83 protein-coding genes (1 of these 83 running past the window's edge) are annotated in these 115,343 nt (G+C 40.7%); 32 read left to right on the top strand and 51 right to left on the bottom strand.

The window, feature by feature from the left end:
- Window positions 1-71 precede the first annotated feature (71 nt).
- The 20 genes from BM739_RS08035 to BM739_RS08130 form a co-directional block, all read right to left on the bottom strand.
- Window positions 72-1,685 (bottom strand): bifunctional aspartate transaminase/aspartate 4-decarboxylase, encoded by a 1,614-nt coding sequence (locus tag BM739_RS08035; RefSeq protein ID WP_076539452.1) that lies wholly within the window; start codon window positions 1,683-1,685, stop codon window positions 72-74.
- Between the two features lie 91 nt (window positions 1,686-1,776).
- A complete protein-coding gene (gene aspT / locus BM739_RS08040) occupies window positions 1,777-3,480 on the bottom strand; it encodes an aspartate-alanine antiporter (RefSeq protein ID WP_076539740.1) in 1,704 nt (567 codons plus the stop codon).
- A 757-nt stretch (window positions 3,481-4,237) separates the two neighbouring features.
- Complete coding sequence (galU, locus tag BM739_RS08045; RefSeq protein ID WP_076539454.1) at window positions 4,238-5,128, bottom strand: UTP--glucose-1-phosphate uridylyltransferase GalU; 891 nt, start codon at window positions 5,126-5,128, stop codon at window positions 4,238-4,240.
- 46 nt (window positions 5,129-5,174) lie between these two features.
- Entirely contained in the window at window positions 5,175-6,542 is a 1,368-nt protein-coding gene (locus BM739_RS08050; protein WP_076539457.1) for an O-antigen ligase, read from the bottom strand.
- Window positions 6,542-7,261, bottom strand: coding sequence for a hypothetical protein (locus BM739_RS08055; protein ID WP_139326849.1), 720 nt, complete (start codon window positions 7,259-7,261; stop codon window positions 6,542-6,544). Before BM739_RS08055 ends, BM739_RS08050 begins: the two co-directional genes overlap by 1 nt.
- A 21-nt stretch (window positions 7,262-7,282) precedes the next feature.
- Window positions 7,283-8,008 carry a tyrosine-protein phosphatase gene (locus tag BM739_RS08060; protein ID WP_076539461.1) on the bottom strand — a complete coding sequence of 242 codons (726 nt, stop codon included), beginning with the start codon at window positions 8,006-8,008 and terminating at the stop codon, window positions 7,283-7,285.
- Complete coding sequence (locus tag BM739_RS08065; protein ID WP_083698098.1) at window positions 8,005-10,320, bottom strand: polysaccharide biosynthesis tyrosine autokinase; 2,316 nt, start codon at window positions 10,318-10,320, stop codon at window positions 8,005-8,007. Before BM739_RS08065 ends, BM739_RS08060 begins: the two co-directional genes overlap by 4 nt.
- The gene (locus tag BM739_RS08070) at window positions 10,321-10,857 is read right to left on the bottom strand and encodes a polysaccharide biosynthesis/export family protein (RefSeq protein WP_076539464.1); all 537 of its coding nucleotides are present in this window, start codon (window positions 10,855-10,857) and stop codon (window positions 10,321-10,323) included.
- A 14-nt stretch (window positions 10,858-10,871) separates the two neighbouring features.
- Entirely contained in the window at window positions 10,872-12,071 is a 1,200-nt protein-coding gene (locus BM739_RS08075) for an outer membrane beta-barrel protein (RefSeq protein ID WP_076539466.1), read from the bottom strand.
- A 29-nt stretch (window positions 12,072-12,100) separates the two neighbouring features.
- A complete protein-coding gene (locus BM739_RS08080) occupies window positions 12,101-13,501 on the bottom strand; it encodes an undecaprenyl-phosphate glucose phosphotransferase (RefSeq protein WP_076539468.1) in 1,401 nt (466 codons plus the stop codon).
- Window positions 13,502-14,971 carry a phosphomannomutase gene (locus tag BM739_RS08085; RefSeq protein ID WP_076539470.1) on the bottom strand — a complete coding sequence of 490 codons (1,470 nt, stop codon included), beginning with the start codon at window positions 14,969-14,971 and terminating at the stop codon, window positions 13,502-13,504.
- Window positions 14,964-16,397, bottom strand: coding sequence for a mannose-1-phosphate guanylyltransferase/mannose-6-phosphate isomerase (locus BM739_RS08090; protein ID WP_076539472.1), 1,434 nt, complete (start codon window positions 16,395-16,397; stop codon window positions 14,964-14,966). The genes BM739_RS08085 and BM739_RS08090 overlap by 8 nt, the downstream gene beginning before the upstream one ends.
- A 98-nt stretch (window positions 16,398-16,495) precedes the next feature.
- A complete protein-coding gene (locus BM739_RS08095; protein WP_076539474.1) occupies window positions 16,496-17,233 on the bottom strand; it encodes a WecB/TagA/CpsF family glycosyltransferase in 738 nt (245 codons plus the stop codon).
- Between the two features lie 5 nt (window positions 17,234-17,238).
- Window positions 17,239-18,027, bottom strand: a complete 789-nt coding sequence (locus tag BM739_RS08100) for a glycosyltransferase family A protein (protein ID WP_076539476.1) — start codon at window positions 18,025-18,027, stop codon at window positions 17,239-17,241.
- Window positions 18,024-19,244: an EpsG family protein gene (locus tag BM739_RS08105; protein ID WP_076539479.1), complete on the bottom strand. Its 1,221-nt coding sequence runs from the start codon at window positions 19,242-19,244 to the stop codon at window positions 18,024-18,026. The genes BM739_RS08100 and BM739_RS08105 overlap by 4 nt, the downstream gene beginning before the upstream one ends.
- A 12-nt stretch (window positions 19,245-19,256) precedes the next feature.
- Window positions 19,257-20,246 (bottom strand): glycosyltransferase family 2 protein, encoded by a 990-nt coding sequence (locus BM739_RS08110; protein ID WP_076539481.1) that lies wholly within the window; start codon window positions 20,244-20,246, stop codon window positions 19,257-19,259.
- Between the two features lies 1 nt (window position 20,247).
- On the bottom strand, window positions 20,248-21,189 hold the full coding sequence (locus BM739_RS08115) for an acyltransferase (RefSeq protein WP_076539483.1): 942 nt from the start codon (window positions 21,187-21,189) through the stop codon (window positions 20,248-20,250).
- A gap of 88 nt (window positions 21,190-21,277) precedes the next feature.
- Complete coding sequence (locus tag BM739_RS08120) at window positions 21,278-22,285, bottom strand: glycosyltransferase family A protein (protein ID WP_076539485.1); 1,008 nt, start codon at window positions 22,283-22,285, stop codon at window positions 21,278-21,280.
- Window positions 22,286-22,415: 130 nt separating this feature from the next.
- Window positions 22,416-23,750, bottom strand: coding sequence for a lipopolysaccharide biosynthesis protein (locus BM739_RS08125; RefSeq protein ID WP_083698099.1), 1,335 nt, complete (start codon window positions 23,748-23,750; stop codon window positions 22,416-22,418).
- A gap of 76 nt (window positions 23,751-23,826) precedes the next feature.
- Window positions 23,827-24,996 carry a nucleotide sugar dehydrogenase gene (locus BM739_RS08130; protein ID WP_076539487.1) on the bottom strand — a complete coding sequence of 390 codons (1,170 nt, stop codon included), beginning with the start codon at window positions 24,994-24,996 and terminating at the stop codon, window positions 23,827-23,829.
- 1,063 nt (window positions 24,997-26,059) lie between these two features.
- On the opposite strand from BM739_RS08130, the gene BM739_RS08135 reads away from it, so the two are divergent.
- The 3 genes from BM739_RS08135 to BM739_RS08145 are packed head-to-tail and all read left to right on the top strand — an operon-like array spanning window position 26,060 to window position 29,219.
- Window positions 26,060-26,647, top strand: coding sequence for a transglutaminase-like cysteine peptidase (locus tag BM739_RS08135; protein WP_076539744.1), 588 nt, complete (start codon window positions 26,060-26,062; stop codon window positions 26,645-26,647).
- A 28-nt stretch (window positions 26,648-26,675) separates the two neighbouring features.
- Entirely contained in the window at window positions 26,676-28,769 is a 2,094-nt protein-coding gene (locus tag BM739_RS08140; protein WP_076539489.1) for a LapD/MoxY N-terminal periplasmic domain-containing protein, read from the top strand.
- Window positions 28,770-29,219 carry a hypothetical protein gene (locus tag BM739_RS08145; protein ID WP_076539491.1) on the top strand — a complete coding sequence of 150 codons (450 nt, stop codon included), beginning with the start codon at window positions 28,770-28,772 and terminating at the stop codon, window positions 29,217-29,219. It abuts the gene before it with no gap.
- Between the two features lie 349 nt (window positions 29,220-29,568).
- Here the strand turns inward: BM739_RS08145 and BM739_RS08150 are convergent, their stop codons facing one another.
- Together BM739_RS08150 and BM739_RS08155 are read right to left on the bottom strand one after the other, a co-directional pair.
- Window positions 29,569-31,038, bottom strand: coding sequence for a phospholipase D family protein (locus BM739_RS08150; protein WP_217697831.1), 1,470 nt, complete (start codon window positions 31,036-31,038; stop codon window positions 29,569-29,571).
- Window positions 31,039-31,117: 79 nt separating this feature from the next.
- Complete coding sequence (locus tag BM739_RS08155) at window positions 31,118-33,214, bottom strand: carboxylesterase family protein (protein WP_076539493.1); 2,097 nt, start codon at window positions 33,212-33,214, stop codon at window positions 31,118-31,120.
- A 564-nt stretch (window positions 33,215-33,778) separates the two neighbouring features.
- Here BM739_RS08155 and BM739_RS08160 point away from each other — a divergent pair.
- On the top strand, window positions 33,779-34,951 hold the full coding sequence (locus BM739_RS08160; protein ID WP_076539495.1) for a patatin-like phospholipase family protein: 1,173 nt from the start codon (window positions 33,779-33,781) through the stop codon (window positions 34,949-34,951).
- A 248-nt stretch (window positions 34,952-35,199) separates the two neighbouring features.
- On the opposite strand, the gene BM739_RS08165 is transcribed toward BM739_RS08160, so the two are convergent.
- Complete coding sequence (locus tag BM739_RS08165; RefSeq protein WP_076539497.1) at window positions 35,200-35,859, bottom strand: nitroreductase family protein; 660 nt, start codon at window positions 35,857-35,859, stop codon at window positions 35,200-35,202.
- 402 nt (window positions 35,860-36,261) lie between these two features.
- Between BM739_RS08165 and BM739_RS08170 the strand changes: the two genes are divergently transcribed.
- Together BM739_RS08170 and BM739_RS08175 are read left to right on the top strand one after the other, a co-directional pair.
- On the top strand, window positions 36,262-36,918 hold the full coding sequence (locus BM739_RS08170) for a LiaF domain-containing protein (protein ID WP_076539499.1): 657 nt from the start codon (window positions 36,262-36,264) through the stop codon (window positions 36,916-36,918).
- A gap of 502 nt (window positions 36,919-37,420) precedes the next feature.
- Window positions 37,421-40,012 carry a M1 family metallopeptidase gene (locus BM739_RS08175; protein WP_076539501.1) on the top strand — a complete coding sequence of 864 codons (2,592 nt, stop codon included), beginning with the start codon at window positions 37,421-37,423 and terminating at the stop codon, window positions 40,010-40,012.
- Between the two features lie 63 nt (window positions 40,013-40,075).
- Here BM739_RS08175 and BM739_RS08180 read toward each other — a convergent pair whose 3' ends face one another.
- The 3 genes from BM739_RS08180 to gloA form a co-directional block, all read right to left on the bottom strand.
- Window positions 40,076-40,936 (bottom strand): DMT family transporter, encoded by an 861-nt coding sequence (locus BM739_RS08180; RefSeq protein ID WP_076539503.1) that lies wholly within the window; start codon window positions 40,934-40,936, stop codon window positions 40,076-40,078.
- A 262-nt stretch (window positions 40,937-41,198) separates the two neighbouring features.
- Window positions 41,199-42,299 carry an alkene reductase gene (locus tag BM739_RS08185; protein ID WP_076539505.1) on the bottom strand — a complete coding sequence of 367 codons (1,101 nt, stop codon included), beginning with the start codon at window positions 42,297-42,299 and terminating at the stop codon, window positions 41,199-41,201.
- A 115-nt stretch (window positions 42,300-42,414) separates the two neighbouring features.
- The gene (gene gloA / locus BM739_RS08190) at window positions 42,415-42,798 is read right to left on the bottom strand and encodes a lactoylglutathione lyase (protein ID WP_076539507.1); all 384 of its coding nucleotides are present in this window, start codon (window positions 42,796-42,798) and stop codon (window positions 42,415-42,417) included.
- A gap of 368 nt (window positions 42,799-43,166) precedes the next feature.
- On the opposite strand from gloA, the gene BM739_RS08195 reads away from it, so the two are divergent.
- The 4 genes from BM739_RS08195 to BM739_RS08210 all read left to right on the top strand — a co-directional run bounded on the left by BM739_RS08195 (window position 43,167) and on the right by BM739_RS08210 (window position 48,620).
- Window positions 43,167-44,714 carry a helicase HerA-like domain-containing protein gene (locus tag BM739_RS08195; protein ID WP_076539509.1) on the top strand — a complete coding sequence of 516 codons (1,548 nt, stop codon included), beginning with the start codon at window positions 43,167-43,169 and terminating at the stop codon, window positions 44,712-44,714.
- A 237-nt stretch (window positions 44,715-44,951) separates the two neighbouring features.
- Complete coding sequence (locus tag BM739_RS08200) at window positions 44,952-45,230, top strand: hypothetical protein (protein ID WP_076539511.1); 279 nt, start codon at window positions 44,952-44,954, stop codon at window positions 45,228-45,230.
- 2 nt (window positions 45,231-45,232) lie between these two features.
- Window positions 45,233-47,350: an HD domain-containing phosphohydrolase gene (locus BM739_RS08205; RefSeq protein ID WP_076539513.1), complete on the top strand. Its 2,118-nt coding sequence runs from the start codon at window positions 45,233-45,235 to the stop codon at window positions 47,348-47,350.
- Between the two features lie 184 nt (window positions 47,351-47,534).
- Window positions 47,535-48,620 carry a diguanylate cyclase gene (locus BM739_RS08210; RefSeq protein WP_076539515.1) on the top strand — a complete coding sequence of 362 codons (1,086 nt, stop codon included), beginning with the start codon at window positions 47,535-47,537 and terminating at the stop codon, window positions 48,618-48,620.
- Window positions 48,621-48,651: 31 nt separating this feature from the next.
- On the opposite strand, the gene BM739_RS08215 is transcribed toward BM739_RS08210, so the two are convergent.
- Window positions 48,652-48,891 (bottom strand): hypothetical protein, encoded by a 240-nt coding sequence (locus tag BM739_RS08215; protein ID WP_076539517.1) that lies wholly within the window; start codon window positions 48,889-48,891, stop codon window positions 48,652-48,654.
- Window positions 48,892-49,203: 312 nt separating this feature from the next.
- Between BM739_RS08215 and BM739_RS08220 the strand changes: the two genes are divergently transcribed.
- Together BM739_RS08220 and BM739_RS08225 are read left to right on the top strand one after the other, a co-directional pair.
- Window positions 49,204-52,032 carry a xanthine dehydrogenase family protein molybdopterin-binding subunit gene (locus tag BM739_RS08220; RefSeq protein WP_076539519.1) on the top strand — a complete coding sequence of 943 codons (2,829 nt, stop codon included), beginning with the start codon at window positions 49,204-49,206 and terminating at the stop codon, window positions 52,030-52,032.
- Entirely contained in the window at window positions 52,032-52,565 is a 534-nt protein-coding gene (locus BM739_RS08225) for a 2Fe-2S iron-sulfur cluster-binding protein (RefSeq protein WP_139326850.1), read from the top strand. The genes BM739_RS08220 and BM739_RS08225 overlap by 1 nt, the downstream gene beginning before the upstream one ends.
- A 276-nt stretch (window positions 52,566-52,841) precedes the next feature.
- On the opposite strand, the gene BM739_RS08230 is transcribed toward BM739_RS08225, so the two are convergent.
- Both BM739_RS08230 and BM739_RS08235 read right to left on the bottom strand, forming a co-directional pair.
- On the bottom strand, window positions 52,842-53,051 hold the full coding sequence (locus BM739_RS08230) for a cold-shock protein (protein WP_076539522.1): 210 nt from the start codon (window positions 53,049-53,051) through the stop codon (window positions 52,842-52,844).
- A gap of 394 nt (window positions 53,052-53,445) precedes the next feature.
- Window positions 53,446-54,186 (bottom strand): siderophore-interacting protein, encoded by a 741-nt coding sequence (locus BM739_RS08235; RefSeq protein ID WP_076539523.1) that lies wholly within the window; start codon window positions 54,184-54,186, stop codon window positions 53,446-53,448.
- Between the two features lie 101 nt (window positions 54,187-54,287).
- Here BM739_RS08235 and BM739_RS08240 point away from each other — a divergent pair, with 101 nt between their 5' ends.
- Together BM739_RS08240 and BM739_RS08245 are read left to right on the top strand one after the other, a co-directional pair.
- Window positions 54,288-54,722: a MarR family winged helix-turn-helix transcriptional regulator gene (locus BM739_RS08240; protein WP_076539525.1), complete on the top strand. Its 435-nt coding sequence runs from the start codon at window positions 54,288-54,290 to the stop codon at window positions 54,720-54,722.
- A gap of 399 nt (window positions 54,723-55,121) precedes the next feature.
- Window positions 55,122-56,117: a calcium/sodium antiporter gene (locus tag BM739_RS08245; protein ID WP_254843506.1), complete on the top strand. Its 996-nt coding sequence runs from the start codon at window positions 55,122-55,124 to the stop codon at window positions 56,115-56,117.
- Between the two features lie 178 nt (window positions 56,118-56,295).
- Here the strand turns inward: BM739_RS08245 and BM739_RS08250 are convergent, their stop codons facing one another.
- The 4 genes from BM739_RS08250 to BM739_RS08265 all read right to left on the bottom strand — a co-directional run bounded on the left by BM739_RS08250 (window position 56,296) and on the right by BM739_RS08265 (window position 62,381).
- Window positions 56,296-59,622, bottom strand: coding sequence for an EAL domain-containing protein (locus BM739_RS08250; protein WP_076539526.1), 3,327 nt, complete (start codon window positions 59,620-59,622; stop codon window positions 56,296-56,298).
- Window positions 59,623-60,115: 493 nt separating this feature from the next.
- Window positions 60,116-61,009 (bottom strand): dienelactone hydrolase family protein, encoded by an 894-nt coding sequence (locus BM739_RS08255; protein WP_139326851.1) that lies wholly within the window; start codon window positions 61,007-61,009, stop codon window positions 60,116-60,118.
- Window positions 61,010-61,186: 177 nt separating this feature from the next.
- Window positions 61,187-61,918, bottom strand: a complete 732-nt coding sequence (locus BM739_RS08260; protein WP_254843507.1) for an LrgB family protein — start codon at window positions 61,916-61,918, stop codon at window positions 61,187-61,189.
- Window position 61,919: 1 nt separating this feature from the next.
- Window positions 61,920-62,381: a CidA/LrgA family protein gene (locus BM739_RS08265; protein WP_076539530.1), complete on the bottom strand. Its 462-nt coding sequence runs from the start codon at window positions 62,379-62,381 to the stop codon at window positions 61,920-61,922.
- Between the two features lie 99 nt (window positions 62,382-62,480).
- Here BM739_RS08265 and BM739_RS08270 point away from each other — a divergent pair, with 99 nt between their 5' ends.
- Window positions 62,481-63,377: a LysR substrate-binding domain-containing protein gene (locus BM739_RS08270; protein WP_076539753.1), complete on the top strand. Its 897-nt coding sequence runs from the start codon at window positions 62,481-62,483 to the stop codon at window positions 63,375-63,377.
- Window positions 63,378-63,564: 187 nt separating this feature from the next.
- Here the strand turns inward: BM739_RS08270 and BM739_RS08275 are convergent, their stop codons facing one another.
- Window positions 63,565-64,452, bottom strand: coding sequence for a DUF2971 domain-containing protein (locus BM739_RS08275; RefSeq protein WP_076539531.1), 888 nt, complete (start codon window positions 64,450-64,452; stop codon window positions 63,565-63,567).
- A 1,161-nt stretch (window positions 64,453-65,613) separates the two neighbouring features.
- Here BM739_RS08275 and BM739_RS08280 point away from each other — a divergent pair.
- Window positions 65,614-66,759 carry a serine hydrolase gene (locus tag BM739_RS08280; protein ID WP_076539532.1) on the top strand — a complete coding sequence of 382 codons (1,146 nt, stop codon included), beginning with the start codon at window positions 65,614-65,616 and terminating at the stop codon, window positions 66,757-66,759.
- 185 nt (window positions 66,760-66,944) lie between these two features.
- On the opposite strand, the gene BM739_RS08285 is transcribed toward BM739_RS08280, so the two are convergent.
- Complete coding sequence (locus tag BM739_RS08285) at window positions 66,945-68,132, bottom strand: kynureninase (RefSeq protein WP_076539533.1); 1,188 nt, start codon at window positions 68,130-68,132, stop codon at window positions 66,945-66,947.
- Window positions 68,133-68,296: 164 nt separating this feature from the next.
- Entirely contained in the window at window positions 68,297-69,142 is an 846-nt protein-coding gene (kynA, locus tag BM739_RS08290) for a tryptophan 2,3-dioxygenase (RefSeq protein ID WP_076539534.1), read from the bottom strand.
- A gap of 411 nt (window positions 69,143-69,553) precedes the next feature.
- Between kynA and BM739_RS08295 the strand changes: the two genes are divergently transcribed.
- Both BM739_RS08295 and BM739_RS08300 read left to right on the top strand, forming a co-directional pair.
- Window positions 69,554-71,113 carry an NAD(P)/FAD-dependent oxidoreductase gene (locus BM739_RS08295; RefSeq protein ID WP_076539535.1) on the top strand — a complete coding sequence of 520 codons (1,560 nt, stop codon included), beginning with the start codon at window positions 69,554-69,556 and terminating at the stop codon, window positions 71,111-71,113.
- Window positions 71,106-72,323, top strand: a complete 1,218-nt coding sequence (locus BM739_RS08300; RefSeq protein WP_076539536.1) for an FAD-binding oxidoreductase — start codon at window positions 71,106-71,108, stop codon at window positions 72,321-72,323. The genes BM739_RS08295 and BM739_RS08300 overlap by 8 nt, the downstream gene beginning before the upstream one ends.
- Here the strand turns inward: BM739_RS08300 and BM739_RS08305 are convergent.
- From BM739_RS08305 to BM739_RS08320, 4 genes are all read right to left on the bottom strand, one after another.
- Window positions 72,313-72,945, bottom strand: coding sequence for a TetR/AcrR family transcriptional regulator (locus BM739_RS08305; protein WP_076539537.1), 633 nt, complete (start codon window positions 72,943-72,945; stop codon window positions 72,313-72,315). The genes BM739_RS08300 and BM739_RS08305 overlap by 11 nt on opposite strands.
- A gap of 371 nt (window positions 72,946-73,316) precedes the next feature.
- Complete coding sequence (locus BM739_RS08310; RefSeq protein ID WP_076539538.1) at window positions 73,317-74,408, bottom strand: HD-GYP domain-containing protein; 1,092 nt, start codon at window positions 74,406-74,408, stop codon at window positions 73,317-73,319.
- The gene (locus BM739_RS08315) at window positions 74,392-78,306 is read right to left on the bottom strand and encodes a transporter substrate-binding domain-containing protein (RefSeq protein WP_175609504.1); all 3,915 of its coding nucleotides are present in this window, start codon (window positions 78,304-78,306) and stop codon (window positions 74,392-74,394) included. Before BM739_RS08315 ends, BM739_RS08310 begins: the two co-directional genes overlap by 17 nt.
- Window positions 78,194-79,066 (bottom strand): transporter substrate-binding domain-containing protein, encoded by an 873-nt coding sequence (locus tag BM739_RS08320; protein ID WP_076539540.1) that lies wholly within the window; start codon window positions 79,064-79,066, stop codon window positions 78,194-78,196. The genes BM739_RS08315 and BM739_RS08320 overlap by 113 nt, the downstream gene beginning before the upstream one ends.
- A gap of 500 nt (window positions 79,067-79,566) precedes the next feature.
- On the opposite strand from BM739_RS08320, the gene BM739_RS08325 reads away from it, so the two are divergent.
- The 4 genes from BM739_RS08325 (at window position 79,567) to BM739_RS08340 (ending at window position 82,807) form a co-directional block, all read left to right on the top strand.
- Window positions 79,567-79,815: a glycine betaine ABC transporter substrate-binding protein gene (locus BM739_RS08325; RefSeq protein WP_076539541.1), complete on the top strand. Its 249-nt coding sequence runs from the start codon at window positions 79,567-79,569 to the stop codon at window positions 79,813-79,815.
- A gap of 222 nt (window positions 79,816-80,037) precedes the next feature.
- Window positions 80,038-80,739, top strand: coding sequence for a tRNA (guanosine(18)-2'-O)-methyltransferase TrmH (gene trmH / locus BM739_RS08330; RefSeq protein ID WP_076539542.1), 702 nt, complete (start codon window positions 80,038-80,040; stop codon window positions 80,737-80,739).
- 204 nt (window positions 80,740-80,943) lie between these two features.
- Window positions 80,944-81,702 carry a hypothetical protein gene (locus BM739_RS08335; protein WP_076539543.1) on the top strand — a complete coding sequence of 253 codons (759 nt, stop codon included), beginning with the start codon at window positions 80,944-80,946 and terminating at the stop codon, window positions 81,700-81,702.
- 238 nt (window positions 81,703-81,940) lie between these two features.
- Complete coding sequence (locus BM739_RS08340; protein WP_076539544.1) at window positions 81,941-82,807, top strand: universal stress protein; 867 nt, start codon at window positions 81,941-81,943, stop codon at window positions 82,805-82,807.
- Between the two features lie 72 nt (window positions 82,808-82,879).
- Here the strand turns inward: BM739_RS08340 and BM739_RS08345 are convergent, their stop codons facing one another.
- Window positions 82,880-84,442: an amidohydrolase family protein gene (locus BM739_RS08345; protein WP_076539545.1), complete on the bottom strand. Its 1,563-nt coding sequence runs from the start codon at window positions 84,440-84,442 to the stop codon at window positions 82,880-82,882.
- A 257-nt stretch (window positions 84,443-84,699) separates the two neighbouring features.
- On the opposite strand from BM739_RS08345, the gene BM739_RS08350 reads away from it, so the two are divergent.
- Both BM739_RS08350 and BM739_RS08355 read left to right on the top strand, forming a co-directional pair.
- The gene (locus BM739_RS08350; RefSeq protein WP_139326852.1) at window positions 84,700-85,311 is read left to right on the top strand and encodes a protein-disulfide isomerase; all 612 of its coding nucleotides are present in this window, start codon (window positions 84,700-84,702) and stop codon (window positions 85,309-85,311) included.
- A 217-nt stretch (window positions 85,312-85,528) separates the two neighbouring features.
- Window positions 85,529-86,581: an NAD(P)/FAD-dependent oxidoreductase gene (locus BM739_RS08355; protein ID WP_076539549.1), complete on the top strand. Its 1,053-nt coding sequence runs from the start codon at window positions 85,529-85,531 to the stop codon at window positions 86,579-86,581.
- 130 nt (window positions 86,582-86,711) lie between these two features.
- Here the strand turns inward: BM739_RS08355 and BM739_RS08360 are convergent, their stop codons facing one another.
- The 6 genes from BM739_RS08360 to BM739_RS08385 form a co-directional block, all read right to left on the bottom strand.
- Window positions 86,712-87,353 (bottom strand): LysE family translocator, encoded by a 642-nt coding sequence (locus BM739_RS08360; RefSeq protein WP_175609505.1) that lies wholly within the window; start codon window positions 87,351-87,353, stop codon window positions 86,712-86,714.
- Between the two features lie 328 nt (window positions 87,354-87,681).
- Window positions 87,682-88,518, bottom strand: coding sequence for a polysaccharide deacetylase family protein (locus tag BM739_RS08365; RefSeq protein ID WP_076539757.1), 837 nt, complete (start codon window positions 88,516-88,518; stop codon window positions 87,682-87,684).
- A 106-nt stretch (window positions 88,519-88,624) separates the two neighbouring features.
- Window positions 88,625-89,065, bottom strand: coding sequence for a hypothetical protein (locus tag BM739_RS08370; RefSeq protein ID WP_076539552.1), 441 nt, complete (start codon window positions 89,063-89,065; stop codon window positions 88,625-88,627).
- A 24-nt stretch (window positions 89,066-89,089) separates the two neighbouring features.
- A complete protein-coding gene (locus tag BM739_RS08375) occupies window positions 89,090-91,501 on the bottom strand; it encodes a tetratricopeptide repeat protein (protein ID WP_076539554.1) in 2,412 nt (803 codons plus the stop codon).
- Window positions 91,502-91,960: 459 nt separating this feature from the next.
- Window positions 91,961-94,444 carry a hypothetical protein gene (locus tag BM739_RS08380; protein ID WP_076539556.1) on the bottom strand — a complete coding sequence of 828 codons (2,484 nt, stop codon included), beginning with the start codon at window positions 94,442-94,444 and terminating at the stop codon, window positions 91,961-91,963.
- Between the two features lie 468 nt (window positions 94,445-94,912).
- Window positions 94,913-96,235 (bottom strand): sigma-54 dependent transcriptional regulator, encoded by a 1,323-nt coding sequence (locus BM739_RS08385; RefSeq protein WP_254843508.1) that lies wholly within the window; start codon window positions 96,233-96,235, stop codon window positions 94,913-94,915.
- Between the two features lie 706 nt (window positions 96,236-96,941).
- Here BM739_RS08385 and katG (BM739_RS08390) point away from each other — a divergent pair.
- Window positions 96,942-99,116 (top strand): catalase/peroxidase HPI, encoded by a 2,175-nt coding sequence (katG, locus tag BM739_RS08390; RefSeq protein WP_076539560.1) that lies wholly within the window; start codon window positions 96,942-96,944, stop codon window positions 99,114-99,116.
- Window positions 99,117-99,263: 147 nt separating this feature from the next.
- Here the strand turns inward: katG (BM739_RS08390) and BM739_RS08395 are convergent, their stop codons facing one another.
- Window positions 99,264-99,512 carry a DUF3297 family protein gene (locus BM739_RS08395; RefSeq protein ID WP_076539562.1) on the bottom strand — a complete coding sequence of 83 codons (249 nt, stop codon included), beginning with the start codon at window positions 99,510-99,512 and terminating at the stop codon, window positions 99,264-99,266.
- A 317-nt stretch (window positions 99,513-99,829) separates the two neighbouring features.
- On the opposite strand from BM739_RS08395, the gene BM739_RS08400 reads away from it, so the two are divergent.
- The 7 genes from BM739_RS08400 to BM739_RS08430 all read left to right on the top strand — a co-directional run bounded on the left by BM739_RS08400 (window position 99,830) and on the right by BM739_RS08430 (window position 112,457).
- Complete coding sequence (locus BM739_RS08400; protein WP_076539564.1) at window positions 99,830-102,592, top strand: hypothetical protein; 2,763 nt, start codon at window positions 99,830-99,832, stop codon at window positions 102,590-102,592.
- A 443-nt stretch (window positions 102,593-103,035) separates the two neighbouring features.
- Window positions 103,036-104,409: an MATE family efflux transporter gene (locus BM739_RS08405; RefSeq protein WP_076539566.1), complete on the top strand. Its 1,374-nt coding sequence runs from the start codon at window positions 103,036-103,038 to the stop codon at window positions 104,407-104,409.
- Window positions 104,410-104,608: 199 nt separating this feature from the next.
- Entirely contained in the window at window positions 104,609-105,754 is a 1,146-nt protein-coding gene (locus tag BM739_RS08410; RefSeq protein ID WP_076539567.1) for a cupin domain-containing protein, read from the top strand.
- Window positions 105,755-106,064: 310 nt separating this feature from the next.
- The gene (locus BM739_RS08415) at window positions 106,065-106,565 is read left to right on the top strand and encodes a hypothetical protein (RefSeq protein ID WP_076539568.1); all 501 of its coding nucleotides are present in this window, start codon (window positions 106,065-106,067) and stop codon (window positions 106,563-106,565) included.
- 107 nt (window positions 106,566-106,672) lie between these two features.
- The gene (locus BM739_RS08420) at window positions 106,673-107,338 is read left to right on the top strand and encodes a heavy metal-binding domain-containing protein (protein WP_076539569.1); all 666 of its coding nucleotides are present in this window, start codon (window positions 106,673-106,675) and stop codon (window positions 107,336-107,338) included.
- 498 nt (window positions 107,339-107,836) lie between these two features.
- Window positions 107,837-110,116: a catalase/peroxidase HPI gene (gene katG, locus BM739_RS08425; RefSeq protein WP_076539570.1), complete on the top strand. Its 2,280-nt coding sequence runs from the start codon at window positions 107,837-107,839 to the stop codon at window positions 110,114-110,116.
- 433 nt (window positions 110,117-110,549) lie between these two features.
- Window positions 110,550-112,457, top strand: a complete 1,908-nt coding sequence (locus BM739_RS08430; protein WP_076539573.1) for a methyl-accepting chemotaxis protein — start codon at window positions 110,550-110,552, stop codon at window positions 112,455-112,457.
- A 160-nt stretch (window positions 112,458-112,617) separates the two neighbouring features.
- Here the strand turns inward: BM739_RS08430 and BM739_RS08435 are convergent, their stop codons facing one another.
- The 3 genes from BM739_RS08435 to BM739_RS08445 form a co-directional block, all read right to left on the bottom strand.
- A complete protein-coding gene (locus BM739_RS08435) occupies window positions 112,618-113,730 on the bottom strand; it encodes an NADH:flavin oxidoreductase (RefSeq protein ID WP_076539575.1) in 1,113 nt (370 codons plus the stop codon).
- Between the two features lie 414 nt (window positions 113,731-114,144).
- Window positions 114,145-115,185, bottom strand: coding sequence for a porin (locus BM739_RS08440; RefSeq protein ID WP_076539577.1), 1,041 nt, complete (start codon window positions 115,183-115,185; stop codon window positions 114,145-114,147).
- A 2-nt stretch (window positions 115,186-115,187) separates the two neighbouring features.
- Window positions 115,188-115,343, bottom strand: partial view of a hypothetical protein gene (locus BM739_RS08445; RefSeq protein ID WP_083698108.1) — the end only. 318 nt of this gene lie beyond the right edge of the window; 156 of the gene's 474 nt are visible here — the last part of the coding sequence; its start codon lies beyond the right edge, outside the window; the stop codon is at window positions 115,188-115,190.

The following is a 115,343-nucleotide window of genomic DNA, read 5'->3' on the forward strand; positions in this document are numbered from 1 at the left end:
AAATCAAAAGATTGGCATTTTTATAACATAACCTTAGTTAATGTATTGCGATTAACTATAGCATTAATCGATTAGCGAGCTTGATATTGTGCATAATAATCGTCAAGTACCGCACGAGTTTCACGGCCAATTAATTCATATTCATAATGAGTTAAGTTTGCTAATGATACGCGAGCTGAAGCATGTACCACATCAAAACCTCTACCAGGAAGTAAAATCACCCCAGTTTTATGGGCTAGCACAAATAAGAAGTCATTACCTTTATCGTTGTCTTTGAACCATTGTACAAACTCATCACCATAAAGTTTGCCACCTAATGTGTCTAACTCAAGCAAAGTATAGTAATCAACGCGATCTTCGTTATCTTCAACTTCAATGCCCATGTTTTTATAAAGCGTAATGTAGCGTTCACGGATGATACGTTTACAAGCCGCTTTATAGTTATCTTCCATGTCCATTAAACAGCTTAATGAAAACAGTGCCATTTGAACTTGCTGTGGCAGTGCTAAACCAGCGGTGTGGTTTAAAGCAACTGCGCGGCTGTCTGCCACTATACGGTCAATAAACTTGATACTGCGTGGATCAGGAGTCAAAGTTTTGTAGCGATTATCCAGTTGTAACTGATGTGCTTCTGGTAATGAACGCATCGCATCATCAAATACGTTGTTATGTTGAATGGCGATTGTACCTAAACGCCAGCCTGTTGCGCCAAAGTATTTTGAGAACGAGTAAACACATAAAGTGTTGTATGGCAGTTTGGCAAATAATGACACAAAGTTATCAGCAAATGTGCTGTACACATCATCGGTAATAATGAATAAGTCTTTACGTTTAGTGTTAACAAAATCTGTTAAACGGTCCAATGTGTCATTGGAAAATTTAACTGAAGCTGGGTTAGCGGGGTTAACTACACAAAGTAACTTAATGTCGGTATCAGCTAATTTTTCAATTTCTGATTGTGGTACCTGCCATGTTTTTTCGTCTAGACGAATTTCAACAATTTCTAGCGCATATTCATCAAGCTCTGGAATTTCTAAATAAGGGGTAAAAATTGGCGTAATTAACGCAACTTTGTCACCTTTTTTAAGTAAACCATTGTTGAACATTGTTGCGAAAGTATAGGTCATTGACGCTGTACCACCTTCAGTCGCAAACAGGTCAAAGTCAGTTGTCATAGGCATAGTGCCGTACATTTCTTCGCCTATATACTGCTTAACCACTTTCTCGATGTTCGTTAGCATACGAGAAGGCACTGGATAGTTACAGGCTAAAAATGCATTCACAAACTCATTAAGGAATGACTGTTTTTCAATACCTAAACGATCTTTAGCATAGCTAATGGCTTTTTGTAAAAACTGCACACCTTCTCTGTTTTGGTTTTCTTTAGCGAAGGTATCAAAACGCTCTACCACGCCCACACCATCGGGGATGCCGCCAAAGCCTTCGTTCAAGTATGAATAGCTGCGCTCTGATTCTTCTAAGGCAAAGTCGCCCAAGCGTAAAAAGGCTTTACGAGGTAAAGTCGCTAAAAAGTTAGGGTTACCACGGCCAGCATCTAAAAGAATTCGGTCAGGAACTGATTTGGCAACTTCAATTAATTTATCTTTAAGTTCAAATGGGCTTAGATCAGCAAATTTAGTGAAATCCATTGTTGCTGTTGCATCTGTAGTGTTTAATTTAGTCATAATATTTACCTTTATAAAAATATAATTTCGCTTTAATTTAAATAGTGGTCGATGACAGGGGTTGTCACTCTCATCGACTGCTAAAAATGAGTTAACTGCTAGAAATAATGCCGACAATGATTGGGCCCCAAAGGGTTAGCAACACATTGGCAATGGCGTAAGTGACGGTGAAGGCAAATACAGGGGTCGCATTACCTGCTTTTTCAAGTAAAGCGGCAAAACCTGGGTTAGCGCTGCGTCCACCAGCAACACAAGCCAATGCTTCAATTGGGTTCTTAATCTTCAATACGTAGTAAGAGATAAAGAAAGAGATAATTTGTGGAATAATGGTCACACCCACGCCTAAGAACAATAGCGTCAAACCGTGCTCTTTAATGGTATCAATGGCTTGTGGCCCAGCTTGTAAACCGACAATCCCAACAAATACCGCTAAACCAAAATCACGTAAGAAGTTTGAAGCGCCCAGTGGCAGTGACCCCATATTAGGTTTACGACTACGTAACCAACCCACAAATAAACCTGAAATCAAACAACCTGCACCTGAACCAATGGTCACTGGGATGCCAGCAATTTTAAAGTTAATCAGACCAATCAATAGGCCAGCAACCATACCTAAACCAAATAACACATAGTCAGTTGAAAACACTGACACTAAGCGTTTACCAATGTTTTTCTCGATACGGTTGATGTCTTTTGCAGAACCCGTCAACTGAATAATGTCATCTTTTTTGACAACAAAATCTGCGGTAATGTGTTGTGAATGACCACCACGAATAACATCAGTGACATAAATACCACGGTAAGTATCCAGATTAGTTTCGGCTTTTATTTGCGCGAGAGACTTGCCAATTAATTGCTTATCGTTCGCCACCAGCTGACGATTCTCTTCAATCAGAACAGTGCCTTCAGGTAATGCAACTTCACTGTGAGCGGACTCAACATGCCCTGCAATCGCTTGACGACGACCCGTCACCACTAAAATATCACCAGCTTGTAATACCACTGTTTTATCGATTTCAACGCTCTGTCCATCACGGGAAATCATTTCAATGGCGACATCTAGCAGATCGCCGTTAATGGCTTGAATATCGCGACCGATCAATTTACTTTCAGGCGAAAGCTTATAGGCACGGGAGACTAAATCAGTCATGGCATTGAATTCACCAGGGGCTAATTCAGGTTTACCATCAGACATTTCGTCAGCTAACTTTAAAGCTTCTTCACGGATATCCCATTTCATAAAGGTCGGAATTAACCATGACACCATTAAGATAGGGCCTAATGAACCAAAGATATAAGTTACCGCGTAACCCACAGCAACATTCGTCTGCATTAAACTTTTAGCTTCTTCAGTCACACCGCCGAGCTTGGCGATAGCATCACCTGCGGTGCCAATAATGGCTGATTGCGTTAACCCACCGGCAGCAAGGCCTGCAGCTGTACCACTGTCTAAGTTAAATAACTTAGCCGCCACTAATACCGTAATTAAACCGGTTACCGTCATCACGACAGCGGAAAGTAAAATGTTGATAGTTTTGAAGTTAAGCGCGCCAAAGAATTGTGGCCCACCTTGATAACCGACTGCATAGATAAACAATGCGAAGAAGATAGTTTTGACGCCGGGGTCTATTTGCACACCAAATTGGCCAATTATGACTCCCATCAACAAGGTACCTGCGACACCACCAAGAACAAAACGTCCTATAGTAATTTTGCCGACCAGATAACCAAGTGCCAGAGTAATAAACAACGCAATATAGGGCGAAATAGCAAAAAGATTTTGGATGATACTCATAATCATTGCAGCCTTACGGGTTAGGTTTATAATAATGTTAAATTTATAGTACAAGAATTAGAGAGTTGCAAACTAGCTGGCATATTGGCTGGAATTAATACTGCTCAATCCTGATTGAACCTTCCAACCCGACCGTTTGACCAGTGATCTCTCGTGTCTTTCGCTTCCTTGGAAAACATAATAGAGATAAAGCTTTCATCTAATTAATACATTTTGACGGATCTAATCCTCCATAAAAAAATAAAATTGAGTCGCCCCATCTGCACCAGATATAAGCAACTGATAAATAAAGCTTTAAAATATACTCACTTAGGGAGGGTGATTTTTAAGGTTGCTAAAATAATTAAAATAAATTTAAAAAACCAAAAATAGACGAAATTAGATAGGAAATAGCGAAATATGCCTTAGGGTTCAGAATTAAACGCCAAGTAAAGTTAGCTTCATTCATCGACTAAATAATCATGAAGCACCAGAAGGCAAAACCAATTACATTCAAAAACTTAAAAAAGTAAACAGAAGACTATCCAACTATATAAAGGCTACGATTGGACTATTTATCCATATATCGATTACTCGCCTAAAGTGCGGTTTTGTATCGTGTTAACATAAAATTGAGGCACAAAAAACCTAACTTCAAACACCATTTTAGCGTTAATGCCACAACAGTATCGAAGATTAGGTTTTAGTTTGTCAGCCCTTTAAAGCAAAGACGCTAGGGCTGACTCGTCGTACCGCATATAGCAGTATATAACTTACATTAATCGTATTCGGTTAATAACAGCTTAATTTCACGACTGAAATCGCCGCCATATTTAGCATCTCGCAAACCGTATTCAACAAACGCTTTCATATAACCAAGTTTATCGCCACAGTCATGGGATTTACCCGTCATATTAAAGGCTTCCACCGCATCTGATTTAATGAGCATATCAATGGCATCAGTTAATTGAATTTCATCCCCTGCGCCCGGCGGCGTTTGGGCAAGTAAATCCCAAATTTTTTCTGACAACACGTAACGACCAACCACGGCTAAGTTTGACGGCGCTTGACCCACAGCAGGCTTTTCAACCATTTTATACACTTTGACTGACTCTCCAGCCATTACGGTTTCACCAGCGCAATCTGCAATGCCGTACTTGTTGACTTGCTCATCAGGTACAGGGGCCACCATGATTTGACTGGCTTGGGACTCCTGATATCGCACCAGCATAGAAGCTAAGTTTTCAGTTCGCTGATCTGCTGAGTAGGCATCTAAAATGACGTCGGGCAACACCACTGCAAATGGATTATCTCCAATACAGGGTTTTGCACATAATATCGCATGCCCTAAGCCCTTAGCCTCCCCCTGACGCACATGCATAATGGTGACATTTCTAGGGCAAATAGACTGCACCTCATGTAACAACTGACGTTTAACCCGTTTTTCTAAGGTTGACTCAAGCTCGTAGGATTTATCAAAGTGATTTTCAATGGCGTTTTTACTGGCATGGGTCACCAATACAATTTCTTTAATTCCCGCACTGACGCATTCATCAACAATATATTGGATTAAGGGTTTATCAACTATGGGTAACATTTCTTTAGGAATGGCTTTGGTAGCGGGCAGCATACGGGTGCCTAAACCTGCAACGGGAATAACAACTTTCATAAAACATCCTTATTAACTAGCGCTAAATTGTATAGTAAAAGTGAAACTAAAATGATTTTCGGGCCTTTCGCTGGGGCTCAGAAGGTAAATAACGAACCGACCAACACAGGGTTATTATGGTTAAAAACAGTAACGTATTGGCAGGTGCTTGTAGATGGAAATCAACCGAGATATGCAAGAGCATATATACAATCGCCATAGCGCAGCCAAATGCGATACCCTTATAAAGCTTGTTATTGCGTCGATACATGGTTCGACAAGCAAGCCAAAACGAATACAGCACCCAAGCGCCTAATATCAGTGTCATAACAACACCATACTCAATTACAAATTGCACATATTCATTATGGGCATGATCATAAAAACCAGAGTAAAACTGGGGCTGATATTGCGGAAAAACCGTATAAAAGCTGCCTCCTCCTGTACCTGTAAAAAGATTATCTTGAATGATAGGTAAACTATCAATAACCACATTATCTCGGGTTTCTGAAGCAAAGCTGGTCTCAGCTAAGCGCTGCTTGACTTTTTCAACTCCAAAAATCGAACCGACAATAATCAAATCTAAAATAAAAATACTGATAACTAAGGGTTTAAACAATGTCGGCGGGCGGCGATAGATAAATAATGCAATAACCGACATCAGGCCTAAAGCGGCAAAAAAGCCTGCATTGCCCATCCGCGAACGGCTCATTATTAGTCCTATAACCATCAACACGATTGCTAAGCGTAAAATTAATTTTCGACTTAACAGTGTTGATATCATCCCGATAAGCATGGCGCGCTTATCTTGATCGTGCTTGGTGGTTTTAAGCTCTGATAACAGCCAACCAAATGCAATGCTTAAACATAAGGCTAAATAATTAGCAAAATGATTTTGATATACAAAGGAGCCACGGGCCTTTTCGCCATCACTAAAACCTAAAATGGGCGAGGCATCTAACTGCAATAGATTCAGAATCACCCCATAAAAAGCCTGCAAACACCCTGATAAGATAATTGCAATAAACAGCCATCTTAAGGTTTTAGAATGCTGACAATATTGGCTTAATAAGAAAATAAAAATTGAATAACACAAAGTTTTAAGGAGTTGTTGTTGAGTTTGGTAAGGGTCGACGCTATCAATACCTGGAAGCCAATTAAGATACTGTAAAAATAAATATATCAATAATAGCCCTGGGGGGATCAATAATTGCTTTTGCCACTGGTAGCGAAAAAATGCACTATCATGCTTCAGGCAATAGCCAAGATGCACTATCCCCAATGATATTGTTGTAAATTCAAGGATCGCCAACGCCCAAATACGATTACTGCCTAAAGGGATTGGCATCCAAATAATCACCACACACAGAGCCAATATCATAAAATGATCAAAGCGTCCGCTGAAAACCTTCGTTGGTTTGGCAAGAGTATCCATTAACCACACAGTTCCTTTTCAACCCAGTGCTTATCTTTAGGAATTAGCGCTGGAGTGATAAATTTAAAATAGGTACATACTATTGGTGTCATGTCATATTGAGTGGCTAAGCGCTTCAAATCAGTGCGCACGCCCCAGCTAGCCATTGCAGAAATCCGCGCCGTTTCAAAAACGGTTTTCTTTTGTACTAGGGTTAACTGAGGCCAATAAGCAAAACCGATGGCTAGTATTTGATGCAATACCTCAGGAGTATAAGGACCGTACAATAAAGCCTTATCTATTAGCGGCCATACTTGTGAGACATCATGCTGAATGAAGGCTAAATTATATGCGTAATCACTATAAGCATTAGGCCATGTCGGCCTTTGGGAAATAGCATTGGTATATAACTGGTTAAATAGTGTGTTATTGCCAGCGGCAAAATTTGCATATACGCCCCACTCCATCACTTTTGCCAAGGTTAATAAATAGTGAGGGTTATTACTATCAAGGTTATAAGCATTATCTGCGGCCAATAATGCCGTTGAGTATTGAAGCTGGGTAGGAGGGTTATTTTTCTGCCAATGATCAATATAAAATCGGGATTTAAAATGATACGCACTGGCCATGCCTTTTTGCACAATAACCGGCAATATCGCCGTTAGCAAAAGGAGTAAAAATACATATATCAGCCTTTGCCTTGACCAAGTGAAGTTTTTTATCATTTTAAACTTCAACATTTTATGTCATTACCTTAATGATTATTGAAATAGCGAATTTGAAATCGTTCTTGGCATCTCTGTCGTTAATGCAAAAGCGTACTCTTCATCAACTAAGCTACTAACCAACTGCTTTGCTTGGGCAATTTTAGGCGGGCGACGTTTTAAAGAATGACAATCTGAAGCGATAATGGAATAAAAACGCTCTTTTAAAAAGTGCTCACTCAATTGCTGCGGCGCCGAGCCAAAATCGCCAATTAGCGACGCTGCGGTTAACTGAAATAAGCAGCCCGCTTGGACAAAGGGGTTAATTCTATTGGGGTGGCTTTGCAGCTCTCTATTACGCTCAGGGTGAGCAATCATCGGCAGTACATCTTTACTCAGCAACCAGCTAATTAATCTATCTGTACCCGCGGGGATATGACTACTGGGTAACTCTAATAGTAGGACATCTTTTTGCTGATAATGACCAATAAAAGGCAATTTATGTTGCTCAACAAACAAGACTATTTCTGGTGAAATCCGCACTTCTGCTGCCGCGCGCAATTCAATAGCAATATTAGAACTAACTAGGGCTTGTGAAAGCGCCTTATAAGCTGCAGATATTGAGTTGATATCATTGTCATATATGCCTAAATGGATATGCGGGGTTGCCACCATGCGGGTTATCCCTTGCTCCTGTGCTAAAGCCATTAAACTCAGTGCTTCATCAACGGATTTAGCCCCATCGTCGATATTCGCTAATACATGGCAATGTAAATCAATCATACTTTTATATTGTCCAAATCAGAAAATCCCATGGGCCTATCTTTGGCAGCATAGTCTACAAACTGCGCTGGTTTATCTTTAGGAGTCTGATCCGCGCCATAAGCTTTATAGTAGCCATAGTCACCTTGGTAATGCTCAGCATCTTTGGTATTAAACTGGTTCAGTATCACCCCAAAGACTTTACTTCGAGATTGATTAAGTTTTGCGAGGCTTAATTTAATCACTTCATTGCGCGTATGAGCTGCTTTCACCACTAATACCGTTGCATCACATAACGAAGTAATAATCAATGCGTCACTGACGGCATGTATTGGAGGTGTATCAATAATGATTTTACTGTATTGGGTTTTAAGCAAGGTTAACAATTTAGGGAACTGGCTAGAAGACAGAAGCTCCTGCGGGTTAAGTGGCACGGCTCCCGCAGGCATAAAGTCAACGTTCGGTTTAACATCGGCAACAATACAGTGAGGGAGACTTTCGGTACCTGATAAGAAATTGGCCAGACCAGGTTGGTAAGATGGCAAGCCAAAACGTTCACCCATACTTGATTTACGTAAATCAGCATCGATTATCAGCACTTTCTCCATGGTTGAAAAAGCAAATCCTAAGTTCATAGACGTGCTAGTTTTACCTTCATTTGGCGTCGACGATGTGACCTCAATCGTAGAAAAGTCAGTTCCCATTGCCATTAAAGACATCGAGGTTCTAATTGTCCGCACAGCTTCAGCATGTAAAGGCTGATTACTGTCATAAAAGGCGAAATTAATCTCTTTATAGCTGGCTCTTTTCTTGGCTTTAGGAATATAACCAAGTGCTCTTTGGGACAATATTTTTTCTACATCATCGCTATTTTTGATGGTGTCATTTAATCCATCAAGCACTAACACCATAACCACACCGAAGCCTAAGCTGGCAAAAAAGGTCAATATTACAATCAACTTTTTATTGGGTTTAGTAGGATAGATTGGCACAATCGCTCTGTCAGTAAAGCGGGCGATGGGCGAGTCAAAACTGCCGGTCACTTCGGTTTCTTTTTGACGAGCAAGAAAGCTATCAAACAACTGTTGATTAGTATCAACTTCACGCAGCATGCGGCGGAAATCAGTATCTATAGTACTCAGGTTTTGAAAAGAGCCTTTTGATTTATTAAACTGCGCTTCTAACCCCTTCAGCTTACGTCCTGCTGTTTGCGCTTCTTCTTCAATACCTCTCACTAATCTTGCTATTTGGCTATATAAATTACTCTGCACTGATTTAAGCTCAGCTTTGGCCGCGATCATTTTTGGATGCTTAGGCCCATAAATTTGCTCAAGCTCAGAAACTTTTCTTTCAACAATCACCACTTCACGCTTAACATTTTGGATCGAAGGATGTGATGTTACTTCAGGTAAGCTTTCTAAACGGCTGATATCAGTAGCACCGTAGCGTCTAACTACGGTAATAAAACTCTCTGCCTGGGCTTTACGTGAGCGCGCCATAGCAATTTCATCACTTAATCGTTCGAGCTCTTTAGCATCTAACGCTGTGACCCCTTCAACATCAACCAGACCATTCGCCCGCTTAAAAGATTCTAAGCGAGTTTCAGATTCATCTAACTTTAATCTTAGCTCTTCTAGCCTTCCACCTAACCAAGTATTGGCCTTTTGTGTCATACCAACCTTGGCTTCCAATTGGCTTAAAATATAGGTATCTCCCACCACATTGGCCACTAATGCGGCCAAGCCGGGATCTGAGCTTTCATAACGAATATGGACCAATTGTGTTTTTCTAACCGGCGAAATACTAATATCTTCGGCAAAGGTATCGATTAATTGTTGTTTAATAATTTCTTGGTCAATGTTTTCTGTGGCACTCCCTTCAGGTAATAAGTCTTTAGGTAAATATTTTTCGGGAATATATTCTTTAGGAATAAAGTCGAGCAAGTATGTCAGTTGACTAAAAATACTCGGCTCTTGAACAAAAGCAGGATGATTTATTAAATCTAATTCGTTAAATACCCGCTCAGCAATAGAGCGCGATTTTATAATTTCAAATTGAGTTAAATAATATTCTTGCTGCCCTGAATTAATACCATAAACTTCATCTATTTTAATGGCATTAGCCTGTTCTGACTCAATCAATAAAGTGGACTTGGCACTGTAAATTGGTGTCATTTTCAATACCACAAAAATGAGCAGAGAAGTCACCAACAACGCAAAAGTTAATATGCGCCATTTAAAACGCATGACAGGTTTTATGAGCTTTTTGAAATCAATTAGCTGATCCATTTGAATTTGAGGCAATGGGTTGGCTCGCCTTTCCTGCTGAGTCATTTAAAAGAACCTCTGTTCAATGGTAATAGTATCACCAGCAAAAATCTTACTGTTGATGTTGCCGCGCTTAGAATCTACCTTTGCCCCTTCTCGGGAGATATTAATTTTGTCTTCTGAAGCCCGCTCTGTCAGCCCGCCTGCAAGTGCGATGGCTTGATTGACTGTCATTCCTGGTTGATAAGGGTAGCCACCGGGTTTCTTAACCTCGCCATGAATGTAAAAAGGTCGATACTCCACCATGCCGACATAGACACTAGGCTCGACAAAATAATCCCCTTTTAGGCCTTTATAAACAATTTGCTCCACTTGTTTTATAGTCAAACCGTTAAGTTTTATAGGGCCTAAAAAAGGGAAATTAATGGTGCCACTATTGGTGAGTTGAGTTTCCAAAGTTAAAGCATCTTCGCCATAAACTTGAATAATGATGGTATCGCCAGCACCTAACAGATAACTATCATCAGACACGACCGCCTCAGCAGTAGAAACCGGCATCATGGATAAAAGAGCTAAAACTAGGCTTAATAATAGAAATCTCATGATTGCACCAATAATTACAGGGTCATTTCAGCAGTAATAAAGTAGATATTACGATCGTAATCAAAACGTTCTTGTATTGATGTATTGTCAGCAATATCCGCGCCGGCTCTTAACGTCATCCAGCGCAACACTTCAAAATTGAACGAAACACGATAAACATTGGTGGTATCTTCACGTTCAAAGCCTGTGTAATCGTCTTGTATTCTATCGTACCCTAGAGTTGTACCGAACAAGTCGCTCCAATCATGGTTCCATTTGACCCCGTAAGTGGTCTCACGCACATAATCACCAAAGGTATCTGGGTCTTCACTACTGCGACCGGTATAGAAGTCAAACTGACTATAGGTCAGTGGTTTCCAGGTTACTTTGGCATCCCAAGCTACACCGCTAAAATCTTCTCGCTCTTGATTATCAAAAGCCTTTTTCTGATAACCGACTCTAATAGAGCCCTCAGTGGTACTGGTTGCTTCCCACTCAACACCTAGCTGTAAATTTTGAGTGTCACTGTCTCTATCTCCACCAGGGTCCATGACATCATAAGCAGTTTGTATATATTGATAATCAACAAATATACTGGTTGCTGCTCGAGTATCATAAAAAACGGTAGCCCCTAATTTTACGTTGTCTTTATTACGGAACTGGGTTAATTCTTTAAAGTTTGTATATTCCTTAGAATCATATAAACCATTAATCCTAACTCTTGCCGGCGTTGATTTAGCGCCATACTCATAATAACCACCTGCTTGAAAAATATCATAGGTAGCAGGTTCTGTTGGCAGTCCATCATCAAAGCCGAAATCGAACACACCAGTACCACGATCTTCATGACCATAAAAATACTTAGCTTCAAGATTAAAACGGTTGCTTTGATTTAACTCTACCTGAGCGCGAGCTTTTAATAGTGCATCAAGGTAGTTATCGTCGCTACTATCGAAATAATCACCGTACTCAATACCGGCATCAATAGTATAAATGTTATTCCCATCGAGCATTTTTACCTGAACCGCAGGGGCTACGGTTAATATCCAACTTTCTTCTTCATTTGTACTTCTACTGGCAATATTATCGTCATACTTTAAGCCTGCATTTAATGCTGGAATAAAATCGACGCCGGACTCAGTGGTTATTACTCCAGCCTTTTCCTCTGCAGTTACATTTGCGATCCCAGCAGCAGAGACGACTAAAACTGTAAATATATTAAGCTTTGTTATCATTGTTATCACCTATTCCTTTCATTGTGATTTTAGTAAACATGTTTACCGGCAAAACCTTTAAAGCATGTCATAAAGACAATTTTCACATCTAACCAAATAGACCAGTTTCTTATATATGCCAAGTCGAACTCGATTCTTTTTTCCATTTTATCAAGGGTATCGGTTTCACCACGCCAGCCATTTATCTGTGCCCAGCCAGTAATACCAGGTAATACTTTATGACGAAGCATGTAATATGAGACTAAGTGTCGATATTCTTCATTGTGGGCAATCGCATGTGGTCTTGGGCCAACCACTGACATATCTCCCATTAGCACATTAAAAAATTGTGGTAATTCATCCAACGAGCTTTTACGTAAAAAACCGCCGATACTGGTTATTCGAGCATCTCCCTTCTTAGCTTGAATAACGACATTACTATTTTCAGTCACCGTCATTGAGCGAAATTTCCACACTTTAATTTTTCGTCCATCGAGTCCATATCTATCTTGCTTAAAAATAATAGGCCCCTGGGAATTTAATTTAACCGCGAGAGCAATAACGAATAAAAGTGGACTTAATACAACCAAAGCAGCAAAACTAAAAACAAGGTCAAAGCTACGCTTATAAAAGCGCATCATCCCGTTTACGGGTGACTCAAACACACTTAAGGTATCAACCTCGCCAACACTGCCTATGCGCGCATGCATTAAGTTTTTCAATAAAAAGTCAGGGGTAATGAGTACATCAACCGTGCTATCTCCAAGGGCTAAAATGATATCTGCAGTTCGCTGCTCAGCAATCATAGGTAAACATACATATAACTTTTGGATTTCCCCTCTACGCGCAACATCAACAGCATCATTTATGGTGCCTTTTAGGCAAGATAAGTCTAAGTTTTCGATCCGATGAGGATCACGATCATCGTAAAAACCAACACACTCAAAACCTAACTCATCATGTTTTTGTATTTGTTCATATAAACGCTGGCCCGCCTCAGTTAAACCAACAATGGCAATTTTTTGTACGCTATAGCCTTTTTTACGGCGAAGTCGCTTAATCTCACGAACACACAATCGCCAAGTCACTAACGATAAGAGAGTTAATACATACCAGCCACCCACCGTTACTCGTGAGTAAACTTCACTATATTTAAATACAAACAACAATAGGGTCATAAGCACAAAGGCAAATGTTACATTCAAACAAACGATCCTACACATGGTAGAAAATCGCCCAGAACGCCATGAGCGATAAAGCCCTAAGGACTCACCAATATAGCTATAAAAAAACAGCACCCCAATCAGCACTAACAAGTAGTCCTTATTGAAAGTAATATTATAGCTATGCATCATGATCATTAATGCGGCGGCAATAATGGCAATATCAAAGATACGCAATAAAAAACTAGAGCGGGTACCGACAAATTGAAGTGTTGATGGACTGTCCATTTAGTTCACCTCATTAACTATTGAAGTATTTAGATTGATGCTTAATAACTGCTGTAACGTCTTTTCAACCAAACTCTTTGCGTTTAATTCGGAGTCACTTTCGGCATAACATCTAAATTCAGGGGCATTTCCAGATGGGCGCAAATGGATAATGGAACCATTAGTTAAACTTAAGCGTAGACCATCTTGAGCATTAACTGCTGATAATTGGTCGCTAGAAAAGTTTAATTGCGCGAGTAACTCTTGTGGTTGCTGCAAACCATACTCAATAATTTCTTTACTGCGCTCGATGCTAAAATTAGTTAAGCGATCGCTGTAAGTAAAACGTTGAGGTAGTTCAGTCAATAAGGTTGATACGCTATTGGATTTTGCCGTAAGGTCATTAAAAGCACTGTGCAAAACCATTAAAACGGGCAGTACTGCATCGCGGGTGGGTAATGCAGCCAAAGTATGGCCATTAACGGTAATGGTTGAGCCCAGTAAGAAGCCACCATTTGCTTCAAATCCAGCAATTCGACTGCATTGGATCTCTAAGGCTGAAAACGCGGCTATCACATGAGGGGAACCTATTTTAGTTCTTACTACCACATCAAAATAGTGACTTGCCTCTATAGCAGTATTGCAGCTAACAGGTACAGCTAAGCCATCGATATTTAACGCTTTAGCTGATAGTAACCCAAGAATGTCGCCACGCAACCAGTTACCTTGCTCATCAGCAAGCAATGGCCTGTCGCCATCACCATCAGTAGAAAATAACCCATCAAGCTGATATTCACGAGTCCACTCAATCGCCTTTTGACAATCAGCTTCACTAACGGCTTCAGTATCAATAGGAACAAAGGTATCACTGCGACCAATGCTAATGACTTCAGCGCCGAGTTTTTCAAAAATAAGTGGATATAAGTCGCGCCCAGCGCTTGAGTGCTGATAAATGCCAATGCGCTTACCGGTTAACCAGGCAGTATCAAATAAATTCACATAGCGCTCAATGTAATGACTTGCTGCACTATCATCGATAATAAGCGGCGGTAATTGCTCTATGGCACGATAATTAAAGTCACCATTAATAATTGCTATTTCATCAGCTTTCGTAATTTCACCGTCAGGTCGATAAAACTTCAATCCATTGCGATCAAATGGAATATGGCTGCCAGTAACCATGATACAAGGAAGCCCTTTACTCATCGCCAAGCTGGCTAACGCTGGGGTTGGAACCACCCCATAGTATATGACGTTAATATTAAATTGCTGCAGTGCTGCGGCACATGCTTGCGCCATAGCAAAACTGCTAGGGCGATTATCGATAGCAATAGCCATAGTGTGCACACTAAAAGAGTCTTGCATAGTGTTTAAAAAAGACACCGTAAAAGCTGCGCAGACATCAACAGTGAAATCACATACCAAACCTCTAGCGCCACTGGTTCCAAAACCGATATGACTTGAAGCTATCACTTGTTTTGAATTAAGCATCTGATACGCCTTTTGTTGCTACTCGGCCATATCTGTCTTCAAAGCGAACAATATCGTCCTCGCTGAGATAAGACCCCGATTGCACTTCGATTAATTCTAGAGGCACTTTTCCTGGATTTTCTAAGGCATGGATAACACCAACAGGGATATAAGTAGATTGATTCTCAGTTAATAGAATGTCTTGATCGCCATTGGTTACTTTCGCAGTACCCGATACCACTATCCAATGTTCTGCGCGGTGGTAGTGCATTTGTACTGATAACTTTGCCCCAGGCTTGACAGTAATTCGCTTGACTTGGAAACGCCCGCCATGATCGATGGAGTCATATTTCCCCCAAGGACGATAAACTTCGCGATGGTGTTGCCACTCGCTACGATCATGAGTTTTCAGTTGCTCGACAATATGTTTAACTTGTTGAACATCAGCTTGTTTTGAAACTAAAATCGCATCCTTAGTTTCAACAATAACCACATCATCTAAGCCGATAGTTGCCACCAGCTTTTCAGTTGCATTAACATAACTATTGTTGGTATCTATACCAATAACATCGCCTTTAAAGACGTTCCCATGGGGATCTTTATCTTCAATCTCCCATAATGCTGACCAGCTGCCGACATCGCTCCAACCACAATCCATAGGCACAACCACTGCATGCTTGGTCTTTTCCATTACGGCATAATCAATGGAGTCTTCGGGACTTGTAATAAAAGCCGCTTCATCGACACGAATAAAGTCTACATCGTGAGTCGTATTCACCATTGCGGCTTCACAAGCGGCAAAAATATCAGGGCTATATAATTTAAGTTCTTGTAAATAGACACTGGCTTTAAACAAAAACATGCCGCTATTCCAATAATAATGCCCAGTGGCAATGTAATCTTTAGCAGTGGCTAAATTCGGCTTCTCAACAAACTGAGAAACCTTAAAACCAAGCTCATCAGCGAGTGACTCCCCCCGTTGAATATAGCCGTAACCCGTTTCTGGTGCTGTCGGCACAATGCCAAACGTCACTAATTGGTTATGTTCTGCTAGGGCTACCGCTTTGGTGACAGCCTCACAAAATGCGGCCTCATTCTTAATGACATGATCTGCAGCTAGCACTAATAATAAAGGGTCTTGCCCATTGCGAACCGCATACATAGCTGCAAGTGCAATTGCGGGGGCGGTATTTCGCCCCTCGGGTTCTAATATAATTCCGCTGTTATCTATATTGCCTAAACGAAACTGCTCAGCAACAGAGAAACGATGCTCTTCATTACAAATAACTAAGGGCGCTGAATGAATAATCCCATCAAGTCGGTTCGCTGTGGTTTGCAGCATTGAATGATTATCTAACAAAGTAAGAAACTGCTTAGGAAATTGCTGGCGAGACAATGGCCACAAACGAGAGCCAGAACCACCGGCCATAATTACGGGTAAAATCATATTCAACCTCGATAAAAATTATTTTACAGTAACCAATAGGGAATTTAACGTTGAAAAAAGGAGCGATGAGCATTACCCATCAATTTAATGAGTATTAACTAATGTTTTTGCTGAATGTACTTTATGAATATCGGAAAAATTTTAACGCCATTAATAACATACCGACCAAATAACCGTCTTGGTGATTGCATTAATCTAAAAAACCATTCTAGTGACAGTTTTTGAAATATCACTGGCGCTCTTTTTTCCTCACCACTTAAAAATAAAAAGGAAGCGCCAACACACAAAGCCAGTCCTGAAGCACCTGCCTGTTTAAGTTTTTGACATAGAATTTCTTGTCTTGGAGAACCCACACAAAGAAAGATTAATTTCGCTGGATTGGCTAATACAAAATCAACACACTTAGCCACTTCAAAATCATCATCAATAAACCCCATCGGAGGATTATAATGATTAACTGAACGTAACTTATATTTAGCTTTTACAAAGGATATAGTTTCATCTGAACAACCAATAACTGTTATATCAAAATCTTTTTCAGGCAAGGTCTCAATGATTCGTTTGGTTAAATCACTACCAGGAATAACATCTCCGATATCAACCCTAGCCAGCTTAGATAAGAGATTTAAAATACGGCTATCATTGACAGTAATATCAGCTTTATCATAAATAGTTTTAAAGCTTGAATCAGAGTTATACCTGATAACATGGTCTACATTAGGCGTAACTAGCATTGAATATTCACCATTATAATTAACAATATGATGAACCAGATTATCGGCTGTAAAGTCATTAAAATTCACACCCAAAAAATTATTCTTTTTTGTAAAGTCCATTTTATTCACCTTATGAAAAAGTCAGTAACTTTAATTTTGTTAGAAAAAAGAAAGACTAACCCTACACAGGTTTTTCTTGCTGTAATCAGCATCAATGCAAGTGAGCTAAAGCAATGATTCTTTAACACGCCAAAAGAGCCTTTGAAGTATCGATATCTGAACTCTGCAATGGGATCGCGATGGCCAATTAAGTTTGAGTTGCTAAACCATATATTTTTAGATAACAACATTGCCCTAATGGCAAAATCGGTATCTTCACCACCATTATTTTCACTGCCGACACCGAAACTCTCATTAAAACATCTCAATTCAGCGACAATCTGACTTTTATAAATAGTAGTGTTTGAAGACGCATTTTGAACCAATTTATAAGCAGAATGCTTTTCAATACCACCAACGGCATCTATCGGGCTGGAACAAAACTTGGTATAAAAAAGATCGCAATCATTGGTACTTACTAACCCTTCAAAATTGAGCCAAAAACTCGTAGGGTACCAGCAATCATCATCAGGAAAGGAAATGTAATCATAATCACTAAGAACATCGAAAACTCTCTCGATAATAAAGTTCCTTGCTTTAGATAGTGAAATGATATCTTTAATGTAAAAGTGTTCGGCACAATAATTCTCATTATTAGCGGGTTGAATCATTTCAGTCTGAGTGTAGTTTTGAAATAGAACAGCATGAAAGAATGCGGTCTCACTACTTTGCGAGTGCAAGCTATTAACTAGGCGTTTAAAGTCTGAGTAGTTAGTTTCATTATATACGCAAGTAGTAATAAGTAACACTTTCATAAATCAATACCTAAATAATAGATGGGTGAATCAATAACAAAATCTAGAAAGCTACCATTATATATATATGCTGTATAAGTAAGCTTCAGGTTGAAATAGGTAAAGCCTAAGATCAAACAAGAAGCGAAAATACTTAAATTAGCATTTTTGTAAGATGAGAGCTTAGTGCTGAAATAATTAAAGATGATAAAATAGTTAAGCCACTTAAAAGAATCATAAAAGGTTAAAAATCTTAGAGGTAAAAACGAACTAATATGACAAAACATCAAGGCAATGAATAACACCACTAAAAACCGGTAAACATTCCTATATTTTGAGTCATAAAAAAATACAATCACCCCACTAAAAATAAAAATACTAAAATCAATCAGTTTAACTACTAAACCTCTTGATTTATCTTCAAGATCTTCATAGTGACCACTAAGGTTAAAGTATACAGCAACATAAAAAATAGATAACAACACCGTTGCCGTTAGTAATAGCTTGTATGATATGTAGTTTATATTGTACAAACAAAACAATAATATTAGTGCGGCCATTAAAACAGTTGAGTTATGTGTCAATACTGAAACAATAGCAAAAAACAAGCAAAACCATGGCTTTTTGATGTACATAAAATAAAAAGTCAGCACCAGAAACGAACTGGCCACCTGTTGCCTTATCAAATTATAAGCATTACCAAAATCATAAAAAACGAGCATTTGAAATAAAACTAAAGAACAACAAATTAAGACATTTATTTTTTCACGCTTACAAATTTCAATAATCACAAAGGTTGGTATGAGATAAATAACACAATGTACCCAAAGGATATAAGCAGGATAGTAACCATTGGTCGCTTTACTAGAGGCATAAACAAAAAAATGATACAAAGGCTCACTTGCTTTCAATGATACGCTGGCCAGATCATCTTCAAAAGCATTAAAAAAACCTAATTCATAATCTGAAAAATTCGTAAAATAAGTATAATACCATTCTAAGTCGTTACCCTTTACGAAAAACTCCCGATTAAAATTGATTAAAATAAAGAAAAACACAAGCGATATAGGTAGTAGCTTTACCAATTTATAGTTGTGAGTATAAACAATCAAAAAAGCACAACAAAGAAATGATAAAAACGGAGTAAACATAGAAAACAATATTAAAACAGCAAAAACAAATGAAAACTTAACATTTAGAATACTATTATTATCGCTATATGATAAGTAATTATTCACAAGTACTCCTTGTTAATTACTGTGCTTTATTTTATAAGCCAATCTTTTGATCAAAAAAGGTAATCCAGTTACCGTTTTTAGTGCATAAAAAAAGGACTTTCCATTAATAAAAATAGCATTAGCATCTTGTTCTATCGAATACAAAAATCTTTTGGTACCAATAAACCTTTTTTTAAAGGAGTTGAGCCTTGGCATCACTATATAGTAAAAACAAAGATATTTTTTCCGATATAATACAATCGCTTTTAACCTCTGATACTCCGCATCTTGTAAATCGAGACTGTTAAGTAACTTTTCTTCATATTCAAATCTAAGCTTAACCGTCTGATAAGAACACGGTGTATTTGAAATTCGATACTCATCATGATCCACATGGATAAATGTTGGCTGCTTGAAAAACAGCACACTTAGCTTGCTTAAATGTACTTTAAGGATCAGCACATGGTCTTGGTATTTTTTACAATTATCAAAACCACCGATTTGCATCAATGCTTTTTTTCTGCCCATAACCATAGGAGTGTAACAGTTACCATCTTCGAGTAATTCAATCGGAGTGGTTCCCTTGAAGTGACAGAAATCTAACTGATATTTTTTGCCATTAAACTTAGAGTACATATCACTGCAACAAATATCGTACTCGCTGTGTTCATTAAAAAATTGAAGTTTAGCTAAGGTTGCTTCAACAAGCAGCATATCGTCATCATCTAAAAAAGTGACGATTGAGGTTGTTGTTAATTCAACCCCTTTATTACGTGCTATACAAGCGCCTGAATTATCATTTAAAGCATAATATAATAAGCGGCCATTAAACTCAGGGGCTACATTATCTATTAGTGCTTTAGTTGAAACCTGGTTAGGTGTATCTAGTCCATTATCATCTATCACCACAATTGATATGTCTGGATGCTGACAAGAATGTATTGATTTCAAGATCTTTTCAGCTCTGCCATAAGTAGGGATCACCACGGTCAACTTGTTAACATCATTGTCTTTATCCAACATACTACCTACCTAACACGTAATGAGTCATCCAACTATTACTACTTAATAGTTTATCAATAACAATAGAGCCTGCGATGCCTGCTGTAAGCCCAACCATAAAAACTAAACTCGTATTTAATACATCAAAATAATTTAAAAAAATCCGGCTTGCTGCCGTAAAAAACACATGAAACAAGTAAATAGAAAAAGAATAAACCCCAATATAGGAAAGCCATTTCACCTTTATTTTCAATAAATACAGAGCAAAACAAAAGCTAAACCCAATGCCAATTCTTAGTGCTCTGTCATCAAAATCAAAGTATAACGACAACCCGTAAGACATCAATATCGCTAAACTAACAGTTAAGGTTTTTTGCACAGCAGTGGGGAACCTTGAGTTCATCATGCCAAATAAAAAGAATGGTAATAAGTAAAAAAAGCCATCTAAAGATAAATAGTTAACATCAACACCTAAAAGGTAAATAATGATAAAAATAACCAGAATAAAAACAGACGTTAGATAACTATTGAGCAGATTAAAAAACTCAAACAAAGTAACTAAACAAAAAACTAAAAATATCGCCTCTAAAAACCAATAATGGCCGACAGGAATAATATGCATAAGCCAAAAGTTAATATTATCTCGATTAGTCCCTGGTACATAAAACTGTAACACAGCAAACAAAGTTCCAACCGTTAGCATAGGGTATAGCAATCTTGCCGTTTTCTTTTTTAAAAAAGGGATAAAATTGCTTTTTAAGGGTCTCATTCCATATATGAGTCCTGATAAAAATGAGAAAAGCGGCATACGAATATAAATAAACACATCGTTAATATCACGTAATACGCCTGAGTCTATTCTCATTCCTTGCGTAGATGAAGATCCAATAACGTGGTAACTAACTAACAATATACATGCCAAGCCCCGCAAGGTGTCAATTTCAAGCTTTCGACTAGCCAACATAATTAAACCCTTATGTTAAAGCATCTTACTAAAAAAATTTACTATAACTCCATTTAAAAGATAAATATTGTTCATTAAAACAATGCTATCAACTAAAAATTATCATTTCACACTCATATAAAAACAAAATAGACAATGAACAATAAAATGAATATTTTTTATACTTACTACTCTTTGAAGAATCTACAGCGGGTTTAGACAAGATCCTATTTAAAATCAATCTTGGATTCTTAATATAATCCTTATATGACTGGGGGAAAAAAGGTAAATGACCTTTCGAAAACGCAAACAAGGTCGACAAAGCCAAAGGGGGATCTATTTTATCTCCTGCCAATTTAAAGACAGAGATAACTGAATGATTTTCAGTATTTATTTTTTCATTTATTATGTAGGATGACTCTTTCAAAGCCACCTCAACTCTAGAAGAAACAACCTCTTTTGAACGGTTAACAGTTAAGGTACCAACACCTCTGGTCACACAATAAAACACTTCATCCAACACACTAATTTTGTTTGCTTTACTCCCTGAAACTAAAGAAAACATCACATCATTAGATGCTAAAACCTCATCAAAGCGAACATTATTTTCAACTAAGAATTTGCGTCTAAACACCTTACTCCAGGGGACATAAAATTTATAGCGAATGTCTTCACATTCAGACCGTAAATAGTTATCAATCAATTTAGCATATCGAACATGTCTGTCTGACTTTTCTTTTTCAACCAAACAAAAACTGGTCGGTTTAAAGTAGCAAATGTCACAATCTTTTTTAAGACCAGAACAGATAATATCAAAAGCATTATCTACAAAATAATCATCGGAATCAGCAAATATTATAAATTCTCCTTTAGCATGCCTTATCCCAATATTTCTTGCAGCCCCAGCACCTTTATAACCTGAATCATTAGTCAGTACAGTCAAGTTTTCATAATGCTTAACCAAAAACTCATCTATATAGTCAGTCACTTTAGAATGACTATTATCATCAACAATGATAACTTCCACATAGCTTTTGAAAGGTATTGTTGATAACAATTTATTCAAACCGTTGATATTGTTATAATGAGGGATAATGACAGTATATTTATAACTCATTTGCTAAACCCTTTACCTATCTTTAATAGTGCTAAATAAACCATTAAGAATCCATTCACATAAAATGCATGCTGAACATGTAAAGTAAAACTGAGAAAATCAAATTCCATCACTGACTGACACCTAAGAATCAAAAATTAGTCGCTAATACAAAATTTGCAATTAAAACAATCACACTACTGATAACCCCGTAGGATATTGTACCAAATACACTTGATAGCCCAGAAGGGAAAATATGTTTACTCATTAGCAGGTAGCATTGAATAAAGTTAATTATAAAACTGATTACGATTAACCAACAAAGCGCTTCTAAACTACCTAAATATACCCCGATAACAATGGCACTTACGCTGGTGAGGGCATGGTAAAAGCCGCATTTCAATAATAAATCTGCTCTATCCGCAGCTTGGTAAAAGCCACCACTTGAACTGAGCACCACTTGAGTAGGAATAGTGATTGACAATATTTTAAGTAATATTGACACATCCCCCCATTTATCGCCGAGTAAAATAAACACGATTTCATCTGAGAATATACATATGAACAGTCCGACTAAAGCACCAAGTAATGACATGTATTTAGTAAACTTTATATGTAACCGCTCAAATTCAGGAGGATTTTCTCTCAGCTCCTTCATAACAGGTTGTATCGCGGGTGCCATTGCAAATGTAAGTATTAACAGTGGGTATCTCATTAACCTATAGGCTTTATCGTAAATCCCTAGGCTTGTCGCACCTAAATACTTACCCACTAAAATATTATCTAAATTTTTAGAGAAATAATTTAAAAAGTTAAACCCCGCCTGATCCTTTGAAAAAGCTAATATCTTTTTTACATGCCTTAATTCTCGGCCAAAGTGCGGAATACCTTCTTCTGTATTTTTTGCGGCAAGAAGTATCAAAATATAACGAAAAATTGAGACTACCAAAGGCTTTATCGCTAGCGCCCAAATAGGTTCAAAATAGTCTAAAGTGAGCAGTAAAAAGACAACGGAAATGATCTCTGCTATTGCTTCACATCGCGCTATGGTAATAAACTTTTTCTCTCGGTTTAGTGCAGACATCGGCACAATAACCGAGGTGTTAAACACAATACTAATACCAACCGGAATAACTAAATATTGATATATGTCATTACCATAAAACCAAGCAATAAGTGGAGAGATAATAAAGAAAATCACAGAAACCGCAGCACCCAAAACCCAAGTAAAACTGTAAATACCATCGCGCATCTGCGTTGATATTTTGGATTCATTAATTAAAGCAGGCCCAAAGCCCATCTCGCTTAATAGGGCAAAAAAAACAGCAAATACTTGAATAACAGCAAATATACCAAACGTTTCAGGTGTAAATATTCGCGCTAGTATCATCATTGATAGTAACTGCACTAAATACACTAAGTATCGACCAGTTACGCTATAGAGCATTGAGCTAGCTAATTTTTTCCCATTTGAAATTTCAGGCATTAATCACTTTTAGTCCTTTAACAGTACCGAGGTTAGTTGCTCTTTCGTTTCAAATACTCACAAAGTTCCAAAGCAACTAATAGTCATTGCCAAACAAATCTCGGGTATAGACTTTTTCTAATACATCATGTAAATCGGCCGTAATTCGATTAGATACAATCACATCCGCACTAGCTTTAAATGCTGCTAAATCTCTGTACACTGGCGAGTAAAAAAACGTATCTTGCTCCATAACAGGTTCATAAATAATCACTTCTATGCCTTTACTTTTAAGGCGCTTCATCACGCCTTGAATACTTGAGGCCCTGAAGTTATCTGATCCTGACTTCATGATTAATCGATATATACCCACGGTGTTAGGATTTCGCTTTAGAATGGAATTAGCAATAAAGTCTTTTCGAGTGGTATTAGAGTCAACAATTGCTGTTATCAGATTATTTGGCACATCAGCATAATTAGCTCGCAGTTGTTTAGTATCTTTTGGTAAACAATAGCCTCCGTACCCGAAAGAAGGATTATTGTAATGATTACCAATGCGAGGGTCTAAACCTACTCCATCTATTATCTGCTTGGTATCTAGGTCAAGGGATTCTGCATAAGTGTCTAACTCATTAAAATAAGCCACTCTTAAGGCTAAATACGTATTCGAAAATAGTTTGACCGCTTCAGCCTCTGTCGACTCGGTAAACAAGACTTTGATATCTTGCTTTAATGCTCCTTGCACCATTAACTCAGCAAACATTTCTGCGCGTTTACTCTTCTCTCCCACAATTATTCTTGAAGGGTATAGATTGTCGTACAGTGCTTTTCCCTCACGTAAAAATTCCGGTGAGAAAATAATGTTATCGCAGTTTAACTTCGCCTTTATCCGTTCGGTATATCCCACTGGCACAGTAGATTTTAAGATCATGACAGCGCTAGGGTTAATCGAAGTCACTTGTTCAATAACCATTTCTACAGAAGAAGTATTAAAATAATTGGTCTGAGGGTCATAATCCGTAGGAGTGGCTATAATCACAAAATCAGCATCTTGGTAAGCGCTGACTTGATCTAAGGTCGCTGTAAAATTTAGCGATTTATTTGCAAGAAAATCTTCAATTTCATTATCGGTAATTGGCGACACCTTGTCATTGAGGAGGTTAATTTTGGACTCAATAATGTCTACAGCAACAACCTCATTGTGTTGAGCAAGTAGCATAGCGTTCGATAAGCCAACATAACCTGTACCAGCAATTGCTATTTTCATTTAGATTAACACCCTTGTTTAACATTAAAGTAAATGTTTTTGTGGGAAATCCCGTGGGAAGGTTCAAGAGAAAAAATTACGGTTTTACATACACCTAGATGGTTTTAGCCACGCTACCGCACTGAATTTTAGCTTCCAGATTGCTATAAAAGTTATGAATAATTTAGCTAATAATTTACAAATTTGATTGGCTGTTAGGCCGCTTCAACTTTCAAATACATCCAGAAAAAATTAGCAACAAACAAAGTATAGACACTCTCATGAATCTCGGTACAAAGTATGAAAATCAAAATTGATCTTCATTAAAGTCTACGCCATCTAAGTTAATCGGCTTCATCAAGCCCACTTAACAATGTTATTACATCGAAGCATACATCAAACCTTTGGCAGTTTTTTGACACCTTATAACCTCAATTCCAAAATCAACCTAAAGTAGCCTAATTACTCGCCTCGGTATTAAACTAACTACTATTACTGCGAGCCAAGAATAGTACTTTAGTATAGGTCAGCCTTACCCTTGGTGAATTCTCAGAGCTTAAAGCGCATTAATCTGTGCCTGAGGCTGCTGCATTTTGGTGCGATTTTAACTTTATTAAACACCAACCATTTAGGACAACCAAAGCCATTAACAATAAAAAACCTTTAAATACAAAGCCCAACAATCAAACTTAAGCGTATTAAGTAACAATTAAAAACAAGGTCATTAAATCGCCCCAAACAGCTGTACATAATTCAATCAAGACCCGTGCCAAAAACAAATCAGTTGGTGAGTACAAACTAACGAAGTGGCAATTTTGCAATAGTTTAGACCCAAGAGATCTCGGAGCGTAAACTTAGAACACTTTATGAGACAGCTAATCAAATACGTCATTTTATTGACGACCGTTAAGGCCAACTTCGCTATGATGAAGTTTACAGATCCCTTATTGCACATTTTTGCTACAGTTTTAGCATCACTAAGGATAGGTGGGGTGGGAAAATTAATTCATTTGGTGTTGGTTTGAATTGGCAACGCTATTGGCTATTAATACCAATAGTGTTTTCTGCTGTTTGCTTTTCAACAATGAACCACAATATTTTTTCTGGCGCATTTTTTTCTCAAATTGAACTAAAATATGGGCTTAACAGAATTGATGACTTTCATAAGTGGCAATCAATTATCGAAAAGGGAGCTGAGTTTACAGATAGCGAACGCTTGCACTTGGTTAATCAATTTGCCAATCGACATATTAATTTTGTCAGCGATATAGAGCATTGGAATAAAAATGATTACTGGGGGACACCGATAGAGTCATTGGGCACTAAAGGTGGCGATTGCGAAGACTTTGCGATTTTTAAGTACTTTACTTTAAAAGCAATGGGAGTCAGCGAAGAAAAAATGCGCTTAATGTATGTTAGAGCATTATTAATTGACCAACCCCACATGGTACTTATTTATTTTGATAACCCTAAGGCAATGCCCTTAGTATTAGATAATTTAACTACAAGCATTCAAAAATCAAATCAACGGACTGATTTAAAACCAATTTACTCATTTAACAGCCAAGGCTTATGGTTAACTAAAGCACGAGGACTAGGTTCAAATCGCCCTGTTAGTAATGGCTCTAAAAGTTGGACAGATCTCGTTAATAGAATAGAGAATGGTGAATAACATGCGAAAATGGAATTGGAGTCGCTGAATGGTAAACAAAGGAATGTCGCTAAAATTACAAGTATTTTTACTTATTAGCTGCTTATCAGTTTTTAGTTTCAGTTTTGGTTTATATAACAATATCTCGACCATGAAAGACTATTTAAATGAACAACTTGCTTCTCATGCTCAAGGTGCAGCACATAGCTTAGGGCTTTCAATTTCGCCTTATATGAACGAGCAAAACCTTGTTGTTGCAGAAACAATGGCTAATGTCATTTTTGACTCGGGTTATTATCAATTAATTCAATTTACTGACATCGATGAAGTTGTGCAATTTAAGCGGACGATTGATTTTCCCACTTTATCTGTGCCCAATTGGTTTATGGCCAGTTTTCCATTACAACCTCCCATAATGACCAGTGAGGTAAGTGATGGTTGGCGTGTAGCCGGACAGTTATCAGTGCAGTCCCATGTTGGTATTTCCTATAATAACTTATGGCATCATGCAGTAACGAGTCTCACCACCACTTTTATCCTATTAATTATTACCTTATTAATCGCTTACTTCATTTTAAAAGCAGTACTAAGACCGCTAAAAACCATTGAGCAACAAGCCAATTCAGCGTCAAAAAAACGCTTTATTACCAACCCAGTTATTCCTTTTACTACAGAGCTTAAAGCGGTCGTCGATGCTATGAATCAGATGATTGATAATATTCAGCGGGCCTTTAAAGAACAAACCCAACTTGCTGAAAATCTGGCAAAACATGCCTACATAGACTCTTTAACAGAATTGCCAAACAGACGTACTCTATTAAAAAGATTCGAATCGATTCAATCAACAAATACACCACAAAAAAATCAGTTCTATTTAGGCTTAATAGTCATGCCATCACTAAAAAGTATCAATGATAAACAAGGTTATGCAGCCGGTGATGCTTATATTAAGTTAGGGGCTCATATTATCAGCAAGCAACTAAATCAAATCACCGAAATACAGCTTTATCGAGTTTCAGGGTCAGAATTTGCTTTTTTATCGCCATTAACAGAGGATGCTGTCAAATTAGTCCATAAGCAATTAATTGATATTTTAGTAGCTAACAATACAGAACACGACCTTGAAGATGGTTTTGCCAAATATACAGTGACTTGTATTCGTGCCAATGAAAGCTTTAGCGACACACTCAAACGATTAGATACTCAATTAACCACTAACCCATATTGCGATAAGCACGCAGAGTTAATGCTGTCACAAACTGACAATAGCCATTATACACGGGAGGAATGGGCTCATATTTTAACGCATTTTACTGCATACTTTATCAATGAGCTTAAACACTGTAACCAAGATGATTTTGAGCTTAAATGTATTGCTTTAAATGAGTTGTTTGATTTACTGCTACAACCGGTAGTCGATAACCAACAATCAATTATGTATGTTGAATCCTTTGTTGGCTTTAAATTTAATGGAGAGTCTTTAGCCACACTAGATGTATTTTCCATGGCCGATAAATTGGGTGTTTTACTTGAGCTTGAGCAAGCAGTAACTTGTTTTATCTTTTACAAATTAAAACACATAAAAAAAACGCCCATAGCTATTAATATTAGCAACCAAGCGATACAAAGCGCTGCTTTTACTCATTGGCTATTTAATTTATATCAACTACAACAAAAAAAACTTCCACCACTTTTGTATGAAATTAAAGAATCTGCCGTGATACTTTCGTCAGCCTCTACAAGCTCATTTATTAATAAAGCCAAAGAATTAAAAATTGATATTGCCATTGAGAATTTTGGTTCAAACTTAAACTCACTTCACTATATCCGTAACTTAAACATTGATTTTGCTAAATTAGATCCTTGCTTTGTACATGATATAGATCAAGCTGACACACGCTTTTTTGTCCAGACAGTAACCCAAGTATGCCATGGCATTGGATTAAAAGTCATCGCTGCGCAACTGGAAACACCGGCCATGGTAGGCCTTTTGTCCGATATCCATTTGGATGGTCTTCAAGGCGACGGTTTGTATGCTGTTCAAAATTTGACTACTCTTATACCAGTGATAACAGATCGTTCATGGAGCTGTACTTTACAACTCAGTGACTTTTGTCCCCCATCAAACCATGAGGCAGAATAAATGTACCCTAACAAATTAACGCTCATTTTGATTGCTGCAATATCTTCAACGGCGTTGTCAGCAGGAGCATATGCTGTATCTCAAGCAGATTTTACCAATGGCGTTCAAACAGCGACTAATTCAGGGACGAGTTTAGCTGATTACACGCTCACTCAAATGCAATCATCACCTGCAGAACAAACCAATATCCTCGCTTTTGCTTTACAGGCGACTTTTGGCAACACAGCCACTGTATTAGAAGTGCTTAGTGCTGCAAAAACTGCAGGAATGAACGCTGATGATGCATTGGCTATCGCGATTGCAAATGGTGTAGACCCTTCAATTGTTGCAGAGGTTTTTGAGGAGACTCTCACCGCCAGTGGTGGCACATTTGGAGCAGCTCCAGCACCTGGTGCTCAAGGTTTCGGCGGTGGCTCTGGCGGCGGTGGAACGACAGCTTCGAGTAACTAATTTTTTATTTAAAAAGCACCCACTCTATTTCATATCGACGACATGAAATAGAGTGGGTGCTTTTTCATGACTGTTTTCAGGGAACGCTACTCTGTAGAAATGATTCAATTGACCACTTCAGACCCTCTTTTTACAAAATAAGGAGATGGTCTAATATTGAAATGCGGCCTTCCCCATTAAAGTTAGATGTCGAAACAATCTAATTAAAACGCACCTAATAAATAGCGACTGACTTTATGTCAGAAACAAGTTAATTAAGCCCCTGAATCAAGAGTGAGCAATTCAAGATTTTTAACTCACTTAATATCATGATTAAGCGCTGCTGGAACTAACTTCAAACAACAATGAATTAAAGCTCCGACTCAGCATTCATTTTACGAATCAGCCAATCAGGAAAAGCATGCCAACCGCCGTAATTAGGTGAAGCATCATGGCTTTCATCACCCGATTGCCAATTAATACTGCCATCGTCTTGCTTTGTTACATGCCAATAAAGCAATTCTTTATTTCCCAGTAAGTAATGCTCTAAAGTCAGGGCAAATTCTGGGCTCTTGATTAATACCCCAAACTCGATATTTAAAAAGTCTGAACGTGGATCAAAGTTGGATGAACCTATGTAGGAATATAAGTCATCAAAAATAAACGTCTTATTATGATAATAAGTATCACCATGATAATAATGATCACAATTCTTAGCTTGATCTTTATATTCATATAAATCCGCTCCCATATCTAATAATACGGGACGATGCTTTTCAAAATACGCTGGCACAAAACCTGAATCATTTGATGCAGATGAATTAGTCATTAAGGTGAGCTCTGCACCATTAGCGCTAAGCTTTTCAATAATGGCAAACTTATTATCGGTCGGAATTAAATAAGGCGTTGAAATAACTGCTTTTTTGGCATTACTTACTGGTTCGATCATCAGGTTTTCAACCCGACTTCTAAAATATGGTTTACTGTCTTTCATTTTCTCTAGCGAATCAAAAACAGGTTTCACGACTGCGAAGGTAAAATGCACTTCAGTTAAAATCTGCACTTGCTGGTGAATAGCTTGAACCACTTGTTGGCGGTGTTCAGTTTGTTGTCGATAAGTTTTATCAAATTCGGTAAATGCGCCCTCTTGAGCCACCTCTACTAGCATTTCAATTGGGATCAAATACTCTGTGTCCCACAGCCCATCAAAATTCGCTTCAAAAGCCTTAATGACGTCACCTTTAAAAATGACATCTAAATCAAAAAAATTGGCTTCGGTGTTATAGCCAAAGTAGTCATCGCCAATGTTTCTGCCACCTAAAATCATGCTGTGACCATCAACGTTAAAATACTTTTCGTGTAGACGATTATCCAGCTGTTGCTGATGAATTTGAAAGTCCATCGCACGGCCTACCCAGCCCATTTTTCGGGAGTTAAAGGGGTTAAAAATACGGATATCAATATTTTGGTGATGGGCCAGCTCTGCCAGCCATTTTTCATTAAAGACTAATAAGTCATCAAGGGTAACTCTGACTTTTACGCCGCGATCGGCAGCTTGCTTAATTTCGGCAAAAAGCATTAATCCCGACGTATCTTTGTTCCACGAGAAGTAAGTCATATCAATAAAGCTTTTTGCTTGGCGCACTAGCTCAATACGCCTCGCTAAGGCTTCAGGTGCCGTAGGGATTAAGTACAAATCAGCGTGGTATTTTTTCGAGTCCCAATCCGCTTGAAAACCGTCCTCAACCTCAGGGTAAGACGTTGCGCAACCCGTCACCACTATGGTGACAATAATAAAGCTAAGTACTGTTAGGCACTTAGAAATAGAATGCATGTTCATTGATATACTGCCATTGTGGTTATAAAATTACGGCTAGCAAATGCTAGCCGTTAATTAAAGCTGAAGAAATAACGATTATTTAGTCATTAAAGTAAGCAAAAATTAAACCTAATTCTTCAAGACCAGTTAAGCGACCTTCTCGTAACTCAGGGTCAATACCTGCTTGCTTTCTTTGATCCCAATTAGCTTCAAGTTGAATATTGGTGTCAGTATCAATCACTAACACATTGTCATCACTGGTATTAAATTGATAGTCATCAAACAGCTCATCACTAAACCAAAGACGCGACAATTTATCCATTAACATCACATCACTGCCACTTGGAGTAACCTTGTTACCTGTCACGGTATAAGGCTTATTGAACACAAATGGTAATTCCGCACCATTACAAATGTTACCAATGCAGCTAATTGATTTAATTAGTGCGGCAAGGTCAATAGACGTTGCTGCATTACTTGTGGTCCACACATTAAAGCTTGGTTTGTAATCGAAGTTATAAAATGTGACTGGCACCACACCATTATCACTGGTTTGCTTGGCCATAACCCGCGCTGGACCACTGAACAGCATATCGTTAACGAGTAAATTAAATTGCGCCATATTACCTGTAGCGCCGGTTAATTCACTTTCATCGTTTGGATAAAAGTCCGTTAATTTAAACAGTTCATCTATGATAGCGCCATTGCCTAAACCAAAGAAAAAGCGGGTAATGGCGTCATAGGCTGTGCTGGGTAAAATGTCACCTAACTCAACTTGGGCTTCAACATCTGAGTTTGTTATAGCCATTAACTCTTGCTCTAACAATGCCAAGTTATCTTGTGATTCTAACCAAGCCTGAATATCTACAGCGGCTAAATCTGGATCTTCTGGCGCATCATTAAGCTGTTGGATTAAATTGATAATCGTCGGAATTAATGAAGTTAAACTCGGCAGAAATGCCGTTGTTCTTGAATCATTACTATTAAAGCCTAATACAGTCGGTACATTTAACTCAGTTAATGCTGGCTGTGCTTTTAAATGATAACCACTGATTTCAGGGGTAAAAATACCACCTCTAGCACGGAAATCAACATAAGGTGAAAAAGGCTTTAAATTGGCTAACGGCGTTGTTTCAGCGCTAAGTTTAGAGGTTAAGCACAAACCACTTCCAACTAAGTTATCCACATCAACACAGTCTAACCCTGACCAGGCGCCGATTTTAGCTAAGGGGTTGAGTGCTCGTTCTTGCACTTGCATGATTTGTTCAAGGGTTAACTCATCAAGCACCACTGAGCTTTCTTCGCCAAATAGATCGTCGCCATAGTTTTGTAACTTACCTTGAAACGTTTTTGCTTGATCATAGGATTTATAATCAAACCCATAAGGATTACTTTGCATAATAGCTCGCTGGAAATAGTCACCAGCAAAACTTTCACTGTTTTCGGTTTGCTGTAATATCCCTACTGACATAGCGCCTGCGCCTTGGCCGACGAGGGTAACCTTATCTGGGTTACCACCAAATAATTCAATATTGTTATTGACCCATTCAAGGGCGCGTTTTTGGTCGCCTAAAGCAAAATTACCGCCTTTGTCGTTCTTACTACCATCAAGCCAGTAGCTACCTAAAATACCTAAACGATAATTTAGAGTGACAGCAATAAATGGTTTATCATCTAATGCCCCTTGAGCGACAACATTATCGCCTTGTACTAGCGGGTCTGAGCCTGAACCAAATTCAAAGTCACCACCATGAATGAACACATAAACAGGTAAATCAGCCGACTCGACCGTATCTTCTGGGCGCCAGATATTAAGGTTTAAACAATCTTCTGATTGATCCTGCACCGTTAAATCAAGTTGCGGGCAAGCATCACCAAAAACCGTTGCATCAACCACATCAGTTAATTCCGTGACCACACTGTGCTCAAAGCGCGCAGAAGTCGCATAAGTAATGCCTTTAAACGCCTCTAACTCAACTCGCGTTGCCGTACCTTCTAAATCATTAATCACCACTGACTCTTTAAGCCCCATTACGGTGCTATCACCGATGATCTGATCGATCTGCTGTGGTGGCAGTGGCTCGACTTCTGGTATTTCAGGTTCGGGGTCTGTAACTTTAGGGGTGTCATCACTGCCACACGCCACTAACGATAATGAAATAAGAATTGCAAGGGTAGAACGGTAAAACACGGTCATAAATAACTCCATGTATCTCTGATTGCTAGGGGTATGCTAGTGAGCATCAAAGTAGCTCAAGACTAATATTAGGTTAAAGTTTGCATCTTTGCTGTGTGAGCTTAAATAATGAAAATTATAGTATCCAATTTAAACTTTATCTCGTAATCGCTTATGAAGGATCGAACCATCACAACTAATATTTCACAACAATTAACACCTCACAACAATTAACACCCTATAACAATTAACATTTCATCACAATAATCAACCTACTTTGTTCAGTCAACCTTAAACCCTCATTTGTTGCCATACTTAATTATTGCTAGTAAAAAATAAATAACTTAACGGCTGAACCTAATGAATTAACAACTATTATGCTGAGGGTTAAGTCCTGCATAAGTGATTTAACCAGTTATCTAATGAAGGCTAAACTCCTAGCATAACTATGGCTATTAATCGCATAAAAAAGAATAATGCTATCAGCAAACCATAGACTGACTTTTTACTTCTATACTGTTGGTTTCATGATTCAAAGCATCTTTTCGACTTTTAGCACTAAAACGTCTTAAATGGAGACACCAAATGGACACCTCGAAAAACCTTGTTAAGTTGATATTTATTTTCTTTTTCATAACGGCATGTAGTTCAACTCATCAGCTTGAGCAGCGTGTTGATGCAGGCAATTACAAAGAGGCTCTCGTAGCAGATCAAACAAATATTGCCGAGCCTTATCGATTTTGGGCTGATGAGCAACCTGCGTTCTTATATAATGCAGCGAACAACACCACGCCATTAGCGAGTTCGTCAGAAAAGCTAAATATATTAGTGTTATCGGGTGGTGGTGCTAAGGGCGCTTATGGTACGGGGGTAATAAATGGTCTTTATGATAGTAATCAATTACCGCAATACACTATTGTCACAGGGATTAGTGCTGGCTCACTGATGGCGCCATTTGCATTTATTGGTGGCGATGAAATCCCACGGTTAAAACAAGTCATGCTTGGTCTTAACGATAAATCCATATTAGGTAAGCGTAATTTTTTAAATGCCCTCTTTAAAGATGCGTTCACTGATGGCTCAAGTTTATTTGAGTCAATCGCAGAATCTTTTCCTGCTGAAATGATCGATAATATTGCAATAGAGCATCAAAAGGGACGTCGATTATTTATTGGTACCACCCAGTTTGATTCCGGTGAGCTGATGATTTGGAATATTGGTCAAATTGCTGTCAGTGATTTACCGAATAAATATCATTTAATTCATCAAATCTTAGCGGCGAGCTCGTCAATTCCAGGGGTTTTTCCACCACAATTTATTAATGTTGAGATTGATGGTAATCCTTTAGAAGAACTGCATGTTGATGGTGGTATGAACTCACAAATGTTTGTCGACCCAGGTAATTTTGATTACGGGTTAGTGAATAAGGCATTAGGTTATCAACAACCACCTAATATTCATGTTATCCGAAACGGGGTACTAAAATCATCTTACATATCATTGCAAGATAAAGGTTTAGATCTGCTAGCCAGAAGTTTAAAAGTAATGACGATTCAACAAGCTAGAGGTGATTTATATCGAATGCTTTATTATAGTGAAGTGAATAACTACGATATATCATTCACATATATTGATGAAAAACTTGATGCAGAGCCTGCTACCAAAAAAATGTTTGATCAACAGTATATGGATGCCTTATACCAAAATGGCTATGACAAGGCGATTAATAACAGTGTATGGCAAAACCAAGTGCCTTGATAAACAGTTATAACTCTCTTTTGTTGCTCTCCCAAGCCATTGTTGGGAGAGTTAAATCAAACCAATGTGCGGTTATTAATTCTACTTAAAATTAGTAACTTGATGATTTATCTATACTCAAAGTTTAATAATAATCAATAATAAAAAGCCCATCATAATTACATAATGAGCTTCAATATACGGCACAATTGAATCAATTTAAAAGGTGTCAGCACCTTACAATCCATGATTAAACGACCAAATAACGTTTATAACACTGTGATGATATCTTGTTCAGGTAAACGCGATTTGGGTAAGCCGAAGTTATAATCCTCGCCCTCTTTGTGATAACCCATTGCTAGCGCAAACTCACAAACGTAACCATCTAACTCTTCTTTAAAAATCTCACCAATTAAACTTGGGTCAACGCCTTCCATCGAAGTAGAAGCAATGCCTAAACGAGCTAGTGTATGCAAGGTATTACCAATGGCAATATAGGTTTGCGCTTTCGTCCAATGGCCATTAAAACCATTGTCATCAGTATTTTGCTCAGCAAAACCAAAAGCACCATTTAGCATGTTGTCGTACATGTCAGCCGGTAAATGACCTGAAGACACTTCAACATCAACGACTTTTCTGTAGTCATCTTTGGTGAACTTAGGATTATGGGCAAACAAAATAACATGGGAAGCTTCAGTAGCATGAGGCTGATTAAACTGGTGCATATTAGCAAACGTTTGATGAAAACGTTGTTTTGCCGCATCAGTTTCTAACACGATAAATTTCCACGGCTGTGAATTAATAGAAGAAGCAGTTAAACGAATAGCTTGTTTCACTACGTCCATATCCGCTGCTGAAATACGCTTACTTGAATCATACTTTTTCACAGTATAACGTTTATTCAAATCTGCAATAATTGGGTGTGACATAATGATTTTCCTCATAGGTGATGCCGATGCGGTGCATTTTAGGCTTTTCCATTGAGAAAAAAAGAGTGCTAAACACCAATATTTATGGAGTTTTTAAACCATAAAAGTAATAACTAAAAGCAGTTTTTTATGGCTGAAGAGTGTCACGTTCGCAAATAAAAATAACAGACCATGGCTTTTTACAGGTTATTTTGACGAATTAAGCTGGTAACTTTCACTACATTATTGTTATTTATAAAGTCTAATGTTGGTAACCAATGACCATAAAAAACCTAAACTCTTGTTTAAAAACATTATATTTGAACTGGCCTGAACATTGGTATGATTTAACTTAAATACAACATCTGCCATAGTGACTAAAACCAGAGTCACTATGTACTTTAAAGTCCAAGGAGTGACATTATGGCCGTAATTTTAGAAGATCGCCCTATTGAGCAAGTCAGAGAACAAGTAATCGATCAGTTAATTGTCAATTATAGCCACGGCGTTATCTCTGCTGAAGCCTTTGAAAGACGCCTTGATGAGGCAATGAACTCCAGTGACCATCAAGAGATAATCGCACTGGTCGCAGACCTAACCCTAACCGCTGATACTGACTATAGTCAGCAAAAAGACCACCAGTTTGCGCCAAACTATGGCAGCAAAACTGCCGCTGAAGATATGCGCTTAACCAGCATATTAGGTAACAGTGAACGTAGCGGCCAATGGGTGGTGCCAAAGGTTATTAAGGTTAATAATATTATTGGCGAAACCACTCTGGACTTTAGTGATGCCATTTTTCAGCATCAACATGTCACTATTGAGATTAATTGCTTTTTGGGCAGTAGCAGTATCTATGTCCCCGAAGGCATTAATGTGGTGTGTAAAACTTACGGGCTCGTCAGTAGCATTGAAAACAAAGCGCCTTCTATCGCAACCCGCCAAGCTCCTGTCATCACCATTGAGGGTAAGGTTATTTTGGGCTCGCTGGATGTGTCTATCAAGCGCACCATTAAAGAAAAGTTTATCGAGTTTGCCAATAACTTAAAATCGGCATTCGATACTAAAAACTACTTTTGATACTAAGAACACAAGATCCGAATATAAGGCAAACCTCAACGATAATATTTGCCTTATTTCGGCCATTAAATCCGCTCTAAGCCATAAGTAACTCAATACCTAGCAATCGCCAAGCTAGGATTATATGATGCATCAATCAAGCGCTACTCTAAGTAATCACACTAAATCCTCTAAGCAAGTCATCTAAGCAAGTCATCTAAGCAAGTCATCTAAGCAAGTCATCTAAGCAAGTCATCTAAGCAAGTCATCTAAGCAAGTCATCTAAGCAAGTCATCTATTGTTACAACAATCCTCATTTAAATGATGCTCGCAAGTCACCGCAGGGTTGTTAATTTGTTATAATCAGCAACAGCTTTAAATGACCCAATAGAATCATCTATGCAATGGTTCCAATACAAGTGTCACTAATACAAGCGTTAGCAATAACATCACTAATAGTCACTCAATCCTAATCAATGCCAGTGAACATCATGGAATGATCATTAAAACAACAGGAAGCAATATGTATCGAATCGTCACTGCAGGGCTTGTAACGCTCTCATTTGTGGGCAGCGCTAACGTCTTAGCCAATGAATACGTGCTAAGTAAAGTCGCTAAACCACTATCACAAAGCATTAAACTCAATTTAGACCCAGTAAAAGATAATTTTTCAGGCAGCACTGCCATTCAAATTGAAGTGCTTGAAGCCACTAAGCAATTACAACTTAACGGTTTAGAATACACTGCTAGCAATATTCTGTTAGATGCCAACTCGGCTAATAACAAAGACTGCCAACTAGATGTAACCATGCAAGATACTGGGGTGGTTTTGTTTAACTGCCCACATACCATCGAGCCTGGTAAATACACCTTCTCAATGGATTTCAATGCTCCTTATAACCGTCAATCAGTGGGCCTATATAAAACCATTGATGGCGGCCTACCCTACCTATTTACCCAGTTTGAAATGAGTGATGCCCGCCGCAGCTTTCCAAGCTTTGATGAGCCAGAATATAAAATCCCCTTCCAAGTCACCATCACAGCACCAAGTACTGAAAAGGTTTACAGCAACACCCCAGAGCTTTCAGTCGCAACCAAAGATGGCATGACAACTCACGTATTTGCCCAAACCAAGCCAATATCTTCTTACCTTGTTGCCTATGCCGTGGGTCAATTTGAAGAAATTGAAGTCACAGGCATGAAAGTCCCAGGGCGGGTAATCACCACCAAAGGGAAAATCGAGCTGGCCAAATACGCAGCCGAGCAAATGCCATTAGTGCTTAGCGCATTAGAAGATTATTTTGGGGTCGATTACCCATACCAAAAGCTTGATAGTGTTGCCGTACCTGAGTTTCCTTTTGGGGCGATGGAAAACGCAGGTTTAGTCACTTATCGTGAAGATATCTTGTTAGTTGATGAGCAAACCGCCAGCCAAAATAGCAAAAAAACGGCCGTTTCAATTATTGCTCACGAGCTAGCCCACCAATGGTACGGTAACCTAGTGACCATGCAGTGGTGGAATGACCTATGGTTAAACGAAGCTTTTGCCAGCTGGATGGCAGCGAAAGTGACCGAGCAAATTCACCCAGAATTTGAATCAAATCTGGCCTTATCTAAAAACTACGTCATGTCATTGGATGCGCGAGTATCGACCAAGCCTATCCGCAAGCCCATTAAAACCGAAGCCGACATTATGGACGGTTTAGGCCTTGCCTATAGTAAAGGCGAAGCTGTGCTAGATATGGTAGAAAACTATATCGGCGAAGCTGAATTTAATAAGGGTATTCGTCAATACATTAAAGATCATGCCTTTCAAAACACTGAAGCTGATGATCTTTGGAATGCCTTATCAAAAGCCTCAGGTAAAGATGTTGGCAGTATCTTAAGCACCTTTATTGAGCAATCGTCTTACCCTTTAATCGATGTGTCATTAGCAGGCGATAAGCTAACCCTTAAACAAAGTCGCTTTGTGAATGCAGGCACTCAAGCTGCAAAGCAGTCTTGGACTGTGCCAGTATCGGTTAAATACGGTAAAGGTGACAAAGTTGCAACCGAAACCATTTTACTCACCAGTCAATCGCAAACCATCAAATTAGCATTCAGTCCTGATTGGATTTATCCAGATTCAGACGCTATGGGTTACTACCGCTGGTTGTTAGATGAAACACAAATGAGCAACTTATTAGCCAATGCTAAAACCCAGCTTACAGCTCGTGAGCGTAAAGCCTTGATCTCAGCAGCTGATGCCTTATTAGATGCTGGCTTTATCTCAGGTGGTGAGTTACTGAATATTTTAGGCGCATTTATTGATGACCAACATCCGCAAATCGTCTCAGCGGCATTAGGTTACTTACAATCTCAAAAACGCACCTTTATTGATGACACCAACCAAGAGCTATGGGCTAAGTTCATTGCCTCACGAGCACAAAGCGCAATCGAGAAGTACGGTGTTACAGCAAAGGTCGATGAAAAGTCATCTATTAGTAAGTTACGTCCAACATTGATTAACTTATTAGCTTTTGAAGCCAAAGATAAAGCCACAATTGCAACCGCTAAAAAACAAGCTGACTTGTACCTTAATGGTAATAACGATGTTGACCAGTACCTTATCGGCACTTACCTCAATATTGCGGTGTATTTTGGTGACAGTAAGGTATTAGCGAAAGTAAAAGCTGAATTTGAGGTGACGAAAGATCCACAAAAACGCACTCGATTAATGTATGCCTTAGGTTATGCGCCTACTGAAAAACTACAAAGCAGCGTGCTAGCTTATAGCTTGAGCGATAAAGTCAATGCACCAGATTTACGCTATATCTTTGCAGGGCAAGCTTATACCGATGAGCGTAAACAACGCTTTAGAGACTGGATCTATGCTAACTTCAGCGCCATAAAAGCGAAACTACCTCCCTTTGCGGTGGCGATGATCCCATCGTTTACCGGTAGCGGTTGTGATTTAGCAGCACTGGATGCAACCAACACATTTTTTAAGCCAAAAGTCGCCCAAACACCTGAGTTTGGCCGTACCTTAGCCAAGCTCGATGAAAGTGTTAAAAACTGCGTCAGCTTAAAGCAGCGTGAACTTGCCAGCGTTGAGAAATACTTAAACCAGCTCTAATCGGTCTGTAGAGCCTTAACTAAAAAGCCAGTCTTGATGACTGGCTTTTTGTTATTGACTGCATCAGCTAGCACTTTTTGGCGGCTTAGACAGCTTAATATAAACACTTAACGATATAAAAATCAGCGCACCACCAATAATCTTCTGTAACGAAATATCCTCATCTAACAGACTAAAGCTTAAGATCATGGTCCAAATAGGCTCTAAAATCATAATCAGTGCCGCGGTTTCCATCTTAACTTGATACTGGCCTAAGGTCTGAAATACATAACGCACTGACGTAGCGATAACCGTAGATACCACAAACCAAAATATCAAACTGTCATTGACCTCAAAGCTCAATTGCTGGGTAAAGGCAACATACACAGCGGCAACTAAGCCAACCATAAATAGCTGTAAACATATCGAATCAAGTGGCTTAATACTGAGACTTATTTTTTTGTTGAGCACAAAATGCACTGACAGTAATGAAGAGGCTAGTAAGAAATACCATTGACTGGTCTCCACTTGCCAGCCATTACTTAAACTCAGTAACATCATCCCTACCACACTCATGGGTAAAGCTAACCAAAATGCGCGGTGAGGTTTAACTTTAAACAAGATCCAGGCGGTCATTGGCGCAATGATCATCGCCAAACTCATGATAAATGCCCCTTCAGACAGGCTATTACTGATCGATACCGCATACACCCAAATCTGTAACGACATCCCCAAGAAAACGCCTACTCCGCAGGCTAATAGCAACTGCTTGGCTCTTAATCGCCAAAGACTTTTATAGCAAAAAGGTAATAAAATCAGACTGGCTAACATAAAGCGGCTAGCAATAAACACTTCGCCGGGCATTTCATCAACCACAAGCTTTGATGAAATCCAGCCAACAGCAGCCAACAAGGTGGCAATAAATAAATATAACGCTCCGCGCATTGATAATTCTCTAGAGTAATATTGAAACAGGCACAGCTCATCAGCGCCTAAAACAAGCAGGCCGCTTTGAAAATAAGATTAACTACAGCGCTGTATCAATAGGCATGGGTCGTCATGCATTGATAAAAAGAAAGGTATTAGCGGTTAGCTTAAAACCACCCCCTCATATAGTAAAATAGCCACTTTACAGTGAAGTAAAGTGGCTATTATATTTTAACCTGTTTAGCGACTGCTTAACTAGCAAGCGTGCGCTTTATAAGCATTAGTTGCTAGCATACTCACAATAATCAGTTAAGCCTTTCTCATCACCACCAAATAAGGTGGCTGGATCATGCGCTGCCAATGGGTAACCATGCTTAATACGGTTAGGTAAATCAGGGTTAGCCACAAATGGGCGACCAAAACCAACCATGTCCACCAAGCCATCTTTTACCGCTTGCTCTGCTGTATCGGCATTATACTTACCGGCATAAATGAGTACGCCTTGGTAGGCTTCACGTACCGCTTGCTTAAAGCCTGCTGGGGTTTCAGGCGCATCATCCCAATCCACTTCTGCAATATGTAAATACACAATCTTATGGGTATTTAATAACGCCGCTGCTGCAGTGTAAGTTTCAACAGGGTTCGCATCAACGGTGCCATTTAATGACGTAAATGGAGCTAAACGCACCCCAACTCTGTCAGCGCCAATCGCCTCAACCATAGCGCCAACCACTTCACTTAAAAAACGTAACCGGTTTTCTACTGAGCCGCCGTATTCATCGGTGCGGTTATTCGCCTGCGAATCAATAAACTGATTAATTAAATAACCGTTAGCAGCATGTAATTCAATGCCATCAAAACCCGCTTCAATCGCATTCAGCGCCGCTTGACGATATTCTTCAATCACTGCTTTAATATCTTCTTTAGTCATTGCCCGTGGCTCAACCACATCAACAAAACCAGGCTCTTGGGTGCCGTTATCGATAAAGACTTTTACATTTTCAGCTTTAAGGGCAGAAGATGAAATAGGTTGCTCGCCACCAATATTATCAGGGTGAGTAACGCGGCCAACGTGCCAAAGCTGAGCAAAAATAACCCCGCCTTGTTGATGAACTAAATCAGTGGTTTTTTTCCAACCAGCAATTTGCTCTGCACTATAAATACCCGGTGTCCAAGCATAGCCTTGACCCATTGCTGAAATCTGAGTGCCTTCGGCTACAATCAAGCCCGCTTGTGCGCGCTGAGCATAATATTTTGCCATCATGTCATTCGCCAAGTTTCCAGGCTGTGAAGCACGTGAACGGGTCATGGGTGGCATAACAATGCGATTGCTTAGTGTATGACGGCCTAGTTGTAGTGTTTGAAATAATGCTTGTTTCATGTTGTCATTCCTCGAAAAATGGGTCATTGAGCAGCCAATGTAATAGGGCATTGAGTTAACGAGCTCTGTTCAGTTAGCTCAGTAGAATTAGCTCAGTAAAAGTAGCTCAGTTGTATTAGCTCAGTTGAATCAGCTCAATTTGATAGTTATCAGGGTCGGTAATGAATGCGATGTGCGTCGCGCCGCCTTTTACAGGGCCGGGCTCACGAGTGACTTTTCCGCCTAAATCTTTAATCTTGTCGCAAGCAGCGTAAATATCATCCACACCTAAGGCTAAATGACCAAAGGCATTACCCATATCATATTGGTCTGTATCCCAGTTGTAAGTCAGCTCAATGCTAGTGCCATCTGGCTGATCGGCATAACCAACAAACACTAAGGTATAACGATATTCAGTGTTTTCAGCTCTATCGAGCACGATCATACCCAGCACATCTGTATAAAATTCAATAGATTTTTCAAGATCAGCAACTCTTATCATAGTGTGTAAAAATTTCATAATTTGCCCTTAGCTTCACTGGGATGAAAGCGCTGTTATTAGTGATGACACAATAACAATCTAAAACGCTTGCTTTGATTTAATGGGGCTAGTTTACGGCAATCGAGAGGATTAAAATAATTATTAAAAATTCTTAAAATGATAACTTTTAGTTATCAAAATCAATTGAAATGAATGATGGTATAAAAATGATTAATTCACTAGCAACATGCTTTCTAGCAGCAATAGTATTTGTGCAATCGTAAATCAATTCAACATTCTCTTTCTGCAATCTTGTTCTACACTGTTATTGCCATAAACGTATTACATAAGCGTTAACCATCACCCCTTTGTGCTTTTACCTAAAGCAATATCTGCAAGGAGCGACAATGAAACAAAGTTCACCAAACACGATATTGGTAGGTAAAGGCGATAATCCCGTTGAGCTGTTGCTGCGTTATGGTAATCGTCATGGCTTGATTGCTGGCGCGACCGGTACAGGTAAAACAGTCTCGTTGATGATGTTAGCTGAAAACTTTTCTCGTCAAGGCGTACCAGTTTTTGTTACTGATATTAAAGGGGATATTTCAGGTCTAGCTGCAGCAGGTAAGGGGTCAGATAAGCTATTAGCCCGCGCTGATAAAATTGGTATTAGCAATTTCAGCCCCCAAGCTAATCCATGTGTTTTTTGGGATTTACTCGGCAGGCAAGGTCACCCTATTCGCACCACCGTCAGTGAAATGGGGCCAACATTATTAGCCAGAATGCTGGGGTTAAATGACATCCAAAGCAGCATTTTAGACATCGTTTTTGCCTTAGCCGATAGCCGAGGCTTATTACTGCTGGATTTAGACGATCTTAAAGCGCTACTGACCTTGGTCTCAAAGGAGCGTAAAACCATCAGTGCTGAATACGGTTTAGTCAGTGCGCAATCATTAGCGGCGATTCAGCGCTCGCTAATGAGTTTAAAGCGTGACGGTGGTGAAGTTTTCTTTGGCGAGCCCGCCCTTGAGCTAAGTGACATCATGGGCGTTGATGAACAAAACCATGGCTTAATCAATATTCTGGCGGCAGATAAATTAGTTTTAACCCCAAATTTATATGCCAGCTTTATTTTGTGGTTGTTATCAGAGCTATACGAAAACCTGCCTGAGGTGGGCGACGGCGACAAACCTAAGTTGGCTTTTTTTATCGATGAAGCCCATTTACTGTTTGAGGATAGCCCAGATCATCTACTTAAGCGCATCGAGCAAATTATGCGCCTAATCCGCTCTAAAGGGGTTGGGGTGTATTTTTGCTCACAATTTCCTGACGATATACCCGATGCGATATTGGGACAATTGGGTAATCGTATTCAACATGCTTTGCGGGCTTATACCCCAAGGGACCAAAAATCGGTTCGCGCCGCCGCTGAAACCTTTGTGGCAAATCCTAAACTTGATATCACCGCAGTGATTTCGAGCTTAGCCGTGGGTGAGGCCTTAGTGTCAACCTTACAAGACAATGGTGTGCCCAGTATGGTAGAGCAAACGCTGATATCCCCGCCCCGCTGTCGCATGGGGCCATTAACACTGACTGAGCGTAATGCTTGTCGCGCCCAAAGCCATATCGGCAATCAATATGATATTGCCATTAATCGCGAGTCCGCTTATGAACGCCTCAATCAACTCGAGCAGCTGGAAAAAGCCCCAGATGCCGAGCCTCCTATAGAAAAAGCTGACACTGAAAAGTCTGCGCAGACAAAACCAAGCTCAACCAAAAACGATAGCGAAGATGATCAAAGCAATTGGTTTAGCGAATTACTATTTGGTACCAAACGCCGTCAAGGTCTCGTACAGAGCTTTTCAAAACAAGCAGCACGGGCTGTGGGCAGTAAGTTTGGCAAACAAATTTTGCGGGGAATATTGGGCAGTATTAGCGGCAAAAGCGCTAAATAGTTGTTCGCGGTTATATTGCGCTAGCCAGTCATTTTAACTCATGCTCAACCTGTAAACAGGAGGCTTTTCAGCCATAACTGTCTAGGTAACTCACTTTGTGACAAGTTCTATTTTTTAAATTAAATCAATAATATCTAATCGTGATAAATTTCAGCAACAGCTTTGATTAACTTAGTTGTAACATCACTCATAAATGCGCTATTGTTTAATTAATGGAGTTTTTAGAGGTGATTAAGGATGAGCCAATTTTTCACTTTACTCAATCTCAGTTTACTAGACGTCACATTTGAATATGTCACCTTAGCAGATGCCTCTGTAATAGATAGCATTACTCAGGTTAATGCCTTGCAAACCATTTATCTTGTTAGTCTTGGCTATTTTACCTGCCTTCATCACTTTATACCCGCGACTAGCATCGAGCACTTCAAGCACTTCAAGCATTTGGCGGTATATTTCCCCCTTGTGCTTCCATCAGCCCTTATTGGTCACAATAACTTAATAGGGAGCGATGAATAGGTATGATTAACCTGCATTTAAGAAAGTCATTATTATTTGGACTGATTGTATTTTCATTCTGTATCTCAATTTTGTATCTAGATAATCGCTCAGAAGATTTTGTCATCGATAAGCAAAAACAGCTTATAAGCGAAAACTTATTTAAATTAAAAAAAGAGCATATTACAGATCTTGTTTCATCAGTGCATATCGCAGCTGAAGCAAGCCTTAAGCGCGAATACCAAAAACAACAAACTAATCTGCAAACTCATTCGCAACAATTCAAATTAGTACTTAATAACACCCCTGCACATCAACGCTGCCAAGTACTACAAGCTTTAGCCGCTGACGATGATGAGTTTCAATACCAATTAACACAATCAGGACAAGCTCTTTGTCAGTCATCCCATAAGCCAAGTTTACAGTCCACTAAGCCAGACAATACCTTGGCTGAAGTGAGTATTAACACTGCGATTGCTGATGATATGCAAATGACACTGTCATTATTGCAACCTCAAGTTATCAATGAAGCGAAAAAAAGGATCGCTGCCTTTATCAGAATTATTAAGCTTCAAAACCCTGAAACCTACGTTTGGGTCAATGAAGTGATTAATTACGCCGGTGGTGAGGGCTTTGCCATTAGAAAAGTCCACCCTAGCCTGCCTGAAACCGAAGGGCTGCTTTTATCAACTCTGACTCAAGACATCAAAGGTAACTACCCCTTCCAGATGGAGCTTGATGGCATTAATGCTCAAGGAGAAGTTTACTTCGAGTATTATTTCAAGCGTAATACCAATGATGAAATCGTTAAAAAACTCACCTATGCCAAATTATATAAGCCTTTTGATTGGATTATCGCCACAGGGGTATATGTGGATGATTTAGAGCTTGTAGTAGATCAAGAGATCAACAAGCTGATGGTTGAGCTCAATTTTTACAATAATCTGGTCGCCATTATCGCCATCTTTTTATCCGTGTTACTGGTTATATGTTTATACGTAATAGAAAGAAATGCCCTTAAAAGCAAAGAACGAGAATTAGCCTTAAAACACAAGCAACAGGATGTAAAAAACTATCGCCAAGTGCTGTCATCAATGCTTGATTTAGTAGAGCGGCGTGATAGTTACACCGCCGGGCATACGCGGCGGGTAGCGCAATACTCAGTGATGATAGCCAAAGAAATGGGCTTCAGTAACGCAGATGTTGAAATCCTCTATGAATCAGCAATCATGCATGACATAGGTAAAATATCCACACCCGATAGTATCTTACTGAAACCGAGTAAGCTTACCCCTCAAGAATACAAAATTATTCAGCAGCATTTAGACAGTGGCTACAAGCTGCTGGTATCGATTAAAGCCTTTAAAAAACATGCTGAAATCATCAGATGCCATCATGAACACTATGATGGGACGGGTTATCCTCGGGGACTTAAAGGCAAGCAGATCTGCCCGCTTTCTCATATTCTCATTTTAGTTGACGCCTTTGATGCTATAACCTCAAAACGTATCTATAAAATGAGTAAATCGAAACAAGAAGCTATCGCTGAAATAAAGGCGCTGGCAGGGACACAATTTTGCCCTAAAACGGTAAAAGCAGCTGTGCCAGTGCTAGAAAGTACTAATCTCATTCCTGTGGATCATAATTATTTAAAAGATGAGTTTGAAGAAGCAAGGCTTGCCTACTATTACAAAGATCCGCTTACCGGTTTATATAACTACCGATATCTCGAGCACGTTATTTCATTAAACGAAGAGCTATTCGGCAAACATTATCATTGCTGTTACGTCATCAGTTTGTTCAATTTTGGCCAATATAATAAAAGCCACGGCTGGCTCGAAGGTGATAAAAAACTTACCTTTATCGCCAACAAGTTAACTGCATTTTTGCCTGAGTCGTTAATTTTTAGAGTATTTGGCGATGACTTTCTTATCTTAACCCTAGAGCATATAGAGCTCGATGCAAAGTCGCTAATCGCGCAACTAGAACTTGAAAACCTTAATATTGAACTGGCGTTAGATCATATCAATATTGACCAGCAGCAAATCCGCAACTTAACTCAATTTACTGAGATTATTAACAAGATAGTTAATAAGAATACTTGTCCACATATGCCCTCAAGTTCTGTGTCAGGCTTGTAAAGCAACTGCATAAACAGAGGCTAAACTGTAATCTTGTCTAACTAAAAGCTACGAGGTTAATCATCACATAATCGATCAACTCGTCAAAATGAGAAATAAAAAATTAACCACAAAATTTAATAAACTATAATGGTAACTGAGGGTTTGAGTCGTTTCTCGCAGTATTAATCGAAGGAATTCAATAATGAAATGGTTACCTGCGAAGTGGGTGTTAGATAAAGAGGCAGAACTATCATTTCAACAATCTTTAAATCAACGTTCACGCACAAATGCAGTAATGATGAGTTACATCTTAATTACGGTATTGCTATTTTTTACCCTCTCTTCATTTGCAGCCGCTAGTTATATTTTCAGCGACATCTTAACCCGTATCGTCAGCCTCCTAATTGCGATGGTCATGATTTTCAGTATTAAAAAATCAGCCGCCTGTTACCTTGATGCGATACTGTTATTTTTTGCGGTACTGTTTACCCTCATCAATGGTTTATTCTTTTATAGCTATGCTATCAATCATCAACACCTCCATGAAGGCGGCCCTATGCTGTCAGCCATTTTTATCACCGCCATTCCCATACTTCACTTAGGGCAAAAGTTCATTATTTGGCTGTTACTGGGCGTCGCTCTGCTTATGATCCAATTCAACACCGAGGTGGATATCATATGGAGTATAAACTTCTATGTGATGACAGTTACCATCATGACTGCGATGCAATATCAAACGGATGTGCTGCTGAGAAAACAATATAAATACGAGTTAATTCAAGCACAAAAAGCACAAACCGATAAGTTAACTGGGATTCATAATCGCTATAATTTCGATAAGCAATTCTCGACTCTGTTACATAATTTAAAACAGGGGCAGTACCTTTCATTGGCGATGATCGATATTGACCACTTTAAAAAATATAATGACCGCTACGGGCATTTAATGGGCGATAAAGCCTTGGTCAGCTTTGCCCAGTTACTTTCAAACCAAGATGCCGACATGGTAGTACGTTTTGGTGGCGAAGAATTTATTTTGGTTTCTGTCAGTTCAAATCAAAATCAGCACTGGCTTGAAGATCTCCCCATGCAGCTTAAGCGGCTTGAGATTGAGCATAGCGATTCAGCAACCGGCTTTCTATCAGCATCAGCTGGGGTGGTAAGTGTGAGTGCTAATCAACGTCACCTAGTAAATAAAACCAAGCTTTTAACCTTAGCAGATCGTTGTTTATACCAAGCTAAAAAAGCCGGTAGAAACCAAGTTTGCCGTCACAAAATATCTAGCTAAAATGATGGCTCGCCTTTATCTCAAAATCGCTTTATTCTGACTGATTTTTTTCATTGGTCTCTCTGATGACTAAAATAAAAGTTAAATACATTTTAGTTGGCAGTGACAGCACCATGCCAAAAGCGACACACATCGAGCTGATGATAATTCCCTTAACGCCCATTGCGGCTACGGTATCATTAAAGTTGTGTAAATAAATCCCAAGTAAAATTAAGCAAATACCAATGGTAATACTGGTTCTAAGCAGTAGTATTAATTGTCTATTGCTCACTTAATTCTCCTCATTCTAAATCACGTCTTCGAATAATTTCAATCCGCCAGACATCACCTCTGCGATATTCTTGTAAAAGAATAAAGATAAAGTATGAAAACCACAATCGCCAATCTAGCTACAAACAATAAAAGCCATTCAAAAACAATGAGTTAAAATTAACTACGCCATATTCGCTGATAAATATTACGTAAATTAATGTATTAAAACTCATCCATCTTTATTTGCTTCTACTATAATTTTTATAGATTTGTCGATTAACGTTATTTAATGCATTTAAACATAAAGTGCGCATCATTTTGGGATTTTACTATGAACACAGGTAACACGGATTTGTCACGTCGAGGTTTCATTAAAAAATGTGTGATTGGTGGTGTTGCGGTATACAGCGCACCAATGATTTTTGATAAAAATAAAGCTTTCGCCGCAACCACCTCAGAGCAATTAAAAGCCAAATGGAATGTTGGCGCTAAACCCGCTTATCGCTATGATGCGATAGAAAAAGTCACCGGACAGAAAATTTACGGCCGTGACTATCGCGCTCAGGACATCCCTGACTGGCCTAAAAAACAACATTATGCACATATTATTAGGGTCAACCGAGCTGATAAAATTCTCGTTGATTTAGACCTTTCAAGTATTCCTGATAACGCCAAACCTTACTTTACTATTACTGCTAAAACCCTAAAAGACAACCAACTTAAGTTACCCGATTTCTATGGCGAAAACATGCTATTACCATTAGGTAACACTCCAGATTATCAAGGCCATGAAGTCGCCATTTTACTGTTTGATACATTCATAAAATATAAACAAGCCAAAGCTGCAATTGAGTTTAATGACGCGATTTTCAAATGGGGCGAATCAACTGAGTTAGTCACCGCCAACCAAGATCCCTATGCTTGTTGGCGTATCATTCGACAACAAGGCGACGCTGGCAGTGACGCGGAAGATAAATACAGTACTTTGCATGATGGGCTAATTTTCCCTGATTATGAAAATCATAAACCGGTTTGGAATGCCAGTATTAACCCATCAGGTAATAGTGCCGAAAAGGCCATGTATTACGCCAATGAGTTACAAAATGATTTATCTAATCCAGACTGGTTAGTGATTGATAAAAATTTCACGACCCAATCAATTGAACCCATGATGTTAGAACCTGAAGCATTTAATGGTTGGTTTGATAAAAACAACGCCAGATTACATGTGGTCATTTGCTCTCAATCCCCCCAAGACTTTTACGCCCAAGCCGGTGAGGTATTAGCAAACAGTCCACTAAGTGTTTCCATCAAAGAGCTTATCGTCCACACCCCTTATATTGGTGGTGGCTTTGGCGCTAAAGATCATACCATTTTCCCGTATTACGGCATTATTGCCTCACTTTATAGTACCAATCCAGTGCGAATCGCCAATGACCGATTCCAGCAATTTCAGTCGGGCTTAAAGCGCCATACTTTTAACATGGATCACAAACTGGCTTTCGATAAGAAAACCAAGAAAATAACTGGATTAGTCTCTAATATGGTTTTAGCCGGTGGCGGAAGAAAGAATTTTTCCGACTCGGTTGCCATGGTCGGCGCCAGTGCAATTCAGAGTATTTATTATCTACCCAGAAATGACATACAAGCCTGGTGTCACCCATCTGCAACGCCTCACGCTGGCTCAATGCGCGGTTATGGCACCCTGCAGTCTATGGGCGCGATGGAAATGATGATCAATGAAGCTGCCGAAGCGTTAAATATCGACACCTTTGAATTACGTAGAATTAATGCCTTTAAAACAGGGCAGAAAAACACCCAAGGCGCAACGCCTAATGGTAAAGCGCGCTATGTAGAAATGCTCGACTTAGCTGAAAAGCATGATATTTGGGTTCATCGAAAACAAAACAAACTAGACTTTGAAAAAGCAAACCCTACTAAAATGTATGGTGTCGGCTTTGGGATTGCCACCAAAGATTATGGTACAGGAGCAGAAGCCCCTTCGGCTTCGGTTGCCATCACCCCTGAAGGTAAAATTGTTATTCAAGTTTGCTCAATTGAAATGGGCACGGGAACCGAAACATCCCAAGGGGCATTAATTGCCAAGTATCTCGGTAATATGGCTGATGAAGTCCATATGGCGAAAATTCAAGAGTTTGACGCCATGGAGTTAATCGAAAGCGACAGTCCATACACTATGGCTCAAGCCCATCAAGACGAAATGTCGCAAAAACCCACATGGACTCCAGCTATAGGAATGGCCTCTTCGGCTAGTCAATCATCCTTTTTTCAAAGCCATGCTACCGCTCAGGCTGCAAAATTGATTCTACAATACAGTTTGTTACCCGCCGCGGCCGCTATCATCAATAGCCAGAGCACGGCAAAAGTTGACCCTGCTACGGTAAAATACAACTGGGATAAGGGAGCAATGGTGCTAGCAGGCCAGCAACCAATCCCCTTTGCACTACTTGCCAAAAAAGCCCATGCCATGGGCTTAATCACCTCAGTCATGACTCATGCCTTTAATCGCTGGGAATGGGCAACTGCAGATTTTGACATTAACGGTAAAAAACAAAACTTTCCATTAGATGCTATTGCGATTCAATATGGTATTGGTGCAACAGCAGAGCAAAAGCAACATTACAATGCTGCAGGCTATCAAGTCATAAAACGTCTATCAGTGAATTATCCTAAAACCAATATGAACAATGCCATGGTCACTTACTACACCCCTTGTGCTACCTTGGTTGAGATTGCCATTGACAAGAAGCAAGGGAATATAGAGATATTGCGCACCCATAGCTGGATTGAACCTGGAAATGTCCATGTTAAAGAGCTCGTTGAAGGTCAACTTGAAGGCGGGCTAACAATGGGCGTTGGACATGCACTTTATGAGTACTTACCCGATGACGAAACTGGGGCCGGAACGGGTAAATGGAACTTAGATCGTTACCAAGTTCCTTTTGCAAAACACAATGGCGTATGGAATATGAAGCATACCATTATGCCACCATTGTCAGATTCCGATGACTCAAAAGGTGTTGCCGAGGTCGTGATGATCCCTGTGGTACCTGCATTAGTGGAAGCTATCTATCAAGCAACAAACCAGCGTTTTTATCATTTACCGATTACACCACAAGACATATTGAAGGCTATTTAATTATGAGTGATATCAGTTTAACAATTAACGGCAAATTGGTCGGTCCAATCGATGTAGACACGGACGTCATGATGATTGAATTTCTTCATGAATATCTGAATATGACAGGAACAAAGTTTGGCTGTGGTGAAGGCATATGTCACGCTTGTGTGGTGATCGTTGATAATGATGATGGCAGTAGTAGCACAGTAAGAACCTGTATTTCAGGGGCTCATGCATTCAACAACTTTAAAATCAGGACAATTGAAGGCCATGCTAAAACCAATGACATGGGTGAAATCATTCAACTTAGCCCAGTTCAAGAGTCATTCATCAAGCATTTTGCCTTTCAGTGTGGGTGGTGCACCTCTGGTTTCACCAATGAAACTACATTATTGATAGAAAAATTGAAAAAGGCGCCCATTAACAAAGCGGATGTTGAAGCGGTCATTCTCGAGTCTTTAGGAGAGCATGTGTGTCGCTGCACAGGTTACGTTAAATATTACCAAGCAGTTAAAGAACTTATTCTGACAACTGATGGTTTAACCACCTAAGCTTTTAGCTATTTATTAAAATAGCTCTCTTAAACCTTAAAAAGGCTATCAGGCTTAGAAGATTAAATGCGTTCCAGCTACCGCTTTAGTTGTAGCCTTTTTAGTTACTGAGCTTAAGCACCTTGATGTGATGCACAGATAATTAAAGCTTGAATTTAAGACACAAAAAAGCGAACCCAAAGGTTCGCTTTTTTAATAATTACAATAATGAGGTAAACCTAGCATTGTAATTATTTGAAGTAACGTACTGGCTAGCCAGTGACGTCGACTTTCAAATTAGATAGCAACTACGTTAGCTGCTTGTGGGCCTTTTTGACCTTGCTCTAAATCGAAAGAAACTTTTTGGCCTTCAGCTAAAGTTTTGAAACCTTCAGAAGCGATAGCACGGAAATGTACGAATACATCTGCGCCGCCATTGTCTTGAGTGATGAAGCCGAAACCTTTGTCTTCGTTAAACCATTTTACGATACCAGTAGTGTTAGACATAATGTGTCCCTTATATAATTAAGAATTAAAAAATTTATCGCGAAAATGCGATGCGCTGAGAGCTGAATTATTTAATGTGACGATGAAGCTAAGGGAAACACAGAGGAACAACGATAACGTAGAATTCTGAGGCTTTACTTTTACTTGATGTTTCATTAATAACTCTGAATGTCAGAGCGAGGTGAATCTTACATTAGTTTAAAAAATTGTAAAGGTATTATTTTATTTAAATATCAAAACCGCCAGATATCTGACCACTGACCAACGGGTATGCAGCACAATTAATCGCTAATATACCTATGCTTAGCAGTAATTATAGCTCTTGCTGCTATGGTTTAGCTGTGATTGATAATAATATAGCTTGTCACTTGGCTATGGCGGTTGTCATGGATATTTACAGTGGATTAACTTTTTTCAACGCCCCAAAACGATCAGCATCAATCCCTTGCTTCCAATAGCCAACAGCAAAGATGTTAAGCCTTTCAAAACCAAGTTCTTGTTGTAATATCGGCCTCAAAGCACGTATTTGACCAGCTTCTAGCCCCATAAAGACATGACTATCCTTGGGTAAGTCTTTGGCGGTTAGTTGTACTTGTTGCTCAAGGCTTATTGTTGACTCATCTTCAATAAACCAATGAGTATTGATTGAATCGTCATAATCCATATCAATAATATCTGCACGGCTAGGCACGCTAATAATGACCCTTAATTGGGCATCAAGGTTAAATCTAGGCATATAACCATTTATGGCATTTACAGAGGTGATATCCCCCACCAGTAAATAACTATGGTGATTAAAGTCAGCTAATTTCATCAGCCCTGGGCCCGCTATAGCAATACGGTCGCCCACTTTGGCCTTTTTTGCCCAATTGGTGGCAGGACCTTGGTGACGGTTAATCACAAAATCTAACCCTAGCTGGTGAGTTTGTGGGTTAAAAAAACGAATCGTGTACGAACGCATTTTTTGCGCTTCATCGCCCGTCGATGGCAAAAACACTTTCACGTGCGCGCCTTCAAGCCCCTGCGGAAAATCTTGTAAGCTCACTCCGCTAAAGATAATTCGACGTAAATGAGACGACAGCTCAATAATCTCTGCAACCTGTACAGAGCGCAAATTGGGCTTTCTAGGCTTCATAGATATATCCTCTTTGACTTGAAAAACAGCTGATAAGTTGATAAGGTCAACTATAGTTAACATTGTTGACTAAATCAACTAATTATTAAGGCCAAGCAAAAATGAGTCACTCATCCATTTCTGATGCGATTTTTAAAATCGCACATTCGTACCGTTTAGCCATGCGCTCTTCTCTTAAGGCCAATGAAATTGGCTTAAACGCCATGCATGTTAAATGCCTTAGTTTGATTAATAACAGTCACACTTGCACTGCAAACGATATCGTTAACCTTTTAGCTAGAGATAAAGCGCAAATTGCTCGGTTAATTAAAGAAATGATTGATAACCAATGGCTAACGAAAACGGCAAATCCACAAGATAAAAGAAGTCAGATGTTATCACTGACTGCAGACGGTAAAAAACTCGCTGAGCTGATCGCAAAAACTCAAAATGATGTGAATCAAAAAATGTTGCAAAACTTGCCAACTGAAGACTTGGCCGCATTTACACGCATTGCTGATGTGCTCTTTAATAACCTTAATGACAGTGAAAAATAAGCGGCCTTTTAGCTAAAAAGGCCTTTATCTTAGCCGGTTTTTAGCATGGCAAGCCTCTCCTAGCACCAACCTAGCACTAACCTAGCACTAACCTAGCACTAAGGCTGGTAAGCCGGGCGATACAAGTGCTAATACTTGGCTGTAGCTTTGGCGCAAATAGCCACAAATTTGCTATTGAAACGAATCGAATAACAGATTAAAATGCGCCCAAATTTGAGGGAGTAGCCGTTCTGTCACCATGACAGGAGGTTGTGTCAACATAATTGGTCGAAGACCATGGTGCAATCAACGCTTAGCATTAAGCGTCTGGCGAGACTCGAATGACCACACGCATATAGCTAGGGCTGGGCGTGGGTTTTTCGTGTCTTAACACAACCAGCCCTTGCAGTGCGTTATATTATGTTGTCATTATTTTTACCTTTACTTGCACTCGTTGCAGGTCTTATCGCTTTATCTGTCAGTGCCGACCGGTTGATCGCAAGTTCTGCGACTCTGGCTAAGCATTGCAAAGTCTCTATGTCCTTTATCGGCATGACAGTGGTGGCTTTTGGCACCTCAGCTCCAGAACTTCTCGTGTCCTCTATCGCTGCCCTAAATGGTGCTGGCGAACTCGCTATTGGTAATGGTATTGGCTCTAATATCGTTAATATAGGATTAGTGCTTGGCATTTGTGCTTTACTGGTGCCGTTATCCGTCAAAGTTCATTTCATTCGTCGGGATTTACCCATCCTAATCGCGGCAATCTTATTTTGTGCCCTGTTAATGTCAGACGGTAATTTAGACTTCCAAGATGGCTTATTACTGCTAGTAGCGTTAGCGGCATATTGTGGTTACCTCGCCTTTTTAGTGGGTAAAGGCGAAGCTGACGCAGAAGAAGTTGAGTTTTTAGAAATCTCTAAAAGCCGCTCTGCTGTGGAAACGCTATTAATGCTAAGTGTGCTTTTAGCCGCCTCACAACTGATGGTTTGGGGCGCTGTTGAACTGGCTAAAGCTGCCGGGATCAGTGAGTTAATCATTGGGCTGACCGTTATCGCCTTTGGTACCAGTTTACCTGAGTTAGCCGCGGCCATTGCTGGAGTGCGCCGCGGTATGCATGACATGGTATTTGCAACTGTGATTGGTTCGAATATTTTCAATATTCTTGGGGTGATAGCCTTCCCAGCGCTGTTAGGTGACAAGCAGCCATTACCAGAGTTATTGGTCGCCCGTGATTACCCTATGATGCTGTTACTCACCGCTATCGTCGCGGCGGCATTTATGTTTACGTATTTTAAGCAAAGACGTATCCCTGCTGCAGAAAAAAGCTATACCTTTGGCCGCACTGCGGGGGCGCTGTGTTTAGTCAGCTTTAGTGGCTATATGTGTTACCTCGCCGCCGTGACAATGCAGGCCTAGTTGGCTAGATAAACTTTAGCTAGGTAAACTTTAGCTAGGTAAATATTAGCTAAGTAAACATTGGCTAGATGAGCAAAAGACAAATAACAGTGGGGCTCGAGTGCCCCACTGATCTTTAGCGTTGACTTGCTTAACCCTCTAATTCCTATTCTGTATTTTCTATTCTCTATTTTTTTGATCACTGCCAAGCGCTATCAGGCTTCCAACTCTCTGCCCATATCGGTAATTGCTCCGCAGGCATGGGCCGTGCAATACCATAACCTTGCGCTAGCATGCAGCCCATCGACAATAGCTGGGTTCCATGTTCTATGGTTTCAACACCTTCAGCAATCACTTGGCGATGAAAAGCTCGCGATAAACTAATCACCCCCATCACAATGGCGCGGTCATCAATATCTATCAGCATGCCTTTAACAAAACTCTGATCTATCTTCAGTAGGTTGGCAGGTAAACGTTTAAGGTAAGTGAGTGATGAAAATCCGGTGCCAAAGTCATCAAGTGCAAAGCCGACACCAATATTAATGCACTGCTCCATGGTCGCCAGCACTTGTCCCATGTCCCCCAGCGCGCTGGTTTCTAGTATCTCAAGCTCCAACGAACTAGGTTTAATCAACGGCCGCTGCGCTAATGCAGCTGAGAGTTTGGCAGTAAAATCTTTATGCTGTAATTGTAAGGCGTCAATATTAACGCTGACAGGAATATCAAAGCCTGCAAGGGTCCATGAATACATCTGTGAAAGCGCGGTATCAATAACCCACTCTCCCAACGTGACACTGATGGGATGATTATCAATAAAAGGAAGAAATTCCCCAGGCAGTAGCAAGCCTTTTTCAGGGTGCTGCCAACGGATCAACGCCTCACAACCGATCACAGTGCCTAATTTCATATTCACTTTCGGCTGGTAATATAAAACAAACTCATCTTGCTCAATCCCCCGCTGAATATCATCAATCACCTCAAGGGTACTTTGTAAGAATTTGTCTTTATTGACATCAAACAGATGATAGCGGTTTTTACCACTTTGTTTAGCTATGTACATGGCTTGGTCGGCATGGCGTATCAGTTGGTCAGCACTCACACCATCTTGAGGGTACAAGGTAACCCCAATACTGGTAGACACCTGCAAAATGGACCCAGCAGCTTTAATCGGACAAGTTGCTACCTCTAGCATCCGCTCTAAAACCAACTCACAATCCCGCATGCTTTCTAAATCCACCAGTAAAGCAATAAATTCATCACCACCAATACGGGCCAGAATGTCTCCATCTCGCAGAGTTTCGCTCATTAACTGCGACAACGTAATGAGCAACTCGTCACCGACATTATGGCCATAGGTGTCATTAACGGCTTTGAATCCATCTAAATCAAGGTATGCCACCGCTAAAAATTTTCCGCGTCTGATGCTCTGACTCATTGCATGATCCAGCCGTTCCGCCAGCATGACCCGATTGGCTAAACCTGTTAGCGGATCATAATGGGCAATGTGTTCTAGTTGCTGTTGATGGCGCTTCATTGAAGTGATATCTGAAAACAGTGCGACATAGTTTTGGGTTTGCCCCTCTGAATCTGTAACCGCACTTATGGTGATTAGCTCAGCAAATATGTCGCCGTTTTTACGCTTATTCCACAACTCTCCTGACCACTGCTTATATTCTAATAACGATGCCCACATCCTGTTAAAAAACTCACTATTGTGCCTACCTGAGTTTAAAAAACGTGGGTTTCTGCCAATGACTTCTTCTCGCTCATAACCAGTAATTGCGCTAAAGGTGGCGTTAACATCAATAATGACCCCATCAATATCGGTTATCATGATGCCTTCTCGGGCATGGGTAAATACACTGGCAGCCAGCTTTAACTGCTCTTCTATTTTCTTATTTTTACTAATATCAATAACTTCTATAACTCGCGCATTACAGCCTTTATAAGTAATATTTTTTCCCTTAATGCTTAGCGGGTATCGTGTTCCGTCTTTGCGAAGCCCTTCAGCTTCAAAACTATTTCTATCATCTTGACGCATTCTTGTTTTTACCGCTTCAAGATACTCTTTCGCGATTAATTTCAAACCATCCATACCAATGAGCTCTGAGTAACTGAAACCAGTAATAGTGGATAAACCATTATTACACTCAAGAATACGGCCCTGATCATGGATAACTATGCCGCCATAGGTTGCTTCGCTAAGAGCCCTAAAGCGCTCCTCGCTTTGTTGTAAAGTCGTTTTAGCATCTGCCAAACGTCGATTAAACAAGTGCATATAAAGAATGATACTACTGGCTAACACCACCAAAAAAAGCGCCATGGATAATACGGGGTAGAGCCAGTTAGGGGTTGATGTAGGGCTATCATGATAAATAAAGCCATCAAGGTGGCGAATATCATTGACCAAACCGGCCTTAGCAAAGGTATTTGCCATATGTTGCCAGCGATCTGGGTTCATATGACCAATTTGGATCAAATTAGGCAAAATCAAGTTTTGCATTGCATTGGCTTCATAAAGCAAATGCTCACGGGTTTTATTCACCTGATACCTAGCCATTAATACATCGACTATTTCTTCAGGATTATCCATGGCATAGCGCCAACCTTTGAGGGTCGCTCGCCTCATTGCCGCAACACGTTTTGGGTAATTATTTAACTCAGCTTCAGTAGTGAAAAAAATATCACTATAAAAATCAACTCGATAGCTTACTGGATCAATAATGTCATAGGGGACGTTAGCTTGAGCAAGTACATAGGGTTCATTGGTAATATAGGAGTTAAAAGCATCTACCTTGCCTGTGATTAAATCATCAAGCTGAAAGCTGCTGGGGACGATCTCAAGCTGTGACAAGGAAATGCCTTCATTAACTAACATGGTCAAAAAGTCTGCATCTTTATCCTTATTCGCCAGCATCACTCTTCTGCCAATAAGGTCATGGGCTGAACGAATTCCTGACTCTTTTAACGTCAACAAGATAGATGGCGAATGCTGAAAAATGGCAGCCAAAGCAATAAGCGGCTCACCTAAAAGACGATGGTATAGCACCTCACTGTTACCTACTGCATATAAAGCATTACCCGATAACACTTCGGTTACCGGTAAGTGTTGCGGATCGCCTTCAAGCAAACGAACCTCAAGGCCTTCTTCTTGATAAAAACCCTTTTCTAACGCCGCATAATAGCCGGCGAATTGAAATTGATGATGCCAACGTAACTGCAAATATACGATATCCACTGCTTTTGATGACGCTGTTGATAAAGATTCTGATATTTGGGTTGTTTCGGGCTGTGCTGATTTTTTTACTGAGTTTTTTACTGAGGGTTTGGCAGAGCCTTCAACTAAAGGCTCTGATATTAGCTCTGATATTGGCGCTAATAAGGGGGCAGATAAAGAAGCGGCGAACGAGCTAGATACGCTTACGGTTAACAAAGTCACTAAGACAAATTGCACACACACAACTGCTGCACGACGTATCATCGAAGCATAGATACAATTTCTAAGCGATAATAAACCAAACCACATGCTGTAAACCTTAGCGCTAACAGTCGATAAAGGGGGTTAAATGCTGTACTTAAACCATGAATTTTTTGGTACTGAAATTAAGAAATAAACGGTATTGCCATCGCAGGGAGGGGAATATAACTAAAGCTATAGCGTCTATACATTGCTCTTCTTCCCTGATATTAAATTGATATAAAAATCGACTTAAACCGCTAAAACTTCTTTTTATCTTTGCAGCCAAAACACTGAATAATAAAAGTATAGAAGATAACAACACCTTCGCCATCAGCTTGGTTAGTTTAATCTGAAAAAGTGTCAAATAACGCTAATTTGTGACTGAGGTGTGCTCAAACTGAGTATGAGTAGCTTGGATATGCTGCCAATAAAATATGTTAACCGATAAGATAATCCAGCAAAGACCTTACCGGACTCTGAACTCTGAACTCTCGCTGGAAAAATAGCACTGAGCAGGTGGGCAAGTTAACACATGCCCACACACAGGTTAGCGCTTAACTCAGGCTAGTTTTGCTTCAAAAAATGCCACTGTTCGTGACCAAGCAAGTTCAGCATTTTTCTCATCATAACGGCCGGTAGAGTCATTATGAAAACCATGATTCGCGTTCGTGTACATGTGCATCACGTAATCGACATTGGCCGCTTTTAAATCCGCTTCATATTCTGGCCATGACGCATTAACCCGTTTATCAAGCTCACCCAATTGGATCATCAGCGGCGCCTTGATATTTGGCCGTAACGCTTTGGCCGCTGGCGTGCCATAAAATGGAACCCCAGCAGCAATAAGGTCGCTTTCTATTGCAGCTAAATAATTCACCATATAGCCACCAAAACAAAAACCTACCGCGCCCAGTTTATCGTTAGATTGTTGATGTGATTTTAAAAACTTAGCCGCGGCAACAAAATCATATTGGATTTTTTCACGATCAAGGGTGCGCTGCATCGCTCTGCCTTCATCGTCATTGCCAGGGTAGCCACCTAGCGGAAACAAGGCATCGGGCGCAAAGGCAATAAAGCCTGCTTTAGCCAGTCTGCGGGCCACATCTTTGACGTAAGGGTTTAAGCCTCTATTTTCATGAATAACCAAAACCACAGGGAATTTACTATCAGGGTTTTCTACAGCTTGGGTGGGTAACACTAAATAGCCTCGGCCTTCGCCATGGCCTTGGGGTGACGCAAAGTTCTGATAACTAGCTTTAATATCACTATCGTTAAATGACACTTGCTCGGCTAAGGCATAATTAGGTAATAACGCACTGGTTAATACTGTCATTGAATAGCCCAGCGCCACTAAGCCGGTTAATTTTTTCATAAAAGTACGACGGTCCATACCGCCATGGGCATATTCATCGTACCAATCAAATGCTTCCTGTGGAATATTATTGTTTTTCATAATGTTACCCATATTAAATTAGCGCCACTGGTGCATTAACTTGAATGCTATTAACTTGAATGCTATTAACTCATCGCAGCATTTAGCCAAACAAATGAGAATAACAATCAAAACCATTATGGCTAATTAATATGCGGTAACCTTGCTTAAAAAGCAAACATAACGCTGTTAATTTACTTACACTAAAACATAAGCAAATAACGGCGCACCGATCACCATAGCAATACCGGTAAATATCATGGTCAGGCTGGCCACTACCCCTTCCTCTTGGCCAATCTCAGCCGCCTTGGCCGCGCCCACACCATGGGCAGCGCCGCCTAAAGCAGCGCCTTTGGCCAATGGGCTTTTAATTTTGGCTAATTTAAACACTGGGCCGCAAAGTAACATACCTAGCACCCCGGTAATTAATACTAGAGTTGCCGTTAAATCAGGCACACCGCCAAATGCGCTAGTGGCCTCTATAGCAAAAGGCGTCGATACTGAGCGCACCAGTAAACTGCGTGATAACTCAGGCGGTAAATAAACAAACTGCTCAATCAGCCATGACGATAATAAACCCACCAGCAAACCAGTAATTACCCCAATACTAATAGTGAGCGGATAACGGCCAATTAACTTACGCTCACGGTATATGGGCAGCGCAAAAGCAATGGTCGCCGGTGCAAGCAAAGCACTAAGATAATGGTTATAAACAAAATAAGTCGGTAACGGCACTGAAAAAATCACTACCAACAGCATTAAACTCGCCGGTGTTGAAATAATCGGTGACAACCACCAGTAATGGTAATGGCGATACAAAAACTTACTGCTAAAATAAGCCACTAAAGTCGCTAGCAGGCATATCAGCGCAGCGGTTTGGGATGTCATTAATGGCGATGTCATTAAGGTTAACGAGCTAAGAAATTGCATATTAAACCCCTACCATCTCTGACGATGATAACGAAGCATCTGCTAATATTTTTGTCGCTCTGTTACGCCTTGCGCGGTTTCTACGACGCTCGAATCTAAATACCCTATCGATAACAAAACCGGTGATCACTAACACAGAAATGCTGCCCAGCACTAAGGTGAACATCAAACTAATCCCAAACTCTGCAAACATAGGAGCATAATGGATTGATGCGATAACGGGAGGAATAAAAAACAGCAGTAACTCACCAATTAACCACATTGCCCCCACTGCCACAAACCGCTCGGGTAACCACTTAAATGCCAGCAGAATGTACAAGCAAATTAAGCCAATCACACTGCTTGGTATTGGCAACGCTAGCAGCTCAACCAAAGATTGGGCGCCAAAAGCTAGTCCACACAAGAAAGCCACTTGCAGCAACGCATAAGTAATTTGTTTAAGGTAAAGCACGGAGGAGGTCATAATACATCTGGTTGAATTGGTTTCGATGTGGCTATTTTACCCTTGCAATAAAAATAATGAATATTATTTACCAACTGAATAACTACAGCTTATGTAATGATGGATCTTAAAACCCTGCAATATTTTGTCGACATCGTAAACTGTGGTGGCTTTAATCGCGCTGCAGAAAAAATCCATATTAGCCAACCTGCGCTATCAAAATCCATCACACTGTTAGAAGCCGAACTTGAGCTTACGCTACTCACCCGTGGAAAACGCGGCACAGCCGTAACCCTCACCAGCTATGGCCAACTGGTATATGACTATGCGCAAAAGTTACTCAGCACCAAACAAGCCCTTTTTGATGAAATAGCCTTACTGAAAGGGCTCAATAAAGGGGAGTTAAAGTTAGGCTTAGCGCCACTGGGCAGCGCCGAGCTATTTGCGCCAATTATTGCCAAATATCAGCAACGCTACCCGCACATTAATAACCAGCTGTTAGTCCGCGGCGGGGTACAACAAACCTTAGCATTAAAAAATGGCGAAATAGAGCTAGCAACAGGTATTATCGAGCTTAATCAGGAGTTTGAAGGGATAGCAATTCATACTGAGCCTATGGTCGTGGTGCTGCCAAGTCAGCACCCGCTGGCAAGGCTGCCGCAAATTTCAATCAAAGCACTGGATAACTGCGAGCATATCTTATTTGAAGCTGAGTTTTCGCTGCATGAGATGGTCATTAATGCTTATCAACAGGCCGGTATCAGCATAGAAAGCCCCACCTTAGTGAATCAACCTGAGTTTGGCATTGCGCTGGTGGCTGCTGGTACGGGGATAATGTTATTACCTAAGTTTATTGCCGAGCGTTATCAACTAGAAGGTGTGGTGCAGCGTGAACTTATTGATACCGATTTAAGCTGGAAAATGAATTTATTTTGGAGTAAAGGCAAGCCATTATCTTTTGCCGCAATGGCCATGATTGAACTGGTTAAAGAGCACCTCAAGCAGCTAGCGCTATAAACGCTCAAGTCGAATCACTTTAGATGACATGTCTCGCTATCAAAAAACACGAAAGTGATAATAAAGTGGATCGATTCTAAAGACATTTTTGGACAAACGTTTGCCAGTGATTTTACTAAATGAGCTTTTAACGGATGTTCTGAGGTATTGGAAAATCTCTAGCCAGTTGGCCAAATTCACTCATCCACTACAACATAACCTTTTTATGGAAATAGACTCCATTGCCCCATTCTAACTGATAGCAGGGAATTGACAGGTTTTGACACTGTTTAGCTACGGTGGTTCTGTATACAGTCGGAAATTGCTCACCAAGCACAACCGCTTTTAGAGCTTCGGATATATCAATAAATAGTCCTTCCCCAGCGGTATAATCGACAGTAGAGAGCATGACGATCCTATATTCGTGTTCATCAACATAGTCTTGATCTTTAGTGAATAGCAATCGTTGGGAGTCTACTTCAAAGTATTCATTTATCAGAGGTGTAAGGTCTGGTTCTAGAATACGCTCATCATACTTAAAATTTGACTCATAAATATCTTTAGATGTAATAGCCTCTAAAAGGTTTGAGCTAGCTACTGCCCCATTTTGATCTAAATACTCAATGTCACCATGAAAGAGTTGAAAGTCTGATACAGAAAACTCTCTCAACTTCTCTGTAAGAATGCTTTTATCTATCGCTAAGCAAATTCCTTTATGACTTTCTCCATATTGGGACCACATGCGTGGTTTAGTACAACCTAGTTTAATCTGATTTGGTGTTTGATGATGTTTACAAAATGACAGAAACCCCGCACTTTCCAGCTTATCATTGATAGTTGTGCGTAAGCGTTTAATGTTTTTCTTTTCTATAGTACGTTGTGACTCGTCCCCTCGAGGTATGATACCAGTGATTTCACTAAGCCTTCTTCGATAATCCTGTGGATCATTTGTCGAACGAAATCCTCCGAACCTTAGAGTACTATTTTCTAATATATGCTCAATGGCAGTTTCTTTTTTTGTATAGTGAAATACTAGCTCAGGATTGTTTAGAAACCTCTCTGCTTCTATGTTCTCATCCGACTTCAATCGCCCCATTAGTGTCACCTATATCACTGCTATTTTTATATTGATAACAGATTACATGCATAAGAGAAATGAGGTCAAATTGTTCTGGTTCACATCCTCTTTGATCAAGGGCTAAACTAAAATGGGCATTAACGTGTTACGACCACTAACTTTATACTTCATTAAAATTGGCTCAGTTACAGCAGGCCATAACTTCAATCTAACCAATTGCCTGCCGCAGGCTTTTGTGCAAGCACGACTGTTACACGCTACAAGTTCATCCCTGAAAGCTCGGCCATGGCGTCCATGTCATGGACGGTCACAGCCGCGCTTACACCGGAATTTTCACCTCTTCGATTTAGCCTTATATATTGCAACAAGTAAAAGCCAAATATCAAAAGCTAAACAATCTATAAATCTAAGAAAGTAAAAGGCTAAAAGGCTCAATTTGAATTGAGGTCATCGAGAAAAGGCCGTGAGCTTGGCATGGATGCCAAGCTAGCTTTCGTTAGGCCATGGATGGCCTATCGGAAGCGTTAGGTTTTTTCGACAATGACCGAAGTTAGCAACAAACGAAGTCAGAAGCTGGATCAATCCCCATCGAAAATCATGCGCTTTTCAGCATTTTTCGTTAGGGGCGGCAGGGCCTAATTCTTTAACAAGGAGTATAGAGGGTATTGCTGTTGATACCCTTTTGGTCTGGTGTGGGCGAAGCGCCACGACTTTGATTTGTTCAAAATGGCCAACTAGATTTGGGGCATAAATGCGTTACAGCCACAAACCTTATACTTCGTTTGTATTGGGGTGTTTACGGTAATACTTCACTTCAATTTAACCAATTGCCTGCCGCAGGTGCTGTATAGAATATACGAATGTCGCGATCACATGGTCAATGATGTTCCAGACATCATAATGACATTTCCCATATCCCTATCGGTCAGATGTGAAAGGGCGACCTTATGTGCAGATACAACTGCGAGACGCTGCACTCTTTGTATAAATAAAGCGCCCATCTCGATGCTTTATCATCGATCGTTTTTACATAATGAAGCGCACATAAAACTAAGACAAAAAGTGAAAAATAAAATCAGCCGTCACAATTAAGGTTAAGCAACTGGTTTTTTATTGATGTTAAGATAACAAGATAGTTCCCAAAAAAAATATACAGCCCATTAATGTTAAGGACAACTAATGACCGTTTGTGTAAACACCGCTAAATTACTCTGTTTTTTATTATTACTAACTAGTCAAAGCTATGGCTATGCTTCCTCGTTACTAGACATTACTGCGCCTAAAAAAGTCACTAGTACAACTCCCTCAATAGCAAAATTAATCAAAGACACCATAGATGATTCACCACAGCCATTTAGTGGCAGCGTCATTTTACTAGAAAATGGTAAGCCACTGCTCAAGTTACAAAAAGGCAAAGGCATTAGCCAAGATTCTAGCTTTGTTATGGCATCTCTTTCTAAACAAATTACCGCCACTTTGATTTTGCAAGCTGTCGATGCTGGTCAGCTCGACTTAAAGGGTTCACTGAATACTTATCTTTTTGATGAGGCAGCCCTTAATCAACCCAAGCAGCGCAACAGCATTGAGTCGAGCTCAAACGAAAATACTGATTTTGCTCCTAAACGATATGACGAAAGAATTACCATACATCACCTCCTGAATCACACCTCTGGAGTTGACAAGTTAGGCCAGCCCAATAAATTTGAACCAGGCAGTCAATTTCAATACTCTAACTTGGGTTATTCTGTTTTAGGGCAACTACTCGAACAGGTAAACCAACAATCATTTGCTCAACAGATTGAGCAGTTTTCACAAAATAATGAGCTAGACGAGCTTTATGCAGAAGTGGGCAGTATTGATAGTATTCGACGAAAAGTGACTTCACTGGCTGTCGGATTAAATGAATCAGATGTTCTTACAGCTTCAGACCTAGTGATTGACGAAGCGCTTCTGCCTGCTGGAGGCTTAATTGCATCCACAGAAGCTTTTGCTTCATTTCAGCATAAATTACATTCTGGTAAGTTTATCAGCCCCAAAAGCTATAAGCTTATGACACAGTCTCATACTAAAATTAAATTTTTATGGCCGGACATGAGTTATGGCTACGGGCTTAGGATCAATAAAGAAGATGGCATTTTAGAGTACAGCCATACTGGCTACTTATCGGGTTACATGTCTATGTCACTCCACTACCCAGAATATAATGTAGATTTGGTCATGTTAGAAAACATATCCTTAAATCTAAATGATCTCAGCCGCGTCTTCGAGCTTCACACCCAGATACGACAAGCGATTCGTCGGAGTTTATCCAGCAACAAACGATAACGCCTCTGTAAACATTAACTCCCCGATAAATAAAGTGAAACGCTCAAAATTAACTCATCAAGATTAACCAGCCAAGTAGCATGGCTGGTTAATCTTTTAAGCAGACAAACTAAGCAAACCAGTGCAGCAAAAGCTAAGCAAAAAACTTTAGTAACAGAAATTTAGTAAAAAAGTTTAGTAAAAAACTAGCTCAAGCTTTTAGCCAAGTCCTCAATCGCATTGAGCGCATTAGCTAACTGCGCATTTGATAAGTATGGCGCAGGGCCAAAGCGTAACTGATTGCCGCGACTGTCACATAAAATGCCTTTCTTCCCCAGCTCCACAACCCATTGATTGGCTTTGGCGGTGGTTAAAGACAAAAAACCGGCATTATCAATGATGTTATGTGACGGCAAAGCTAAAACGTCACGGCTTAAGCCCATAGTTTCAATCCCTTGCCATAAAGCGCTAATTTGTTGCAGACTTATCGCCCTAAGCTTGATGTCAGTAAGCTTATGTTGCTCAAAAAAATCAAACACTTCAGCGGCGCGGTAATGGCTGACAGGATCATAAGTCGAGCCTGCAAAAGCGCTTTGACCTGGGCCATAACCCACTTTGCCCGGTACATGATCAAGTACCTCAAATTCAGCATACCAGCCAGTGATAATCGGGCTGCCCTGATAATCTGCAGGAATACGCAGCATGCAATTGCCCTCACCTGCCTGACAGTATTTGTAGCCACCAGCCACGATAAATGCCGAGGTGAGCTGCCAAGCATCGAGATTAAATGGCACTACATTAAGGGCATGATAGGCATCAACCAAACAAGGGATGTTTAAATCTTGTGCCGCTTTTGCCACCAAGCCAACGTCGTTAAATATCTCACTGGTGCCAAAAAATACTGCTGATAACATGACGGCATCGGTATCGCTATCAAGCTTGTTGATGATGCGCTCAGCTAAAGTGTCACTTGGTTGCACCTCAACCACTTCAATATCAACATTGATGTCTTGTAAACGGCTCAGCTGACGCCTCAAGGAGTGAAATTCACCATCTGTGGTGACAATCTTAATCGGGCGTTTAAGGGGCTGTTTAAAGCATTGCAAGTCGGACAAAAAGCGTAAAATCAGTTCATGGGTTGAAGCGCCTAAGGCAATTTGCGCTTGGGGCTCACCCAATAAACCACGGTAAAAGTCACGCACGCGGTCGGCTTTTTCAAAGGCTAATGACCATTTTTCATCTATGTGTTTTGCGGCATCATCAAAGCACTTTACTAAGCCCTGCTTGGCTACATCAGGCCAAGCTTGATGAGAGTGGCCCGACAATAAAATACGCTCGCTAACCTTAAAGCTTTGATAGTGAGTTTGTAGTGTTAGCGCCAAATCCTGATCCATGCTTGCTCTCCAAAACCGATTATTGTTATTCGTATTCTTGTGTTATTTGTAACTGATACTATTACTAATATTGCTACTGATACCGAGACTGATATTGTAGCCCGTACTCATACTCGAATTTTGCTAGCAGGGTTGTAAATATAGCAGTAAACCCGTTATCAAATTTACAGATGGGTGCGTAGCTCAAACAGCTCAGGAAAAAAGCTAATATCCAAGGCTTTTTTCAAGAAGCCCACCCCAGATGAGCCGCCCGTCCCCATTTTATTGCCAATTATGCGCTGCACCGTATACATATGCTTAAAGCGCCACTGCTGAAAACTGTCTTCGATATCAATTAACTTTTCGGCGAGTTCATACAGCTGAAAATGCTCGTCGGCATTTTGGTAGACGTTTAGCCACGCATTTAACACTGAATCATTACGCTCATAGGGCTGGCTAAAATCACGATTTAACTGCAATGCTTCAATGCTTAGGCCACGCTCATGCAATACTTTTAAAGTGACATCATACAAACTAGGCGCTTCGAGAATTTGTGTTAACTCTTGATGCACCACAGGATCGCTTTCATGTACTTTAAGTAAAGCGGCGTTCTTGTTACCCAATAAAAACTCTAGCTTGCGATAACCATAAGACTGAAATCCCGATGAGTGGCCTAAGGCATCACGAAATTTAAGGTAATCCACAGGGGTCAGTGTTGAGAGGATATTCCACGACTGAGTTAACTGGTTAAAAATCTGTTTTACCCGAGAAATTACTTTAAAGGCATGGCCAAAATCGCCCTGCTGGATATTGGTAATCGCCACACTGAGTTCATGCCCTGCGAGCTTGAGCCACAATTCACTGGATTGATGGATCACAATAAACAACATCTCATCATGTTGATCTGATAATGGCTGCTGCGCCGACAACACCTGATTTAACTGTAGATAATCGCCATAGGACATATCATCTTTAAAGTCGGTGTGGATATCCTCTTCCATCGCTCGATAGTTACTGTGGGGACAACTCATGTTTATCGCTCCTGTTATTATTTTTATGCTTCAAAAAACGATTTATTTAATCACGAACACTCACTCAAGTCAGTGAGGAGCCAATATTAACGCCGCTGTTGACTGTACGTTTGAGTTAACACTGGCGTTACAAGTGGCGACAACAAAACTGACAGTTCAACCGATAACGAAACCAACAGCCATAGTCCAAAAGCCAGTTAATTGATCAAACACACAGAGATGATTAACTGAATCAATTTTGACAAAGCACACAAAACACGCATATCTTTACAGTATAAAGTTTACACCGTAAGGATTAGCTTTTTACTTTGCCTTACTCGTTCAAGCCTTATCTGTTCAAAGGGACACAAGGGATTAATACCGCAAGCTGATATAAAACAGATTGATACAAACCATGGAGCTGAAACCACAATGACTGATTTTGATGCAATTGTAATTGGAGCAGGGAATGCAGGCTTAACCGCTGCAACCACCTTGCAAAGAGGCGGAGCAAAAACATTATTGCTAGAACGCCATAATATTCCTGGAGGTTGTGCCACCTCTTTTGTGCGCGGTAATTTTGAATTTGAAGTGGCTCTGCACCAACTTAGCGGCATGGGCACTGAGCAAAATCCGTTTATCATGCGTCAAATCTTCACTGAACTGGGCATCATGGATCAACTTGATGTGGTTGAAGAGCGCGAGCTATATCGCTTTGTGATGCCATCAGCTAACGGCGCTAAGCCTGAAATTGATATTACTTTGCCTGCACATTGGAAAGCGCTGCGTAAAACACTAGCGAGCCACTACCCAGAAGAAGCAGACAATATTGGCCAGTTTTTAGATTTATGTGAAGGCCTTGCCATGGAATGCTTTATGGTCATGCCAAAAGTAAGGCATTCCAATGATGAAGCCCTATTAAAAGCCAGTTGCCCGCTATTTGTAAAATACGGTTTAAAGCCAGCTAAAGAGATACTCGATGGCATACTGACGAATAAAGATCTCAAAGCCGTTATCGCCGCCTACTGGTGCTATCTGGGTTTACCGCCAAAAGACTTTCCATTTCGCGACTTAGCAGTGATGTTATATGCCTACGCATCATTCAAACCTTGTCATATTAAAGGCGGCTCACAAGCTATTTCTAGCGCCTTATTGGAATCATTTCTTAATGCGGGGGGTGAGGTTCGTTTTAACTGCGGCGCTGACAAAATTATCACTGAAAATAACCAAGTAGTTGGGGTTAAAACTGAGCACAATGAGATATTTACCTGTAAGCAAGTTATCTCCAATACCAGCCCATTGCACACCTTCAATGAACTGCTGGATATCCCAACCCCGAAACAAGCCGCTTTTGATATGAAGTCGCGCCGTATTGGCACCTCTGCTTTTGTGCTTTATCTAGGATTAGATTGCTCCCCTAGTGATATTGGCGTGACTGCGGCATCCAACTTTATTATTGATGATCGAGACGAAGAAGTGGCTCATCAGATCATGCAATCGTTAACGCCGCCAAAACACACCATGATGACCTGCTATAACCATGATGACCCAAGTTTTGCCCCGCAAGGTAAGTCGGCATTATCTTTACTTTGTTTGCAATATGGTGAGCCTTGGCAAGCACTCAGCCCTGAAGATTATGCTCGCACCAAATACGAGTTTGCAGAAAAGCTACTTGATCACGCCGAGCGAGTATTCCCGAATATTCGTGAGCATATTGAAGAAGTAGAAGTGGCCACGCCATTAACCATGATGCGTTACTTAAATACGCCCCATGGGGCGATTTATGGTTTCCAGCAAAATACCCAAGATGCCAATATATTTCGTCGCCGCGTCAGTGAAGTAGCCGGTCTCAACTTAGCAGGTTGCTGGAATGGCATGGGCGGCTTCCAGCCAACCTATATGGTCGGTCAAAGCACCGCCAAAGAAGTACTCAAGCAATTATCAAAGCCTAAAGCAGCCTCACAACCACAACAGGAGTTATCACATGCCTAATTCAGTCATCGAAAAAGAGAAGCGCCCCGTGGTGAATATTTTGCATGCGGTCGACGGTTACAATGAAGCGCTAGCTCAGCAAAAAACCTTGTATCAAACAGGCACCGACTTTAACGAACAAAAAGGCAATGTGGCGCAAACTATCGCGCGGTTACACCCTAAAAGATTGCAGCTCACTGTCAGTGAGGTGATTGTCGATACCCCAAGCACAGTCACCTTGCGCTTAACTTCAAACACCCAAACCCTGCCGCCATTTCAGGCTGGCCAATATATTAATTTATTTGTCGATATTAACGGCACTAAAACCGCTAGACCCTACGCCATTTCGTCAGCGCCGCAGCAGCGAGATTATTATGATTTAACCATCAAACGGGTTGAAGGCGGCTTTGTGTCTAACTATTTATTAGACCAAGTGAAAACGGGCGATAGCTTTGAAAGCACAGGCCCCATGGGCACCTTTTACCATAACCCGCTATTTCACGGTGATGACTTAGTCTTCATTGCGGGCGGTTCGGGCATCGCTCCTGCCAGAAGCATGATCAAAGACATTGTTGCCAACACCTTAGTTGAGCGCAAGAAAAACCAAAAGTTACATCTTATCTATACCAGCAGTTATCAATCTGATGTGATTTTTGATGAAGAGTTAAAGCAACTTGAAACCGAGCATGATTTTCTGCGCATCAGTTGGATTATTACCCGCCCTAACGAGCAATACCAAGGGATGACAGGACGGATTAATCTTGAGCGGCTGACACAATTGTTAGGGGATGACGCTGAAAAATTACAACAGAAGATGTTCTATGTATGCGGCCCCACCAGCTTTCATGACCACTGCGCTGAGCAATTAAGGCTACTTAACGTCAAAGCCAGACGAGTACGAATAGAATGTAATGGCCCGCCTAAAAACCCACAAAACTTAGCGGGATGGCCGAGCAATGTTAACGCCTCAGATGTGATTAAGGTGACGATTAAAGGCCAAGGTAGTTTTGAAGCCAGAGTGGATGAGCCATTACTCAACAGCATGGAGCGTCATGGCTTTAGCGCCGAAAATGCCTGCCGCTCAGGTGAATGCAGCTTATGTCGAGTGAAGGTGTTAAACGGCGCGGTATTTAACCCCGCGGAAGCAAAACTGCGCTCAACCGATGAAGCGTATGGCTGGTGTCACTCCTGTGTGGCTTTTCCCTTAAGCGACATTGAAATTATGATTTAAGCTTGAAATAAACCGAACTGGCGTCAGCTAAATATTGTTTTAAGTTAACACCTTGCGGTAACTGAATATGGCCTTCGGTCATCAGTGCCGCCATACCATGGACCATAGCCCAAGCGCCAATTGCTTGGGCTTTTACTTTTGAGCTATCTTCACTTTGCAAGGCAAAGGCGGAGCGAAGTAAATTAAAAGGTCGCCTTAGTTGCGCATTTTCACTACGGGGGTCAGTCGGTGAACTTGGCTGTGATGCAGGCGCTTTTACTCCTGAGGTATCAACTTGACCTAACATCAAACGGTATAGTTGTGGATTCGCCATAGCAAACTCTAAGTAGCTAACCCCATAAGCCAATACCAACTCACCCGCTACCGCAGCATCATTTTTATCTAGATGCGCCGTGCAGGTTTCCATCGCATCAGCCATAAGTACAAAACCCGATTCAATGACACTGCTTAGTAATTGATTTTTGTTCTTAAAATGCGCATAAGGTGCCATATGAGAAACCCCCACTTCAGCCGCTATCGCCCGCAGTGACAAGGCATTAGTACCATCGCGTTGCAAGATAGTATTCGCAGCAGTAATCAAAGACGCCTTTAAGTCGCCGTGATGATATTGTTTATCACTCATAAAACTCACACACCTTAAGCCTAATTTGGTTAATTATTATAATGAGGGCAACGTGAGAAATCATTAGAAATATATAATAAATCCAATATCTTGCTTTAAATTAGATGACGAGTTTAACAATAATGCTTGTTCCCAATAGCCAAAAAGCCTATTTAACGATTAGCGCGACTGTCACACAATAGTTTTTATTCCCCGCTCAACAAGCCGCAGCCCCTTGTTTGAGATCGCAAATCCGCCAAACAACACAGGCTCTTTGAAATCAAGGGCTTTGAAATAACGACAATGTTATAAATTGATTTAAAATAACACCTTAGCCTAAGACTTATAGTGCATTAGGCTTGTCATGCCGTTTTATTGCTCAATCGTTAAGGTTAATCATCATCCTGAAAACGATCAGCGATTTTAATAAACTCTCCTTGAAGAGCATTAAAGGCATCCGTTATTTGTGGGTCAAAATGAACTCCGCGGCCTTCTTTGATGATGGTTGTTGCCTTTTCATGGGTAAAAGGCGGCTTGTAAACCCGGCGACTAATAAGCGCATCATAACAATCGGCAATGGCCATAATCCGTGCGGATAAGGGGATATCTTCTCCAGCTAAACCTTCTGGATAGCCGCTGCCATCCCAACGTTCATGGTGGCTATAAGCTATCTCTTTGGCGATGCTCAAGTAGCTTGAAGTGCCGTATTCGATTTCAGCATTTTCCATTGCCAACTTGCCATATTCGGCATGTTTTTTCATCTCAACCCATTCACCATCATCAAGCTTACCAGGCTTTAGTAATACCGCATCGGGCACTCCGACCTTACCAATATCATGTAACGGAGCAGACTTAAATAATAGGTCAATGTAAGCATCATCAATACTCGTAGAATAGGGTGAGTTTTCTCTTAAATATTCCGCTAATGCTTTAACGTAATATTGAGTGCGACGAATATGTTTGCCCGTTTCGTTATCTCGAGTTTCCGCTAACGATGCCATACAATAAATAGCGACATCTTGAGTTCGAGAAATTTCAGCCGTTCGTTCAATCACTTTTTCTTCTAAATCATGATTTTGCTCTGTCAGTGCTCTATTTGCCGACGTTAAGGCTAAATGGGTTTTAACCCTCGCTCGTATAATAGGAAGGCTAAAAGGTTTGGTTATGTAATCTGCAGCGCCCAACTCAAAGCCTAAAATCTCTTCTTCTACTTCAGCCTTTACCGTCATAAAAATTAGCGGTACATTGGCAGTATCAGGGTTACTTTTTAACTTTTTACACACTTCATAGCCATCTAATCCAGGCATTAAAATATCCAGCAAGACCAAGTCAGGCATAAAACCTTTGGCAATGCGCTCAAGCGCCTGCTCACCATTTTTAGCAACCGAGACTTGATATTCACTCCCCAAAAAATCGACCAATACGCTAATGTAGAATGTTTCATCATCAACAATTAATATTTTATCTTTAAGGTACTGTGACATTTTCTGTTTCCTGTTCTGATTGTGCTATGACTTGGGCAATTATTTCTCTGGCATTATCAAATTCAAACTCATTGACCTGTTTGGTAAGTTGTTCAATCAGGTGGTTATCTATCTCACCATCTAGGGCTAATATTTTTTCTTTCGCTTGTGGGTTTCCTGCGGCTAACAACTCATCAAGCGGTGATAAAAGCGTGCTTAAATTGGCTGATACTTTGAACGGCGGTGGTTTTATATCGGTATTATTACTGAGGGATTTATTAATCCATTGGCATTGCTCAAGCCCTGCTAGTAATAAGGAAAAACTATCTACAAAAGCTTGCCATTCAGGGGCCTCAAAAGGAGATGGATGGCTATGCAGTTGGCTTTCTAAGTTTGCCGATACTTGCTCTAATTGCTTAGCGCCTATGTTGCCAGCAACACCTCTTAGAGTATGAATCGCACGTATGGTTGATTTTAAATCACCAGCTTCTTGATAGCCCAGCAACAACTGCAACTGATCTTTGTGGCGTTGATAAAACTCACCAATAAGTTGTGCATACAACTGTTGATTTCCCCCTAAACGCTTAATCCCCCATTGCACATCGACCCCTTCTATTGCAGCAAGCGCCATATTTTGCGGCTGAGTATTAATTTGGCTTTGCTTATGGGTAAGGTAGGGACTAAGCGCTAAATACAGCTGGTCGGGTTCAACTGGTTTAGGCAGGTGAGCGTTCATCCCAACTTGTAAGCACTTATCGCGATCCCCTTTCATCGCATGGGCGGTCATGGCAATTATCGGTAGCTGATTTTTATCAAAACGGCTGCGGATGATTTCGGTGGCTTCGAAACCATCCATAATCGGCATTTGTACATCCATCAACACAACATCGAATGTCTGCTCATCAATCATATCTACAGCTTGCTTACCATTGTCTGCCACCGCCGAGGTTAACCCCATACGCTGTAAAAATTCAGTCGCGACCTGTTGATTAATGTGCTGATCTTCCACCAATAATACATGCCCCTCTAGCTGCTCAATGGTATTATTTGCTGTTACTTGCGCCGTTGGCTGCGAGGGGTCAAAGATTTTCATCAAGGTGTCAAATAGTACCGATGCATTGAGCGGTTTAATTAAAAATGCATCCAGCAAATCATTTTCAACTTCTTGCATCACATCTTCTCGTCCGTAAGCTGTAACTAAGATAATTGACGGTTGCTTACGCAGCGGTAAATATTTAATGCTGCGGCTGGCTTCAAGACCATTCATTTTTGGCATTTTCCAGTCCATTAACACCAACTGATATGGAGTCTCATCTTCCATATTGTTGATCACACTGAGCATTTCAATGGCTTGTGCGCCATTGGCTGCTACATCAACGTCAAACGAAAATGACTCCAAAAGCTCTTTGTGAATTTGTCTGGCATTGTCATTATCATCGACCACAAGCACTTTCATCCCTTTCAGGGAGGCGCATTCGGTAATGGCAGATTTTCGACTAGAAGTATTGTTCGCCAATGAAAAACTGAGTCTAAAACTAAAGGTGCTACCTTGATCTGGTTGGCTGGTGGCAGAAATATCACCTTGCATTAATTCCACTAATTGCTTGCTGATGCTCAAGCCTAAGCCTGTACCACCATGAAGCCGAGTAATGCTGCCATCAGCTTGAGTAAAGGCATTAAAAATACTGTTTAACTTTGCTGGCTCAATCCCTGTGTCTTTTACTGAGAATTCGATGGATACCTGCTCGTCTGTTTGCGATAGCATTTGAGTACGCAGCAATACCTCGCCTTTTTCGGTAAACTTAATCGCATTTTGAGTTAGGTTGATGAGTACTTGCTCAATCCGTAACGCATCACCAATGATTGTTTCAGGTATTTTAGGGTCTAACTCAAACAGTAACTCAATGCCTTTCTCGGCTGCTTTTATCCCCAATAGATTGGCAATATTGGTAAAGACTTCATGTAAGGGGAACTCATTCTGTTCAATTTCGAGTTTACCGGCCTCTACTTTTGAAAAATCGAGTATGTCATTGATTATCCCCAGTAGACTTAAAGAGGCCCGCCTGATTTTTTCAGAATAATCCTGTTGTTTATTATTCAGTTCTGTACCTTGCAATAAATGCGTCATACCAATGATGGCATTCATAGGGGTGCGAATTTCATGGGACATATTGGCAAGAAACTGACTTTTAAAAGCGCTCGCCTGTAATGCATCACGCTTTGCCTCCTCAAGCTTTATACTACTTTGTTTTAATTTAAGCCGTGCTTTATTAAGTTTTCTATTCCAAACAAGGGTATACACTATCATTGGCAGCAATATGCCACAGGTAATTAAGATAGCCCGCCAAATCTGATAATGATTGTCCTGATGTTCAAACTGCACAGAAAACCACTTATTTTCGATCGCTTGCTGTTGCTGAGGGCCAATTCTCGCAATAGCAAGATTGACAATTTCCAACAATTCAGGCCAATCTTTGCGAATACCGATTGATTGTTTAAAGGTATAAGGCGTGGTGGCGGTCACTTTTACATTACGAATACCGAGTTCTTCTAATGTCCAAGATGAGGCATTTAAATTGCCAATATAACCATCTATCTCACCAGCGCTCAGGGCAATCAGTGCCTCTTTATTGGATGAAAATGGTACTAAATTAAATTGCGGATAATCGATCTTCAAGGTCTCTTCGATGGCATAACCTTTAACCACACCGACTTGCTTATTATCAAGGTCATCAAGACTGGTTACAAAACGGGTATCTTGATGAACTAACACCATATATGGACTTTCCAAATAAGGGGTCGAAAACAGCATCACCTCGCGCCGCTCAGGAGTGGGGGTTACTGCAGGTAAAATATCTAACTCTCCAGCGGAAAATTCTGCCAACACTTGGGGCCAGGGCTTGTTAACTGGGGGAGTAAACTCTGCACCAATTAAATGTGTCAATGTGGACATCACATCAGCTGAAATTCCAGAATAAACGCCCTTATCATCAATAAATTCAAAAGGCGGCCAGCTGTTATCGACGCCTAATCGCCAAATTGGGTTAGCCTCCAACCATGCATGCTGTTTTTGAGTAAAAATAAGTGGGCTGCTAAATTGGCTTTCTTGATTGATCCAATCGGTATGTATCTGCTGCCTTTTTGACACACTCATCGAGTCGAGGGCTTTATTGATAATACCAACCAAGGGCTGCCACTCGGGATCTTTATAAATGGCAAACCTTTGATGGGCTGGGGCAAACAGAGGATCGCCACTAAAGGTTAAATTAGTTAGCTGTAAACTATCCATAAGCCAAGTAACAACCGCTTGATTACCAATATACGCATCTACAGTACCGAAAGAGACCGCTTTCAATGCCTCTTCAGTTGTAGAAAAGGTCACTAGATTAATTTCGGGGTGTTTATTGCTAATTTCATCGACTAAATAAAAGCCTTTCTCTAATGCTAATGTCTTGCCATACAATTCACTCAGTTTGGCATAACCCTGGGAACCGGCTTTAGAAACAATGACCTTAACAGCACTAAAATAAGGCGAACTAAACCACAGGTTTTTGGCACGGTCTGGATTTTTTACTAACGTTGCCCCGACTTTTAAATTACCAGAGCGAACCGAAGTTAACATATCTTGAAAACTGCCAAACACCCGCGGGACAAAACTCACCCCTAACTGCTTTTCAAACAGGGTTAAATAGTCATGTAAAATTCCCGAATGATCACCATTAGGGCTGATAAAATCCACTGCAGGCCAACGACCATCGACACCAATAGGAATAACAGGGTTAGCAGCAAGCCATGCTTTTTCTTCTTCAGTTAGAGAAATCGTTGGCAGTGTCACTGATAACGGTTCGGCTAAATTTTGATACTCCCAATGAAAACCACTCCACTTTGCTGAAATAGCATCTTTTTTTATTGTTATCAATTTGCTGTATGCCTGCATCTATTGATTTCAATAATTGGAAATTCCCCTTATTTACCGCGGCGCGATAAGGGTGGGAATATAACGCGGATTCAATGGGTTTAAATTTAGTTGTTGAAGGGGTTTGCTTTAAATACGTATCAAGATAAAGCGGCTGGCAGATAAACAAGCTTATTTCGCCATTAATTGCAGCATCAAATAATGCTTGATAACCTTTGAAAGTCCTGATGTCGGCATTGGGAAAATATTGCTTTAGCCAATTGTGATGGAAGCTGTTGTGGGTAACACCAATAGAGTAGTTAGCTATTTGCTTAATAAACTCAACATCTTGCTCTTGGGCGTTAGCAAATAAAAAATATTCACTATGTAACAGTGGCGCAGAAAAAGACATGCTTTTAGCGCGTTTTTCATTTTGAAATACCCCAGCCAGCAAATCGACTTTATTTTGCGCTAACCAAGTTTGCCCTTCTGCATTGGTACCTGGTACAAACTCGACAGCTTGGCCTGTGGTTTGCGACCATGTACGCCAATAATCAATTAGAATACCATCAGCTTGGCCTTTATCATTAAGGTACTGCAACGGAGTGCTATCAGTACGGTAAGCAATACGCACAACTTGAGCATCATTAGCTGTTGGTTTTGCTGACACCGTGGCGTGACTGAACAAAGGACAAAAAATCCCGAGCAATAGACAAGCTAACCTCAATTGCATTGCAAAGTGGCTTACTAAAAGCAGATGAGGCATCCTTGTGAAGCGACTCATGCTAACTCCCTGTATGAGCTTAAAATATTAAATCCCTGATGTGCTTACCTGCACTAAATTAATCTTAGCACTCAAATGGCCTGATGCAATTTAGACGCTTTTAAAGCACCTAATTAACCGCTACGGGCGATAAAACGGCTCGCCTAATATTATCAAGCGCTTCACGGCAATAAATTTTCATCTGTAACACCATTTTGCCTTTGCAGCCTGAGATAACTATTTGGACAAAAACATTCTTAGCTAAAATGCCATTAAAAATAAGTCTTGGTAAACTGTAATTTGATGCCGTACCCCCTAAAAAATAAGCGAACAAACATCGCAAAAATCGACTCTGTGACCACAAATATACAAGGTTAAATGCATTTGAGCGTTAGGATTTTCAAGCTATGATACTCGCCGCATTAAACGCCTTGTATTGAATTAAACCAAGTAGAACAGCCCCCTCACAACCCAATCAGTGGGCTAAAATAAATAGCAGCCGCACAGATCTGAACGCCGCTATGGGCACCTCGTGGCCAGCAGCCCAAATTGGCTTGGCCTATCGAGCAGGCTTAGAAAAAAGATCAACTGAATTAGTGACCTTACTCAATCACTTTAAAATTGAAAACCAGCAATCTGTGGTCATGCTGGCAAAATTACAGTCTGGTCAAACTGCTGAAGATATTGCCAATGAGTGGATTGAGTCTCATCAAAATACGATTTTAGAGTGGCTTACAGGGTTTAATTTACCTCAAAAAGATAAACAATAAATAACGCTAAACAGCGTTTTACCCAGCCACTAAAAAAGCGATCCTAACGGCTCGCTTTTTATTGCTTCAAGCAGTGAAGATAGATCCAAAGCTCAGACTCAAATCAAGGTATTTGTAAATCATGACTCAAACGAGTGACAGTGTTAGCCTGAGTCGTTTCAAGCTATAATGCGCTTCACATTAAACGCCTTGTTATTAAATAGAGCCAAGTAGAACAGCCCCATGAGCCCAGAACGTTTAGCCCGAATAAATCAGATGCTTGATAATCGCCAAGTCGACCTCACGGTTTGTCTCGATAAAGTCCATAAATCGCAAAATATTGCAGCCGTGGTTCGCACCGCTGATAGCGTTGGCATCCATCAAATTCATGCGGTTATGCCCGATAACAGCCTTTGGGTTTCAGGCAATACCGCATCGGGCAGTCAGCAGTGGGTTAATACCGTCAATCACCGCAGTTTTGATGATGCAAAGCAGGTATTTAAAGCGCAAAAAATGCAAGTGCTTGCCACCACATTTTCAGATACGGCAGTGGATTTTCGCGAAATAGATTATACCCAACCAACGGCTATCATCATGGGTAATGAACGCGATGGTGTTAGCGCTGAAGCCATCGCCGCAGCCGATCAACATATCATCATCCCCATGATTGGCATGGTGCAATCACTGAATGTATCAGTAGCTGCTGCGCTGGTAATGTACGAAGCCCAGCGTCAACGCCAACAGGCTAATATGTACGGTAGCCGCCAGCTGGATCACAGCTACTGCCAAACCATGTTATTTGAACAAGGTCACCCAATATTCGCCAAGGCCTGCCGTAGAAAAAACATCCCTTATCCTGCCATCGACCTGCAAGGGCAAATTGATGCCAGCGATGAATGGTGGCAGCGCATGCGCGCACCAGATCCACAAGCTGAGCTCGGTTAACATTCACCTTTGCTGACATTAAACAAGATAAGAATATCCCCCCAACACTGAGGCCTAGGGTCTCAGTGTTGTCAGCTCCCCTTACTCAATAAACATCCTCTAGCGGCTCTTTGATAAATAAAACCTCAGTTGTGAGCCACTTAACCGCTAACAGCGTCTATGCTTATTATTGTAAATAAAAATTACTCACATAAGGAAATAGCCATGGGGATAACTGCTATGAATCATTCAAGGGTAAAATTAACTGGAGTTGCCTTAGCAACACTAGTTGCGCTATGTGGTTGTCAATCAACCTCCTCTGTCATCAGCGCTAAAAAAGACCTCGATATCAGCGTGACACAAAACACTGGCAGGTGCGTGACTGATAATAATGCCAATATCGGCTCACTCAGTGTATTTGCAGCCAATACCCTATCAGGCTATATCGTTGATAATAAATTTGACCAATATGCTAAAGCCCGTATTCAGCAATACCAAACCGACATTGTCATCAAAGATATATACCAAAGCGAAGATGACAGCTGGAGTCAACTTTGTGTCAGCACCCAATTAGATATGACCTTTACCGATAAAGCAAATGCCAGCAAAACATTAACGCTACCTCTATATTTGTCGTTAGATAAAGGCAGCCCTGTACTTGAGATCCACAGCAATAAAACCGATATAGAGTCAGTAAAAGCCAGTGTCTTTCAAGATAATGCTCGCCCAGGTAAGGCGACGCTGGTGATGAAATGGGTCACCCAATGGCGAGAAGATAATCAAGGTAAAGAGCAGCAGCTTTGGAACGGCGAGCTGTTATCGTTTACCTTTGACGATAACGGCCAAATAAGTGTAGATGGTCAATCAGGCCAGCCCTATGTCACCTTCCCTATGCCATCGTATTCTATGGTCAGTAATCAGCCATCACAGTCGGTGCAAAAGTTAACCTTCACGCTAACCGTGGTGAATGACCAAGCAGAATAAACGCCCAATGGACTCTGGCTAAAGCCTTTAAATACGTAGCGCCTTTAGTCAGAGCCATTAGCAATCACGCCCCAAAAAAGACTTACCTTCCATACATTCCAGATGATCAATTCAATAAGCCAAGATTTCAGCTTCACCCCCTAAACTACAGCTAACGTTTTTGCGGCTTAAACGGTGACATACAACAGCGAAAATTCAGCCAACTGCTATATTAATATTAAGCATAAGAGGGATGAAAATGAGTAAATTATTTATTATTTCGCAGCAGGAACAGCAGCAAAAAAATACGCTAACAGATGGGCTTAGGCTTGCTAAACAGTTGCAATTAGCGCCTGAAGTGATGTTCTACCGCGATGAGTCAGTCGCGAATGAAGCCGGAGTTGCTGACATTAGCATTGGTCCTGATGAACAGCTTGCTACTGATGAGCAGCTTGCTACGGATAACAACGCCGAGCTAAAGCAGCAAATGAGTGATATTAACGCTGATGACATAAGGTTTACACCATGCTGGAATAAGCAATCGGTGGACTATATTTGTGAGCATATCACCGCCAACAAATACGCTATGCTGCTTAAATCAATACATGAATCAGCCAGTTTTCGCCCGCTAGATTGCCAACTAATTCGCCATACACAAGTGCCGTTAATGCTATTGAGTAACAACCCCCTGCATAAGGCAAATTCAATTTTAATGGCGATAGACTTGGGGGCGAGCGATCCAGCAAAACAAGCACTGAACCAAGCCATCATTAGCCAAGCGCAGCAACTAGCTCAGGCAACAGCGAGTGAATTACACCTTGGTTATGTGGTACATGTGCCACAAATTCTGCGCGATATAGACATCATTAATACCCACAATTTAATCAAAGAGGCTTACCAGCAACATGACAATCAAATAAAATCCATCGGCCTAGATATGGAGCATGTGCATATTTTGTGTGGTAAAGCAGACCTATGCCTATTTGAATTAAGCTGTCGCCTAAAGGCACAGTACCTTGTCATCGGCAACCGCCAACGACAAGGCATATTGAGGTTTTTAGCCGGTAATACTGCCGAGAATATAATTAAGCGACTTCGCAGTAACGTGCTGATAGTGCCGTGTTGATAGTGCCGTGTTGATATTCCTTGTTGATTTTAGTCACTCATTTTAGTGACTGTTGTTCATTACCCGTTTTCACTATTGGCTTTGGTTTCTCACCGCTTGCCCAGGTTTGACCTCTTTAAGCACTTTTGAGTCTTTGACAATAATCGTGCCATTAACTAACACATAAGGGATACCAGTAGAGGGCAAACCTGCTTCTATCATGGTTGAATTATCAGTCACTGTACTAGGGTCAAAAATGGTAATATCCGCATCTGCATTCACTTGAATACGGCCTTTATGTGCCATTGAAGTCACGCCATTATCCTGTAGATATTTGGCCGGCATATAGCTCATTTTTGACACTGCAGTCATTAACGGCATGATGTTCTCTTCACGCACTAAACGTAGCACTTTTGCATGAGTACCTGCAGCGCGAGGATGACCTTGATTACCTTTATAAGGGGTATCAAAATCAACCGCCATTTCCCCGGTGCTTTTTACCACTAGCGGCATGGCATCACTGCCCACATGCACCGCGGGATGAGTTAGCGCATTAATCATGCCTTGTTTTGCAATGCCGCCAAAAATAACCGATGCACTAGGATCGCTCGCCATCAGTGCTTCATAGCGCGCTTTAGTTAACGGCTTCATGGTGGCAACTTCAATAATATCTTCGTAACTGCGGCCCATATTAGTGCCATAATTGTCTGGCACTAAATAGTCAGCACCGACAACCGTTGCACCTTGGAAGTATGGATAAACTTCAGCTGCAACATGTAAGCCCGCTTTTTGTGCATCTAACACCATGGCCAAGGCTTTTGGGGTTTCATTTAAAGACTGCTGATGAATATGCTGTATTAACAGGCCACCACCATAAATCCCCACACTGGCGATCATTTCTTGGAAACCTAAAATTCCTGTTGTCGCTGGTTTTTGGCTAGAGAAGCGACCATGCAGAAAGGTCGACACGCCATAATCACTGGCAATTTTTTGCCAGGAAATAGTTTCTTCTGAAGTGGTGCCTTTTGACATATAGCCCACAGGAACACCTATCCCTAATGCCCCTTGCTTCATGCCTTCTTCAACCAAGGTATTAATCTGCTGAATTTGCTCTGAGTTAGGTAAAAAAGTGGTCATATGCATCCCTGCATGTGAATGCTGTTGCTGGTATTGATCAAACAGATCATTTACCAGTGTGCCGGTATCAGAAGCATATTTAGGGTTAGCAATTTTTTCACGAATGCCAGCTGGCGATACCGTTGCCCCATAATTGGTCATCGAACGGCCTTCAAGATTTTTATAATACATATCGACCGGATATGCGCCCACTTCAAGCTCAAGAGGAGTAGTTACTCCATCACGCAAATGTAGCTTTTGCCCAAAAGGGATATTGGCAACATGGGAGTGAGTATCAATAAAGCCCGGTGCGACAACCAAGCCTTTAGCATTAATCGCCTCCTTACCTTCGAGATTATCTGTGGTTATTTTAGCAATCTTGCCATCTTTTATACCGATATTAGCGACTTGGTCATACCCGGTTTCAGGGTCCATAACACGGCCATCATTAATCACCACATCAAAGCTCTGAGCTTGAACACCAGCGCCGATAAATGTCATAACGATAATCAGTGGTTTGACACTATTTGAGAATTTCATCTTGTTGCCTCATTAATTTTAATTAAGACGTAAAAGGCTTATTGGATCGGTTCAAGCTCAGCATATTTTAAAAAGCACTGTCGATTGATAGTTGAATTGTAGATGATAATTTTCAAAGCACGATATCGATAGTAGAGGATCAGCTCCCCAGCAAGATGTAAACAGCCAACTTATTAGCTATGTATGCTTTCAATCATTGAATAATGGCCACAAACTCACTAGGATCAACTCATCAGATCGCAAACAAGAATTTACCTATGACCACCGAGCTTTATTTCATCTACGACTCACATTGCCCTTGGAGCTACGCCGCAACACCTTTGGTGAATGCATTACAAGAAGCCTACCCAGAAATGAATGTAAACTTATTACATTGCGCCAATTTCATCGGCAAAGACAGTGCTGGCGAAGAGCAAATGGAAGCGGCAGCAAGAATGAGTGGACTTAAGTTTGGCAGAGATCATATTCGTTATGCCAATAGCCCTAAAAACTCAATCAAAACCGCTAACCTAATGGGATGGTTGCAAAGCAAGCAAGCGAACAAACAACTGCCCGTACTTAATGCGATTCAAAGAGCACACTTTATCGAAGGTAACCCGCTTGATACTAAGCATGATTTCAATGCTATCGTTGAAAAGTTTAAGCTGTCGCCATCAAATAAAGTCTTTAAAGATGAGCTGAGTATGGACGCTGAATATGTACTTGAAGGCATTGCCGAAATCCAACAGGCCATTGGTACTAACAGTTTTCCAGCATTAGTGATGACTGTAGGTGATAACGCCATATTTATCGACCACTCAAAATACATCAGCAGCCCGCATACGGTAGTGGCTGGCGTAGAAAAAGAAATCGCGGCATTTAAAAAGTAAAATAAAGACTGAATTTTAGCAGTGTAAACTGACTTAAAACCACGGCATTGTCCGTGGTTTTTTATTGAAATTAAATAGTTATGACTGAATATAAATCCTAATACCGTAACCAAGGTTTACACTCATCCCATTAACTCTTTTAAAGGCTCAGCCAATTCAGCGCTGATGTTCTGTTAGAATGCTGCCCATAATAACCATATGTATTTATTGGGGTTCCATGAAAGAATTTATCATCATTGGCGCGGGTCAGTCAGGCCTGGCTATGGCATATAACTTATCGAGCAATAATAAAGACTATCTCATTCTCGATGCCAATGAATATATTGGCGCCCCATGGCTCAAGCGCTGGGACTCTTTAACCCTATTTACTCCCACTGAATATAACCATCTACCGGGCATGAAGTTTCCATTTCCCAAAGGTTATTACCCTAATAAATATGAAGTGGCAGACTACTTAAAAAGTTATGTTGATAAGTTCTCGATACCGATTGAGTTTAACCAAAAGGTCAGCTCTATTAAAAAAGTGAATGGTATTTTTGACATAACCACTGCCAACAAAAGCTATAAAGCCAAACAAGTCATCATTGCCACGGGTCCATTTCATACCCCTTACACCCCAGCATGTCATGCAGATATTGCCAAAGATGTTGTTCAGCTGCACAGTGAAAACTATAAAAGCCCAGCTCAGCTGCAACAAGGTGATTGTTTGGTGGTTGGCGCAGGTGATTCTGGGGTGCAAATATTATCTGAAATTGCCGATACCGGCCGCAAAGTGCATTTTTCTGGTACCGATAAAATCAAAGCTATTCCGCAAACCTTTTTAGGTAAAACCTTGTGGTGGTGGTTCAGCAAAATCGGCTTTTTATCGGTTAACCGTTTTAGCAAAGTTGGCAAGTGGCTCAGTAATGGCGTGCAACCTGTCATTGGCACTGACGTAAAATCACTACTCGCAAAAGACAATGTCATCCATATGGGCAGAACCTTGTCAGCCGATGAAAGCAGTATTACATTTCAAAAAGGCAGCGTGACTAGCATCAGAAATATTATTTGGGCGACAGGCTTTAAACCCAACTTTTTTTGGATTGACGGTATCTCATTTGATGAAATGAACTACCCCAGCAATTATCGCGGTGTCAGTAATGATATTGAGGGCTTATATTTTATTGGCTTGCCGTGGCTTTATACCCGAGGCTCTGCCACCCTAGGCGGCGTTTACAAGGATGCGCAGTACTTAATGAATTACATCTCTGAAAACGTTAAAGCAGCTTAAAAGCACCTATCAAGAACGAGCAATTAACTTTAATGGCTTGCTCCCTAAAACAAAAAACGGAATGGGTAGTCGCTCATTCCGTTTTTATTTTTAAGTAAAGTCGCTTTAAAATTCAATATCTTCTATTTAACTAACTGATACTTTGCACTTGAGAAGCTAACAACCAAATGGCTAAGGCAAAAAATATCAGCCCCATAAACTTATTTTGATAAGTTCTAAACTTGTCATTTTTAAGTAGCGGCTTACCTAAACGGCCCACTAAAGCCACCAGCAGTAAATTAAAAGCGAGCCCCATCACGTTCAGGATCAGCCCAAGAGTCAACATCTGCTCACCTGAACTAGCACTTAGCTGGGTTGAAACAAACTGCGGCAAAAATAACACAAAAAATATCAGCGCCTTGGGGTTAAGCAGGTTACTCATTACCGCGCGGCGATAAAGTAATTTGGCTAAGTTATTTTGCTGCTCAATTTCAGGGGCATCTGCTGCGCTGCTGCGCATACAATCCCAGCCCATTTTGAGTAAATAAGCGCCGCCTAGCACCCGCAGCACTTCTAATGCCATCGGATTCATTGCCACTAACGCCGACACGCCCATCGCCGCCAACAAGGTTAAAATAAGCCCAGAGGTCGCATTACCAAAGCTTGCGTACACGCCCACCTTGCGACCATAGCTCAAACTCGAACTGGCGATCAGCAGCATGTCAGGCCCAGGAATTAACAATAAAGCGATCACAGTGGTTAAATAAACAGGAAGTAAAGCCAGATCAATCATGATAAATACAAAATTAGTGATAAAACAGGCGCGGATTCTACAGTTATCCAACATGAATAAAAGTCATCTTGTGTTTAAATGAGAGGTTGGATTGGCAGAGTTTGTTTACAGCTGATTTTAGAGGCAAATGTTAAAGGCTGATTTTAGAGACTGAGTTAAGCTAAAGTTAGCGTAAGCTGAACTGAAACAAGCTAAATAGAATTAGCTGCTATTGCTGAGCGGCTGCATAGCCCATCAGTTTAGGGATGAATCCACATGATACTTGTCACGGCTTATCTCTAAATAAAGCTAAAGCTTAAAACGCCCTAAATTTAAATAGCATTAATAACTATTGCTGAGCGGCTGCATAGTTCATCAAATTAAGGTATGAATCCACATAAAACTTATCTCTGTTGGCTGCTAAATAAGCCAATAGTTCAGCATGAGCTTTGGATGATACCGATAGGTAATCACCGCCGACGCCATGAAAAACCAGGTTAATAAGTAAGGTGTCTGCAGAGGCATTGTTAATATAAGCAATTAACTCTTTACCGGTTTCGCCCCTTGGGTAAATGATGGGGTTGAAGCGTGGATCAATACCGTGACCTTTAATCGCGGTAAATAGGTGGTTTACTTTACTAAGATATTCTTGGCCTGCTGCTTCATCATCTAAGCCTAAAGCGCTGCCCACAACTAAATCACCACAAGGGACGGTATAGGTGCGCTCAGTTTTACCATCAATAGCATTTAAAACAGCATTAGCAGCGCTAAGTTCCTCAATCATCTGCGTGACACTGTACTTATCAAGGTCTTGCTCAGCCTTAACCCAGCCCCGATTAGGCAGCGAGGCGCGGCAAGGATGGTGCATGCTATGGTTACCCAGTTCATGACCTTGTTTAACTGCGGCTTGCCACTCACTCTTTCGCCGCACTAATACCGAAGACGTGGAAATAACATAAAAAGAGCCCTTAAAATGATGCTTATTCAGTGCTGGCAACACCTTGTCTAAATGGCTATTTAGGGCATCATCATAGGACAAACTTACCGCTAATTTACCGCCGCCAGGCCATGTAAAATTTTGAGATTGAGTCTCCGCTGCCGACGCTGAAAAACAGGCCAATGCGAGTAAGACCATTGACCATAAAATCTGTAATATATATTTATTGATCGTCAATTTAGCGCTCATAAAAGTCATTCCAGCCCAGCTTTTTATAAAACCAAATATAAAACAAGCTATAAACTAACATATACATCAGCCTATTATGCATACTCTGACTTTCACTGAGCCGTTATTATTTCGAAATAACAATGCGTGGATCTGTGCCTTCATCACAGCCTTCAAGCATGACTAAATAATCAAAGCTTTCGCCAACTTCAAGCTCTTCTTTCACTTTGCATTTGGCCTTACCATTTTTAAAATTTTTACCGCATTGATCTTTCAGTGGTGAGTTTTTAGTAAATTTTAATTTAAATTTACTAAAAATATCATCTGCCATTTCCCAAGTAATAAAATCACCTCGCTTGGCACAGATACACGCTTCAACCCCTTCACATTGGCCTTGCTCACACCCGCTACCTTCATTAGGTGTAACCGTGACAGCGCACTCACTGGCAACCAAACTAATAGTTTGATCTTCAGCAAGACTTTGTCGTGAAAACATCCCCAATATACCTATGAGTGTAACTAAGGTTAATGCTCGAACTGTGAGTAATGGTTTTATAGTAATATTCATTGCTTTCTTCCTTGTTTTATTGCGTTATGGCATCGCCATGTTGACGTAAACACCTTGAAACTGAACATCTCTAGCCAGCAATTTTTTCGAATAGCCTAATTTAAGGGCATTATCGATATACTGAATAGCCAGTTGTTTTTCATCACAATTCACCGCCGCGATGGCCATGTCATAAAAAAGGTATGGATCGGGGCTATCTTGTAATTGCGTTGAAGTTATTTTTTGCAATGCCGGTTCACACTCACCAAGCTCTGATTGATACCGAGCAAACATTGCCTGCATAACATGGTCGTTGGGGTTAACGACAAATTGCTCACGGGCTAATTTATAGGCTTGTTGATAGCTTTGAAGGGCTTGAGTGGCATCACCAGAAAACTTTTCTGCATCAGCTAAATTAGCCCACAACACAGGATCGTTCGGACTCAGCTTAATCGCCTTGCGATAACTTTGGGCCGCATCAGTGAACTCATATCTAAAAAAGAGTGCTGTCCCAAGGTTTGAGTAAGTTAACGCATTGGGTGCTAAAGATAATGCGGTTTGCCACGCCTTAGTGGCCTTTTCTAATTCATCATCAAGAAAGTAAGCGCCGCCCAAACTGCTGTAGCCATTGGCATAATCAGGCTTTAACAGGGTCACTTTAAGGTACTGCTCTTTAGCATTTTTATATTGACCATTGTTAAAGTAATAATTGCCAAAGCGCTGATAATTTTTCCAGTATCCCGGCTCTAATTGAATCGCATTAGCAAATAAATCCACCGCTTTATCATTGTTACCCAGTTGAGTCTGGCTGTCGGCTGCACCAATAATTGCTTCAATATTTTTAGGGTTTAGGGTTAATGCCTCGTCAAAAAACGCAATAGATTGTGCATAACGGCCACTTAAGCGCTCTAGGTTACCTAAGGCAACTAAGCCTTCTTCTTTTAAATTAGACACCTGAGTCAATGCATTACAAATTTGCTGGGCAGATTCAAACGTCGCAAGCTTTTTATTTATCTGATATTGATTTAGATAGGTTTGACATAAACCCGCGCTGGCTAAAGTAAATTCACCATCAAATGCCAACGCTTTCATAAAGTGAAACTCCGCTTGGGCTAATGTGGCCAGAGTGGGAGCTTTAAACAGCTCGCTTTTACCTTGTATATAACTGTCATAAGCTTTGAAGTCATCGGTGCTGATCAGCTCCTGACTGTCTAATTCACTCGACTGTGCAATCAGTGATAATGCATTAAAAAGCTCACGATATATTTGTTTTTGCACCAACAATATATTGCCGACATCGCCTTTAACAACCGACGACCATACCTGTAAATATGTTTTAATATCAGTAATATGCAATATAATTGAAAATTCACCTGCATTTTCAGTAATGGCGCCATCCACCAAATATCGCACCCCGAGTTTTTCGGCATAGGTGGATAGTTTGCTGTTTTGGGGAATTTCATTTACTGCCCGCTGAGACATTAAATTAAAAGCACTTTGCTTGCTTAAGGCGCTAATAACTTCGCCTTGAAAGGTGGATTCAAAATAATGTGGTAATTGGCTTTGCTCACCAAACACAAAAGGGATAACCGCAATAAGATTATCTTGAATAGGTAGGCTGGTTTTCAGCGCAGCGACCTTGGGTTTTTCATTATAAATAGAGTCAATTAAATGCAGCGATAAAAAACCACCTAAAATGGACAATGCGCCAATAAAGAAAAAATCAAACGCCAACTGCTTGTAAAACACCTTTTTCTTCGGATGATTTCTATCAGCTTTAAATAAGTCTTTTTTGACCTTAATATCCTGAAACCATGTGTAAATAAGTAATATTGGAAAACCGACAACCAGTACTAAAACAACAATTTTAATGCCCCAATCAGGCACATTAAAAATCGGAAAAATAATGGCAATAATTTGAATAATGAGCCAAGTCATAATCGAAAAAGCCACACTAACACGAAATAAATTAGAGTTTTTTAATAAGGCAATATTCAAGTGCCATTGCGGTGTATGCGAACTTTTTTCAGTGGCGGATTTTGACAACGGCGCTTTTAACGCCGCACGCTTTCGGTTAAGCGCCTCCTCATCAAGGGGAGCGACTGTCGCGATTAATCTATAGCCCTTTCGGGTAATGGTTTGGATAAAAACAGGGGACTCTTTGTGATCATCTAAGGCGTGGCGAATTTCGCTAATTACATGGCTTAAATTTCTACGCTTTCGATTAAGTTTCCCCCAACCAAAAGCGAGCAATCGCTGACTTGAAAGCAACTGCTCGGGGTGTGAACATAAATATAATAAGATTTCAAAAGCTTTAGGAGGTAAGTGACGACGTTCCCCATGAATAATCACTTCACCATCTTCAGGTAATACCACAATGTCGTTTAACACAAAACCTTGACGTAAGTTAGGGTCTATTCCTTCCGTATCGCTCTGATTTCTGCCCTTTGAGTCCATAAAAAGTTGAGCCTTATAGATTCTAATGTTCGCCTGAGAATGCGGAAACTATCACTCTGAAATGGGGAGAAACTGCATATTTAACTGAATGATCAGTCTAGGTAGGATTTTTCTATTGCGCAAACCATAGCAAACGCCCTGCTGTTATGGATTTTAAAACCCTCTAATGGCTTTAACCCTGCTATATCAGGCTATGTAGCGATATTCGAACTAAGAGTCATATTTTACATTCACCGTTAGCGACTGAAATTACATACATTAGTAGTACATGATTCCAGACTGTTATATGCACTTTAGTTGTACGCTTGTCATTGTTTAAAGCTAAAATTTTAGCACTCATTGATAACAGCATATTAATACAGTGGGCAACCGGCACCTATCGACCCAATGATTGCCCCCTAAGCCAAAAATAAAAAGCGCCAGTGATAACTAGCGCTTTTTTGGGGGAACTCCTTTAAATTAGTCTTCATTCAACTGTACGGTGACGTTAGCAACATCATTTGCCTCGTTACCTTCATTATCTTTAACCACCACCTCAACGAGATCGGCAAGGTTACTGGCATAAGGGGTAACGTCGCTGGTGTCATATTTAAATACATTTTCAGCGGCGTCATTTTCAGTGGCAAGTAGGTGTACATCGAACTGACATTCATAGTAATCGTTAGCTAAAATGATTTGTGTACCATCAGTGCTACAACTGCTGTTACTCACCTCAAAAGAGTTCGAGTTAATTGCCGTACCGGAATCAGGGACGGTCTGATCACTAATATTGACTTCTTCCAAGGTAACGCTTTCAAATGTCGAATTATTATCAATTCTGACGAAGATGGTGAAGTCAATCTTCAGATCCATTGTGATACTCGGATCGACATTGTTAAAGTTAACATTGGCCGAATCATCGTTGGAACGCACTGAGTTACTTTCGTTATCAATCGCGGTTACATAGGCAGTATTAGTCAATGGGCTAGATGCTGGCTCACCGGTAACCGTGGCTGCGATAGTACACACATAATCAGTGTCGTAAGTCACCACTGTGGTAGTGAAATTACACAGATCATTAGTGACAGTGACTCGAGTCCCATCTAAGACCGGATCTACTAGGCTTTGTAGGGTAATTGATTCACCAGAAGGTGAAGTATTGTCAATAGTAAAGCGATAGATTACGTCACCGCCAGGCTCATCCACATAAGCATCATCACTGTAGGCACTGTCAGGATCACCTGCGACCTTAACTTGTTTAACTAGAGTCAATGCTGGCGCAACATCAGCAATCATCACTTGTTCAAAGTCCGTTGCTGTGGCTTCATCCGCCTCGTTATCGAAACCTTTTACTTCGATATCATTACGCACTGTCCTTGGTTCGCCACTAACATCACGTGTAAAGGTACAGGTAAAGCTATCTCCAGAGTCACCTTTCTTAGCTAACACCTTAGGCCAGCCATCATCACAGCTATTGCCTGTGATGTCTGCTACGAGGTCTAAGTCAGCACTGCCGACCGTATCGACCAAGCTGCTTAAGGTTACTGCATCCACTAGGCTTTCATTACTGATGATCAGCTTATAGGTCACTGCGCCACCGGGCTCAGGAATATAATCAACACCACTACAACGACCATCAGCATCAATCGTACCGCTCATACAGGTATAACCTGGTCCAGCGATGGCAAACTTCTCAATAGCCAACACTGGCGCGACATTTTTAACGGCAACTTGTACTTCACTAGAACAGGTACCATCGACCATAGCGCCGCTTAAAGGCTCAATACATTGACCAATGTTATCGGCATTGTTGTCCTCGGCAATCACCTTAACAACATCACGATAAAATTCATTCGATTGATCATTGGGCAGATCTTCATCATCAATTCGCACCACAATGTCACACTCAAAGGCCAACGTCGCCGCATTTAACACCTTAGGTAAACTCACATCATCACAGGTGTAGTTAGCAGGAGAGTTTTCATCCCAAGTGCCAAGTAGTGTCACATTGCCTTGGGTGACATCGCTACCACTATTTAGATCAAAGCTATACAGATTAGCGTCTGCATCGGTAGTCGACCACACATAATCAGCTAAGGCTGTGACATTGAGATCAGCTTCAGGGGTTTGTGTTTCAACTCTGATGGTATAGGTATAAATTCCGCTAGGCTCAAAAGCCTCACCTGAAATGGGACTTTTAAGGGTTTTGCTCACCAAAGGTGGATTAGGTTGGATAAAGATATTAAGCGGAATGTCACCACAATTACATTTAGAGGTAGTATTGGGCTCTTGACCCGGATTATCACCGTTTGCAGCACAATTGTGTCTTTCTTGATTATCCCACGCAGCACAGTAGACAAAATCGACCTGAGTATCATCACCCGCTTCACACAGCATGGTAAAAGTCGCATCCACTAAGGTGTATTCATCGTTAACTAACGGGCCTTTAGCTATATCACCACAGACATCACCATCTAGATCTTGTGCAACCAATACACCAGAGTCAATATCTGGTGCAAATTCGTTTTTAGGGATAACAATGCTACAAGCTGAATCATCCTGCTGTATAACCTGTGGCGATTGTTGATTCAAAGGTAAGAAAAAGGTGGTATCCCAACGCTCATTGGCATTGGTTCTGACTCGTAAATCAGCCGTCACCATCATAGTGTCACCTTTAGTACAGCTAAAGTTACCTTCACTATCGGGTCCATTACCATCTACCGCTTTTACTGTCACAGTGGTTATTTCAACATCATTTGCAGTACAGTTGAGCGAAGCCCCAAGGACATCTTTAAGACCCTTACCGCCAGTGGCAAAATAAGCATCTGCCATACATGAATTAGGGCTATTAGCCGGCCCTTCATAAATGGGGTTTGCCTCAAGGGTACTAACAGAAACTAAAGAGGTAACCCCCAATAGCATAGCTAGCCCCATCGCAAACCAATTAAATTTAATTCGTCTCATAATAATCACCACTTTGTTATTTAATCTCTAACTAAAATGATTGATACAGCACTATGTGCTGTCGCTATTAATATCAATCGACCTTTACCTTGTGAGCAGCAATGTGACATTGTTTTATATGAAAACAACAAGCGCTCTCAGGCCTGAAAAATCCGCGTTCTAAACACTAGCCTCTAACAAAGCAGTATTTAAGCCAACTTACTAAGCTATTGAAATATTTTGATAAAATGTTTTTACTTGGGTATTTAAACGCTAAGGTGTTACATAAGTGAAACAGTGCTTTTGCCTGATAAATTTAGGGCGTTGTAAATAAGGGAATATTTAGCGAGTGCGTTTATAAAAGTAACTCTAATGGTGTCCAAGCTGTTACTGTCGACATGACTTTGCATACAACATATTGATGAGTAGTAAATTGACTAACAAGCGCGAACATAACTTAAAACATCGTCTCAAGTTGAGGTGTTAAATCTACAGTTTGATTTGGCACTTTTTGATTAAGCGATATAAGGTGGTGCGGGATATTTTCAATTCTCTTGCCGCCGCAGACATGTTGTGATTATTGCGTTTGATAGCATCAAGTAGTAGCTCGGTATCAATATCGACTCTGTGTTGGGCTAAATTAACTTTACCGCTATTATCTTGATGAATGACTGCGGCCTGTAACCCTAAGTCGGCATCGGTTAACTGCTGATTATTTGCCATAATAATGGCGCGGCGGATGCGATTTTTTAGCTCTCTGACATTACCTGGCCATTCATATCCGCACATCACCTCTAGAGCTCTAGCAGTCAGAGCAGATATTTGCTGACTCGGACTGTATTGATGTAGATATTTAGCTGCCAGTAAGGGGATATCCTCTTTGTGCTCCCTAAGGCTAGGTACATGAAGATGTAAAATATTAACCCTATGGTATAAATCCTCTCTAAAACGCCCCTCTTCCACCGCTGTATCTAGATTGATATGCGAAGCAAGTATGATGCGGCAATTGATATTGATAATCTCACTACCGCCAACACGCTCAATGATGTGCTCATCAAGGAATTGCAACAGGTGAACTTGCGATTCTAACGACAAATCGCCTATTTCATCGAGAAACAAACTGCCATTATGGGCTCTTTCGATATGGCCAATATATTGCTTGTCGGCGCCAGTGAAGGCCCCTTTCTCATGGCCAAATAACTCTGAATTTATCAAACTAGCAGATAAGGCACCACAATTGATGGTAATAAATGGGCCATTATGACGGCTTGATTGACGATGAATTAAATGGGCACAAAGACCTTTCCCCGTGCCGGTTTCTCCACTAATAAGTACAGCTTCATCTGCCTGAGCTATTTTCGAAATTTTACTTTTCAGTTGCTTAATGATTGTTGATTCACCGAGAATTTCATCACTTGTATTAGCTGTGAGTTCAGCAGCTTGGTGCATTGTTTTCAACTGCGCCATACCATAGGCGTGACCTAAAGTATGTTGCAACCGCTCCCAGTCAATTGGAAGGTGATGATAATCGCTAAAGTAACGACTAAGGCAATTGGTGAGCTTAACATCGGCAATACTGGTATCGGTTAAGATTGCGATCCAGAGCAGATCATCCTGACAATCATTTAATTGATTAATGCTACTGAGCACTTTTTTTATCTGTTTTTTAGAAATCAATGCGATAGCAATTTTAATGTCATACTGATTAAGTATGTTTAGCGCACAGCTTGGTTTGTCAGCATGAATACAGTGCCAACCAAATGGTTTAAGTTCACGTTCGGCTTCAAACTCCTTATTGGTAAAGTTCAGCACCAATAACTCCCTTATTGGCGGCGGGCTACACTTAAATTTTTTCACTGTATTAGCACCCGGGGTAGTGTTGCACAAGTCAGCGCACTAACAATCACCTACTAATTGTAGGGTAATAACTGTGGTTAACAACTTTTTGCGTGTCAATATGGGTTAATAGCAGAGAGTGATCCATTGCTTTACTTTAATAAACTTTGCTTAAAATTCTCCACCATAGCCATGATCAAATCACCAAATTAATGTGCAGCCAAAGGGTTGCAAGGCTGCACCTCAAAGCTTAGTTATTTTTCAGCAAACCAAGAGGTGCAAATACCTCATAGTGGTGAATCCCATCAATTAGACTCACTATCAGTTTATTCGTCTAACAACCCGTAATGACACGAGCAAAGACTAAACCGAACAACTAACTGTAGATGCCCTAAAAATTGGCAACTCAAAAGGTAGTCATGTTTTGTTTATCCCCATTCAGATAAAAACCATCAAAACGATTGAGCTTAAAAGCGCCAAAGTCTGACTTTATGAACTAACTTGATAGGTAGCCTTCTAGAAACACTATTGCTATCGATATTACTATCGCTTTACTCATACGCCTGTTTTTGTGTTGAAAAAGCTAATGGTAATTCAACCTGAACACCTAATGTATCCCGATTCATGCAATCAAATTGTGCCAGAAGCGAATTAGGGGTCAATACACTAAGGAAGTTAAGTTATGAATAAAAACACCACAAATACTGGTGGCAAATGCCCAGTAATGCACGGTGGCACCACAGACAACAGCATGCCCAACACCAAGTGGTGGCCTAAAGCGCTTAATCTGGATATTTTGCATCAACACGATGCTAAGACTAATCCCATGGGCGATCGCTTCAATTATCAAGAGGAAATTAAAAAGCTCGATGTGGCTGAGTTAAAGCAAGATATGCATGCACTAATGACTGATAGTCAACCATGGTGGCCTGCTGACTGGGGACACTACGGCGGCTTAATGATTAGAATGTCATGGCATGCAGCTGGCACTTACCGCACTGCTGATGGTCGCGGCGGTGCTGGCACCGGGAATCAGCGCTTTGCCCCGCTTAATTCATGGCCTGACAACGTCAACCTCGATAAAGCCCGTCGATTACTGTGGCCAATTAAGAAAAAGTACGGCAACAAGCTCAGTTGGGCAGATTTAATTGCCTACGCAGGCACCATAGCCTATGAGTCTATGGGGCTTAAAACCTTCGGTTTCGCCTTTGGCCGTGAAGATATCTGGCATCCTGAAAAAGACATCTACTGGGGAGCTGAAAAAGATTGGCTGGCTCCAAGTAGCAGCGAAGGCAGTCGCTATTCAGGTGAGCGGGAGCTCGAAAATCCATTAGCCGCAGTAATGATGGGATTAATTTACGTCAACCCAGAAGGGGTTGATGGTAAGCCTGATCCACTAAAAACCGCCCAAGACATTCGTGTGACCTTTAAACGCATGGCCATGAATGATGAAGAAACCGTTGCCCTCACCGCTGGCGGTCATACTGTGGGTAAGGCCCATGGTAACGGTGACGCAACCTTACTTGGCCCAGAGCCAGAAGCGGCTGACATTGAACAACAAGGCATGGGCTGGAACAACCAAGCGAATCGCGGCATTGGTCGCAATACGGTATCCAGTGGTATAGAAGGCGCATGGACGACTCATCCTACCCAGTGGGACAATGGCTATTTTCAGCTGTTACTTAACTACGATTGGGAGCTCACCAAAAGCCCAGCAGGCGCTTGGCAGTGGCAGCCTATCAATATTAAAGAGCAAGATAAACCGGTTGATGTTGAAGACCCAAGCAAACGCTACAACCCCATGATGACAGATGCTGATATGGCGATGAAAATCGATCCTGAATACCGAAAAATATCCGAGCATTTCTATCATCATCCTGATGAGTTTGCTGATGCTTTTGCCAGAGCTTGGTTTAAGCTGACTCACAGAGACATGGGGCCTAAAACCCGTTATGAAGGCCCAGATGTGCCAGATGAGGAGTTGATTTGGCAAGATCCTATCCCCGCAGGTAACCGCCACTACGATATTCAGTTGGTAAAAGAGCAGATCAGCGCCAGCGGCTTAACTATCAGCGAAATGGTAACAACAGCATGGGACAGCGCCAGAACCTTTAGAGGCTCAGATATGCGCGGTGGCGCTAATGGCGCCCGCATTCGGTTAGCGCCACAAAATATGTGGCAAGGTAACGAGCCTACACGCCTGTGTAAGGTATTAACTATACTTGACGCTATCGCCACCAATACAGGAGCCAGCATCGCTGATGTCATTGTTTTAGCAGGTAATGTCGGGGTTGAACAAGCAGCAAAGGCGGCTGGGTTTGAGATGATAGTGCCGTTTTTTCGCGGCCGAGGTGATGCAAGCCAAGCGATGACCGATATTGACTCCTTTGCCGATTTAGAGCCGCTTCATGATGCATTTCGTAACTGGTTAAAGAATGATTATATTGTCAGCGCAGAAGAGTTAATGCTCGATCGCAGCCAACTGATGGGGCTCACCGCCCCTGAAATGACGGTACTTGTAGGCGGTATGCGGGTGCTTGGCACCAACTACGGCAATACATCACATGGGGTATTTACCGATAATGTTGGCGTGCTCAGTAATGACTTTTTTGTCAATCTCACCGATATGAATTATAGCTGGCAACCAAAATCCGATAATCTGTTCGATATTTGTGAACGTCAAACTGGCAAACTCAAGTGGACGGCAACGCGGGTAGATTTGATTTTTGGTTCAAACTCGCAGCTGCGAGCCTATGCTGAAGTGTACGCCCAAGATGACAATAAAAAACGATTCGTTCGCGACTTTATCACCGCGTGGGCGAAGGTGATGAACGCAGATCGTTTTGACTTAATCTAAGTCGTTAGGCAGGTATGCATGCAATTTAACACTAACAAAGTGTTGAGATTCAAAAGCAAAAAAGCGAATCAATCGATTCGCTTTTTAATGCTTCTTGCTAATAAGTTACTTTATTAACTCAAGCTACTGATTTAAAAATTAATCAGCTTACTTGTAAAAGGCTTCAATAGTGCCTTTCACTGTCATCATCAGCGGTTGACCGCGACGGTCTAACGCTTTGTGAGATGGCACTTTAACCCAACCTTCACTGATGCAATATTCTTCAACGTCAAAACGCTCTTTACCGTTAACGGTAATACCAATGTCGTGATCGAAAATGGCAGCCACATGATGTGGGCTACGTGGGTTAACGGAAAGGCGATCAGGTAAAGCAAGTTTCTCAGTTGAATCAGTCATGGTCTGCTATCTGTAGTAATAAATATATGCGCTATTGTAGGCAATAGCGCCGTTTTGCTCAAGCGCAGCTGTCGTAAATGTGAGAATACTCCACAGAGTCAATTAAGATTAGTAAACTTGAGTAGCTTGATTCGTTGCACTGAAAATAATTCAAGCTCCCCCCCCAGCAATTCAATAGTTACATTACAACCGCGCACCAGATACCAAACAAGTCAATCACAAGTAACCATTTGTATCTACACAACTAACAAGATATTCTAGCTGACTTAGCTAGGTCAAATATGACTCATGGATACTGTAGTAAAAAGGATTTTTGAATGTTAATAAAAACAATGATGCTCTCTGTCATTTTACTTCTTGCAGGGTGTGGAGGAGGTAATGACTCAGACAATAGTTCTGATTTAAATAATAAACCAACAACACCAACGATAACCAATGAAATTCAAGGACGCTGGCTTCTAAAGATCCCTGATAGCAAATGCATTGAGACATATAGCTTCAATAGCGACCTTTCATCGCAAATTATATCCAGTGAGCAAATTACCACCGCCAGTTACCAATTCAAAAATCAAATAAATGCTGGAGAAAAGCATCCCCTCACTATTAATATAATTTCTTCAAACTCATTACCCGACTGCGAAGGCAATATACAAAATATTTCTGAAGGACAATTATCCATTTTTGTCAGTTTTAACGACGAATACCAAATGCAGTGGTTTGAAACTGCCGACGAAAACGAAGTATTAGCTACATTTATAAAAGAGCCTCAAATTACTTTTAAGCAACTACCTGAAGCTATAAATTATGGCGATAAGCTCAAGGTTGAAATCGAAATATTGCCTGATGTTGGGGTAGCACCTGAACTCGTGTATGGCCCAACAGGAATGTCGATTTCAGATGATGGTTTCCTCATTTGGGAGGCTCAGTCAATTGCTTTTTCATCCAGCCAAGATATTAATTTTGCCCTGACTATTGCTGATTATGGAGTCATTAAGCACTCTTCAATAAATCAAACATCTGATGCTTCCTTTAACGCTTATTCTGGCATTTCTGCTACAGGACAAAAGGGGGACATCTCAGTAGCTCACTTTCAATCATCACAAGAGAAACAAATTTTATTATTAACTCATACTAAGCAGATTTTACTATTAGGTAAGCAAGGGGAAGAGTATGTCCAACAGTGGAGCTACCCGTATAATTTCGAAGCCTTAAAAGTCACACACTATGATTTCGATAATAATGGTTTTAATCATATAATTGCAATGAAGAACAATAAAATCATATCCATTAACCCAGAAAACAATGAAGTGGATGTTCTCGTAGAAATAGATAAATTTGAGCAATCTAATACAATTAGAAACAAAAAATTTGTCGATTTTTCAATTGCTGATATTAACGAGGATGGTAATGCTGATATTGTTTTAATCACCGCATGTAGAGACTGTGGCAATAATCCTAATCATGACCTTTGGGTGTGGAATACCAAGTCAAAATCAATAGATGCCCTATATGATCTTCAAACCCAACCATCGCAAGTTTTCATAGATAAAATTATCAATTTAAATTCAAAACAAATTATATTAGATGATGGTTCAGTATTTGATAATGAACTGAATAAATTAAATTGGCAGCACTCTAATACCGAAGAAACACTATTTACATTAGCTGATATTGATAATGATAAAGTGCTAGAGTTTGTTCATTTCAACAAACAAAACCAATCTATTGAAATTCTCAAATATGGCAATAGCTCTCCAACTGCTAGCTTGATACTAGCAGAACCAGTATGTAGCCTACATGCAGCTACCCTCAATACTGATAGCCCTAAAAGTCTTATTACTGGCCCATGCAATGCATACGGCGGTAAGTTAAATGCATATTCTAGCCAAAGTTTAGAGCTAGAATGGAACCTGTTTGCTAGCAACACAGTTAATATCATTACCGCTGATATTGAAGGTAACGGGTTTATTGAATTGATACGTTCTGGCTATTCGACCATCAGTACCATTGAATTCAAACCTGACCCAAAAGGCGCTTGGTTATCCAGCTTTTCAACCCCAGCAAAGAACTACCACACAGCAGGAAACTTAAAGGTAGATAATGGAGAAGCAAAAACATTTTTTTATATGCCTCTTCACAATTGGGATCTGGTCAGCATTGCAGAAAATGGAAAGATAGAAACAAACAATCTTTACCAATATGAAAACGGGATTACTGGGTCAATTTATGCACTTGATATATTTGATGCTAATTTAGACGGTATTAACGAGGTCATTATTAACACTCAGTCTGATTACGGTCATACCATTTTTTCACAAGAACTAACATCAGGAGTGTTACTTTGGGAGAAAAAACTCAGCCCTAATGCATCACAAAACTCATATATAGCAACGATTAAACTTGAAAATTCTGACATTAATAGCGATGGTTTTTCTGATTTAATCGTTGTGAATAGTTACCAAGTTTATATAGAAGATTTAGTCAATCAAACAGTGCTTTGGAATTATCAGCCGACAGATATATTAACAATCATAGACGCTAACTTTTCTAGAAACGAACAAGAGCAATTAGTTGCTGTTATCTCATCAATAAAACGAGATGCTAATAACCATGTAATTAATACTGTGGAGCAATTTGAATATTCAAATGGTGTTTTCTCACCAATAAACTCAACAACACTTTCTTGTGAAAAAATACAACTCATTAAGCAAGCTACTAAAATTGCTTGTGTAACCCCTCATGGTTCGCCATATGGTAACAGGACTGAAATATTAATACTTGATACCACTTTAACTCAAATAAGCTCCTATTTGATTGATGGTGAGGTGACAAATATTTTACAACCAACTGGTTCAGATAATTTGCTAATTAGTAGCTGTGATAGTGGGGAAAGCGGTTTAACTAGTAACCCTAATTGCACGCTTTCAATGAGAGCTGCTATTGGAGGAGAAATAATATGGCAAACTCCAGCTTTAGATGCTGCTATAACAACTGACTCCATTCAATATACGCCAGCAACACAAACCACTCGCGCTCATCTTAGCTTTGCCACTAACAACGCTATGTATATTGTAAAATAAGCAAAAAATAAAGTGTCCCCCTCTTTATAAACTAGACAGAGATCAAAGTGAACCTCATCAGGTTCGCTTTGATGCTTACAGACTGATTTACCACTTTTCTCTCTATAAAAATTGTGATTTCCGAAACAATAAAAATTATCAAAAAATATCATTAACTGATAAAGCCAACAAACTAAAAGCTCCCCCATAGCAACCAAAAACGATTTAAGCTATTGTAGTACAAATAGGTGATAACTCTGTGATAGCCGCTGTAAACGTTAGTAATGCAGTGTGAGTTAAGCGTCTGTAAATAAGCTTTTTGAAGTGATTATTTAAGATTTAAAGCGGTGATTACAACCGCTATTAAAGCCGGTATTTGGCAATCACTATCTGTGTCACCTATTTCAATTTACAAGTTATGCAGTTTTTAACGTATTAAATTTACACGTATTTAAGGTTTAACCGTGCCCTCTCAGTCCTATGTAAAAAACAACCTTTCCCTTGCTTGGCCATTAGCATTAAACGGATTGCTGATGCAGTCGATGCTGATGATAGATACCTTATTAGTATCGCCTTTAGGTGAAATCCCCTTAGCGGCGATGGGCATCGCCACTGCAATTGTGGCTGCAATTCTGGGTATTCAAATGGCATTGGCTAATGGAACCCAATTAGTATTAAGCCGCGCAGTTGGCTCTGGCAATAAGCAAACATTATCAAAAGCATTTTGGTCTGGGCTAATGATTAACTGCTCGGTCGGCTTGCTTTTTTGGATCTTATTAACCCTGTTTGATCGCCCTTTAATTGGCCTGCTGACAGATAATCTGCAGCTACAACAAGAAATTGCCAGTTACTTAGTTATTTCAAAATACATCATCCTTTACACCGCGCTAACCCAAGTGATGATAGCCCTGTTTAATGGCTTAGGTCGCACTAAAATCCCTTTCAAAGGTTACCTTATTGAGCTGCCTATCAATGCTGTGCTTTCATATTTACTGATCCACGGTTATGCCTTTAGCGACACTATGGTTATCAATGCCATGGGCGTTCAAGGCGCTGCCCTTGGTAGCATTATTGCCATAAGCGTGCGGCTTATGTATCTGGGCTCATATATGAAATACAGCCCTGACATTGAGATCACGCTGCCTGATAAAAACACCTCTATGAGCCGCAATATTCGGCTGCATTTTATTGAGATTTTTCCCGTTGCTGCCAATGTAACCATGCTGATGATGGGAGTGACTGTATATCAGTTGCTGTACTCACAGCTTGATATTAATGCTTATGTTGCCATCACCTTGGTGATGCCTTGGATTAAAGCAGGAACCCAATTTATTGCAGCTTGGTCACACTCATCAGCCATTACCATTAGCCAAGCTATTGGTTCTAATAAGATGGATGATTTAAGTAAAAACGTTGATACCAGTATCGATATTGCCGTGGTTATTTCAGTGATATGCGCAATGTTTTTTGGGGTGTTCAGCATTTTTATTGCCGATATTTACCCGCATTTAGATGCCGCCACCTATCAGGCATTAGCCGTCATTGCGCCGCTATACATCTTTTTGCCCATCGTGCGTGGTTACAATACCGTTCATGGCAATATATTACGTGCGGTAGGTAAAACCACAGCGGTGTTCAAAATTAACTTTACTGGCCAATGGGTCATTTCAATCCCCTTATGTGCGCTGATCATTTTAGTCTTTGATGGGTCAATTTTCTGGGCCTTTGCAATTCAGCCATTTGAAGAAGTCGTTAAAGCCCTGCCGTTTAGGCAACTCGCCAGAAAGTCGCTAAAAGAGTTCGACCATAAAAAAGCCCAAGCATTGATGTATGACTAAAACCTATGTCTAGAAAGTGCAGTTATAGTCAGTGATAAGTAGAGAATTGATACACTCAGCAGGTATAGATTTTTTCAGGCGCTATTAAGCTAGGCAGATTTATTGCCTTTACCCACTAATCCACCATTTTATGATCTCGGCCAAATTACCAAATGCTAATACTTGCTAGTATCGCGGCAAATTTTACTGAGTAATAAATATGCAATTAGATTTAAATGGTATGACGCCAAAACAGTTTCTTGAACAGTATTGGCAAAAGAAACCACTGGTGATCCGTCAAGGCTTTAAACACTTTGAAGACTTACTTTCACCAGAAGAAATGGCAGGCCTTGCTTGCGAAGACGTGGTTGAGTCGCGCCGCGTATTTAAAGCAAACGATGAATGGCAAGCTGAGTTTGGCCCATTTGAATCCTATGAAGAGCTCGGTGAAACTGACTGGACCTTAATTGTCCAAGCCCTTAATAACTGGGTGCCAGAAGCTGAAGAACTGCTCAAATGTTTTGATTTTATCCCACGCTGGCGCTTAGATGATGTGATGGTCAGCTATGCGACTCCAGGTGGCGGAGTTGGACCTCATATCGACCTCTATGACGTATTTATCTGCCAAGGTTCTGGTCGACGTCGCTGGAGAGTGGGCGATCTTGGGCCGCACAAAGAGTTTGCCGCTCACCCAGCATTACTGCACACCGAAGCATTTGAGCCTATCATTGATGTTGAATTACTGCCTGGCGATATCTTATATCTACCGCCTGGTTACCCGCATGATGGCGTCACCCTTGAGCCATCAATGAGCTTTTCAGTGGGTTACCGCACCGCATCAGCCAAAGATATGGTTAGCGCTATGGCCGATCACATCATTGATAAAGATTTATGCAATGAGCAGATTGCCGATCCTGACCGCGCCCTAAGTGAGCATTCAGGTATTGTGAACAACAGCGATCTTGAGCGGATTAAACAACAATTGTTTGCCACCCTTGATGACAAGTTAGTCAGCGAGTTTAGTGGCCGTTACCTAACACAATCTAAGTGTGAACTTGATTTACCTGACGAAAGTTTAGGGTTTCAAAGCTTAGATGTAACCGAGCAGCTTAAGCAACAACCTTTAATTAAACTCGGCGGCCTACGTACTTTGTACTTTGAAGCAAGTGTGGCTGACGGTGTGCTGTATATTAATGGCGAGCAACTGCAATTAGCTGCGGGCAACCAAGCCTTAATCGCACTGCTATGTGATACCCAAGAGCTTAGTGCACAAGACCTAAGCCCATGGTTAAACGATAACCAAGTGGTTGAGCAATTAACCGCTTGGGTTAATGCTGGTTACTGGTATTTTGACGACATCGACTAGCTCAGATTAGCTCAGATAAGCTGCAGTTGATGACTTTAAATGAGTGCTCAACTGAAGAAACGGTCTTTATCAAGCAATCAACAAAAATGGTTCAGCGACATCAGTCACTGAACCATTTTTTCTTTGAGATGAACAAGGAACAAGTAACGACCCCTTCGCACCATTACCCCTAAAACCGATAGCCACTCAGCCTAGACCGAGCTTTATTGAATGAGATCAATTTGATACCGAGTTAATAACTGTGAATTGCGTCAGATTCAGCTTTGCAGTTTGATGATAAGCTGCGGCGGTAATTTACTATGGAATTGATATGCTTAGCCTGTTACGTCACCGACTCACGTTTGCTTTTACGCTGCTCACTCTGTTGAGTCAGTTAGTATTTGCTAACGGTGAATTGATGGTGCCAAAGGCCCATGCAGATATAAAACCGCTGCAACACACTCATACTGCAAACACCCAGGCTCATACAACAAGCCCACAATCTCATACAGCAAGCACACAAGCTAAGATGCCAGAAACTCAGGCAGATACTCGTCCAGAACCCCAGCAAAAGACACAAGCAAAGCACACAGTAACTGACTCAGGCATTAACACCAATAGCAGCTCCAATAGCAGCCCTGCTGATCATTGTGACACTAAACATGACTGTCAGTCAGATTGCGACAACTGCCTATTCATCACATTAACAGGTACGCTACAGCTCTTTGCCCCTTGGGCAGTGAATTCTCCATCAGATCAAGCTATAGCAACCCCAATGCCCTATTTTCACTCGATATATACCCAGCAAAATTTAAGACCACCTATCGGCTAATCATTCGTCATAATCGCAAATTTAAGCTTGTACTATTGTAACCATCGTCTGCCATACAATGACTTTTCACTGATGCGCAAACGACACTATTTCGATGGAATTATTTAATGAAAAACGTTATCTATTTATTTCTCAGTCTCTTTTTGATCAGCTCAAGCGTGCAACTTGCTAATGCAGGCCAACACAACCTTGGGCAACACCAGCACCAGCACCAGCACCAAAAATACCAATGCCCAATGCACCCTGAGGTGAAAGGCGATAATGGTGATACTTGCCCAAAATGTGGCATGAACCTAGAACAAATCAAAGGCGATCATTGTCCAAATAAAGCTAAATGCGACAACTGCCCAAATAAAGGCAAATGCGATAACTGCCCGAACAAAGGCAAATGTGAAAACTGCCCAAATAAAGGTAAATGTGACAACTGCCCAAATAAAGGCAAGTGTGAAAACTGCCCGAACAAAGGCAAATGTGATAACTGCCCGAACAAAGGCAAGTGTGATAACTGCCCGAACAAAGGCAAATGTGATAACTGCCCAAATAAAGGCAAATGTGACAACTGCCCAAACAAAGGCAAATGCGAAAACTGCGCTGACAAATGTAACTGTAAATGCTGCTCTAAAAAAGGCCACAACAAGCATGCTGCGGTTAAACATACCCATGCTTGCCCAATGAATGCTGATATCACTGGCGTTGCTGGCGATACCTGCCCAAATTGTGGCATGGATTTAATGCCGATTGAAGCCAATGCAAAGGCCCACGCACATCACTAAAGGCGATTAAAGCTAGTGGTTTAATTAGACACTAAAGCAACACAGTTCAACGACCTTATACTGATAATGCTAGTTAGTGTAAGGTCGTTATAAGGTCCTGCTAATACAAAATGATTAGATAACAAACGAGCTTACAAATTCGCAGACAATAATCTGTTACTATCATTTGCGAATAAGCCGACTAACTAATGCCCCCTTTTAGACTTTAACTAACTCGCTAATAACTCAGCCTAAACAGTAATTTTTAACTTGCTTGGATTTATCCTTCTCAACATCTATATCACTTTTTTAGATTAAAATAATCGATTTTATTCGCCCATATCTTTTGAAAGTTTCACTATACTCATTTTTTGACCTAATAGTTATGCCTAATTTTTAACCACCAAGATACCAAAGTCATCATCACAAGAACTTGGCGGTTTAATTAGGAGTTGTGATTTAGCACACAGACAAATATGCATCAAAATTGAAGCTGCATTAACTTTAAGGAAGATAAAAATGAAACCACGACTACCGAAAAAAACAGCGCTTGCTGGCTTTATAAGCATGTTGTTGATATCAACTTCAGCATGCGCCAGTGAGCAATCTACCGCAGAAATGACTAAACCTAAAGGCGCTGTGGGAACAGGTTCAGCACTAACAAACCAAGCAAAAACTAACCAATTTTGGTGGCCAGATCAGCTTAATTTGTCTCCTCTTCGTGATCACGATAGTCGCTCAAATCCTTATGGCGAAGACTTTAATTATGCTACAGCATTTAACAGCCTCGACCTTGCCCAAGTTAAACGTGATATTGATGCGCTACTGACTAGCTCTCAAGATTGGTGGCCTGCTGATTTTGGTAACTACGGCCCCTTCTTTATCCGCATGACATGGCACAGTGCAGGAACATATCGCACCCTCGATGGTCGCGGCGGCGCAGGCGGTGGCCAACAACGATTTGAACCACTCAACAGTTGGCCAGACAATGGCAACCTAGACAAAGCCCGCCGCTTACTTTGGCCCGTTAAAATGAAATACGGCGAAGCACTTTCATGGTCTGATTTGATGGTATTAGCCGGTAATGTCTCATTGGAAAACATGGGCTTTAAAACCTATGGTTTTGCAGGTGGACGTGCAGATGATTGGGAGCCAGACATGGTCTACTGGGGGCCTGAAGTAGAAATGTTGGCAAGCGATCGTGAAGACAGTAAAGGCAAGTTGCAACGCCCTCTTGGCGCTACTCACATGGGCTTGATCTATGTAAACCCTGAAGGTCCTAAAGGGGTACCGGATCCATTAGGTTCAGCTAAAAATATTCGGGTAGCCTTTCAGCGCATGGCAATGAACGATGAAGAAACCCTTGCCCTTATCGCTGGTGGCCACACCTTCGGTAAAATGCACGGTGCGCACAAACCTAAAGATTGTGTCGGCAAAGAACCCGCTGCAGCAGGCATTGAAGAGCAAGGCCTTGGTTGGAAAAACAAGTGTGGCAAAGGTCACTCAGAAGATACTGTCACCAGTGGTTTAGAAGGCGCATGGACTCAAGCACCAACTAAGTGGACATCTCTATATCTCAGCAATTTACTTAACTTTGACTGGCAGCAAACTCGCAGCCCTGCAGGTGCTATCCAATGGATCCCAACGGATGAGTCATTACACAAAGCCGTTCCCGATGCACATATAGAAGGCAAATTTAACCCACCAGTCATGACCACCGCTGACTTAGCGTTAAAGTACGATCCTGAATACCGCAAAATTGCAGAACGCTTTTTAGCGGATCCTGAAGAGTATCGTTTAGCCTTCGCCAAAGCGTGGTACAAACTGACCCACAGAGATATGGGACCTTCACGTAACTTCCTTGGCAGTGAAGTACCTAAAGACACCCTAATTTGGCAAGATCCCATAGCTGCCGAAACCATGTCTAATATCGATGCTGATGACATCAAAGATTTGAAAGAAAAAATCTTAGATACCGACTTAAGCGTATCCGAATTAGTCCGTGTTGCTTGGGCCTCTGCAGCCAGCTACCGTGATGCAGACATGCGCGGTGGTGCCAACGGTGCACGTATTGCTTTATCGCCTCAAAAAGATTGGCAAGTCAATAACCCGGCTGAAACCGCTAAAGTCATTAATGTTCTCAAAGCAATTCAAGCCGACTTTAACGACAGCCTATTGAGTAAAAGCCAAGTTTCACTGGCCGATTTAATTGTTTTAGCTGGTAGCGCTGCAATTGAAAAAGCAGCCAAAGATGGCGGTTACAATGTCAGTGTGCCATTCACCCCTGGTCGTGGTGATGCCAGCCAAGCAATGACAGATGAAAACTCATTTAAATTACTTGAGCTTTCTGCCGATGGTTTTAGAAACTACTTTGACAGCGAATCAAGCTATAAGTCGCCAGTTGACATGTTAGTTGATAAAGCCGATCAGCTAGACCTAAACGTGCCTGAAATGACGGTATTGGTGGGTGGGTTGCGGGCACTGAATGCAAACTACCAAGGCGCCAAGCATGGAGTATTAACCAACTCGCCAGGTAAGTTAAATAATGACTTTTTCGTTAACTTACTCGACATGTCTACCGTTTGGAAAAAATCATCAACTGCGGGTGTTTATGAAGGGTTTGATCGCCAATCAGGTAACAAGAAATGGTCTGCCACCTCTGTCGATTTAATCTTTGGTTCTAACTCAGAACTTCGTGCTGTGGCTGAAGTGTATGCCTTTGACACTTCTAAGCAAAAGTTTATTGATGACTTTGTTGCCGCTTGGGTCAAGGTAATGAACCTAGATCGTTTAAATTAACTCAGCTAAAAGCGCTGACAATGTAACATTGCGGCGCTTTTTCATATAACAACAGAAGTAAACAGTAATCGCTCTAATAGCTTATAACTGTTTATAAAATAAAAAAGCACCAACTTAAGCCCCGATTAAAGCTTAGCTTTAACGAGTAAGCCTATTTAAAAGCCCACAGAGTTAATCTCCGGCACGCTCTAAACATTAAACCCGCGCGCATAAATAACACAAATAAAACATCAAACCAACAACACGAAAACATTAGTTCAACCCTTAGGCAGATATACATTTAATACGTAAAATTAATAACTTATTTTACAAATTTACATAATTATGACTCATAATCTCAGTGCTCAAGCCGATATAACTAACAATTACAATTAGGGACAACCCAAACCTATAGTCACACTTTCAGTTTGCCAGTGTGTAGGAGCCAATATTTATGAGTTTTCTATCGACATTATCCATTCGAAATAAATTAATCACAGCCATGTTACTGGCGGTAATAGCATCAACCAGCATCGTGGCCTATGTCGGGCAAACCAGTGCCAAAAACGTACTATCAACACGATTAGAACAATCGGACATGCCTAACCTATTACAACGTATCCGTAACGCTATTGATGGTGAAATTAACCAAATGAAGGTAATAACCCAATCAATCACTTCAAATAGCATGATCAAAATGTGGCTCGATCAAGGCGCAAGTGTTGAAGGGGAGCAATATCTCATCCAATACTTGGCGCAACTAGCAAGTGATAATGACTTTAGCAATGCCTCATTTACTGATTACAACCAGCAAAAACACTGGAATAAAAACGGTTTTTTGCGAGTACTCAAGCCGGATCATGATACGTGGTTTTTTAAATTAAAAAACAGTGGTGAAACTGAGTCGACTAGCATCTATAAAGATAGTAAAGGATCCACTGATATTTACATTAACTACCAAAAACCCAATGGTTTCGGCATTGCTGGGGTATCTAAGCCGTTTAATGAAATGGTCGATTACCTCAACAGCTTTCAAATAGAACAATCTGGCTTTGTTTATCTCGTCGATGGTAACGGCGTTATCAAGGTACATCCAAGTATTGATTACAAGTCTAAACAAACCATTGCCGATATATATCCTTCAATTAATAGCAGTCAGCTGATTAACGAGAAAAATTATGCTTTTACCATGGTGGATAAACAGCTAATTGCTTCAAGTTACATTGCAAGTTTAGACTGGTACGTCATTGCACAAGTCCCCATGGAAGAGTTATACGCCGGTCTAGATACCTCTCGCAATAACATCATCATCACCTTTGTGGCAATTGCTGCATTATTCACAATTATCAGTATTTATTTAGCTAACAGTTTAGTGCGCCCGATTAATCAACTGGCCGATACGTTCAAAGAGCTCGGTGAAGGCGAAGGTGATTTAACCCAACGTCTCACTGAAAATGGCAACGAAGAAATGCGCCGTTTAGCACAAGGTTTTAATGCGTTTATCGGCAAATTAAATAATGTTATCCAAGAGCTTGCTGCAACCACCTTGGATGTTAATGGTGCATCGCAGCAAGTCTATACTGATGCGCAAAACTCCAAAAAACTCACTGATGTTCAACGTGATGGAGCTCACCAAGTCTCAGTTGCAATTAACGAAATGGGCAGCACCATTGCTGAAATAGCCAATAATGCTTCAGTTGCCGCCCAGTCAACTACCGAAGCCACTCAAAAAGCACAGCGGGCACAAACAGTAGTAGAAGAGTCAAACTCAACCATTAATGAAATGGCCAATAATATGGAAAGTGTGTCGACCAATATTGTGACTTTAGCAGAAAAAAGCGATGCGATTTCAAGCGTGCTAGATGTTATTAGGGCGATATCAGAGCAAACTAATTTATTGGCATTAAACGCAGCTATTGAAGCGGCACGCGCAGGTGAGCAAGGTCGAGGCTTTGCGGTGGTTGCCGATGAAGTGCGTAACCTTGCTAAGCGCACTAGTGATTCTACCGATGAAATTCACCTTATGATTACTGAATTACAAAATGGCGCGAATGCTGCGGTATCATCGGTTCAAGAAGGTCGTGAGCAAGCTAAACTAGGTGTTCAAGCGTCACAAAGAACCTATCAAGCTCTTGAAGACATCGCCGAAAATGTGATGCAAATTTCAGAACTTAATATACAAATTGCCGCTGCCACAGAAGAGCAGTCTGCGGTGATCAATGAGATCAACCAGCATGTGGTAAATATTAGTGACAGCAGTGACAGCAGTGCCCAAGCTTCGGCCAGTATCGAAAGCTCTAGCGAGGCACTAAAGTCAATAGCAAATGATTTAGATGGCTTAGTAAAACGCTTTAAACTCTAGTTAGTAAGGGCGATTGAATATCATGACAACGGGATAATACATCACAGCTAAGCGGTATCATTGAAACCCCTCCCAAATTTAAAACGTAAAAAGCCAAACTTTTAAAAAGTTTGGCTTTTTTGTTCCTACATTATGCTGGCTATGCTTAAATCAATTACGCTTAAAAACCCGCAATCGTTGCTTTTCTCTGTTTATTTACAATACAAAAATTACCCCGTTTGGTGCGGCATTTTGAGCAGGTTTCACACAGGGCTTGAGCTCTATCGCCTGTCTGCCAGCGCTTCACTAAATCAGGCTCTGACAATAATGGTCTTGATAGGGCAAAGTATTGAATATTGGTATTCGCGGCAATGGTTTCTATGGCATCAATGTCCGTTAAACCGCCTACAGTAATAACCGGTACGTTCACTTCCCGACTTATTACATCACCATATTGATGAAAATACCCCTGTGGCTGAATGGTATGCCCCTCAAACGACTCACCAATCATGTCACTGGCTTTGCCGTGAATATTGCCAGAAATGATAATGGCATCAACGCCAATGGCTGCAAGCTTTTTACAAATAACACGGGTTTCAGCAAAGGTTAAGCCACCTTCAAAAAAATCACAGGCGGTTAACTTCACTAAGATCGGGTAATCATCACCCACCAGCTTTCTGGTTTCCGTATAGATTTCAACTAAAAAGCGCAGGCGGTTTTCTAGGCTACCACCGTATTGGTCATCCCTTTGATTGTAATAAGGGCTTAAAAACTGATTGATCAAATAGCTGTGGGCAGCATGAATTTCAACCCCATCAAAACCAGACTGTTTTGCCCGTAAACTTGCTTTCGCAAATGCCTGTACTATGTAATCTATCTCGGCAGTGGTCATGGCTTTGCCTAAGGTCTTGGTGCCACGTTCACAAACATCACTCGGGGCAAAAATCACCCTTTCGCCTACATTGTAAGTGGTTTTGGTGCCACCATAGGCCAGCTGCATGGCAATTTTTGCGCCGTTGCGGTGAACTAAATCCGTTAGCTGTTTGTATTCCTCGATAAAGGAGTCGTCGTACATGCCCATCATGCCCGCATTAGGTTTCTCTTCTGCGACGATATTGGCATAACCTGTAATGATCAGGCCGACTTCACCTTGAGCAAGCTCTTTGTATATGGCGTATAACTTATCTGTCATATGGCCATCTTCAGTTGCCATATTTTCCCAAGTGGCACTGCGGATAAACCGGTTCTTTAACTGCATGCGGCCGATGTGGGTTTCAGTGTACAAAGTGCTCAAGTTACATCCTCTAAAAAGCGTCATCGATTAAACGGCGGCATTATAAAGGGCGCTGTTCAACAATCAAACAACTGCAAGTCAGAAGTGAGAGCTAGCTATATAGTCCAAAAGAGGTAATTTACAGGGGCTATTGACTAAGAATACCCGCAAGGGAGCGGCTGGTGTACTACATGAGATTGATCTAAAGCATTTTTTATGAAAAGCGCTATGAATAATGGCGCGTTGCCTTAGTATTCAACATAGCAAACTAAATAGTCAATTAAGCTAAAGCAGCCATCTTTGCGAGTAATAAAGCGAACAACAAGTACGTGGTAAAGTGTTAACTATTTAAAAAGGCTAGGCAGTAACTACCTAGCCTCTAAAGCTTTAGCTAACCTCAAAAGTTTTAGCTAGCATCAAAACGTTTCACTAGCATTAAAAGACAAAGTTCAGCGTCAGGCTTAATAACTCCACATCGGAGCTTTCACCCCAAATAATTGGCGGAGCGGCAAATTGCGCTCGGTTTATTGGATTATCCCCCAAAATGGACTGGTACTCAGCATTGAGTGAAATAGATGAAGTCACATCATAGCGAAGCCCTACAGTCACCCCTTGACTCTCTCTAAGGTCACGGCTCTCAGCATAAACCACATAAGGGGTAAAATCATCGATTGCATAACCAACACTGGCGTACCAATTACTTTGCAGCTCATCATGTTCAAATTCAGCCATAAACTGCCAAGCATCTAAACTGTATTCCGCCCCCAAAGTAAATACACTTAATTGATCAGCAGTTGGGGCTGGGCGTAAAGTATATTTAGACCGTAAATATCCAGTATGGATACGATAATTAAACCCCACTAAATCGACATATATTCCCGCGGTATAGTCAGAATCAAATTGCATCAATACCGGCCCTAAATTCACCTCAGTTAAACGGCCGAAACCGTAATAAGGTGAAACGGTAATTGATATTTCATCAGATAGTTCATATTGCCAAGCCAGCGAAAAACCATCGTATGAGGTGGTGCCTAAAATCGAGTCGTAAATCTCACCCGGCGGCCTTGCCCACGCATAAGCTTGGCCAACAAAATAAAACTCAGAGACTAAAAACAATGGCAGACGTAAGCGGCCAGCCCTTACTTTAAAGTCGCTAAATTCATAACTTAGGTAGGCCCATTCTAATTCAGGTTCGCTCCATTTATCTTGGGTGCGCTTAACCACTTGAGCTGATGCATCAAAGCCCTCAAACACATCTAAATCAAGTTGTATTCCAAATAACGTCTCACAGTCATAACAGGTTTCGTCTGTTATTTCCCGGTTAATAAATAATGGAGCTTTATTGTCTGATTTACTGATAGATGTTGAACCAAAACCACTGATGGAAAAGTTGTCAGTCAGCTCTATCGCAGCTTGTGCATTGGTTGCCATGCCAAGGGTTAATAGTAAAATTATGTATTTTCGGTTTAATAACATGGCTACTCTCCTTGTGGCACTGTGATTAAGATATTAACTTCTTCAGGCACCGACTCTATCGGAGCATATGCAATACCATTAGGATTGTCGTTCAGCCATTTGAGGATCTTCTTTATATCATCACTGTCTAACTCTTCTGGTGGCGAGCCTTTGCCGGA

The sequence above is a fragment of the Shewanella sp. UCD-KL21 genome (assembly GCF_001957135.1).
Classification (GTDB): domain Bacteria; phylum Pseudomonadota; class Gammaproteobacteria; order Enterobacterales; family Shewanellaceae; genus Shewanella.

Excerpts from the sequence above, each read along its gene's own strand:
- BM739_RS08205 (WP_076539513.1), top strand. The coding sequence starts at position 45,233 with ATGATTAACCTGCATTTAAGAAAGTCATTATTATTTGGACTGATTGTA.
- BM739_RS08175 (WP_076539501.1), top strand. The coding sequence starts at position 37,421 with ATGTATCGAATCGTCACTGCAGGGCTTGTAACGCTCTCATTTGTGGGC.
- BM739_RS08365 (WP_076539757.1), bottom strand. The coding sequence starts at position 88,518 with ATGAGCGCTAAATTGACGATCAATAAATATATATTACAGATTTTATGG.
- BM739_RS08395 (WP_076539562.1), bottom strand. The coding sequence starts at position 99,512 with ATGACTGATTCAACTGAGAAACTTGCTTTACCTGATCGCCTTTCCGTT.
- BM739_RS08160 (WP_076539495.1), top strand. The coding sequence starts at position 33,779 with ATGGACACCTCGAAAAACCTTGTTAAGTTGATATTTATTTTCTTTTTC.
- BM739_RS08060 (WP_076539461.1), bottom strand. The coding sequence starts at position 8,008 with ATGATTGATTTACATTGCCATGTATTAGCGAATATCGACGATGGGGCT.
- BM739_RS08120 (WP_076539485.1), bottom strand. The coding sequence starts at position 22,285 with ATGAGTTATAAATATACTGTCATTATCCCTCATTATAACAATATCAAC.
- BM739_RS08440 (WP_076539577.1), bottom strand. The coding sequence starts at position 115,185 with ATGTTATTAAACCGAAAATACATAATTTTACTATTAACCCTTGGCATG.
- BM739_RS08230 (WP_076539522.1), bottom strand. The coding sequence starts at position 53,051 with ATGTCTAACACTACTGGTATCGTAAAATGGTTTAACGAAGACAAAGGT.
- BM739_RS08035 (WP_076539452.1), bottom strand. The coding sequence starts at position 1,685 with ATGACTAAATTAAACACTACAGATGCAACAGCAACAATGGATTTCACT.
- BM739_RS08305 (WP_076539537.1), bottom strand. The coding sequence starts at position 72,945 with ATGAGTGATAAACAATATCATCACGGCGACTTAAAGGCGTCTTTGATT.
- BM739_RS08200 (WP_076539511.1), top strand. The coding sequence starts at position 44,952 with ATGAGCCAATTTTTCACTTTACTCAATCTCAGTTTACTAGACGTCACA.
- BM739_RS08345 (WP_076539545.1), bottom strand. The coding sequence starts at position 84,442 with ATGAAATTCTCAAATAGTGTCAAACCACTGATTATCGTTATGACATTT.
- BM739_RS08055 (WP_139326849.1), bottom strand. The coding sequence starts at position 7,261 with ATGTTGAAGTTTAAAATGATAAAAAACTTCACTTGGTCAAGGCAAAGG.
- BM739_RS08155 (WP_076539493.1), bottom strand. The coding sequence starts at position 33,214 with ATGACCGTGTTTTACCGTTCTACCCTTGCAATTCTTATTTCATTATCG.
- BM739_RS08115 (WP_076539483.1), bottom strand. The coding sequence starts at position 21,189 with ATGTTGGCTAGTCGAAAGCTTGAAATTGACACCTTGCGGGGCTTGGCA.
- BM739_RS08110 (WP_076539481.1), bottom strand. The coding sequence starts at position 20,246 with ATGTTGGATAAAGACAATGATGTTAACAAGTTGACCGTGGTGATCCCT.
- BM739_RS08185 (WP_076539505.1), bottom strand. The coding sequence starts at position 42,299 with ATGAAACAAGCATTATTTCAAACACTACAACTAGGCCGTCATACACTA.
- BM739_RS08165 (WP_076539497.1), bottom strand. The coding sequence starts at position 35,859 with ATGTCACACCCAATTATTGCAGATTTGAATAAACGTTATACTGTGAAA.
- BM739_RS08340 (WP_076539544.1), top strand. The coding sequence starts at position 81,941 with ATGAGTAAATTATTTATTATTTCGCAGCAGGAACAGCAGCAAAAAAAT.
- gloA (WP_076539507.1), bottom strand. The coding sequence starts at position 42,798 with ATGAAATTTTTACACACTATGATAAGAGTTGCTGATCTTGAAAAATCT.
- BM739_RS08270 (WP_076539753.1), top strand. The coding sequence starts at position 62,481 with ATGGATCTTAAAACCCTGCAATATTTTGTCGACATCGTAAACTGTGGT.
- BM739_RS08275 (WP_076539531.1), bottom strand. The coding sequence starts at position 64,452 with ATGGGGCGATTGAAGTCGGATGAGAACATAGAAGCAGAGAGGTTTCTA.
- BM739_RS08220 (WP_076539519.1), top strand. The coding sequence starts at position 49,204 with ATGAACACAGGTAACACGGATTTGTCACGTCGAGGTTTCATTAAAAAA.
- BM739_RS08240 (WP_076539525.1), top strand. The coding sequence starts at position 54,288 with ATGAGTCACTCATCCATTTCTGATGCGATTTTTAAAATCGCACATTCG.
- BM739_RS08135 (WP_076539744.1), top strand. The coding sequence starts at position 26,060 with ATGAACCACAATATTTTTTCTGGCGCATTTTTTTCTCAAATTGAACTA.
- BM739_RS08415 (WP_076539568.1), top strand. The coding sequence starts at position 106,065 with ATGCTTAGCCTGTTACGTCACCGACTCACGTTTGCTTTTACGCTGCTC.
- BM739_RS08210 (WP_076539515.1), top strand. The coding sequence starts at position 47,535 with ATGAAATGGTTACCTGCGAAGTGGGTGTTAGATAAAGAGGCAGAACTA.
- BM739_RS08095 (WP_076539474.1), bottom strand. The coding sequence starts at position 17,233 with ATGGACTTTACAAAAAAGAATAATTTTTTGGGTGTGAATTTTAATGAC.
- BM739_RS08140 (WP_076539489.1), top strand. The coding sequence starts at position 26,676 with ATGGTAAACAAAGGAATGTCGCTAAAATTACAAGTATTTTTACTTATT.
- BM739_RS08280 (WP_076539532.1), top strand. The coding sequence starts at position 65,614 with ATGACCGTTTGTGTAAACACCGCTAAATTACTCTGTTTTTTATTATTA.
- BM739_RS08375 (WP_076539554.1), bottom strand. The coding sequence starts at position 91,501 with ATGGACTCAAAGGGCAGAAATCAGAGCGATACGGAAGGAATAGACCCT.
- BM739_RS08410 (WP_076539567.1), top strand. The coding sequence starts at position 104,609 with ATGCAATTAGATTTAAATGGTATGACGCCAAAACAGTTTCTTGAACAG.
- BM739_RS08265 (WP_076539530.1), bottom strand. The coding sequence starts at position 62,381 with ATGACCTCCTCCGTGCTTTACCTTAAACAAATTACTTATGCGTTGCTG.
- BM739_RS08100 (WP_076539476.1), bottom strand. The coding sequence starts at position 18,027 with ATGAAAGTGTTACTTATTACTACTTGCGTATATAATGAAACTAACTAC.
- BM739_RS08420 (WP_076539569.1), top strand. The coding sequence starts at position 106,673 with ATGAAAAACGTTATCTATTTATTTCTCAGTCTCTTTTTGATCAGCTCA.
- BM739_RS08250 (WP_076539526.1), bottom strand. The coding sequence starts at position 59,622 with ATGTGGTTTGGTTTATTATCGCTTAGAAATTGTATCTATGCTTCGATG.
- BM739_RS08260 (WP_254843507.1), bottom strand. The coding sequence starts at position 61,918 with ATGCAATTTCTTAGCTCGTTAACCTTAATGACATCGCCATTAATGACA.
- BM739_RS08300 (WP_076539536.1), top strand. The coding sequence starts at position 71,106 with ATGCCTAATTCAGTCATCGAAAAAGAGAAGCGCCCCGTGGTGAATATT.
- BM739_RS08295 (WP_076539535.1), top strand. The coding sequence starts at position 69,554 with ATGACTGATTTTGATGCAATTGTAATTGGAGCAGGGAATGCAGGCTTA.
- BM739_RS08380 (WP_076539556.1), bottom strand. The coding sequence starts at position 94,444 with ATGAGACGAATTAAATTTAATTGGTTTGCGATGGGGCTAGCTATGCTA.
- kynA (WP_076539534.1), bottom strand. The coding sequence starts at position 69,142 with ATGAGTTGTCCCCACAGTAACTATCGAGCGATGGAAGAGGATATCCAC.
- BM739_RS08255 (WP_139326851.1), bottom strand. The coding sequence starts at position 61,009 with ATGAAAAACAATAATATTCCACAGGAAGCATTTGATTGGTACGATGAA.
- aspT (WP_076539740.1), bottom strand. The coding sequence starts at position 3,480 with ATGAGTATCATCCAAAATCTTTTTGCTATTTCGCCCTATATTGCGTTG.
- BM739_RS08310 (WP_076539538.1), bottom strand. The coding sequence starts at position 74,408 with ATGTCACAGTACCTTAAAGATAAAATATTAATTGTTGATGATGAAACA.
- BM739_RS08355 (WP_076539549.1), top strand. The coding sequence starts at position 85,529 with ATGAAAGAATTTATCATCATTGGCGCGGGTCAGTCAGGCCTGGCTATG.
- BM739_RS08075 (WP_076539466.1), bottom strand. The coding sequence starts at position 12,071 with ATGATAACAAAGCTTAATATATTTACAGTTTTAGTCGTCTCTGCTGCT.
- BM739_RS08090 (WP_076539472.1), bottom strand. The coding sequence starts at position 16,397 with ATGATTTTACCCGTAATTATGGCCGGTGGTTCTGGCTCTCGTTTGTGG.
- BM739_RS08320 (WP_076539540.1), bottom strand. The coding sequence starts at position 79,066 with ATGAGTCGCTTCACAAGGATGCCTCATCTGCTTTTAGTAAGCCACTTT.
- BM739_RS08150 (WP_217697831.1), bottom strand. The coding sequence starts at position 31,038 with ATGAACATGCATTCTATTTCTAAGTGCCTAACAGTACTTAGCTTTATT.
- BM739_RS08145 (WP_076539491.1), top strand. The coding sequence starts at position 28,770 with ATGTACCCTAACAAATTAACGCTCATTTTGATTGCTGCAATATCTTCA.
- BM739_RS08130 (WP_076539487.1), bottom strand. The coding sequence starts at position 24,996 with ATGAAAATAGCAATTGCTGGTACAGGTTATGTTGGCTTATCGAACGCT.
- BM739_RS08080 (WP_076539468.1), bottom strand. The coding sequence starts at position 13,501 with ATGGACAGTCCATCAACACTTCAATTTGTCGGTACCCGCTCTAGTTTT.
- BM739_RS08125 (WP_083698099.1), bottom strand. The coding sequence starts at position 23,750 with ATGCCTGAAATTTCAAATGGGAAAAAATTAGCTAGCTCAATGCTCTAT.
- katG (WP_076539560.1), top strand. The coding sequence starts at position 96,942 with ATGAATAAAAACACCACAAATACTGGTGGCAAATGCCCAGTAATGCAC.
- BM739_RS08335 (WP_076539543.1), top strand. The coding sequence starts at position 80,944 with ATGGGGATAACTGCTATGAATCATTCAAGGGTAAAATTAACTGGAGTT.
- BM739_RS08400 (WP_076539564.1), top strand. The coding sequence starts at position 99,830 with ATGTTAATAAAAACAATGATGCTCTCTGTCATTTTACTTCTTGCAGGG.
- BM739_RS08370 (WP_076539552.1), bottom strand. The coding sequence starts at position 89,065 with ATGAATATTACTATAAAACCATTACTCACAGTTCGAGCATTAACCTTA.
- BM739_RS08325 (WP_076539541.1), top strand. The coding sequence starts at position 79,567 with ATGGGCACCTCGTGGCCAGCAGCCCAAATTGGCTTGGCCTATCGAGCA.
- BM739_RS08245 (WP_254843506.1), top strand. The coding sequence starts at position 55,122 with ATGTTGTCATTATTTTTACCTTTACTTGCACTCGTTGCAGGTCTTATC.
- BM739_RS08195 (WP_076539509.1), top strand. The coding sequence starts at position 43,167 with ATGAAACAAAGTTCACCAAACACGATATTGGTAGGTAAAGGCGATAAT.
- katG (WP_076539570.1), top strand. The coding sequence starts at position 107,837 with ATGAAACCACGACTACCGAAAAAAACAGCGCTTGCTGGCTTTATAAGC.
- galU (WP_076539454.1), bottom strand. The coding sequence starts at position 5,128 with ATGAAAGTTGTTATTCCCGTTGCAGGTTTAGGCACCCGTATGCTGCCC.
- BM739_RS08050 (WP_076539457.1), bottom strand. The coding sequence starts at position 6,542 with ATGGATACTCTTGCCAAACCAACGAAGGTTTTCAGCGGACGCTTTGAT.
- trmH (WP_076539542.1), top strand. The coding sequence starts at position 80,038 with ATGAGCCCAGAACGTTTAGCCCGAATAAATCAGATGCTTGATAATCGC.
- BM739_RS08430 (WP_076539573.1), top strand. The coding sequence starts at position 110,550 with ATGAGTTTTCTATCGACATTATCCATTCGAAATAAATTAATCACAGCC.
- BM739_RS08350 (WP_139326852.1), top strand. The coding sequence starts at position 84,700 with ATGACCACCGAGCTTTATTTCATCTACGACTCACATTGCCCTTGGAGC.
- BM739_RS08235 (WP_076539523.1), bottom strand. The coding sequence starts at position 54,186 with ATGAAGCCTAGAAAGCCCAATTTGCGCTCTGTACAGGTTGCAGAGATT.
- BM739_RS08180 (WP_076539503.1), bottom strand. The coding sequence starts at position 40,936 with ATGCGCGGAGCGTTATATTTATTTATTGCCACCTTGTTGGCTGCTGTT.
- BM739_RS08065 (WP_083698098.1), bottom strand. The coding sequence starts at position 10,320 with ATGACTCAGCAGGAAAGGCGAGCCAACCCATTGCCTCAAATTCAAATG.
- BM739_RS08085 (WP_076539470.1), bottom strand. The coding sequence starts at position 14,971 with ATGCTTAATTCAAAACAAGTGATAGCTTCAAGTCATATCGGTTTTGGA.
- BM739_RS08360 (WP_175609505.1), bottom strand. The coding sequence starts at position 87,353 with ATGATTGATCTGGCTTTACTTCCTGTTTATTTAACCACTGTGATCGCT.
- BM739_RS08285 (WP_076539533.1), bottom strand. The coding sequence starts at position 68,132 with ATGGATCAGGATTTGGCGCTAACACTACAAACTCACTATCAAAGCTTT.
- BM739_RS08170 (WP_076539499.1), top strand. The coding sequence starts at position 36,262 with ATGGCCGTAATTTTAGAAGATCGCCCTATTGAGCAAGTCAGAGAACAA.
- BM739_RS08070 (WP_076539464.1), bottom strand. The coding sequence starts at position 10,857 with ATGAGATTTCTATTATTAAGCCTAGTTTTAGCTCTTTTATCCATGATG.